Consider the following 111,035-nt stretch of genomic DNA (forward strand, 5'->3'; position numbering starts at 1 on the left):
CACACGCCGTTGACGGTGTAGGCTACCTGCGTGTCCAGCGTGACGATATTCTCAGGTATGTCTTCACGGAAGAACACGCTGGCGTAGTTCAACTTCTCGCGCAGTAGAATCGTAAAGGATTCCGTGTGGCCGGTTTCGTCCAGCATGGACATCAGGATGTTTAGGTCTCCTGCAGTCAGTTGGCAGAAAGCTTCTCTCGACATTGCGCATCACTCCAGCTTCCGTCGGGTCGTGGGACCTGCCCTCTCGAGCAAATATGGGGGCACGAACGGCGCAACCATGGCGGTCGGCCTTTGCTCGTGCTGACGAGACAGGAACTCCCTGTGCCGACCGCGAGCGGTTCGACACAGGGCTACGAGCCTGCGGTGAGGCAACCTCCTCTAGGTTTCCGCTTTCTGCTACCGGGCAAGTGCATGGAGTCCTCGATCGAGTCCTTTTGAGCGCCGGAAGCCTCAGAGGGCGAGTTCGCCCGTCACGTCGTCCTCGACCCGAGCGACCGTCAGACGGTTTCTCTGCCCATCTCGAGAGAACCACTCGACCGCCTGTCCGGACCGGAGACCGAGAAGCGCCACTCCGACCGGCGTCAGGACGGAAATCCTCCCCTCCTCGGCATCGACGTCATCAGGATGGACGAGAGAGAAAGTCCGGCGAATTCCGCCCTCGACCTCGCAAGTGACCACGGACCCTATCCTGATGACGTCGGGCGGCACCTGGTCGTCTGGCAGAACGCAAGGGCGCTCCAGCTTTTCGATCAGTTCAGCGGCGATGTCGAAGTCCCTCGACAAGGCTTGATAGGCCAGGCGGCTGAGAAGAGAATAGTCCGTCGCTCCAATGAAAGGCAGGGGCAGATTCGAGGAGACCATGATGCTGGACATCGTTCGCGATACCTCCGGAACAGGCACGGGATTTCCGCGTGCATGCAGTTGAAATATTCGGGAAGATTGTCGCGCATGTCAGCGAGAATTGTGCTGACCGCGTTCACCCAGGATCCGGCGGGCGACGAGGCCGGATCCGGGTTACGATCCTGCGATCAGGCGGATCCCCAGAGCGTTAGGCGGATATATGTCGCGGTTCGTCAGCATGGCCGGATGATCGCCCGCGGTATCAGGGAAGTCAAGCCGCCCGGCCGGGTGACGCAAGTGCGCAAGCACCCGCGGCACGCAGCCGGAGCGGCATTATCGCCCCCTGCGCCTCAGATCACGCCGAGGGCATCCATTGCCTCGGCCACCCTGGCAAAGCCAGCTATGTTTGCTCCGAGGACATAGTCTCCCGGAGCTCCATATTCCTCTGCGGTCTCGGCGCAACGATCGTGGATCGCCTGCATGATGGTTGCAAGACGCGCCTCGGTCTGCTCGAACGTCCAGCTGTCGCGTGAGGCGTTCTGCTGCATCTCGAGAGCGGAGGTGGCAACTCCCCCTGCATTCGCGGCCTTGCCCGGGGCGAACAGCACACCCGCCTCCTGGAAGATGCGGACGGCCTCCGGCGTGGAAGGCATGTTGGCGCCCTCCCCCACGGCAAGAACACCGTTCTTGACCAATACCCTTGCGTCCTTCCCGGTAAGCTCGTTCTGAGTCGCGGAAGGCATCGCGACATCACAGGGCGCATCCCAGATCGAGCCCGCTTCGATATAGTGAGCCCCGGCGCCTTTCAGTCGCGCATATTCCGAGATCCGCTCGCGACGCACTTCCTTGATCTCCTTGACCAGTTCAAGGTCGATGCCGTCCTCGTCGACAACGTATCCGTTCGAATCGGAGCACGCCACGATCTTCCCTCCGAACTCGACCACCTTTTCCATGGTATAGATCGCTACGTTGCCGGATCCGGAGACGGTCACCCGTTTGCCGTCGAAGTCCAAGGCCCTGGTTCCAAGCATGCGCTGGACGAAATAGGTGGCTCCGTAGCCCGTCGCTTCTTTCCGGGCGCGCGAACCGCCGTAGAACAATGCCTTGCCCGTGAGGACACCGGCCTCGTAGCGGTTGGTAAGCCGCTTATACTGACCGAACATGTAGCCGATCTCCCGGCCCCCGACACCGATGTCACCCGCAGGAACGTCCGTGTATTCGCCGAGATGCCTGTGAAGCTCCGTCATGAACGATTGGCAGAAGCGCATGATCTCGCCGTCCGAACGGCCCCTGGGATTGAAGTCGGAGCCGCCTTTGCCCCCGCCGATCGGCATCCCGGTCAGTGCGTTCTTGAAGGTCTGCTCGAAGCCGAGGAACTTGATGATTCCGACATTCACCGAAGGATGAAACCGGATCCCGCCCTTGTACGGCCCGAGTGCGGAGTTGAACTGAACCCGGAACCCCCGGTTGATCTGGACTTGGCCCTTGTCGTCCACCCAGGGCACGCGGAAGATGATCTGACGCTCCGGTTCGCAGATCCTCTCGATGAGCGCGTTTTCGGCGTAACGGGGATGTTTGGCTATCACGCGCCCGAGGCTCTCCAGGACCTCGCGCACGGCCTGGTGAAACTCGTGTTCACCTCCGTTACGCCTCAGGACTTCGGTTAGAATGGGTTCCAGTTTTTCGTCGACATTCACAATGGTTCTCCTAACGCCGTCTTACCTCAATCGGCACAGGCGCAATATCCGAACGATGTGATTTAGGGAATAAGCAATTTTCGGTTGTTCAACCACCAGTAGGCGAAAGGCGCTTCAGACCTCCCGACTCCCTTTGCGTGGGGGCGTCATCGCCTGAAGATGTGAATCGCGCCGCCGGCGTCGTCGGATACGAGGATGGACCCGTCCGGCGCTTCCTTGACGTCGACCGGACGACCGACGTTTCTGAGGAAGGTGGTTGCCGAGACCGGGCGGCCGCCGCGGAAACGGACCCGCACGACCTGATAGCCGACCGGCACCGACCTGTTCCAGCTGCCGTGCTGGGCCACCAGAGCATCGCCGCCCAGGCTGCGGAAGAAGTGAATCCCAAGCGCTGCGACATGCGCCTGAAAATTGAAGACAGGGGGAATCTGGCGCGCGGGCGGCGTAGCGTCCTCGAACCCTGTGAGCGGCACCTCGCCTCCGAAATAGGGGAAGCCGTAAAAGCCGCCGGGCCGCAAAGCGTTCAGCTCATCGGGCGGGACATCGTCTCCCATTCTGTCGGCACCATTGTCGGTAAAGAACAATGTGCCGCCGCGCCAGTCGAAGCCGACAGAGTTGCGCACACCCCATGCCACTTTGCGAAGGTCGGACCCGTCCTGGTTCATGCTGACGATCGTACCTTGCAGCCCGCGGGGAATGCAAATGTTGCAGGGTGATCCGAGCGAGACATAGAGGCGGGAATCCGGGCCGACGGCGACATAACGATAGCCGTGGGCTCCCGAATTCGGCAGGTCGCGCCGAATAACGCGTCTGCCGCTCAAAGTGCCGCCGCGGCCGATCTCGAAAGCCGTTATGCTGTTTCCCGAAGCGACGAACAGCCGGCCGCGTGAGCAGGCAACGCCGTTCGCATTGGAAAATCCGGAGGCGACCCTGCGGGCGCGGCCGCCGGTCAATGACAGGGCATAGACCGAGGAGCCCTTGGTTCCGACGAACAATACATCGCCGCACACCGCCATCTCGCGTGCGGACGGCACGCGCGCGAGCAGTTCCGCCCGCGCCGTACCGAGGGGCAGGCCGCAGGCGAGTGCCACGGCTGAGAAGAGCGCGACAAAACCGGCTTTCCGGAATGAGAGGCCCATCGCCACCCTCCGAATGCACGCGAATCTGCTGGAACGGAATTGGAGCGGCGCAGTCCCGTTTCAAGCCGAAGCCCGTGCCTCACGGCGAAGTGATCTCCTCTTTCCTTCGTCGAGGCGAACAGGACCGTCATGCGACGCGACGGGAACATCATTCCGGCAACCTGCTCGGCAGCCAGACCCATGCCAAGACCCCGACTGCGAGCGTCAGGAGACCGCCCGTGCCGATCGCGACATGCATGCCGGTGAGGAACGCTTCCTGAGCCTGAATCAGGCTTTGATATGCAAGTCCGGGCTGATCGAGCGTTTCATCGAGCGTCCCCGCTACACCGGGGCCGAATAGCCGGAAGTTCAGTGTCGCCAAAGATCCAAGCAGAGAAATACCCAGCGCGTTGCCCAGTTCGTTGCTGGTCTCCGCTATCGAACCCGCCGCACCCGCCCGGCTCGCAGGAACCGCCGAAACCGCGATGTCGGCCACAAGGCTGAAGGACAATCCATATCCGACGCCGGCGACCATGGTGGAGGCGACGAAGACCGCAATGCCTGCCTCGGTCGTCGTGAAAAGCAGCAGGAAAGCGCCGGCGCTGATCAGCAGATGCGTTGCCACAAGTGCGGTCTTCCGGCCGATCCGTTCGACGATGCGGGCGGTGCAAACGCAGGTCGCCGTCAGCACGATCGCGCCCGGCAGGGTCAACAGCGCGGCGGCGAACACATCGATGCCCAGCACCGATTGCAGGTAGACGCCCGACAGATACCCGGCAGCAGACCACACGACCAGCGACAGAAGGCCCGTCAGAATAGCGATAGAGAAGATGCGGTCGCGGAAGAGACCGAGGTCGAGCAGCGGGTATTCAAGTCTCGTCTGTCTGAGAACGAATAGCGCCAGCGCCATTATGCCGGCGGCTCCGGCAAGGATTTGTGTCGGAGTGAAGCCATAGGCGGCCGCATGCTTGAGCGAATAGGTGAACAGCAAGATGCCGGCAAAGGACAGGACGAGGCTCGCCAGGTCGATGCTGCCGCCGACGGTCGAGCGCACCTCCCGCAACAGGATGGGTGCGCCGATCATGAAGCCGATGACAACGGGGACATTGATGAGAAACACGGCGCCCCACGCGAACTGCCGCAGCAGCATGCCGCCAATGAGCGGGCCGATCGCAAAGCCGGCTGCGAAAGTGGCCGCAAAGATGCCGATAGCCTGAGCGCGCAGTCGCGGATCGGGGAACAAGGCGCTGACGATGGCCAAGCCGGACGGCAGGAGTGTTGCGCCACCCAGCCCCATCAGGGCACGCGAGGCGATCAGCAGCTCTGGCGTTTGCGAATAGGCCGCGCCGAGCGACCCTGCACCGAAGACCGCCGCGCCGGTCATGATGAGTTTCAGCCGGCCGTAGCGGTCGCCGATATTCCCGAAAACGATCAGCAGCGATCCGACCACGAAGCCGTAGATGTCCAGGATCCAGAGCGCCTGATCAGCGGTCGGCTGGAGGGCCGAAGTGACATGCGGCATGGCGAGATAAAGGATCGAGCCGTCCATGGCCACAAGCAGGACCAGGGGTAAAATGGCGATGAGGCCCAGCCATGCGGTTCGATCGGCGGAGCGTGGAAGTGAAGTATCGGTCATGGGCACAAATCCTCTGGGAACCGCATGCGAAGGCATGCGGAGTCGGCCGCCGGCGCGAGGCCGGTGGATGGTTGCGATTGAAGGGCAGTTACTATATACTTCAGGTAAGGTACTTTTGGTATATAGCGATGCCAAGCAGGCCGAAGAAAATGCAGCCTCCCGCCAAGCGTGTCCGTCTCAGTCGCGAGCAGCGACGGCGCCAGCTTCTCGACGTGGCGTGGCAGCTTGTGCGCGAAGAAGGTTCGGATGCCCTGACGCTCCCAAGGCTTTCGCAAGGAGCTGCTGTCGCCAAGCCGGTGGTCTATGATCATTTCGGCACGCGCAATGGCCTGCTGATAGCGCTCTATCGGGATTTTGACGCCCGGCAGACCGAGATGATCGACGCCGCACTCGACGGGAGCGGCCCGACCCTCGAAGATCGAGCCAAGGTCATCGCAACCTCATACGTCGACTGTGTGCTCGCGCAGGGCCGGGAAATGCCCGACGTGCTCGCAGCCCTTGCGGGCTCCCCCGAGTTGGAGGCAGTAAAGCGAGACTATCAACTGGCTTTCATCGAGAAGTGCCGAAGGGCACTGGCGGCTTTCGTGGGGCGGCGAGGCATCGGACCGGCGGGGTTCTGGGCTATGCTCGGCGCTGCTAACGCCCTGTCGGATGCCGCCTCTACGGGGGAGATCACGGCGGCGCAGGCGCAGGAGGAGCTTTTCGCGACCATTGTCGCGATGATCGACAGAAGTCATCGTTGATCACCTGGAGTATCAAGGCCCGACCGGGAACGGTGACCGCAGCGGCAACAGCACCGCGCGTCTTATCGGACGGGCAAAAGTCGCTGTAGCGCTTTGATCTGCTGCATGTTTTTGTCGGCTACGATCAAAGGAAGACGCCGGAAAACGGTCACTCGAACAGGTCTGGATTGTCCGCCTCGATCTGCGGCAGGTCGGCCAGAATGCCGTTGAGATGGCTGCGCATGGCGGCCGCGGCCGCGTCGGCATCCCGCGCGTCGATGGCGGTGATGATCGCCTCGTGTTCGGCAATCAGTTTCTTCATCGAGTCCGGATGGCGCAGCTGGAGGTTGCAGACCCGATCCATGTGTGCCTTGATGTCGGAGATGGCGTTCCAGGCGAGGCCGCAGCCTGCACCCTCGGCGATCGCAATATGGAACTGCTCGTCCTCCCGGCGGAAAGCATTGTGGTCATTCGCCTCATTCGCCGTCTTTTGCCGAGCGAGGATCGTGTCGATCTTGCGTCGCGTCCAGCTATCGAATGTCTCGCTGGCCCGACGCGCCACCGCGACTTCGATCGCCTCGCGCACGAAGCGGGATTCCATCATTTGTCTGGCTGAAATCCGCACGACGACCGTGCCCCTGTTGGGCCGGATTTCCACCAGTTTCGATTTGCCCAGCGCGATGAGCGCCTCGCGCACGGGCTGACGCGACACGCCCATGCGTGTGGCGATTTCCTGTTCGGAAAGCCGCATTCCGGGGGCGAGCTCCAGCCGGATGATGGATTCACGCAAGTCCCGCTCGACTTGGGCCGCGGCGGTTTCGCCGGTGTCGATCTTCAGGGATTCGAGGTTCATGTCTTTCGCCGCCGTCATCCGTTGACATCCAATTTGAACCACCATACAGTACCATACAATTCAGGCGCAACAGAAATCCGGCAAACCGGACGAACAGGGAGGGGCTGGCACCGCGCGGGCCGGCCTGAGAACGCTATTGCTGTCCAATTTCATCGCACCCGATTCCAATGATCCCCGCCTGCGTATTAAATCCCGCTACCAGATGCTTGTCGATGGCAAGTCGGTCGATGCCGCTTCAGGCAGGACGATCGATCGGGTGAGCCCCGGCCACGCCGGCGTCACGGTCGGCACATGGCCGGAGGCCTCGGCCGACGACGTGCGCAAGGCCGTCGCGGCCGCTCGGAAGGCTTTCGATACCGGCCCGTGGCCGCGCATGTCGGGCGCAGAGCGGTCGCGCCTGATGTTCAAGGTCGCCGACCTCATCCTCGAGAGACAGGAGGAGCTGGCTCTGATCGAGAGCCTCGAGGTCGGCAAGCCGATCGCGCAGGCGCGCGGCGAAATCACTTTCTGCGCAGATCTCTGGTCCTATGCCGCCGGCCAGGCCCGAGCGCTGGAAGGACAGACCCACAACAATATCGGCGACGATCGTTTGGGCCTTGTCCTGCGCGAGCCGGTCGGGGTCGTCGGCATCATCACGCCTTGGAACTTCCCCTTCATCATCGCGTCGGAACGCGTGCCATGGGCGATCGGCAGCGGCTGCACGGTCGTGCTGAAGCCCTCCGAGTTCACTTCGGGCACGTCGATCCGTATGGCGGAGCTGGCGCGCGAAGCCGGCATTCCCGATGGAGTGTTCAACGTCGTCACCGGTTATGGCGACCCCGCCGGCCAGGTGCTGGCCGAAGACCCGAGCGTCGACATGGTCGCCTTTACCGGCTCTGTCCGCGTCGGCACGAAGCTCGGCGAGATCGCGGCGCGCAGCGTCAAGCGCGTGGGGCTGGAGCTTGGCGGCAAGGGGCCGCAGATCGTCTTCGCCGATGCGGATCTCGACGCGGCGGCAGACGGCGTCGCCTATGGCGTCTACCACAATGCCGGCCAGTGCTGCATTTCCGGCAGCCGGCTTCTGGTGCAGGAGGGCATCCGCGATGCGCTGATGGAGCGCCTGCTCGACATCTCGCGCAAGGTGACTTTCGGCGATCCGCTGAACGAACGCACCAGGATCGGCGCAATGATCTCGGAGACGCATGCCGAAAAGGTGCATTCCTATGTGACGGCCGGCATCGCATCTGGCGCGGAACTGCTGCTCGGCGGCGAAAGGACCGGCAGGGAGGCCGGCCTTTACTATGCACCGACTGTCTTTGCCGGCGTCACGTCCGACATGTCGATCGCACGCGAGGAGATCTTTGGTCCCGTGCTTTCAACGCTGACCTTCAAGACCCCGGACGAAGCCGTAGCGCTGGCGAACGCCACCGAGTTCGGCCTTTCGGCCAGCGTCTGGTCGACCAATCTCGAAACCGCGCTGCAGAGCATCCGCCGCATCCGCGCCGGCCGATGCTGGATCAACAGCGTGATCGACGGCACGCCGGAGCTGCCGATCGGCGGTTACAAGAAGAGCGGCCTGGGCCGCGAGCTCGGCCGCTACGGCTTTGACGAATATTCCCAGTTCAAAGGCGTCCACGTGACGCTCGGGCGCCCCGCGCCCTGGTTCACATAATCGGCCGCAGTCGGGGTCGGGAGGAGGAATATCTCGGCTGGCGTGATCTTTGGTCGGAGCCCGCCAGCCGAGACTTGGGTCTTGCGACCCGCAATGCACATCCAAAGGGAGGACACGCAATGAAACTGACCAGGCTCAGAACCGCGGCGCTGGCTGCGGGCCTTGCCACCTTGTTGACGTCGAGCGCGCTCGCCGCAGACGTCAAGGCAACGATGATCATCTATCTCGATCCGAGTGTGCAGTTCTTTAATCCGGTGGTGAAGGGAGCGCAAGACGCCGCCGCCCAATTCGGCGTCGACCTGGACGTGCAGTATGCCAACAACGATCCGGTGCGCCAGAACGACCTGATCGAAAGCGCGACGGCCAGCGGCGTCGATGGCATCGCCGTCGCGATCTCCAGTTCGGATGCTTTCGACGAGAGCATCTGCGCGGCAGTCAAGGCCGGTATCATCGTCATCGGCTTCAACAACGATGATCTCGACGGCGCCAAGGGCAACTGTCGCCAGGCCTATGTCGGCATGAACGAGCTTGCCTCCGGCTATGAGCTCGGCAACCGGATGATCAAGGAATTCGGCCTTAAGTCCGGCGACGTCGTCTTCAACCCGCGCGAAATTCCGGAAGCGAGCTTTGCGGTCGCCCGTGGCGGCGGCATCGAGAAGGCGATGACCGAAAACGGCATCAAGGTGGAGACGGTTCGAGCCGGTCTCGACCCCGCCGAAGCGCAGAACATCATTGCGCAATTCCTCATTGCCAACCCGAACGTGAAGGCGCTGTTCGGCACCGGCTCGGTCACCTCGACCGTCGGCGCGGGCGCCATCAAGGACGCCGGCGTAGACATTCCCTTCGGCGGTTTCGATCTTGCGGTCGAGATCGTAAATGCGGTGGAATCCGGCGCGATGTACGCGACCATGGACCAGCAGCCCTATCTGCAGGGCTACTACCCGATGGCCCAGATCGCGCTTGCCAAAAAATACGGGCTGACACCAACCGACATCGACACGGGCCAGGGCGCCTTCCTAGACAAGTCGCGCATCGGTTCGGTCAAGCCGCTGATCGGCAGCTACCGCTAACCGCGTTCCGAGGGAGCCTGCCGGCGCGGCCGGCCGGTTCCCCCTTCCCCAACGATCGGGTGCCAGACCGTGACTCCTGTCCTAGCCGAAAGTGCCGCGCCACGCTCGCGGACCCAGAGACAATCCATCCTCAAGCAGATCATGGGCATGCCGGCGGGAGCGATCTTTCTCGTCTTCATGACCCTGCAGATCGTCTGCATCGCCGGCGCGCTCCTCTATCCGGACGAGTTCCGCTACCTCTCACCGCAGAACCTGACGATCCTGATGAAGGCAATCCCCGTGCTTGGATGCCTCGCGCTTGGAGCCGGCGTACTGATGATCGCCGGTGAATTCGACCTTTCCATCGGCTCAGTCTACACGTTCACGGCCGTGCTGATGGCCTCGCTCGTCAATGCGGGGCTGAGCGCCTTCGTCGCAGCACCTATCGGTATTCTGACTGGCCTGCTGATCGGTTCCCTCAACGGCCATATCACCCTGCGCTTTGGTCTGCCGTCCTTCATCGTCACACTCGGCGGGCTCCTCTTCTGGCGCGGCGCGGTGCTGCTCTACAACGGTGCCGTCCAGGTGCGTTTCGATCCGGAGCCGGTCTTCACCAGCCTCTTTTCCGGCACCCTGTTCGGCGTCAACGCCGCCTTCATCTGGATCGTCCTCTTCGTCATAGGCTTTCACCTGCTGCTACACCGCCACCGCTTCGGCAACCACGTTTTCGCGACCGGTGGCAATCGCGCTGCGGCCGAGGCGATCGGCATCAACACCAGCCGCGTCAAACTGATTGCCTTTGCGATTGCGGGCGGCATGGCTGCGGTGGCGGGCATTCTTGCCACGGCCCGCGTTGGCAGCGTGCAGCCTGGGCAGGGTGCGGGTCTGGAACTTCAGGCCATCGCCGCCTGCGTCATCGGCGGCCTGTCGCTGCGCGGAGGGCGCGGATCGATCATCGGCATCTTTCTCGGCGTGCTGCTCATCCACACGATTACCGACGTCCTGCTTCTCCTGCGGGCACCGGGCTTCTACCTCGACATGTTCATCGCCACGCTGATCGTGCTGGCTGCAATCTTCAACCATCTCATCGAGCGGCGAGGTCTTGCGTGATGTCGACCCCCAATCTTCTCGAACTGCACAACATTTCGAAGAGCTTCGGTGCGCTGACCGCGCTTCGCAATCTGAGCTTCCATATCGGCGAGGGGGAAGTCGTCGGCCTTTTGGGTGACAACGGCGCCGGCAAGTCGACGACCGTCAATCTCATCTCCGGCATCCACAAGCCGACGGACGGCTATCTCAGCGTCGACGGCAAGAAGACGACCTTTTCCTGCCGCTCGGATTCCGCCGATGCCGGCATCGAAACGATCTATCAGCACACCGCGCTGGTCGATTCGCTCTCGATTACCCGCAATATCTTCATGGGTCGTGAGCTGACGGATCGCTTCGGCTTCCTCCGGCAGCGCGAGATGCGCGACATCGCCATGGAAGTCTTGCAAAACGCCGTGCACATCTCCGGCATCGATTCCCCGGATACGCTCGTCGGCAACCTCTCCGGCGGGCAGAAACAGGCGGTCGCAATCGCCCGCGCCGTCTATTTCAAGAAGCGCGTGCTGCTCCTCGACGAGCCGACCTCGGCGCTCTCCGTACGCGAGACGGAAGCGTTGCTAAACCAGGTGCTGAAGCTCAAGGCGGAGAATGTCTCGAGCGTGCTGGTGACCCACAATCTCTACCACGCCTATCAGGTCTGCGACAGGTTCGTGATCATGAGCCATGGCACGAAGGTCTTCGACGTGCAGAAAGCCGATACGACGATCAGCCAGCTGACCGAATATGTCGTGCTCACCTGATGCCGATTGCTCGAAAGGAAGAGGCAGATGCCGTGAAAGTCCAACCAGGGTCAAATGCGATTCCCCTTCCGTCCTAACAGCCGGTTTGGGCGTAGGACCTTTGGCGCTTTGGTCTCGGACCAATGTCCCATCGTCGTAAACGGACGACATGCTAGATTCCGCACTCGGTTTGGTGCCCTGCTAGACTGAGGTCCTGTGATTTCCACGGCGGACCCTGCCTCGCGAGGCTGTGCAACCACCCGCTGCCTGGGAATTGGGACATGGACGACCGCGATATGAAAAACAAAGACGAGGAAAATTCTGCTTCCGACCTCTTGGAAATCGCGGCACAGCTCGCCGCGCTGGCCGAGGACATCAGGACCTTGGCGGCAATGCCGATCGAGCAGAATTCAACATTGATCCAACCCGGCGATAGGCCTGAAGCAACCTCGGAATGACCGTCATTGCCGCCGAGGTAATGCGGCTCTGGTTGCTCTGCCTGCAATGATCGAGAAACCACCGCTTCGATGCACTGATGGAACCATTTTTCAGCAGCAGCCATTGCGCATTAACCTCGTCGATGGATACAGGGCGCAACAATGGACGTACAGAAGGCTGGAATGGCTCGACTGCTGTTGGCGGTACCTGATGTGCGCGACAGTGCTTGGATGATTCACGACCTCACTTTTTTGAAGCTGTGCGAAGTTTACGAGCACGCCTGCCTGCGCCGCGACGTTCTGCGATGTGCGGCATCAAAAGACGACGCCGCCCTGCTCAAATCCGAAGAGGAATGCACGAGCCTCGAGGCGGCCGCCATCGCTTACATTCGCGAGCGCCAAAAGTTCTCCAGCCTCGGGCCCCACTGAGGCAGCATCACAATCATCTAGAAAGCCGCGCTGCGAAAGATCGCCGTCACGAGCCCGCTTTCGCTCCCTCCAGGGTCGGCGGGCTCTGAACTGTGATTTTCCTCCAGGGAGACAAAATCACGGTATGATGACGGATCCCGATCTCAACTGCTGCGATCGTCGAAGCTTCCGCATTGCCTGTCGAGTCTATTTTCCGTCCAACCACTCCTGCAGTTCCGCTTCCGCCCGCTCCAGCGCGCTGTAGTTCAGGAGTTTGCGCAGGAAGGCGACCGTGATGGCGCGGGCACGCAGATTGAAGCGGCCGTCGTCATTGTCGTCGCTCGCGGCCTGGTAGACGTCGAGCTTGTCGTAAAGCTGCTGGAGGCGATTCTGTACGCTGCGCAGCGACAGGCCGCGGCGCCTGGCAATGGCCCTGTCGGTAAGGCCGAGTGCGATATCGACGAGGATCTCGTATTCGGAATCGGTGAAGCCGTTCGTCTGGCCAAGGCTTTTCTGCTGAAGACCCCGCACCTCCCGGTCGATGACGCATTGGCTCTCGACGAAGATCGAGCGCAGTGCAAGCTTCAGCCGTTCGTCGGACGCGGATTTCAGGACGTAGCCATAGGCAGCTCCATCCGGAACGATGCGCGAGACACCGCGTACATACGCCTCGTCCGAATAGTTCGACCAGAAAAGGATGCGGGTCTCCGGCCGCTCCTTCCAGATCGTGCGCGCCGCCTCGATGCCGTTGCGGCTCGCCATCTGCAGATCCATGACGATATGCGCCGACTTGTGATCGCGAGCGAGCTTCTCGCCGACAGTTCCATTTTCCGCCTCGATCACAGTGTCGCATTCCGGCAGGGCTGCATTGACCGCCTCATGCAGGTAGGAGCGATGCAGCGGGTCGTCCTCGACGATCAGAACCTTCATTCCGCCCTCTCCTCGATTGAGCCCGCGTCGTGCGGCGCGAGCGGCAGCACCACGCGGACCACGGTGCCGCGATTATTGTGGCCCGGACCGATCGTGAAACGCGCGGAAATCAGTCGCGCCCGGGTCTTCATGTTGTCGATTCCCTCGCCGATCCGTCCCCGCGTTTTGGCAAGTCCGGTTCCATCGTCCGAAATCTCGATCGACAACCGGTCGTCGCCCGCGTCGAGCCGCACCTTGACGGCAAGCGGAGCAGCGTGGCGCACCGCATTGTTGATCGCCTCCTGAGCGATGCGGAACAACGCGACGACGACGGTCGGCTCCAGCCGTTCCAGCGCACCATTCGTCTCGTCGGCAAGGCCCCATTCGATGATGGAGCCCGCGTCCCGAGTCGAGCGGTCCAGGTGGTGCTCGATCGCCTGGCTAAGTCCGAAGAGCTGCAGAACGGAGGGCTTTGCCTGCTCGATGATCTGCCGCAGGTCCTGCATGCAATGCTGCAGGGAGCGGGAGACGGGCTCCAGTGCCTCCGGCGCCACCTCGCCGTTGCGCGACAGCCGATCGATCCTGCGGGCGAGACGCGTCAGGTCGGCGAGCGTCTGGTCGTGCAGGTCCATGCCGATGCGCTGGCGCTCCTGCTCCAATGCTTCGGTGAGTTTCAACGCACCCAGCCGCAGGCCCTCCTCGCGAGCACGGGCTTCCGCTTCGACGATCGCCGACCGTTGCGCTTGCTCTGCCGCCCGCAGCGCGAAGAAATAGGGCGTAAGCAGGTCTGCGATAATGCGGGCCCGCTCGACGTCCTCCATCGTGTAGACACCCGCTTCCTGCGAGGAACATGAAAGCGCCGCGATGATCGCGCCCTGAACCTTCATCGGTACATGCAGGCGGCTCCTCAGCGACTGTTCGACGATCGGCCGCTTGAATGCGCCTTCGAAATGGAAGCGCGGGTCGATCATTGCGTCGTCGGCCAGCAGGAAGTCCACGTCGCCCCATAGAAGGGAGCGGATCGGACTGTTGACGACAGGTGCGCCGGCAAGGTCGCCCCAGGCGGTCTCGATGCCCGTCTCATAGGCGGTGTGATAGTTGCCGTCCTCGAGGAGCACGCAGACATCGAGATGGTCGTGCGGGATGATGTGCGCGACCTCTGCCGCGACCGAGCGAATGGCCGAGCGAAAGTCGAGCTGGCCCGCAAGCAACCGGGAAATTCCGAGATAATGATCGAACATGGCTGCGGGTGCAGGATGCAGCATCATGGTTTCCTCCAGAAGCGGCAGGCTCCTCAACCCGCCGCAGTCGCTTCGCCAGTAAGCGCCCGCGGGAGCGCCGCCGTCTTGCGTAAACCCGCAGCTTGTTTCGCAAAACCCGCAAACATCTTGCCGCCTTGCGCCTGTACAGGCCCGTCGATCTCCCGCATCCTGCCCTTACTGAGAGGAGGAAGCTCAGTGCAAGAACAATCTCACTCGACCCCGATTGGCCGGGCGGGTGAAGCGATCGCCTGCCAGGCGATCATGAGGGAGAGAGACATGACCATCCGTAAGATGCTTCTGGCATCCGCCGCGATCGCTTGCGCCGCGATGCCGGCTTCCGCATTTGCCGAGACCTCGGCCAAGAAGATCGCCCTTTCGAACAATTATGCCGGCAATTCGTGGCGCCAGGCCATGCTGACGAGCTGGGAAAAGGTGACGGGGGAAGCTGTAAAGGCCGGCGTCGTCGCTTCTGCCGACGCCTTCACCACTGCCGAGAACCAGGCAACGGAACAGGCCGCGCAAATCCAGAACATGATCCTGCAAGGCTACGACGCGATTGTGCTGAACGCCGCCTCACCGACGGCGCTGAACGGCGCGGTCAAGGAGGCCTGCGATGCCGGCATTACCGTCGTCTCCTTCGACGGCATCGTGACGGAACCCTGCGCCTGGCGCATCGCCGTCGATTTCAAGGAAATGGGCCGCAGTCAGGTCGAGTATCTTTCGAACAAACTTCCGGACGGCGGCAATCTGCTCGAGATCCGCGGCCTTGCCGGCGTATTCGTCGACGACGAGATCTCGGCCGGCATCCATGAGGGCGTCAAGCAGTTCCCACAGTTCAAGATCGCCGGCTCCGTGCACGGAGACTGGGCGCAGGACGTTGCGCAGAAGGCCGTTGCCGGCATCCTGCCGAGCTTGCCTGAAATTGCCGGCGTGGTGACGCAGGGCGGAGATGGTTACGGTGCCGCGCAGGCGATCGCCGCGACCGACCGGAAGATGCCGATCATCGTGATGGGCAATCGCGAGGATGAACTGAAGTGGTGGAAGGAGCAGAAGGATGCGAACGGCTATGAAACCATGTCGGTCTCGATCGCGCCCGGCGTTTCCACCCTTGCCTTCTGGGTCGCCCAGCAGATCCTCGACGGCAAGGAGGTCAAGAAGGACCTCGTCGTTCCCTTCCTGCGCATAGATCAGGACAATCTCGAAGCGAACCTTGCCAATACCCAGGCCGGTGGCGTCGCCAATGTGGAGTACACGCAGGAAGACGCGATCAAGGTCATCGAGTCGGCAAAGTAAATCTCCCGGTGGCTGCCGCGTGGCCGTTGATGACCGCGCGGCAGTCTTGTTGAGCAGATGATGGCGAGCAGTATGGACGACGTAGCGAAGGCGATCATTGCGGTCGACGGCGCCAAAGTAAGCTTCGGCGCAGTCAAGGCGCTCGACGGCGTCACGCTTCGTGTCATGCCCGGCGAATGCGTTGGGCTCGTCGGACATAATGGAGCCGGCAAGTCCACGATCGTCAGCGTGATCAATGGCGGCCTCACGCCGCACCACGGAACCGTCACGAGTGACGGCGAGCGGCAGGAACGCTACGGCATCAATGCCGCCCGCGACCGGGGCGTGCGTTGCGTCTTTCAGGAGCTGTCCCTCTGCCCCAACCTCTCCATCGTCGAGAACACCCGTCTTGTACATCGCGCTCTCGGCGGTTTCGGCTGGCGTTCGCGGGCTGCGAAGATCATCGAGAAGAGCCTCGACGCCGTCTTCCCCGGCCATGGCATCGACAGCGGCCGGACCGTGGGAGATCTTTCGATCGCCGAACGGCAGATGGTCGAAATCGCTCTAGCCTTTTCCGATGCCGGCACTCCCCCGCGGCTGGTGATCCTGGACGAACCGACATCGTCGCTCGATGCAAGCCTCGCCCGTCAGATGCTCGACCATGTCCGCCGTTTCATCGCCGGTGGCGGATCCGTCATCTTCATCTCGCATATCCTGCACGAGATCCTCGAAACCGCCGACCGTATCGTCGTCATGAAGGACGGCCGCGTCGTCGCCGAACGTCCGGCGCACCGCTTCGACCATCACGGCCTCGTGGAGGCAATGGGGAGCGTCACGAAGGCGGAAACCCGACAGCGTCCGGTGCGCGACCAATCCGCGGCGCCGGTCGTTCTGTCCCATCCGGCAGCGGGTATTCCCTTCACGGCGCGCACTGGCGAGATCATCGGCCTCGCTGGCCTGGCTGGCCACGGACAGACCGAGCTCCTCCTCGCGCTGCATGCCGCCCGGTCCGGCAACTGGCTGCCGCAGCGCAATCCGCTCGTCACCTTCGTCGCCGGCGACCGCCGCCTCAACGGGGTTTTCGAATTGTGGAGCATCCTGCGAAACTTCTCCATCGCCTCGCTCAGTGACATGTCCCGCCGCGGCCTCGTCCTCGAGGCCGGCGAAAAGACGAGGGGAACGACCTGGAAAGAACGGATCGAAATCCGCACGCCCGATTTGGACAAACCCATCCTGTCGCTTTCCGGCGGCAACCAGCAGAAGGTGCTCTTCGCCCGCGCACTCGCCACGCGCGCATCGATCGTCCTGATGGACGATCCGATGCGCGGCGTGGACGTCGGTACCAAGCAGGAAGTCTACGCGATCATTCGCGAGGAGGCGGCGCGCGGCCGCACCTTCATCTGGTATTCGACGGAAATGGACGAGGTTTGCCTCTGCGACCGGGTGTATGTGTTCCGCGAGGGCCGCGTCACGGCCGAACTCGCCGGCGATGCCGTCAACGAGACAAACATTATCTCCGCCTCCTTCGAGGGAGCCGCATGACGTTTCGCCTGTCCTCCGAGGCCATTCGCCTTGTCATTCCCGCTCTATCGCTGTCGCTGCTGCTGGCTGCGGTATTCTGGCTTCAACCACGCGCCATGAGCTATATCGGCCTAAATCTGCTGTTCAACCTGGCCGTGCCGATCGCGCTCGCGACGATCGCGCAAATGCTCGTGATGGCGGTGAACGATCTCGATCTCTCGATGGGCGCCTTCGTCAGCTTCGTCGCCTGCGTGGCCGCGACTTTCCTGCGGGACGCGCCGGCAATAGGCATCCTGATCCTCGCCGGCGCGGTCGCAGCCTATGCGGCGATCGGCGTCGTCATCCATTTACGAAACCTGCCGTCCATCGTCGTCACCCTCGGGATGAGCTTCGTCTGGGGCGGGCTTGCGGTGCTGTTGCTGCCGGCGCCGGGGGGGCAGGCGCCCGACTGGGTGCGGTGGCTGATGACCGTCAAGCCGCCCCTGGCCCCGATGGCGATCGTCGCCAGCATCATCATCGCCGTCATTGCGCATTTCATCGTCAAGCGGTCCTCGCTCGGCGTTCTGATCCGTGGCGTCGGCGGCAACCAGCGCTCGGTGGAGCGCGCCGGCTGGTCGATCGTCGCGGCACGCGCGACCGCCTATGCCCTCGCGGGCCTCTTCGCGGTCCTGGCAGGCATCGCCCTCGTCGGCCTGACCACCTCGGCCGATGCCAACATCGCGCTGCGCTACACGCTGCTGTCGATCGCCGGCGTCATTCTCGGGGGCGGCGAATTCATCGGCGGCCGCGTCTCTCCCGTCGGCGCCGTCATCGGGGCGCTGACGCTGACGCTTGCCGGCTCGTTCCTCTCCTTCCTGCGCATCTCCCCGGACTGGCAGATTGGCGCCCAGGGCGCGATTCTGATCATCGTGCTCGCGCTCCGCCTGATGCTGAACCGCTTCGAGAAGCGGGAGAAACGCCGATGAACGCGCTCGTCCGCCAGTTCGGCAAACCCTGGGTCTGGTCGTGGCTTGCTGCCTTCGTCGTTTGGTTCCTGACGATCATGGTAACGGGCGGCGCCGGCACGATCGGACTGTCGCAGGCAGCGCTTACCTTTGCGGCCTTCTCGGTGATCGTCGGCATCGGGCAGATGTTCGTCATCACCCTCGGCCCCGGAAACATCGATCTCTCGGTTCCCGCAACCATGACGCTCGCCGGCACGGTGGCACTGAAGTTGATGAACGTCGAAAACGGCCTAATCCTGCCCGGTCTTCTCCTTGCCGTCTTCATTGGTCTTGGCGTCGGTCTTTGCAACTATACGCTTATCAAGGCGCTGCGCATCCCGCCGATTATCGCAACGCTCTCCATGAGCTTCATCGTCCAGTCCGGCGCAATCTGGACGAACCGCGGTCTTCGGATCAAGCCCCCGAGCGTGCTTGCGGAATTCACCACCACGAATACGCTCGGCGTGCCGAACGTGGCAATCGTCGCTTTCCTGATCTCCGTCCTCGCCTGGATCCTGCTTGAGAAGACGATCTACGGCCGTTGGATTTCGGCGATCGGACAGAGCATGCCGGCCGCCCGCATGGCAGGCATACCGGTCGACGGAACGCGCTTCGTCACCTACGTGTTCTGCGCCGTGCTCGCTTCGATCAGCGGCTATCTGCTCGCCTGCTTCTCCGGCGGCGCGGCGCTCAACATGGGCGCGGAATATCTTCTGATGTCGATTGCCGTCGTCGTGATCGGCGGCACAGCGGTCGCCGGCGGCGATTCCAACGTACCCGGCATCTGGGGCGCGTCGCTCTTCATGTTCCTCGTGGTCTCCATGCTCAACACCTATGGGCTCGGCGCAGGCATTCGCCTCATCATGACCGGCCTCATCATCATCAGCGTCATCATGCTCGCCGGCGGTCGCCGGGGCATGCGATAAACGGAAAGACTGTCATGGCCGAGGCCTCCATCTACGAAATCCACGACCCGCGCTTCCGGCAGATGATCGTGACCAGCGCCGGTCTCGACGAGCTCCATTCCGGCTGCCGCTGGGCGGAAGGTCCCGTCTGGTTCAACGATGCGAACCAACTCCTGTGGAGCGACATTCCCAATCAGCGCATTCTGCGATGGACGCCGGAGGGCGGCGTTTCCGTCTATCGTGAGCCGTCCAATTTTACCAACGGCCATACACGCGACAGGCAGGGACGGCTCATCTCCTGCGAGCACGGCACGCGCCGCGTCACGCGCACCGAGGTGGACGGCTCGATTACCGTGCTCGCCGATCGTTTCGAAGGCAGGCGGCTCAATTCACCGAACGATGTCGTGGTCAAGTCGGACGGCACGATCTGGTTCACCGATCCCACCTACGGCATCATGTCCGACTACGAAGGCTATCGCGCAGACCCGGAGCAGCCGACGCGCAACGTCTACCGGCTCGATCCGGAGACCGGCGAGCTTTCGGCGGTCGTGACGGACTTCATCCAGCCGAACGGCCTCGCCTTCTCGCCCGACGAAAAGACCCTCTACGTGGCGGATTCATCGGCAAGTCACGATGACCGCCTCCCTCGGCACATACGCGCCTTCGACTTGACCAACGGCGGACGGCTCGCGAACGGACGCGTCTTCTGCGTCATCGACAAAGGAATTCCGGACGGCATCCGGACGGACGCGAACGGAAACGTATGGTCGAGCGCCGGAGATGGAGTGCACTGTTTCGATCCTGCCGGCAAGCTGATCGGCAAGATCCTGGTTCCGCAGACGGTCGCCAATCTCACATTCGGCGGACCAAGGCGCAACCGCCTGTTCATTGCGGCAACCCACTCGCTTTATTCACTTTATGTCGCCGTGGCGGGTTCCCAGGTGCCTTAGAGCGATACCCGGTAACGGTTTTCCTCGAGAATTTCGGCCGACTATCGGTGCCGCCTGCGGCAGACCGTCGAACCGCCTTTCATGTCGAAGGAACTGTTTTCCGCGAAGATGCGAACCTGTGATACTCAACCAATCGGTTGACATTATTCCATTTCAGCAATACTAAACCATATGGTTGACGAAAAGCTGACTCTGACGTTCGCTGCCCTTGCGGATCCCACACGGAGGGGAATGCTTGCCGCTTTGGCATCTGGTGAGAAGCCTATCAGCGAACTCGCCCGGCCCTACCAGATGACGCTCGCCGGCGCCGCAAAACATGTCGCGATCTTGACGCGGGCCGGCCTCATCGAACGGCGCAAGGTTGGCCGCCAGAATATGTGCCGGCTAAACGCCGGAAATCTGAAAGAGGCGAACGACTGGCTCGCCCAGTGGGAGCGGTTCTGGAACGTTCGCCTGGACGCGCTTGAACAGGCCCTGAAGGAGGAGCAGAATCAATGACTGCAGACAAGATCTCGCCCGACATGCTTCGCTTTGAACGAATCCTGGCGGCACCTGCCGCTACCGTTTGGCAGTACCTCGTTGATCCAGACCTGCGCGCGCGCTGGTTCATGTCGGGTCCAACGGACCTGCAGGTTGGCGGCGCCTTCGGGCTGACGATGGATCACGACCGTCTCTCGGACGAGGTCGTTCCTACGCCGGACCGGTACAAGCCATATGTCGGCCATCGTTGGCAGGAACGCATTATTCGCTATGAACCACCTCGGCTCCTGGCCTTCACATGGGAGGATGGTAAGGCGGGGGAAGTCACGTTCGAGCTGACCGAGATAGACAGCGGAACAACGCGCCTAGTCCTGACCCACACCGGCCTTCGTGGCTCTAAGGACGCGCTCGACTTCGGTGGCGGCTGGCACGCGCATCTTGCAGTTCTTGAGAAACGGCTCGCTGGAATAAGCATCCCTGATTTTTGGGCCCTTCACGCCGAAGCCCAGCGTGAAATGGAGAGGGCGCTCGGTTCTGAGGCGTGACGATTTCCGGCTCTCGCCGAATAGCACCGAAAGGAACCGGCCGATGAAGGAACGTTTCACATATTCCACCTACATCCGCTGCAGCCCTGACCTTCTTTGGCAAGCCCTTACTGCCAGGGAGGTTACCAGTCAGTATTGGGCGGGCACTTGGCAAGAAAGCGACTGGTCGCGGGGCTCTCCTTGGCGGCTGGTTGCTCCGGATGGGCGGACAGCGGATTCGGGAGAGGTCCTTGAGGCGGATCGGCCGAACAAGCTTGTGATTTCCTGGCGCGACGAACTTCATGACGAGCTCCGCCAGGAGGGGCATTCCAAGGTTAGCTACGTCCTCGAAGAGATCGGCACGTCGGTAAAGCTGACGGTCATCCAAGAATCCGAAGTGGAAAACTCCGTTGCTATCGCTGCTATGTCAAAGGGATGGCCTCATCTCTTCGCCAGCGTCAAATCCCTTCTTGAGACGGGCTACCCGCTGGAAGAGACAAGGGCGTGGCCCGTAGACCTTTGATCGCGGATCACCATGTCGGGCCGGCCCGCAACTGCCTGAGCTATCTCGGTCGACGACCAGAAGGCGATTTGGCGGTCAGAGAAGGAAAATTGTGTTTACATGTCTGGCTCAAGCCTGTTTTTCCGCCGCGCTGACGTCGGTCGAATGAGACTGTATCTGTGCAGCGTCGAGCGCGATCCTCACGCCGGTCAGAAATGATTGCTCGTCGGCGAGCTCTGGCGTGTATTGGCGAACCGTATAAAGCCCCAAGAGTGCCAGGTAGATGGCCTTTGCAAGTTGTTCCGCCAGTGGGTGCGGCGCACCAAGAAGTTTGAACTCCTCCGTGAGGTGTTTCGTGCGCATCGCGTCCACCTCCCGCACTGCCGCCCTCGGCAAGGGGTCCCGTGCCGCCCACGCCCGAAGCGCGCACTCTGTTTTCGCGACGTCCAAAGCACCAGACGTCGATACGACGGCGAGTTCTGCCAACGCCTCCAAGCGTTCACGCGGTGTATCGAAGTGACTTGTCTGTTCGATTAGATTGGCGGTGAAGTCACGCTTCCAAAACTCTATGATCGCCTGGAGAAGCTCACCTCTATTCTTGAAGCGCCAGTAGAACGGGCCTTTGCTCACGCCAAGAATCACGGCCAAACGCTCCACCCTGACCGCCTCAATGCCTCCGGCTGTCAGAGCAGATAATCCGGCTGCGACCCAATCGGCCTTTGTTGGACCATCTCGTCTATCTGCCATTCGACCCGCCTCACGCTTCGTCCCGTCTGCCGAAGCTAGGGCACATCCAGGAAGGTGTGTAACGCTTTTCCGCCCGGAAGTGCGTCGTTTCAAAGGGTTGGAGCGCCGGCTCCGGTTTCCGCCGGCCGGGCGGCCGCCCAAAATAGGATGAGGCCTACGGGGCCGAAGATCGCCCATTGAATAAGGCCCCATGGGTTCCCGAACCAGACAAAGGTGAAGAACAGGCAAATACCCGAGACCACCAGGAAATGGCCTCCGATTATCCAGGCTACCGGCCAGCGCCAGTCGCTACGGAATGCCGCCACCAACGTGGCCACGGCACCGCCCGCTATCAGCGCCGCCATCTGGTACCACAAGATGTCGAGCACACCGGCGGAGGCGGGTGGCAGATTGGCCGAGTAGACGGGGTACATCACCTCGGGCGTCCCGCCAATGATGTGGTAAATGGCGGCAACTGCATTGACTGCGGATGCCATGAGAAGTGCACTACGGCCGGCGCGTCCATCTTGAAGGCGATTGACTCCTGCATCCGATTTCATTGTGCTGATCCATGTTCAGTATACGGTGGCGTATACTATGCCGCCGCGACCACGTCAATACGACAGCGTATAGAAGCGATTTGGCAGTGACCGCCGCAGCGCTGAAACTACAGGACGAGATCAGTAACCGCCGACGATCGGAAGAATCTCGCCGGTGATGTAGCTCGACGTTTGCGGAGAGGCGAGAAAGACGTAGGCCGGAGCAATTTCCTCTGGCTGCGCCGCACGCTTCATCGGCGTTTGGGAGCCGAATTTCTCCACATCTTCAGCCTCTTTGTCCGATGGATTGAGAGGCGTCCAGACCGGGCCGGGCGCGACGGCGTTCACGCGGATCCCTTTGGGAACGAGATGTCCCGAAAGAGCGCGGGTGAAGGCATGAATTCCACCCTTGGTCATGGAGTAGTCCAGCAGCTCCTTCGAGCCGGTAAGGCCCGTGACGGACCCGGTGTTGATGATCGCCGAGCCGTTCTTCAAATGCGGAATAGCGGCCTTTGCCATGTAGAAGTAGCCATAGAGGTTCGTCTTCAGCGTTTCGTCGAAGTGTTCGTCGGTCAGATCCTCGATGTCACGCGTGTGGACCTGGAAGGCGGCGTTGTTGACGAGGATGTCGAGGCGTCCAAGCTGCATGACCGTTTTTTCCACTGCCTTTCGGCAGAAGCTCGCATCCTTGACGTCGCCTTTGATCACAAGACACTTTCGTCCCTCCTGTTCCACAGCAGCCTTTGTTTCGTCTGCGTCCTGAGATTCGTCGAGATGCACGATGGCGACGTCCGCCCCTTCACGGGCAAAGAGGACCGCCACCGACCGACCGATGCCGGAGTCACCCCCCGTGATCAGCGCCACCTTGTCCTTCAGCTTGTCTGAACCCTTGTAAAACGGGGCATCGTACATTGGCGCGACGGGAAGATCAGCCTCTGAGCCCGGCTTGTCCTGATGCACCTTCGGAAATGGCGGCTCCGGATAACGGCGAGCGCCCGCCTGCATGGCTCCTGAGGCCTTCGGTTTTTCCTTCTTGTCGGCCTCTTCAACCTGCTTCTGGATGTCGCGCTGTTTCTGCCCGGTTTCGGATTTCATTGATGCCTCCTTCGATTGAGGAGGATAAACGCCGCCGAGGCCAAAAGGTTTGGGCGAGACCGCATCCTCGCCATTCCTAAATCATCGTGACCTAATGAGAGGCCAATGTGCTCTCATCGATGTGTGCGCTGGCATATACCCGCCGGGCGACGATCGCGAGAAGAAGGAGCGTCACCGTTGCGACGACGCAACATATGGAGAAACCAAGTGAAAAGCCGCTTTTCGCAGTCTCAAGCCAGACGGCTGACGTTGAACCCGGCATCGACCGAGCTGTCTCGACTGCGCCGGCAAGGGTAGCAGAAACGGCCTCGGCTTGCACGGGATCGAGGCCGCTCAGGTCGGCGCGGTTCATCGCCATACGATAGACCAGGGTCGCCAAGCTGCCGAGCACCGCGATTCCCAGTGCGCCTCCAAATTCTGCGCTCGTTTCCGATATGGCCGAAGCCGAGCCTGCCCGTTCGGGCGGTGCAGTTCCCACGATCAGGCCGGTCGTGGTGAGGACGACAGGAACGAAGCCGAAGCCGATGATCATGCTGGAGCCAAGGATCCCGATCAAGCTCTCGGCGTAGGCGGCTACAGCCATAGCAGCAGCTCCCGCCGCATTGATCAAAAGCCCGCCTAGCACGGTTCTGACGGGTCCGAAGCGGTTGGTGAAACGGTAGGCCTGAAAAGACATGACTGCGAAGACGAAGGCCGATGGCGCGGACCAGAGCGCAGCCTTCAATGGCGACAGACCGAGCACAAGCTGCAGGAAGAGGTTCTGAAACAGGAAGACGCCGAAGACGAAGAAGACACCGGCGAGGTTTACCATCAGCGAGGCCGTAAAGGCTGGCACCCGGAAGAGCGCGAGGTCGACCAATGGGTCGCTGAGGCGTCGCTGACGCCTCACAAACAGGAGGCCGACCAGAAGCCCCAGTCCGATATAGCCGACCTGGGCAAGCTGGAAACCGTCGGCAGCCATATGCTTGAAGCCGTAAATGATCGGCAGAACCGTCGCGAGCGAAAGCACGACACTCAACAGATCCAGTCGGCCGGCATCATTGTTCCTGTATTCCGGCAGCAGAAACGGGGCGACGGCCAGAAGCAAGAGCATGACTGGTATGTTGATCAGAAAAACCGATCCCCAGTGGAAATGCTGTAGCAGAATTCCGCCGATGAGGGGGCCAACGAGGCCGCCCAGCGCAAAGGCCGTGCCCCAGATGCTGATCGCCCTGTTTCGCTCCGCCTCGTTTTTGAAGAGATTGACGATCAGCGACAGAGTGGAGGGCGCGATCGTCGCACCCGCGATGCCAAGCAGAGCCCTTGCCAGAATGAGTTGCTCCGGCGTGTTTGCAAAAGCCGCGAAGGCCGATGCGACGCCGAAAGCAAAAGCGCCCATCAGCAATACCCGTCGCCGCCCGATTCGATCTCCCAGCGTTCCCATGGTCACGAGAAAGCCCGCGACCATGAAGCCATAGATGTCGTTTATCCAGAGCAGTTGCGATGCGGAAGGATCGAGGTCCGCGACGATCGCTGGCACCGCGAGGAACAGCACCGACAGGTCCATCGAATAGATCAGGCATGCGATCGACAGGACGCACAGGCCAACCCACTCACGGCGGCTTGCCTGCTCAGGCGTGTGACTAGTCTCGGCCATGGTCGTCCTCCGGGAAGCCGGCGGAGATTTCCCCGAATCGCAGCCGTTGACAAGTATCAATTTCCAGGACGGGCGGCTTTGATCCAAGGTCGCTGGAATCGAGCGAGATGGCTTGCATTGAGTAACAGGACCTGCCGGCGTTGCGGAGGCACGACTGTGGATCGGCTCCCCGCCGGCATGATTAAGCCAGGCAAGGCATTTGACCTCGAACTGAGTTGGCGGGGTGCCGCGCACCCGCCCTATGGCACCTCTAAAAGCACTTCCTCCTTCCTCGCGAAAGGCGGAGCGAAATCCGGCTTGAGCCTGAAACCCGGCTGCGAGATCTCGTTTAAATGATCCACGACTTTCTCGACCGCCGGCAAAACGGTTTCCAGGCGCGCCGCCGAGACGATGCGCACTCTTGGCAGCAGGAGCCTGCTGTCGGCGCGAAGGGCGTCGCTCAGTTCGTCCTTCTTGGGTCGAATCTGCTGCTCGTAGCTGTCTTCAACTCTATCCAATGCTTCGTTCAGCCCCTTCATATATGCCTGCTTGTGCTTTTCATATTCTTTGTCACTGATCTTGGTACTGGTCAGAACGCTCGCCCAGCTCTCCCAAATGGCGAAGCACTCCGTGTTCCAGAACCGGAGCACATGCCTGTTGTACCACTCACGCTCCAGCTCTGAGAGCCGTAAGTAGCGAACGTCGAACTGGTACTGCGGAGCGTTGCTCGCACCAACCAGACGCGTGAACAGTTGTGACGGTACAACCTTCTTTTGATACGAGTTCCAGATGGTGTGCGTCGTAACAGGCTCTCCAGCCTCAAGGATCGGAATCGAGCTGATCGGCATATCGAGATCGCTGCTGAAACCATTTGCCGTGAGATCCTCGTGGAACTTGAGCGTAGCATCGTTGGGATCCGAGGGGTCGCTCTCGTGAGGCTGCCGCTCCCACGCAGTCCTGATGCTGCTCAATTCATCGTTGTCGGTCACCGAGGCGTACTCGTTATGTTGTACGACCACCCCGAAATTGCCGGTTTGAATCAGCATTCCGACGTGAAGCGGCAGACGCACCCAACGCGCACGAATCGGACCGGCAAGCTCCGCATGTACCCCGTTGATCCGATTCAAGACTGACAACAAAATGTAAGCTGATCTCACAGCATGAACACCGCAGTCCTGAAGCAATCGGCCGATGAGGTTCCGCGGGAACGTATGTGTCAGATAGTTCGGCGGACCTTCAGTCAGATTTAGTCTGGAGTGAGTCGTTACTTGCCCGAAATACACGCTGGCCATGTCGACGGTCGCACGCCAAGCATTGACGCCTGCCTTGCTCTTGTCCACTGCCGTCGGGGCTTGGCGCGTGAACTCAGCGAGTGTCTCTGCGAAGAAGCTATACAAGAACGCGATCAACTCGTCGTTTTCCACGAGCCTGAGCCTCCCGCCATGTCGACCTTTGATCAGCGCGCGGCGAAACAAGTGCGCCTGCGTCAGACGCTGGTTCGGATCCCATGTGTGTCCGTAAGTAACCAGGAAGTAAGCAAGTTGACGATCCCTCGACACCTGGATGCTGCCGATCCTTTCGCCTCGGACGTACGGCTCCTCCCTATCTTCACGGTCCAGTGAATTGAAGATCACGCTGCGAGAGTCGTGCGGTGGAAACGCGTCCAGGAAGCGGTGGGGCCTTGCGCCGCTACGTCCATAGCGGAATTCGGCCACGCGTATCATCTTGTTGAGAATCATGGTGCGGCGGTTGTTCTGAACCTTCTGCTCATCAAGCACTGTCTTGATTTTCACGTCGTTCTGAATGTCCTTTGGACTGAGAAGAATCCACAGCGACAGTTGAAGATCTTGCAACTTGCGCAGCCCGGCCGCGTCATTATTATCTCTCTCGAGTTTCACCACTGCGAGTTCGAGCATCTGCTGGAAAAGTATCTGCAAGATGCGATAGAACTGCTCTATCGTCTCCAGCAGTTGCTCAGGGAGAATCCTCTCGTAGAGGGTGGGGCCTTCTGGCGGCGCACCCATCCTGGCGGCCGGGGGCAAGTCTACCTTGGCGAAGTGTCGCATCGCACCGTCGAGGCCGTTCAAACTTCGCTGCCACTCCTTCTCGCGATTCTGTTCAGTCAAGAGCCCCACTGATCGAGGCTGCTCCTTCACGATCGTGACGATGCCGTTCCAGTTATCCGCGACTCGCTCGTTCTTAGTGCCAAACCGGGTTTGGGGCCAATTGATGAGGAGATCGAACTCTTCGAACCATCCACTCAGGAGGATGCGGGCCATTACCGCGTGAAAAAGCTCGTAAGAGATCGCATGTAGAGGATCCTCGACACCGGACAGATTGACGAGCTCCCGCGTTAATCGCGCGACAGCCGACTTGTCGTCGGCCTCGACGGCTTCGCACAGCTTTTTAAGGACGACGAGATCGCCCACGTTCGGAGGATTTCTCGCAATCGCGTCGTCCACCTCCCTGTAGAAAGTGATGGCGCTCGAGCCCTTCACCATAATCGCGCCTTCCGCACACTGCAGTCGTTGCCTTGAACTCTAGACCTTGGGCTTCCAGTTCCACTCAGTCGGCGAAACGCGTTCCCATTCGGGCAGTGTGTGACCCTTGCGCACCAGGACGGCAGTCGTCGGCAGCCGCGTTTCCCATGGAGCGCCGACCGGCACTTCGCCGAGGTTGCCTCCCGTGCGCTCTTTGATTTCATCGACAATCGGCTTGTAGAGGGGATGATCGATCGTCGGCTCGCCCTCATCGTTCCACACGTCGCCCTTTTGCATGAAATAGGAAACAGCCGCTTCGAACCCGACTCGCACCGGCACGACGACGCGCGCATAGCCTGCCTTCAGGAACTCCTCGAGCTCGGGATCCATGTTCCGTGCGCGGAATCGGTCGGCCCATCCCCCCGGTCGTGCCCAGAAATAGGGGTAGAACACGTATTGGATCTGATCCCACTCGAAGGCGTGCTCAAAGAAGCGAACCATCGCTCCGTCGGCTTTGGCATCCTCGATGTGGAAGAGTGGAGGGTATACCGAGCCGCCAGTGGTGTGCGCGGTGCTCAACAAGCCGGCGTGTTCGTTGCGGATAAACGCGAGGCAATGCTTCTTCAACTCCGTCCGGATAATTCGTTCGTTGACGGACGGGGGATTCCCGAACTCGAATGCGAGTCCCTTTTCCGCTTCATTCTTCTGTTTCAGTGTCTCGACTTCTTGCTGATACCCAAGCAAGACATTGGAGTACGCCTCGGCGATCATGTCGTAGGTCGACGTGGCCCATTCGCGCAGCGCCTCAGACTTGCGCTGGAAGGTGACTTTGGTGTGCACGCTGTAGTTCGCGGTCTCGTGCGCGAAAATGTGGATGTATAGCTTGTCGTCGTCGGCGTAAATTCCGCCGTCGCTCGGGAACAGCGTTACCCGGTTGGCGTTGGGCCGATAGAAGCGAAGGTCGCCTTCTTCAACATCGATCCGCTCGCCTTGTGCAGCCGGACGCCAGTAATCGTGCTCGTTGCCGACACTGAGCGAGAAGTGAGGGTCCTCGTCCGTGACCCCCATTACCGTCGTCAACGCCCAGACGGGCCGGTAGCCCTTTGGAATCTGGACCTCGATTTGATTGCGGCTGCGAGGCTGATCCTCCTCTGAGTCGTTGCCCATGCCTTGGGCGACGCTCGCACTCCTCACGAGAAAAATCGGCGGTGGCGCCTTGAGTCCCCTTGTGCCGTAACGGGCGCCAAGGCGCAGATAGTTGCCCTCATCGATGTGGCTCGCGTCCGGTGCTTCGACCTCCAATCTGATCGGCGGAATCGGCAACTCCGGATCTGGCTGCGGCATCTGCTCGAGGTGCCACAGGTACGACGCAGGCTCTGGAATCATGAAGTCGAACATCTGGCGCAGGCCATAGTTGAACACCTGCGACTCATAGATCTTGTCGACGAACTGATAGATGCCGGCACTATGCTCGCCGCTCTCATTGGTGAGGCGATGCTCGTTGACTTCTTCGACCTCGCGCAGGATGGTGAGTCGCCGTTCTTCGCGAACGCGCTCGACAATGCGTTCCTTGGAGCGCTCGACGACGTCTTTGGCATAGGTGACGGAATTCTTAAGGCCATTTTCCTCGCTGGTCTGATTACTGACATCGAGCTTGCTTTCGAACTCGACCGTCGGGCCGTACTTGCCGGAGAGTGAGAGCCCGAAGCCGACCTTCTGATCGGCCTTCTGTGTCCGCGTGGTTTCACGATTGAGCTCGAAGCGCTCGGTGGTCTGCAGCTCCGTCTCTTTTTCGTGCTCCTGTTCCTTGAGGGCGCTGATCATCTCTTCGGTTCGGTTGAGCTGGCGGTGCGTACGGAGCTTGGATTCGCCGTTGAGAACGTTTTCGATGTGCGCGATTTCGCCGGCTTCGTAGCGTTTGATTTGCTGCTTCACCACCAGCAGATCGGCTACACCGACCGCGCGCAGTTCGGCAGGACCGGGACTCGGGGCAGGCGGATGCCCGGGCAGATCCGTCGGTTGAGGCGGCGTCAGAGCGCCATCGATCGCGGCGACAAGCTCGCCGATGTGGGTGCCCGCCGAAGACAGACCGAGCTTTTCCAGCGTCGACTTCGTCCTCGGAGACAGACGATCGATGGCACTGGCCTGCAACGTGAACAGACCGCGGTCAACCGACAGGTTGAGATCGCGGAGCGGATCGAGCTTTTCGAATTCGCGCTTGGCGCTCACCAGATCTCTGGACTCGCGTACCGGATCGAACGTCGGCAAGCCGATGGGTGGCTTTGGCCGTACGGAGGTCGGCGCAGGCGTGTGGATGGTCGGCGCCGATGTTGTCGGCGACTCGCCGGACTGAGGGCGTCGGAGTCGAGTTTTCGCGGCACGAAGATGCGTGAAGCGAAACAAACTGTTGTCAGCGCTGCTGGCCATCGCACGAACACTCCTTTTTCAAGCGAGTTCTGCACCTGAGCTGATTGCCTACTTCGAGTAGCCGACAAGACCCGGACTGCACCCGCAATCGCGTTGTGTCCCGCAAGCTATAGTTCGTGGCTACTATGACAGGATGTCAAAGGCCGATCGCCAACGCATACTGGCGTTTCTGCCCGGGCGCCTGGTCGGTGACATTCCCTTTTCTTAGCATCGCTTCTCGTATCGGCGCTGTTTCCGACGGAACAACGCGCAGCCAGCCGTGCGAGCCTTGCGCACCGCTCCGGCCCTTGAGCGGCAAAGTAACGGTAACGCGCAACTTCGCCGACGCTCGGAGGGCCATCACGTCTACCTCCGCGGGATTTTTCTCCATTTCGTGATGTAGTCACATGTGAAAACGATCAGAACGGCTGCTGACGTTGATCGGAAAGCATTCGCGCTGTAGGTTCGGCACGCGAGCCAAAAGTGCGCGAGCAAGGAGGGACTATCATGCCTACAGGTACTGTTAAATTTTTCAACGACGACAAGGGATTTGGCTTCATCACGCCTGAGGATGGCGGAACGGACGTCTTCGTTCACGTGTCTGCCTTGCAGCACGGCGGTTCGCTGAAAGAGGGTGACAAGGTCAGCTACGAGGTCGGTCAAGATCGCAAGACCGGAAAGTCGAAGGCGGAAAACGTCTCCGTGCTTTGACGGCAGACTTCCGGCAGGTTCAGAGCGCCTCCGTGTTTCATTGAAACGCGGAGGCGCTCTGTCGATGACGCTTCGCCGTGTCCGGGAAACCGCTGCACACTTTTCCTGGAAGTGCTCTAAAGCCGGATCACTCCTTTGACCACGACGATCCCGGCGCCGGAGAGTTCCGGCACGGGAGCAAGCCGGACACGCAGAATGCTCCGGCGGCCCATTTTGGTGCCCTGCTCGATGACCAGTTCGTCGTTCGTAAGGTTTCCCGTGGCGGCAAGATAGGCCGCCAGGGGGCCAGCCGCGGTTCCCGTCGCAGCATCCTCCCAGAGACCAACGGAGGGGTTGAAAAACCGAGCGTAAGCCGTATCCGGCGCATCGGCGTCGAGTGCATAGATATAGCAGCCCTCCGCAGGCGTCTTCTCGAGAACGGCGAGCAATTTGTCGGCCATCGGCCGCGCTCTGTCTACGGTATCCGCATTCAGGACGCGCACCATAAGGTGCGTGGCTCCGGTATCGGCCGGACGTGCAGGCGGGTCGGGCAAAATGTCTCTGGGATCTAGGCCGAGAGCGTCAGCCAGAGGTGCGACGTCATCGAGCGGGTCCGACAGGCTCAAAGGCATCTGGCGCATGCGGCCATGGATGCGACCGCCGACCGACTCGAGCTCGATCGGCAGAACATCTCTGCCGATCTCCTGCTGAAAGGTTCGGGCCGCGGTCAGCGAACCAAGATCGCCATTCTCCCCGAGCCAGAGCCAGGCCCCAAGGGCATTGTGACCCGCACCGAACACCTCTGCACCGCTCGCAGTGAACGATCGCAACTTCCAGTCCGCCCGTGTGCTCCGCATGAGGAATGTGGTCTCGGCTTGATTGAATTCGCGCGCGATCCGTCGCATCTGGTCGTCGGTCAGGTCGTCGGCGTCCTGTACCACGGCCAGCGGATTGCCCGACAGCGGCACATCCGCAAATACATCGATGAGACCTGCGATCAATTCAACCATTTTGTACCCCGACTTGAATGAGCTAAATTTAGTGTAGCGTAGCTTTCATCACTGTAGCTTTTTCTTATTGAAGGATAAAAATCGAAATCCTCAGCTCTAAGATGAACTGGATTCAGCATGCAACGTTTGCGCCTGCCTCCCTTGTCCGCACTTCGCGCCTTTGAAGCCGCCGCGCGCCGCGCCAGCTTCAAGGCCGCAGCCGAAGAGCTTTTGGTCACGCCTACGGCAATCAGCCATCAGGTCAAACAGCTCGAAGCTTATATGGGCCTGCGCGTACTGGACCGGACGCCCAGAGCCGTGACGCTGACGCCGCCGGGTAGGGCGCTTTACGAGGCGACGGCCTCCGGTTTTGGCGAAATCGAACGGGCCGTCGCACGACTGCTGGCAGAATCGGCGCCGACAACAGTCACCCTGACGTCGACGACAGCATTTCTGAGTCACTGGCTGGTGCCGCGAATGGATGCGCTGCGCCAAGCCCTTCCGACGATCGACCTGCGGTTGCACACGTCGAACACGATTGAGGACTTGCGCGCCGGGGGCATCGAGACCGCGATACGTTACGGGCGTGGTCCATTCGCCGGCGCAGCCAGCACGCAACTTTGCAGCGATGTGATGACGCCGGTTTGCAGCCCAGGACTCGGTCTGTCGCAACTTGAGGACCTGCGGCGCGTCACGCTGATCCACATCGACGGGCGAAGTCGCCCGACGTCGAAACCCGACTGGAATCGCTGGTGTGAACAGACCGGCATCGCCGACCTCGATACTAGTGCCGGCCCCCGATTTCCCGATAGCATGCTGGCCGTCCAGGCGGCCATTGCCGGCCAGGGCGTGGTCATCGCCAGTCGAGTCCTTGTCGCCGATGCACTTGCTGCTGGTTTGCTGGAAGCCCCATTCTCGCAAACACTTGCCGGCGACGCCTATCATTTTGCCTCCGCCCTGGGGCTGGAACAGCGCAATGACATCGCAGCACTTCGGACGTGGTTTCAGAACTGCTTTTCCGCGCTCATCCTGAGCCCAGACCGGTTACCGTGAGCCTCGCGGCTCGTCCTTGACCGCTGCCGCGGATCGAGATGAACAAGCTCGAATCAAGTTCCTAGCGACCGCTGACGCCAAGCTGTGCATCGATCGCGCTGCCGTTGCTTTTCGCTGAAAGTGTCACAAGGCCGCCCGAATAACTGTCCTCCGTGCCGACTCGCCATTGCCTCGTCAGGCCCGGCAGCACATATCCGACAAACCCGTCACGTCGGGCGATGACTTCCCCGCCCTGCATCAGCTTCACATCAGACAGCCTCAGCCTCCTGGCCCCATTATTTTCAACCACGAGCATGAGCCAGCCGCGGGAGCGTGCCAGACTCCAATCAACCTCCGACGCCGAAGCTTCCGGAGTGCGGAAAAGGACTGGCAGAACGTGTTGCACGGCCACGCTTTCGGCACCCGACCTACTCCCCTTTGGATCGGGCAACTCGTCGATCAACACCCGGTAGCTCTCCTCCAAGCGTAGCGGCTCCTTGCTGACGCGTACCACACTGACGATGCGGTTGCCGTGCGGCGGCAGCCGTGCTGATGGCGGGCTTGCAACGACATCGTTGGTCGGCTTCAGTTGCTCTACTCCGCCTTCCTTACTCCAACGAAGTACCCGCACCTCGATGTCGACCGGGCGGCTCACCTGGTTTCTAAGATGCAAAACCGCCGCTCGATCCGGTGCAACACGCTCGACCGAGGTCGGAGAAATGACGAGCGAAGCAGCGTTGGCAGTCAGTGTGTACAACAAAAGCAAAACAGCTAGGCCGATGCTTTTCAGCATGGAGCACATGGCGATCTCCTGTCAGGCACTTCCGTGCATCAACGCCGTGGAACTGGCGGCACTTCAACGAGAACTTGGACGGCGAACGGAGAAGTCACGAAGCGCCACTCACCTTCAATATGGGTGGGAAGAGTGCACCACGCCTAGGCTCCAGGGGGACGATACCCAATCGACTTTGCCTTTCCAAGGGCCTCCATCGTATCCTCGACGCTGAGGAGGAGAGTGGTTTCGATAGAGCTGAGCGCGCCTCCTGCGCCGATGGCAAGGGCGACGGCCGCCATCGATACGTTATCGGGCGCCTCCCACAGATTCCAACCGTCATGCTCGCCAAAGGCGTACCAGAACCCATGGAGCTTTCCGCCGACGGATTCGATATACGAACGTGCCGCCTCACGGCGATCTTCCGGGTTTTCGATCATTCGCGCCCACGTCTCGGGCGTGTAGCTGAAGCGAGTGAGATACATGGCCATGTCAGCCTCCTCTGTCACGATAACTCAGTTAACGCCCGGTCCCCGGAGAACGCGAGTCATTTCCAACGTTCGGGATCGGCCTGCGAATAGCTCCAACCTTGCCGCCTTGGATGGCAGCTTGCGTGTCATTGCGGACTGCAGCCATCGACTCGGCCAGTGTGCTGAACATGGATGGTGCCCACTTCGGCGTTTAACGATGATATAATGGGTTGCTCGCTGCCTTAGACTGTGTGGACGGGGATGGCGACACCGGGGTGAACCCATGGAACGACGCGACAAGGAACAGGAGAACCTTTCCCGGCTCGAACGGGTCGCGCAACAGACCGCTGATCCAAAAACCATGCAACAGAAGGCGAAAAGGCCCGAGGAAAAATTTCGCTTCAGCCTTCGCAAAGAAGACGTCTGGTGGACGGTTGGCTTCGCGGCCGCTGCCTTGCTGCTTTTTGGCGTCCAAGTCCTGATCAATTGGCGCCTGGATTGGTTTGACGCGCCCTTACGCCTCCGCGTGATGAATTACGTCAAGGGCGGCCTTCTCATTTTTATTATGCTGACCGTTTCGAACCTCATTGAAGTCTTTCTCATTGGCCGAATTCCCAACCGTGTCTCGCGTTTCAACCTGAAACGTATTTTTCGATTGGTCGTCGTGGTCGCCATCGTCTTCGTGGCGATTTCGGTCTTATTCGTAAACTGGTACGCCGCGGTCGTTTCGCTCGGCCTGATTTCACTCATTCTCGGCTTTGCGCTGCAAATGCCGATCTCCAGTTTCATCGCGTGGATTTATATCCTGGCCAGGGCGCCATATCGCGTCGGCGACCGAATTCGCATCGGCGATGCCCATGGCGATGTCATTGATGTCAGCTATCTCGATACGACGCTGTGGGAATTCGGCGGCGAGTACCTCTGGACCGATCATCCGAGCGGACGCATCATCAAGTTTCCGAACTCCACCGTGTTCGAGACGCCGGTCTTCAACTATTCCTGGCCGCTGTTTCCCTACGTCTGGAACGAAATCAAGTTCCAGCTCGCCTATGAAAGCGATCTGGAGTTCGTGGCGCTGACCATGAGAGAGGTCGTGGAAGAGCAGGTCGGCGACATCATGAGCCAGAAGGTGAAGATCTATAAGCACATCCTCTCGAATACGCCGGTGGACGAACTCGAGGTGAAGGAGCATCCCGTGGTTCATTTTCGCGTCAGCGAAAACACCTGGCTCGAGGCCATCGTGCGTTATCTCGTGCCGCCGAAGGAAGCGGGGCGCACCAAAACACGCCTGATCAAGGAAATGCTGGCGCGAATGAACGCAGAACCCGATCGCGTACTGTTTCCGAAGAGCAATTTGCGGTGAATTTCCCCACGCCGGGTTTGCGACCATCCCCGCCGTGACGACTCGCCGGATGTTTTCGCGCCTTTGTATCCGAGATGTCAGTATTTCGCGGGAACATAAAGCTCCGGAGGCAGGACCTTCCGCTCGTAGTTGGGATTGAAAATGCGCTCCGGCAAGGTGATATCCTCGTGCGGCACATCCTCATAAGGGATTTGCTTCAAGAGATGGTCGATGCAGTTGAGCCGCGCCCGCTTCTTGTCGTTGGCCTCGACGATGTGCCATGGCGCTTCGCGAATGTTGGTACGGGCGAAGGTCTCTTCCTTGGCCTTGGTATAGGCTTCCCAACGCACGCGCGATTGCAGGTCCATCGGCGAGAGCTTCCACTGTTTCAGCGGGTCGTGGATGCGCGTCAGAAAGCGCAGTTGTTGTTCCTCGTCGGTGATCGAGAACCAATATTTGACCAGCCGAACGCCGGAGCGCACCAGCATGCGTTCGAATTCCGGCACGTCGTCGAAGAACTGCTCGACCTCCTCCTCGGTCGCAAAGCCCATGACGCGTTCGACGCCGCAGCGGTTGTACCAGGAGCGGTCGAAGAGGACGATTTCGCCGCCGGCCGGAAGATGTGGCACATAACGCTGGAAATACCATTGAGTCTTCTCGCGATCGGACGGCGCCGGCAGTGCCACCGTTCTCACGATGCGCGGATTGAGTCGCTGGGTGATGCGCTTGATGACGCCGCCCTTTCCAGCCGCGTCGCGTCCCTCGAAGATTACGACGACCTTCTCCTTGTGGTAGACGACCCAGTCCTGCAGCCTGATTAGCTCCGCCTGCAACGCCAGGAGCGCGCGGAAATAGTCCATGCGGGGAAGCGTCGGAGGGTGCGCTTTACGGTAAATCTTGCGTATTTCCTCGGATAAGGCCGGCTCTGAAAGCTCGAGCTCGTAATCCTCGTCGATTGTGTCAGCAAGTTCCGCTTCGAGCCAATCGATGCGTTCTACCTCGTCTTTTGACTTACTCATGTCACGCCTCCGCAGTTCACGCCAACAGCTGATCGCAAGAATGGCTTATTCCATGTCGGAGTGAAGGAAATTTTACATTCCCCAGGACGCATGCCGCCGGCGTAAGCAGGGTCGAGACTCACCGGCGACACAAGAACGTTGTGATGGCAGGTCCCATTTGGGCATACTAACCCGACGATCTCAATGGAGCGGACGAGCAGCGGGCATGAACTGTGAATGCCACTAAACTCCTGCTGATCTTGCCGCTATTGGCGGCTTTCGCATACATCTCGCTTGTCGGCGTGACGTATCTGTCCCAGCGCGCGCTCCTTTACCCCGGTGCAAGCGCAACTTCGGCGCCGGAGCGAGCGAGCTGGGGGCAGAACGTGTACATCCAAACGAGCGATGGAGAAGCGCTTCATGGCCTCTATAGCCAGAGCGAGCCCGGCCAGCCGTCGGTGTTGTTCTTCCTCGGAAATGCCGACCGGGTCAGCAATTATGGCTTCTTCGCCCAGGCTCTTGCCGCACGCGGCATCGGCCTGCTCGCGCTTTCCTATCGCGGCTATCCGGGATCATCTGGGACGCCGAACGAGCATGGCTTATTGATTGATGGCATTGCCGCCTTCGACTGGCTTGCGGTACGTTCCGGAAACGAGATCGTCGTGCTGGGCCAGTCGCTGGGAAGCGGTGTGGCGGTCAATACGGCTGGACAACGGCCGGCAGTCGCGGTCATCCTCGTGTCTGCCTACCTGTCGGTCCTCTCGCTCGCCCAGACCTACTATCCATTCTTCCCGGTTGCGCTCCTCACCAAGGATCCCTTCCGCTCAGATCTGAAAATCGCAGAGGTGAGGCAACCGAAGCTGTTTATCCACGGCCGGCATGACACCATCATCCCATTGTCTTCAGGCGACGCTCTGTATCAAATCGCTCCCGAGCCCAAGCAGATGCTCATCTACGACGCCGGCCATAACGATCTGTGGGACGCCCGCATGGTCGACGACATCATTCGTTTTGTGGAGGCGCAAAAAGGAGACAACGCCGATCCACCGCCGCGAAGGGACCGGAACTGACGAGCCGCTAATCCGCTAGACCACCCGGGATCATTGGGTACTGGCGACAGACGCAGATTATCACAACTATCTCCAGCCGGGTCCCCTAGGATTTTACAGCTTGAAGTTTTGAAGCAGGAGGTACAACGTTTCGGCCCTAACACGTAGGGGCAGCTCATCAGAAAGTGCTTTTAATCAGGCAACCGTAACGCAATCGGAGGCCGCATGACCAGCACTGCTCAGAAACTTTCGCTCGCTTCGCTGTCCGCGCTCGTCGTCGGTTCCATGGTGGGAGCGGGCATATTTTCACTGCCGCGCACCTTCGGCAGTGCGACTGGTCCGTTCGGAGCGATTGTGGCCTGGTGCATCGCAGGGGCGGGCATCTTCACTCTGGCTCACGTGTTCCGGGTGCTCGCGGAACGCAAGTCGGACCTCGACGCAGGCGTCTACGCGTATGCGAGCGCCGGCTTCGGCGACTATGCCGGCTTCCTTTCGGCTCTCGGCTATTGGCTGGTCGGCTGCATCGCCGATGTGTCGTACTGGGTGTTGATCAAGGCCACCCTCGGCGCGTTCTTCCCGTTCTTCGGCGACGGCAACACGATCGCGGCTGTGCTTGTCTCCTCTGTCGCGCTGTGGGGCTTCCACTTCATGATCTTGCGAGGGATCAGAGAGGCCGCGGCCATCAACACCGTCGTCACCGTGGCAAAGATCGTGCCCATTCTGATCTTCATAGTCATCCTGCTCGGTGCGTTCGAGACCGACCTCTTTCGCACCAATTTTTGGGGCGGCGCGGACATGCCCGAGGCGAGCCTTTTCGAGCAGATTCGTGCGACCATGCTGGTCACCGTTTTTGTGTTCATCGGCGTAGAGGGCGCCAGCGTCTATTCGCGCTACGCGCGCGAGCGTTCCGATGTGGGCGTGGCCACGACACTGGGGTTCGTAGTCGTATTGGGGCTGATGGTGCTGGTAACCCTGCTGCCCTACGGAGTCCTGGAACGACCCGAAATCGCGGGCATGCGCCAACCATCGATGGCTTCCGTTCTGGAATCCGTCGTCGGGCCATGGGGCTCCGTCTTTGTCAGTGCCGGTTTGATCGTTTCCGTGCTCGGAGCGTATCTCGCATGGTCGCTGATCTGCGTCGAAGTGCTCTTCTGCGCCGCCAAAAACGGAGACATGCCGAGCGTACTCGCCAGGGAGAACAGCAACAAGGTTCCGGCGGCGGCTCTTTGGCTGAGCAATGGCGTGATCCAGCTCTTCCTCATTAGCACCCTGTTTTCGGAAGATGCGTTTCGATTGATGGTAAACCTGACGAGCGCAATGGTTCTGGTTCCATACCTGCTGGTGGCAGCCTATGGCTTCCTTGTCGCCAAGCGGGGCGAGACCTATGACATCAGACCTAAAGAGCGGCTCCGCGATCTGATCTTCGCGGGTGCCGCCACCGTCTACACGGCATTTATGATCTATGCCGGCGGCCTGAAGTTCCTGCTGCTTTCCGCCATTCTCTACGCGCTTGGAACGGTCCTGTTCGTCTACGCAAGGCGAGAACAGAAGAAGCCGGTGTTCGGCCCTCGGGAATGGCTCGTTTTCACAGCGGTAGTGGCCGGATGCCTAGTCGGCATCTACGGTCTCCTGACCGGCCGCATCACTATATAGATTGAGAAAAAAATAAAATGATGCAAAGCGTTAAGTGTCCCTTACCCGTATGAAGGTCACGCGCGGCAATGTAGATCGCACGTCCTTGCGTCAGGCCTTTCATCAGCAAATCGGTTCGCTCTTGCAATTTTGAGTATTACACGTTAACATTGTGATTAATTCAAGTACGCTATAATGCGGCGCCAGAAGTAGATAGCATCTTCAAAATTCCACGCCGCATGCGATATCCGTAATTTCACCTGTCAAGCAAACGATCTCCAGAGTTGTTCGCGCGTCCGCACCTCCGCAGACGCCTCTTTCATCGGCGAATCCGGGAGTAATGCGATGGCGCAGAAGCTTTCCCTGTTTGCTCTGACTGGCATGGTCGTCGGTTCCATGGTCGGCGCAGGCATCTTCTCGCTCCCGCGAACGTTTGGCGTCGCAACAGGGCCGTTCGGCGCAATCATCGCCTGGTGCATTGCAGGGGGCGGCATGTACATGCTGGCGCGCGTCTTCCAGTCGCTGGCGGAACGCAAGCCCGATCTTGACGCCGGCGTTTTCGCCTATGCCAAAGAAGGTTTTGGCGACTATCCCGGCTTTCTATCCGCCTTCGGCTACTGGATCGGCAGTTGCATCGGCAACGTGTCGTACTGGGTGCTGATCAAGTCCACGCTTGGCAATTTTTTCCCAGTCTTCGGTGACGGCAATACTGTCGTCGCAATTCTCGTCGCTTCGATCGGTATCTGGCTCTTTCACTTCATGATCTTGAGAGGCATCCAGCAGGCGGCGTTTGTCAACACCGTCGTGACCGTCGCGAAGGTCATTCCTATTATTGCCTTCATCATCATCCTGTTCTTTTTCTTCAAGCTCGACCTGTTCCGGCTCAACTTCTGGGGTGGCGAGGGGATGCCGGAGGCAACCCTCCTCCAACAAATCCAGGCAACAATGCTGGCGACGGTCTTCGTCTTCATCGGCATCGAAGGGGCGAGCAACTATTCGCGCTATGCTCAGACGCGCTCCGATATCGGAACGGCCACGATCATGGGCTTCATCGGAGTCAGCGCGCTGATGGTGCTGGTCACGCTGCTGCCCTATGCGGCCCTGACGCGCCCCGAGATCGCCGCCATGAGCCAGCCTTCGATGGCCGGAGTGCTTGCTGCCGTCGTCGGCCCCTGGGGTGCGGTTTTCATCAGCATCGGGGTGATCGTCTCGGTGCTTGGCGCCTATCTCGCCTGGTCGTTGGTGTGCGCGGAAGTGCTCTACGTGGCCGCGCGCACGGACGACATGCCCCGTCTTTTCGGCACCGAGAATCAAAACAAGGTGCCCGCAGCGGCGCTGTGGCTTACCAACATCATCGTCCAACTGTTCGTCATCAGCACCTACTGGTCGCGGGATGCGTTCGCGCTGATGCTGAACTTGACGAGCGCAATGTCGCTGATCCCCTACATGTTCGTGGCTGCCTTCGGGTTCATGCTGGCTCAACGCGCCGAGACTTACGAGGTCCGGCCGCGTGAACGCACCCGCGACCTGATCATCGCCAGCATCGCCGCCGTCTACACATTTTTCATGATTGTCGCGGGCGGCATCAAGTTCGTCCTGCTGTCGGCTCTTCTGTATGCCCCTGGCACGATCCTCTATTTCTGGGCAAGACGGGAGCGGGGCAAGCGCGTTTTCAACACATCCATCGACTGGCTGATTTTCGCGACTGCAGTCATCGGCTGCATCGCCGCGATCATCGGATTGTCCACCGGCTACCTGACGATCTGAAAAGGAGATTTGCCATGTCTTCTGAAAGCTCGACCCAGCACACTTTCGGCGTGCATTCCGAGGTCGGCCAGTTACGCAAGGTCATGGTCTGCGCGCCGGGGCGTGCTCATCAACGGCTAACGCCGAGCAATTGTGACGCCCTCCTGTTTGACGACGTCCTCTGGGTCGACAACGCCCGGCGCGATCATTTCGACTTCATGACCAAGATGCGAGACCGCGGCGTCGACGTTGTCGAGATGCACAACCTGCTGGCCCAGACCGTGGCACTTCCCGAAGCCAGGAAGTGGATACTCGATAACCAGGTCGTGCCCAACCAGGTCGGGCTTGAGCTCGTTGACGAGATCCGCAGCTACCTCGAAGGGCTGCCCGACCGGGAGCTTGCGGAAACCCTGATAGGCGGACTTTCGACCCATGAATTCCCCGAGGCTATTGGCGGCGAAATGTTGGATTTGATCCGGGACGCTGCTGGAGTCGCAGAGTATCTCCTTCCCCCGCTGCCCAACACGCTCTATACGCGTGATACCACCTGCTGGATTTACGGCGGAGTGACCCTCAACCCGCTCTACTGGCCGGCGCGTCACGAAGAGACTATTCTCGCCACTGCGATCTATAAGTTCCATCCGGATTTCGCCGGCAAGGTCAATGTCTGGTGGGGCGACCCGACCCTGGACTGGGGGCTCGCCACACTCGAGGGCGGCGACGTCATGCCGATCGGCAAAGGTAACGTGTTGATCGGCATGAGCGAGCGAACGTCGCGGCAGGCGATCAGCCAGCTCGCCGCAACCCTGTTCGGAAGAGGCGCCGCGCAGCGCGTGATCGTCGCCGCAATGCCAAAATTACGTGCGGCTATGCACCTGGACACGGTCTTCACCTTCGCCGACCGCGACTGCGTGCTTATCTACCCCGACATTGTCAACGAAATCGAGGCATTCTCCTACAGACCGGGTGAGAAGCCGGGCTCCGTCGAGCTCCACAGGGATCGTGGCTCGTTTGTCGAAACGGTGCGGGACGCCCTGGGTCTCAAGGAAATGCGCGTGGTCGAGACCGGCGGGAACGCCTATGTGCGCGAACGGACGCAATGGGACAGCGGCGCAAATCTCGTCTGCCTCTCGCCCGGCGTGGTGCTGGCCTACGACCGCAACACCTACACCAATACGCTTCTACGCAGAGCCGGCATTGAAGTGATCACCATTACGGGCGCCGAACTCGGTCGCGGACGCGGCGGTGGCCATTGCATGACCTGCCCAATTACCCGTGATGCGGTGGATTACTGACCAAGATCGGCGGTCGCTGGCCCGGAGCGCCTCTAGCCCTGCCCTGAGAATCGTCTGATCTCTCAGCCCGATAATTTTCCAGAGATTGGCGCTCTCGCACAAGGAGAAATGCCATGACCCGAAGGACGATACTCCCTCTCACGCTTGCGGTTGTGGCCGCGCTTGCCGGTGGGTGCGCCACCGAACAGAACCAACGCGGCCTGGGCGGAGCTCTGATAGGCGCCGGAACAGGCGCGGTGGCTGGCCAGTTGATTGGAGGGAACACAACGAGCACCGTCGCCGGTGCGGCTGGCGGAGCTCTGGTTGGGGCCGCGGTCGGAACTGCAACGACTCCGTCCTACAACCGTGGCAACTGCAGATACAGACAGCCCGACGGGACAATCATCATCGCAAGGTGCCGATGAAACCTGCCGCCTGGCGCGCCCTGCAACCTTATTCCCGGAAGGCCGTGAACGCCTGCGCGACCGGCACCATTGGGCATTCAGGGTGCGCGCCAGGTTGCCGCTAAGCTTCGCAACTAACGTAAATGGGAGTTAGTCATGTCCAGCCTGATTGCCATTATTTATCCCAGTGAAGACAAAGCCGAAGAAGTCCGACAGCGCCTGATTGGACTGCAGAAAGAATACTTGCTCACATTGGGCGACGCCGTGATCGCGACAAAGACTGACGCAGGCAAGGTCAAGTTGAATCAACTGATGAACCTCACTGCGGCTGGTGCCGCTTCAGGAAGCTTCTGGGGACTGCTCGTCGGTGTGCTGTTCCTCAACCCGCTGATCGGGGTGGCCGTAGGTGCGGCCTCCGGAGCAATCGGGGGCGCGCTGAGCGATGTGGGCATCAACGACGATTTCATGAAGGAACTTGCCAGAGGCCTTCAGCCCGGCAATGCGGCGCTGTTCGTGCTGGTGAAGGAGATGACTGAGGACAAGGTTCTGAAGGACATATCGCCATTTGGCGGCACCATCCTGAAAACCTCACTGGATGAAAGCAAGGAGCAACTGCTGCGGGACGCCTTGCAGAAAGCGAGCGCCGCTTAGACGCCGTTCGCGCTGGTGACGACTGAACCGGACGCGCAGAAATTGGATACTCACATGGCAGGATACGGCGAAAACTTCAACCTGATGAAAATGAAGCTAATCGGCTTCGCGAGTATCATTATTGGTTTCCTCCTCGCGGCGTCCGGCTACCGATATGGCTCGTTCGGAATCGGATTGGCAGGAGTAGTCCTTCTGCTCATCGGTATAGCTTTCATCGCGGGCCACGTCCTTCGCCGAAATGAACGGCGATAGTGCGATCTGCCGCCCGGCACTGCAGGCGCAAGGTCCGTACAGACGGTCAATCCGCCCGCGGATCGATGCGCCGACGCCTTTGAAGATTTGCCGACGATCGCACCGCTTCTCGGAGCATAGTGTTTGCAACGAGCAGCCGGAGTCACGAGGAAGCCATGGCATCTTACGACCCCATGCCGGTCAATGCAGGTGGCGACCCGAGCGGCCCCCCGCCTTCTGTTCGGGTGGTCCTTGGCGGCGTCATGCTTCTGGCGGGACTGGTCGTCCTGGGGGATGTGGCGTTTGCACCAGTCGTCACTCCGGCCTTCGTCGGAACCGCCGCCATCTTGGTTGGCGTGTTCGAAATCGTATATGCCTTCTGGGCGAGACGATGGGGTGGCCTGTCATGGCAAACGCTGCTCGGATTTTTATATATCGCCCTGGGCTTGATGCTAACCGACGTCGCCGGCTCGGGCGTGATGGAAGTCCTCACGAACATGGTGGCCCGCTCAGGGCGCACACAAGACTTGCTGCAAACCTACACGGTCGGCCTGCTGTTCTTCCTCTCGGGCGCCGTCAGGATCTTGCTCAGCATTAGCCACTGGCGTGAGGCAGGATGGCCGATGATGCTGTCGGGAGCGTTCGGGGCCGGCGCGGGACTTGTCGTCCTGGCCGAGTTCCCGAAGACGGGCCTTTGGCTCCTTGCACTCTTGCTGGGGATCGATTTTCTGGCGCATGGCGTGGCTTGGCTGAGATTTGCATTTTTCCCCCGGCCGGACAAAACTGGAAACAATCAGGCATCGCCACCCACCTGACTGCCGGGACGGTATCGGCGCGATCGTAATCGCTTGACCCACATAGCATGGCTCGACGATGACGACCGCATTATCCGCTGGGCGTCGAAGCGTCGGTTGCGATCTCCAGACCGAACAATTCTGAAAGCCACTTGCTGGACGGATGCTGGTTGCAGAAGGTCAGCAACGCGATCGTTATCGGCACGCCGATGAAGGCGCCGAAGATCCCCCATAAGTAACCCCACAAGAAAACGGAAAACAGGACCATGACAGGGGACATTGACAGCGCGCTGCCTGAGGCTCGTGGCTCGATATAACTGCCCACAACGAACTGAATGAGGTTCAAGCCCGTAAAGACAATCAAGACGGTCTCCACAGTCCCGAACTGGATAAGAGCAAAGAGCGTCGGGAACAGGGTGGACACAAGCGGCCCAAGAAAGGGGATGTAGTTGAGAGCGAACGCGATAAAGCCCCATTCCTCGGCGAGAGACAGCCCGACAGCGCGGGTGAAAATCCAAACCAGAAGCCCGGTGACGACACTCATCACGGTCCTGATCATCATGTAGCGGCGAATCTTCATAGCGGTTTGTTGGCTGCCACGAAGAAACCATGTACTGCCCGTCCGGTTTCGCATGGCCTCGAGCCTGCGCCCGAAAGCCTCCACCTCCATCAGCCCGAGCAGGACATAGACGAGCGCGATCAGCCAGAAACTCAAGGTGCTGTTAAGCCGGCCGCTTACGGCCTGTACAGTACGCACGATCCAGCCAACGCTGAAGTTCTCTGACCAGAGCATGCCAACCGCTACGCCGTGTTCCTCGAGCCACAGGCGAACCTGATCGTAGAGCTGCTGAAAACGCGCTGCATCCGCGATGAACCACCGGCCGACATGCCCGAATGCCCAGGCTATGAGCCAGCCGAACGCGACGATGGCGAGCACGACCAAGAGGAAGCTGATGATGAGCGCCAAGTGGCGAGGGAGCATAGCCTGCAAGCGGCACTGCGTCGGCCACACAAGCGCGATGATAAATAGCGCAAAAGCTACTGGGGCAAATATCGAACTTGCCATCGAGAGCATTGCGAGGAGGAGCAGAGTCGCTATCAGAATTTGGGTAGTGTAAATTATCTTCATTCTTGCGGCGGGCATGCACCTACCTCTCAGACGATCTCCTCAGTCCATCAGTAGCATGCGACGACAGCAGTCTTCGGTGGGGCCATCAGGCCGTCGTTGCTCACTGGGCGAGTGTGTTTTTGTAGATCATGCCGTCCTTCATGATGATCTTGAAGCTGTTGGCGGGATCGGCCACCAGGTCGATATTCTCCAGCGGATTGCCTTCGACGAGCAGGAGGTCCGCGAGCGCGCCTTCCTCGATCACGCCGAGCTTTCCCGGATAGGGGTTGCGCTGGCCCGACAGCGCCAGCAGTTCGGCATTGGTCCCCGTCGCCATAACGAGCGCTTCGGAAGGCGTGTACCAACGCACGAGTGAGGCAAGAATTGCTCCTTGTTGCCTCGCCAGTGCACGGGAGAACAGGACATCCGTGCCCCACGCGGTCTTGATCTTGTATTTCTTTGCCAGTTCGTACGTCCTGCCGATACCCGGCCACACCTCATCGGCCTTGGCACGCTCGACCGAACCCTCGCGAAGGCCTGTCCTCATCAATTCCGGAAGTGGCTGCAAGCTCAGCCAAATGTCCTTTTCGGCGATCAGCTTGGCGGTGGCCTCATCCATGAGGAAGCCGTGTTCGATGCACTTCACACCAGCAGCGATAGCCTTCCGGATCGCATCAGGGGTGAAGGCGTGCGCGGCGACGTAGGTGCCCCAATTCTCGGCGATTTCCACGGCGGCCCGCAATTCCGGCTCGGTAAAGGTGGTGACGTCGAGCGGGCTGAAGGGTGAAGACACCCCGCCGCCGGCCGTCAGCTTGATCAGAACGGCGCCTTGCATGAACTGCTCGCGGACGCGCAGACGCACCTCGTCGGGGCTGTCCACGACCATGGCACCCCCGCTCGTCTCCATCGGGGTGAACAGGCCGCCTGTCCTCCTTGGCAGGTCGGTGAGCTGGCGGAAATCGCCATGCCCGCTGGTCACCGTGATCATGGCACCGGACGGATAGATGCGCGGTCCGGGGATGATGCCCCGGTCTATGGCCCGCTTGAGGCCGAACGCCGGCCCGCCTACGTCGCGAACGGTGGTGAAGCCGCGCATCAGCGTATCCGTCGCCTCATCGCCGGCCAGGATACTGGCGAAGCTGACGTCGCCCATTGCCTCTGCCGGGGTGGAAGCAGCCAACATCGCATGCCAGTGCGCATCGATCAGGCCCGGCATCAGCGTTCGCCCGTTGCCGGCAATGCGCTCAGCGCCTTCGGCTTCGATCGGGCTTATCGAAATCTTGGCGATTACATTGCCCTGGACCAGAACATTCGACGGCGCCGAAAGAGCAGCACTTTTTCCGTCGAAGATGTGGACGTTTTCGAAAAGCACGTCATCGGCGCTGGCGGTCGCGCAAAGTCCGAGCACGAGAGCCGCTGCAAGCATTTCTCTGCCAGAGCGCAGCAAGGTGAAAACGGGATGCGCAAGAAGGAACAACGCTGCAGGACAGGACACCGCATGCACGGCAGCCTTACATTGCGTCGACTGCTGCGATCCAGAGGATTTTTGACACATGACGATCATCCCGCTTCAGGAGGAGAGGTGGTCACGCCGCAAGGACAAGTTGTAGCTTATACAATGCAGACGTCAAGAAGCGGTGGTCTCTTTCATAGTACAGGGGTCGAAATCTTGGCACGCCAGATCGCCGAAGGAACGGGCAACCGCGCTTCGCCGTCTCACTCATTCCCAACATCGGATACCGACACAGTGTCCACTTGGCAGACCACTTGCTGATCGCAGACATTCTTGGCGTAGTCAGCCTCCACCTGGCCGGCGGGCAGTCATGATCCACGCGCGAGAGTCGAAAAATACGCCCTTCGGGGTCATATGCGCCTCAAGCAAGCCGCGCAGCCGCTGCAGTGGTTTGTCCGGCGGTTCATTTGCGGCCGCGAGAGCGTCCTGCACAAGATAAAGGCTGGTGAGTGCATCGAACGCGGCATCGACATCCGATCCATAGAAGACCGGCTCTCGCACGTCCGCAAAGTCGATCGAAGTAAAGCCGGCCGATCTCAGAAGGTCCGCGGCAACCGGAGGATCGCCAAGTGAAAACGGGTCGGCAGCACCTGCGGAAACCGCAATTGCCGGCGCCAGGGCTTGCCGGATGGCGCGCGACCACTCGTTACGCTCCCGGCTCTGCCATACCATCCACACAAGGCGCGCGCCGGGGCGCATGGCCCGGCCGATATTGGCAAATGCCGCCGCCGGATCGGCAAAGAACATCACGCCAAACCGGCTGATGCAAAGGTCGAAACTGCCGGTCGGGAATCCGTGAAATTGCGCGTCGCCCTGCTCGAACATCACATTCCGCAGACCCTCAGCGGCACTCCGTCGCCTTGCCTCCTCAAGCATCTCCGCGGAAATATCCACACCGATCGCTTCGCCTTGCGACGCGGCGCGGGCGGCCTCGCGCGTCGTCTGTCCTGCACCGCAGCCGATATCGAGCACCCGATCATCTGCGCCAAAGTCGGCAGCAACCCGCAGGTGGCGATTGTGTCGCGCCAATTCTGCGTCGTAAAAGTCGGCACGATCCAACGCCATAGCACTCCCTCTCTTTGTGAGGGCTGGTCCGGGAGTTTGATCCTCCCTCCCCTGCACCCCGTTACTCTCGTCTTCCCGTGTAAACCGACGTGGTCATGTTTCTGGTGACAACGCCTGCGAACTCGGTTTCGGCCACTTTCTCCAGTCCGCCGAGCAATCTTTCCCGCTCGTCCTCCGGCAGTGCCGTGACATTCGAGTAGGTCGCGTAGAGGCGTCGAACAGCGGACGGGTCCAGCGACAGGGTCCAGTCTATGAGCTCTGGCTCGTCGGACGTAAATCCAGCCTCCTCCAAGTCGGCCAGTCGCGCTCCGACATCGAGGCCGTATGGCGTCTGGGTCGTTCCGCCACCGGACGGGCTCGTACGATGGCCCGAGAACAGGTGTGCCGTTGCTCGATGAAATGGGTCGGGCCTGACACCGTCCCCGAACACGTTCCAAATGAGAGCGACGGTACCGCCGTCTCGCAGCAGTCGCTGTATGCGCCGCAGGCCGGGAACGGCATCAATCCAGTGAAACGCCGTCGCACTGACGACGAGATCGAAACTCTTTTCCGGAACTTTCAATTTTTCGAAGGGAGTTTCCACCACTTCGAGTTCTTCCTCGTCCAATCGATCGCGAAGAAACTTTGCTAGCCGCCTGTCTGGCTCTACAGCCAGAAGCCGTTGGGGCCGATCGTCAAGAAGGCGTTCGGTGGCCAGCCCGGTTCCGGCTCCAATCTCGAGGATGGAAATACCGCTTCGGAGTCCTGCGCGCTTTCGTAGCGCATCCCAGACGAGCTCCGGATAGGGCGGCCGGGCCGTGTGGTAATTCTGCGGGTCGAGCCCGAATGCCTCTTTGCCGAAGGAACGGGCAAGGACGTCACTGGCCATGGCGGTCACCCAGTTGCTGACCGTCGAAGCTAGCTGCGAAGGCGAAGCCGATCAACATCGCCCGACGGCGGGAGCCTGACGCTATGCCCTCAACTGCGGTCCAACAAGGCAAGATTGGCCTCGATCGTCTCGTCCCCCGGTAATGCCGCACGAGCTTCGAGCAGCAATTTGCGGGCTTTTGCCTTCTCGCCTCGGAGATAGTGCGAGTAGCCCATGTTGTTGACGATGCGTGGCTGGCGCCCGGCCACCTTGAGCAATTGGCTATAGGCGCGGTCCGCCAGATCGAACCGGCCGAGGCGGTCATAGCAGGCCGCCAATCCCATCAGCGCCTCGGCGTTGTCCTGCCGCAGCTCTACCGCCTTTCGAAAGTGCTTCTCGGCGAGCCCATAATTGCCGTTCATGAATTGAAGCTTGCCCTGATCGAGATCGGACTTGCTCACGTCTCCGGATGACATCAGAGCGGATGTCGGGTCAAATTCGGCACCCGACAACACCTCCGACGTCTGACAGCTCGAAAGAAGCACAGCGGCGACGATCGCCATGGCCAGTTCCGTGGTCCGGCGTTCTCCTCCCGGACGGCCCAGCACACTGCGGCCGGACTCGCCTATTCTCATCTCCATTCGCTGATCGCCGCCCTCTTGCTACTGCGTCGTGGTGTCGTTCGGATAAGGCTCACCATTTCCCCCGTTCGTCCCGTTTTGCTCCGCGTCCTGCGGCTTATATTGTTCCAGGTCGGCCGGCGTGACCAAGCTGGTCTGCTTGACCCTTGGCGGCCACGGATCGACCATCTGCATCGCGCTATTGGCCGCGATTGCATCGCCTGCGGACAGGGCTATCGTTTCGCTGCGGACGAATTCGTAGCTCTGGCACCCGGAAAGCAGGATCGACGCAAGAAAAAGAAAGCCGTGAAAGCCTTTAGGCCTGCTGCTTCTGCGGATCATTGGAGCTCCAGAAAATGGCCGGAACTCGGTGCGCGGACGACACGCGCCTGCCTCGACGCAGACCGGCCCCTGCCGTTGACCTCCACTTCATCGATATTGCCGAGAAAGAATTCAGATTCGGTCGGTCGTTTCGTTCGATCCGACGGGCTGGCGACCTTCTTGAGGGGATCGATCGGTTTGACGAGATGAGGCGTGACGATGATCACGAGATCGGTCTCGCGGCGCTGGTAAGCTTTGGACGAAAACAACGCGCCGAGAATGGGAAGTTGCCCGAGGCCCGGCACGCGCTGGGTGATGAGATTGTTCTCGCTCTGCAGGAGGCCGGCGATCATGAAGCTCTGGCCGCTCTTGAGATCGACGGACGTCCGGGCACGGCGGACGGAGAAGCCCGGGATCGCGATATTTCCCACCCGGTAGGAGGCGGTGTTATCGATCGCCGATACCTCCGGCTCGATGTCGAGGGAGATAAGGCCATCGCTGAGCACGGTCGGCGTGAAATCCAGACCGACACCGAACTTCTTATAGCTGACGGTAATGGTTCCGTCCTGCTCCGAGATGGGGATAGGGAATTCGCCGCCGGCCAGAAAGCTTGAGGTCTCACCGGAACGCGCTATCAGGTTCGGCTCGGCGAGGCGCCGGGCCATACCCCTGTCTTCGAGCGCATCGATCGCCACATCGACCGAGTAGCCCTCTCCGATGAGGCTGCCGATAAGCGAGCCGGCCGGCGTATTGGATGTCGCGCGCGGGGAGGAGTTGAACTCGACACTCCCGTTCGACCAGGCATAGGCGGCACTGATCTGGGTTCCAAGCTCCTTGCCGACGTCGCGGTTGATCTCCACGAATCTGACATTCAGCTGTACCTGTTGGGACGACGTGATCTTAATGGAATTGATGACCTCCTCGTCGCCGGCAAAGCGCGATGCGATCTGCTCAGCCTGGGTAGCCGCAACCGCGTCCGTGGCAGAGCCGGAAAGAACGATCCTTCCGTTCGCCGAGGTTACCTTTACGCTCGAGCCCGGCACCGACTGTCGGATCGTCGAGGACAGCAATTTCGTATCGAGCGTCACCTCTATGTCGATAATGCCGACCGGATTCTTTTCCGCATCGAAAATGGTGAGGCTTGTCGAGCCCAGTTCATTGCCGAGAATATAGAAGGAACGATCGGTCAGAGGGGTTACGGTCGCAATCTCCGGATCCCCGATGACGATCTCATCGAATCGCTGCACGGCCCTGATCGTGACCGTCTTGCCCTTCGCAACCTTGATCGACCGGGAAAAATTCGACGAGATTTCGACCGAATCGCCGTTTGCCGAGGCCGGGGGACTGGCGCCAATGCCCGTACACAGAGCCACAACGAAGCAGAAGAACGCAAAAAGGGAGCCTCTTGACCTTGTCATGGTTCCTGTGTTCCTCCACGACACTCGGCACAATGTCGCACTTTCGTGACGCTACGTGTTGGCCGTAACCGCCGGGAGTGTTTCGAGAACCTGCCCCAAGGTCAACCAAGAATCCCCCCAACCCACAATAAACACCCAGGAATTTTAAATAAAACCGGCAATTTTTAGTGGCCCGCGTAGCCTGTATTCTCAGGTACTGTATTGGGACCGGAATGCCTCATCGTCCGGTTCCTATCCGAGCCGACCGCTCCGCCGGTCACGGTTCGAGAGGTTTGCGACAAGGTCGCCGAAGCGGTCGCCTTGGACCGCCACATGGCTGCGCAATCCCTCCCGCGCGCCATCCGCATTGCCGGAAAGAATGGCATCGACGATCTCTCCATGTTCCCTGAACGAGACCTTCATGCGGTTGCGAACTCTGAGCTGCAGGCGGCGATAGGGGCGAAGGCGGCGATGGAGGGTCGTGCATTGCTCCTCCAGAAAGCCGCTATGGCTCGCCGTGTATATCGCGCGATGAAAAATCTCGTTCTCGTAATAGTAGCAATCGGTCTCCTCGCTGAGGACCGCTTCCCGGCATTTCTCGTGGGCGGCCAACAGAGCCGCGCTGTCTTTCTCCGTATGCCGGCGCGCGGCAAGAGCACCGGCCATGCCTTCCAGTTCAGCCATGACCTCAAACATTTCGTAGACGCGCTGCGGGGCCGGATCCACGACGACGGCGCCGCGCCGCGGTCTGATCTCGACGAGCCCGATCGCGCTCAGTTGCATCAAGGCTTCGCGGATCGGGGTGCGGGATACGCCGAAGCGCATGGCGAGTTGCGTCTCGTCCAGACGTTCACCCGGCTCGAACTCGCCCGTTACGATGCCGTTCTCGATATCGTCCCGCAGCTTGTAGAAAATGTTCTCGCTCATCCCTTACCGATCCGTATGCAACAACCATTCCTCTTGTATACAAAAATCTTGACACGGTACGCAAGATGGATCCACTCTTACTACCAAGCCGGCGGGAGGCCGGCATGTCAGGGAGGAAGAAATGAGCAGTTTTCGACGGAAGTTGACGACTTCCGCTATCGCGGCCATCTGCAGCTTGATCGCTTCCACAGCGGGTGCCCAGACCGTGTTGAAGGCGTCACACCAGTTCCCGGGGGGAAAGGGCGACATTCGCGACGAGATGGTGCAACTGATCGCCCGCGAGGTCGCCGCCGCCAATGTCGGCCTCGAAATCCAGGTGTTCCCGGGGTCGTCGCTCTACAAGCCGAACGATCAGTGGAATGCGGTCACACGGGGCCTGCTCGATATGACTTCGTTCCCCTTGGATTATGCTTCGGGCCGCCACCCGGAATTCTCCGCGACGCTGATGCCCGGCCTCGTGGGAAATTTCGATCGCGCCATGCGGCTTAACGATTCCGAGTTCATGGGGGACATCAAGAAGGTCATCGAGGATGCCGGCGCCTTGGTGATCGCCGATGCGTGGCTCTCCGGCGCCTTCGCCTCCAAGAAGAATTGCATCACCTCCCCCGACACGATCAAGGGACAGGTGATCCGCGCCGCCGGGCCGGCCTTCGAGGAGATGCTCGTGGAAGCCGGTGCTTCGATCTCATCCATGCCTTCTTCGGAAATCTACACCGGCATGCAGACCGGCGTCCTGGATGCGGCGAACACCTCGTCGGCGAGTTTCGTGTCCTATCGCCTGTTCGAACAGGCCAAGTGCCTCACTGCGCCGGGGGAAAACGCCCTCTGGTTCATGTACGAACCGGTGCTGGTGTCGAAGCGCGTCTTCGATGGCCTGACGGAAGAGCAGCAGAAGGCGATCCTCGCTGCCGGCGAGAAAGCGGAAGTCTATTTCAACGAAGAGGTCCGCAAGGGCGATCAGGTCATGATCGACACCTACAAGAAGGCAGGCGTCGAAGTCGTCGAGATGTCGAAGGAGGATTACGATGCCTGGCTCGAACTCGCCAAGGCATCGTCCTACAAGAACTTCGCCGCCAACGTTCCCGGCGGCGACAAGCTGATCGAAAAGGCGCTCGCCGTGAAGTAAGGCGGACCGACAGAACGGCGTGCTCCGGCGCGCCGTTCCTTCCAGCGCAACTCGGGGATGATCTGATGCTCAAAGCCTATACACAGGCTGTCGGCAATGCTTCGCGTGGCCTTGCGGCCATTGCGACGGCCCTGCTCATTGCGGCGATGCTCGTCGTCTGCCAGATGATCATGCAGCGCTATGTATTTCGTCAGGCGACGATCTGGCAGACGGACTTCGTCGTGTTTTCTGCGACCGCAGCCATGTTTCTCGGCGCGCCATACGTCTTGCTCAAGGGCGGCCATGTGGGCATCGACGTCGTCGAGATGCTAGTCGGCGACCGCACGCGCTACGTCCTGCGAATCCTCGCCGACCTGCTCGGACTGTTGTTCTGCGTCGTCATGCTGATTGCGACGTGGATTCAGTTCCATGACGCGTGGGCGGGAAACTGGAAACACTCCAGCGTCTGGGCGCCGCCGCTTTGGGTGCCGCTCGCTGCCCTACCCGTCAGCTTTGCCATGCTGTGCCTGCAATATGTCGCGCAGATTCTGACGCTCCTCACCGCCCCGGCAGTCCCGGAAGCCATAGGCCCCGGCGCGGCCGAACCGGGTTCGGCCCCGGGCGCCGACCGCCATCCACAGGAGATCATTCAGTGAGCCCGACTGTCTCTGGACTGATGATCGTTGCATGTCTTTTCGTGCTGCTGGCAACGGGAATGCCCATCGCCTTCGCCCTGGGTCTTGCCGCCTTCGCAGCGCTCTACATGCAAAGCGGCGCCGGCATTTTCTACGTGCTCGGCGATACGATGTTTTCAGGCATCGCCAATCTGGCCTATGTGTCGATCCCGATGTTCGTCCTCATGGGCGCGGCGGTTGCCTCGTCTCCGGCGGGATCTGACCTCTACACCTCGCTCGACCGGTGGCTGAACCGCATCCCGGGGGGCCTCATTCTGTCGAACATCGGAGCTTGCGCCATCTTTTCCGGGATGACGGGCTCGTCGCCCGCGACTTGCGCGGCGATCGGCAAGATGGGCATTCCGGAGATGATGCGGCGCGGCTATCCCGCTTCGGTCGCGAGCGGCTCCATCGCCGCCGGCGGCACGCTGGGTATTCTCATTCCCCCTTCGGTCACGCTGATCGTCTACGGAATAGCGACCGAGACCTCCATCGGGCGGCTGTTCATGGCGGGCATCGTCCCCGGCATTCTGCTGACGATCATGTTCATGATCTGGGCCGTCATCGATTGCAAACGCAAGGGCTATGAATTCGATGCACGCCTTGTTCGCTACTCGATGAAGGAACGGCTGGCCGCCCTTCCGCGCATCCTGCCGTTCCTGCTGATCATTGCCGGCACGCTCTACGTACTCTATGGCGGTATCGCCACGCCTTCTGAAGCAGCCGGTGCGGGCGCATTCCTGACATTGGCAGTCGTGATCGTCGCCTATCGCCTCTTCCGGTTTCGGCCGGTCGCCGGCATCTTCGGGTCGGCGATGAAGGAAAGCGTCATGATCATGATGATCATGGCTGCTGCCGAGCTCTTCGCCTTCGCGCTGTCGTCGCTGTTCATCACGCAGACTGTCGCGGCTGCGATTGCGGACATGGAGGTCAACCGCTGGGTGCTGATGCTGATCATCAACGTCTTTCTGTTGATTTGCGGCATGTTCCTGCCCCCCGTCGCCGTCATCGTGATGACCTCACCGATGCTCTTCCCGATCGTCACCCAGGCGGGTTTCGACCCCTACTGGTTCGCGATCGTGCTGACGATCAACATGGAGGTCGGCCTGATCACGCCTCCGATCGGGCTCAACCTTTTCGTCATCAATGCCATTGCGCCGCAGATTCCGACGAAGGACATTCTCTGGGGGTCCCTGCCTTACGTGCTCGTCATGTTCCTGGCGATCATTCTCCTCTGCGTCTTTCCGGACATCGCGACGTGGCTGCCGAACCAGATGCTGGGAACCGTCCAATGAGCACGACGTCATTTTTCAGCGACATGCTGCAGAGCATTGCCGAGCGCGGCCGGCGATTCTTGTCGCTCGGTCCGGCCCGGAACGGCGATGTCAATCCGGTCGGCACCATGGAAGCGCTCTGCGACACGCTGCTGTCGAGCCGAGGCGAGGCGTCGGGCATGGCGCTGGCCAAGAACATTCTGGATCGGTGGCAAGGCTTCGATCAGGACAAGCGGCGCGATTTCATGTTGGCGCTGCTCTCTCGTTTCGGCCCTGATATCGAACGGCTGGAGCGGGCGATCGACGCCTATCGCGCCGATCCGACGCCGAAGGCGCTGCTTGAGATGAGCATGGCGGCAGAACCGCGCCGCCAGGAATTGATCCGCAGGCTCAATCTTGCGCCGAACGGCATCGCGACCCTCGTCCGCATGCGGGCGGACCTCCTCGAACTCAAAGCCCAGAACCCCGACCTGGAGGCGGTCGATACGGACTTCGCGCATCTCTTCGGTTCCTGGTTCAATCGGGGCTTCCTGGTGTTGCGGCCGATCAGCTGGTCGACGCCGGCCGACATTCTGGAGAAGATCATTCGTTACGAGGCCGTCCATCATATCGGCGGCTGGGACGAGTTGCGCCGGCGGCTTGCGCCGGAGGACCGGCGCTGCTTCGCCTTCTTCCATCCGCAGCTGGTCGACGATCCGCTGATCTTCGTCGAAGTGGCGCTGACACGCGAAATGCCTTCCAACATCGCGGAGCTGCTGAAGGAGGACCGTGCGCCGATCCGCGCTGCCGACGCGACGACAGCCGTCTTCTATTCCATTTCGAACTGCCAGGAAGGCCTCAGGGGCATCTCTTTCGGCAACTTCCTGATCAAACAGGTGGTGGAGGATCTGCGGCGCGACCTCCCTCGCCTCGACACCTTCGTGACGCTGTCGCCGGTGCCGGGCTTTGCCGATTGGTTGTCGCGCGAACGCCGGGCCGAAACGTCTAACGCCCTATCCGCCGCCGACCGCAGCAGGCTCGCGGTGCTCGACGAGCCTGATTGGGCCGATCAGCCGGAGACCGCAGCGGCCATCCAGCCAAGCCTGACGGCTGCGGCCGCCTGGTATTTCCTCAGGGCTCGCAATCGCAACGGCAAGACCGTCGATCCCGTCGCCCGGTTCCATCTCGGCAACGGCGCACGGCTCGAACGCATCAATTTCCTGGGCGACCGGTCCGAACGGGCGATGCGCCAGGCCCACGGGATGATGGTCAACTATCTCTACAAGCTCGACGACATCGAGACCAACCACGAGGTCTTTGCGACCCGCGGCGAGGTCGTCGCCGCACCCGCCATCCGCCGGCTGGTGCCGGCCGACAGGGGTTCACGCAGCCTCGTTCCAGGTCCGGACGCCTTTCCCCCGGACGTCCGATCAGCCGACGCACCAGGAAGGAAAGGCAACAAGGAGTTCACCTCATGAGCAACCATCTGTTCGACGCCATACGCCGGGCAGCGCGCCCCGACTCCGCCTTCATCCTGACGGCCGACGGCGGCCGCTGGACCTATGGCGACATGCTGGAGCATTCGGGCCGCATCGCTTCCGCGCTCGACAGCCTCGGTGTGCGGCCTGGCGATCGGGTGGCGGTGCAGGTGGAGAAGAGCCCCGAGGCGCTGATGCTTTATCTCGCCTGCCTGCGCGCGGGCGCGGTCTATCTTCCCCTCAACACGGCCTATACGCTTGCCGAACTCGACTATTTCTTCGCAGATTCCGAGCCTCGGCTCATCGTCTGCGGGCCGGCTGCAAAGGAGGGGATCTCGAAGCTTGCCGCCGATCACGGCGCCAAGGTCGAGACGCTGGACGAGAAAGGTGGCGGCTCGCTGATCGACCTTGCCCGGGGCAATGCACCGGATTTCCGCAACGCCGATCGCGGTCCGGATGACCTCGCCGCCATCCTCTACACGTCGGGCACGACCGGGCGGTCCAAGGGCGCGATGCTGACGCATGACAACCTCCTCTCGAACGCCGCCACGCTTCGCGACCATTGGCGCTTCACGGCCGACGACAGGCTGATTCACGCCCTGCCGATCTTCCACACGCATGGCCTCTTCGTTGCATCGAATGTCGTTCTTCTGGCCGGCGCCTCAATGTTTTTCCTGCCGAAATTCGACGCCAGCGAAGTCCTGCGTCTGATGCCGCAATCAACCGCGATGATGGGCGTTCCGACCTTCTATGTGCGTCTCGTTCAGAATCCGGGGCTGACGCGCGAGGCAACCGCCGGGATGCGGCTTTTCGTGTCTGGCTCGGCTCCGCTGCTTGCCGAGACCCACAGGACTTTCGCCCAGATGACCGGACATGCCATTCTAGAGCGCTACGGCATGACCGAAACCAATATGAACACCTCCAACCCCTATGACGGCGAGCGCATCGCCGGAACCGTCGGCTTCCCATTGCCGGGGGTTTCGCTTCGTATCGCCGATCCGGAGAGCGGCAGGCCGCTCCCGAAAGGCGAGACGGGAATGATCGAGGTGAAGGGCCCGAACGTGTTCAAGGGCTATTGGCGTATGCCCGAAAAGACGCAGGCGGAGTTCCGCGCCGACGGCTTCTTCATCACCGGCGACCTCGGCAAGATCGACGAGCGGGGCTACGTCCATATCGTCGGGCGAGGCAAGGATCTCGTAATTTCCGGCGGATACAACATCTATCCCAAGGAAGTCGAAACCGAGATCGACCAGATGCCGGGGGTCGTGGAAACGGCAGTCATCGGCGTGCCGCATCCGGACTTCGGCGAAGGCGTCACGGCCGTGGTCGTCCGGAAGCCGGGTGCGACGATCGACGAGCGCGCCATTCTCGACGGTCTGGAAGGCCGGCTGGCGCGCTACAAGCAACCGAAACGGGTGATCTTCGTGGACGACCTGCCGCGCAATACGATGGGCAAGGTTCAGAAAAACGTGCTTCGCGAAACATATGCGCGTCTTTATGCAGGAGCCGAGGCGCGCGCGTAGGCATCGCGCGCACGCCGAGAGATTGCTTCTAATCGGTCAGAGCATTCAACGTTTCACAGAAACACTGAAATGCTCTAACCATTTGATCCAAAGCACCTCCGGACCGAAAACCGTTACACTTTCCTCATCCCGCTCTACGAGATGGCGAGCACTTCGAGCTCCTGATCGCCGCCACTCGCGATGTCCCCGACAGATTTGCCCATAAGAACCCTTGCCACGGGGGACACGTAGGAGATCGAACCGGCCTTGGGGTCGGCTTCATCCTCTCCGACGATCCGATATTTCTGCACCCGTCCGTCATCACGGCTGAAGGTAACCGTGCTTCCAAATGCGACCACATCGAATGAAGCCGGATCGGAGACGAGTTGAGCCGTTCGAACTCTTTCCGCGAAGTAGCGCAGATCCCGCAAGGGGCCCGCCGCCTGCCGCCGCCGTTCGTTCACGTCCTCGATCGTGCTTGCGGCATCGTAGGCTTCGCGAGCCTGTTGGAGGTGCAATTCCAGATCCTTCAATCCCTTTGCGGTGACAAGGTTCGGATGGGGTGAGACCGGCCGGTCAGGCAGCAGTGTTTCCGAGGCCGTCTCGGCACTTTCTTCCTTGATGAAGGCAACGCTCACCGGCGAACTCCGCTTGGACGAGGCACTCTCTCCTTAGGAGCGATCGCACTCTGTTTTCTCGGAACTATATAGGGCGATGACAGGAACCGACAGTGTCGACACATCGAGTTTCTGCTCATTCTCTCCCCGACGGAATAGAAGCCTCGCCGTTCCGTTACTCCCGGGCCATTCAACGGGAGAAGCGGGATGTTAAGTTTCCTAAAGAAAGATCCGCGGGTCATTCAGTTTGTCTGCCATCCGGAAGACGACGGCGTCATCGCGCGGCCGGTACCGGCCAAATCGGTTCTGCCTGATTGGTTCCGCCGGCTGCCGGCGGTCGACAAAGGGCACCTGTCGGCAATCAACAACGGTCTGACCGTCAAACGCTGCATGCCCTTTCTCGATGCCATGACCACCGGCTGGATCCTGCCGATCGCCGCGACGGTGCGCCTTGACATCAAGGATGACGGCCGCAGCGTCGAGGCCGGCTGGGAGTTCGACCGGGTAATGGTCAGCAACCACGGCGCCCATCAGGTGGCGGGAAATCCGAAAGAGCCCTCCCCGCCCTGCAAGTTTCACAATTACTGGTCGATCCGCACGCCGCCCGGATGGAGTTGCCTGTTTCTGCCGCCGCTAAACCGCCCGGGACAGCCTTTTGAATGCGTGGCCGGGATTGTCGATACGGACAGCTATAGCGCTCATATCCATTTTCCGTTCTTCGCGACGGCACCGGATGGCCTTCACGTCGTCGAAAAGGGAACGCCGCTTGTGCAGGTGATACCCTTCCGCCGTGCCGATGCGGCAGTCACAGCAGAAATCCGCGCCGAAACCCGCGTGGAAGCTGTTGAGCGCGAGACGATCCACCGAAACACCATCGCCGCAGAAGGCTGGTACCGCGAGTCCGCGCGCGCCGCTCGCTAGGGCACTTCCAGAACAAGTGTGTAAGGGTTTGCCGTCCGGAAGTGCGCAGCTTCAAAGGTTAGAGCGTTTCACTGTTTTCAACGAGACCATAAAACGCTTTGAAAGGTCCGGTTTAAAAAATCGGGGGTCGGAATGTCCGGCCCCCGCTCTCTTGTCGCACCGTCAGCTTTCCCGCAACCTCAGCGCCCTGTGTGCCACAGCTTGCCCGGACGGTATGACCGGTCGGACCGGTTCGAGCTCGAATTGGACGAACGGTTGGAGGATGAGTTCGACGAGCTGTTCGAGGATGAATTGGAGCTCGAATTCGAGGAACTGTTGGACGACGAGTTGGAACTCGAATTGCTCGAGGAGTTGGAACTCGAATTGGATGAGCTGTTGCCGGCGACTATGATCTCGCCGTCGGTCCGGCCGGTCGTCTGGGCGGTTTGCGTCGAAGCGCGCTCCACGCCGGGAAATGAGGAGGAATATTCCCTTGCTTCGGCGGCAGAGCCCACGAGTGCCGCCAAGCCGGCGGCGATCGCCTTGTTCGTCCAGTTCATTGTCATCTCATCTACTCCTTATGAAAACCGGACCGCTTCTTCGGTCCGCAGGAGTAACGGGCGGTGCGCGCCTCTATTCCATGATCGCGATTTTTGATGCACTCACCGTTGCGCACCTCGGAGTTCGCCGAGAGCTCTAGCCTCTTCCGCCGCCTCGAGCGGCGCCCCTGCATCGATCGCTGTCAGATAGGCGTCGAGCGTTTCCGTGGAAGATGCAGGAGCATAGCCGCCGCTCGCTACGGGTGCGATGACGGCGAAGGTCACACGCCACTCGGCCCCGGTGCGGCAGGCAACCGAAACCACCGTTGAGCCATCGGCCGAGTCCAGCTCGAACTCGCGGCACAGCGCCTGCGCATTGTCACGGAATGTCGCAATCGCCCGGAAGCGTTGCTTGGAACCCAGCAGCGGCCGTTCCTCGCCTGCGGCGACCGTGGCGAGCGCCTCATCAAGCGCAGGACTGCCTATGGCGGCAACGCGCAAGCCACCTTCGATCGGTGCCTCGACACTTCCCCGCAGCCAATATCCGCCGAATCCCGCAACGACAGCCGCCAGCGAGGCAGCGACGGGAGCGAGCCATCGCCTCCTGTTAGATTCGTTCGCAACGCCGCGTGGGAAAGGCAGGATGCCCGCGCCCGGTACAGGAGGTGGCGACGTCTTCTCCGTCACCATTCTTTCGACCGCACGCTTGAGTCCGGAAGGTACCGGCTCATCGAGCAGCGGCTCCATAGCGGTCTTGGCAGCGTGGCGCGTTTCGATGAAGAGCGCCACCCGCGCGACCAGCTCGTCATCCGATTCCATCGCTCGTTCTACTTCGGCGATCGTCCCGGCGTCGAGCTCGCCGTCGGCGAACCGCATCAGTGTCTCGTCGGAGAAGTCCGTTCCTGTCATTCGTTTGTGCCCTTTATTGACTGAGAACGTCCGGTCGACTGTGTTATTCCGGCAGCCTCGGCCAAACTCTTACGTGCCCTCGCCAGTCGGCTCATAACCGTGCCTATGGGAATGCCCATCACATCGGCCGCTTCGCGATAGGATAGCTCCTCGACGCAGACAAGAAGAACCACCTCCCGCTGCTCGTCCGGCAATTCGGTGATCGCCTCCGCGACGGTTTTGAGGGTCAGCCGCGCTTCGGCTTCACGCTCGCCGGATGAACCGGCGATGTCATGACGCTCGGTGATATCCTCCTGCACGCCTGCGGTCTTCTGCCGGCGCACCTGGTCGATCCAGAGATTGCGCAGGATGCGGAATATCCAAGCGTCGAAGCGCGTGCCCGGCTCGAAGCGCTCGGCACTGGCCAGTGCCCGCTCGCAGGCCGCCTGCACAAGATCATCGGCGACATCACGCGAGCCGCAAAGCGAGATGGCGAAGCGGCGCAGATTGGGCAGGAACGCCATGAGGCGTTCGCCGACATCCTTCACCGCACTGCTCATGTCCCGAAACTCCGTAATTGGCTAGAAGAGGGAATAGACCGACGACTCAGCCGTTCTGACACAATCTACAGGTAGCGGTCTCACCGTCCAAAGGAATGCGCTATCCTCCTATCCGCCTGACCTAGCCGATTGAGGTTTTCAGATGCTGACCACGTCGAAACTGGCCCTGCTCGCGCCCATTGCTGCAATCGCACTCTTATCCGGCGACGTCCTGGCTCCCGGGAACATGATCGTGCGTGACGTGCTCGGAACCGGGCTTGCCCTGGCCGACGACGACGATGACGGTGGGAATGACGCCAACCGCGGCTCGCGCGGTTCCGGCCGCTCCGGCTCCTACGGCGCCGGCGCCGGATGGAGTGGCGGCAAGAGCCTGTTTCCATTCCGAGAGTTCCTGCCACGTCGGACCGCCCCGCGGCGCTCGCGCGCAGCCGCACCCGCCGCACCAATACGAGCGCCCGATGAGATCGTCGGGCTGGGTTTCAGTTCGACGGAACTCGGCGGGTTGGCGGCCGCAGGCTTCGAGCTCCTCGAACGGAACACGATGGCTTCCTTCAACGCCGAGGTGATCAAGCTTCGCATTCCCCAAGGCCTGACACTGGAAGCCGCTCGGCAGCAGGCCCGCGCCTTGGCGCCTCAAGCGGTGATCGACTTCAACCATTATTTCCGGCCGGAACAGCATCCCGATGCCCCGTGCGTCGAAAGCGACTGCCTGGCACGCGACGTGATCGGCTGGCCCTCGGCTCAAACCTGGCCTGGTACTTGCGCGGCCGGCGTGCGTATCGGCCTTGTCGATACGGCGATCAACCCCGATCACATCGCATTCGAGGCTCGCAACGTAGAGATCGTCCGCCTCGTCGACGAAGAACTGCCGGAGTCCGGCAGGCAGCACGGCACCGCTGTCGCGGCCTTGCTCGTGGGCTCAGCCACGAGCCGCACGCCGGGCCTGATACCGGGTGGCAAGCTCATCGCCGTGGACGCGTTTCACCGGGCGGGGCGGCAAGACGACCGCTCCGCCGCCTTCGATCTGGCACGCGCACTCGACCTCCTCGCTGAACGTCAGGTTCAGGTGATCAATCTCAGCCTTGCCGGCCCGCCCAATCTCCTGCTCGAACAGGCGGTCAAAAAGGCGGGGGAGCGCGGGATCATCATGGTCGCCGCCGCGGGCAATGACGGTCCGAGAGCCGAGCCCGTCTATCCGGCTGCCTATGAAGAGGTCATTGCCGTCACCGCGACCGACAGGCGCAAACGGCCCTACCGACGCGCCGGACGCGGGGAGCATATCGACTTCGCCGCCCCTGGCGTGGCGGTCTGGACAGCAGCTTCGGTCAGCGGCGCACGTCCGAAGACTGGAACCTCTTTCGCCGCCCCTTTCGTGACCGCGGCGGTGGCGATGATGAAAGCATCTGAAGCGGACCTCGCTCCGGAATTGCTCCGCGACAGGCTGACCGGACACGCCGAAGATCTCGGAGAACCGGGAAAGGATCCTGTCTTCGGCTGGGGTCTGTTGAACGCGCGAGCGATTTGCAAGACGAAGTCCTGAGCTAAGCAGCGTCGTCCAGTGCAAGACGTGCATGGGAAGGGCCAAACCCACCGACCGGCCACTCACAACGCCGCGCCAACGGCGCTGTGTGAAGACGCTGCAGCGTTGCGAGGCCGATGTGCCCGGCTTTTCTTGCGGGCGCATTGAATACTTGGTGATCCCGTGCGACTTTCGAAGCGCATAATGGGAGCCTCTTCCGTGAGGTAGCTCTACGTTCACTGGCGGCCGGGCAGGTGATTTCCCAATGGCGGCCGCTTGCGGCCCAAATCCGAATGTTTCCAAGCGAAAGGACCACGCAATGGCGAAGAATACGATTTGCCTATGGTACGATAAGGACGCCGAGGCTGCCGCTCGTTTCTACTGTGAGATCTTTCCTGACAGCGCGGTGCGTGCCGTGCACCGCGCACCCGGTGACTACCCCGCGGGCAAAGAGGGCGACGTGCTGACGGTCGACTTCACCGTTGCGGGCATTCCCTGTATCGGCCTCAACGGGGGGCCCGCATTCAAGCACAACGAGGCTTTCTCCTTCCAGATCGCCACCGACGATCAGGAAGAGACCGATCGCTATTGGAATGCCATCGTCGGCAATGGCGGCAAGGAAAGCGCCTGCGGCTGGTGCAAGGACAAATGGGGAATTTCCTGGCAGATCACTCCGCGCGTGCTGACCGACGCGATGGCGGCCGGCGGCGACGAAGCAAAGCGAGCGTTCGAGGCGATGATGGACATGAAAAAAATAGACGTCGCTGCAATCGAGGCGGCGCGGCGCGGTTGATGCTCCACCGGACTGCGGCCCGGTTTGCGGCAAGAGCGTCCGCGTGTCCCTGTGCAGACGCTCGGACCGCCAGTTAGCTGAGCATTTCGATGTTTCATAGAAACGTTGAAATGCTCTAACCCTTTGGTCCAACGCACTTCCGGACGGAAAACCGTCACACCCTTTTCCTGGAAGTGCTCTAGAAGGAGGTTCCTTGAGCCTTTTCTGTCGCAAGAAGCTGACGAAGTGAACTCTTCGGCATCGGTCTGGACAAATGGAAGCCCTGCAATTCGTCACAGCCAAGCTTGCGCAGGATCTCGCTCTGCTCCTCGGTCTCGACTCCCTCGGCGGTGATGCGCAGGCCTTTCGCATGTGCGACACCGACGATGGACTGCACGACCGCCACGCCGCCACCGGGCTGATCGAAGGCGTGGACGAAAGAGCGATCGATCTTGATCCGGTCGACCTCCAGGCGCTGCAACCGCCCAAATGAGGAGAAGCCCGTACCGAAATCGTCAAGTGCGAACTTGACGCCGAACTCGCGTAGCGCCGTGATGTTTTTTTCGCAGACGCCGGCTTCGTCGAGGAGAGCCGTTTCGGTGATCTCGAGCTCCAGTCTCGACGGCTCGACCCCGAACTGCCGCAGCAGTGAGAGAACCTGGGCGGCATAATGCCGTTGTCCAAGCTCGACCGCGGAGACGTTCACTGCGATGTCGAGGCCCGGAAATTCATTCGCCGTAGAACAGGCTTCCTTCAGCACGAAAGCGCCGAGCCGATCAATGAGGCCGGCAGTCTCCGCAAGCGAAACGAAGGCATCCGGTGCTATGTTGCCCTTGCTCGGATGCCGCCAGCGAATAAGAGCTTCCAGCGAGCTTATCTCGTGGGACTGCGCCGAATATACGGGCTGGTAGAAGACCTCGAGCTGATTGCCGGCATCCAGGGCCGCTCGCAAATCCTGTTCCAGATCCCGCTTCGTCCTGATCAGTTCGTCCATGTGAGGGCCAAACACTGCGTATCGGTTCCGCCCGGCCGACTTGGCGTGGTAAAGCGCGATATCGGCCTTCCGCGTGATCTCGACGGGGTCGGCGCCATTCCCGGTCGCGACGGCCACACCTATCGAAAGTCCGATGAGAATCGGCTGTCCGTCTATCTCGAAAGGCCGGCGGATCGAAGCGATCAGCGAGTCACAGAGCTTCTCCACCTGATCCTGGCGGGTGCGTTCGACGATGATGGTAAACTCATCGCCACCAATTCTGGAAATGGCGGCACCAGCAGCGGTTTCCTTAAGCCGTTTCGCGACCTCGACCATCAGCCGATCGCCAACAGGATGGCCGAGTGTGTCGTTCACTTGCTTGAAGCGGTCGAGATCGAGGTACAGGAGAGCATTGGCTTGATCGATTGTCGACGTAGCGACGACCCGCGCCAGCAGACCGTTGAAAGACGCACGGTTGGCGAGGCCCGTCAACGGATCGTGACGCGCCAGATGGTTGAGCTCCGCCTGGCTTTCCTGCAGACGTCTCGACCGCCTCCGCAATACGATACTGAGCGCGCTGGTGAGGGCAAAGAGGAGGGCGCCGGCGACCAGAAGCACCGGCGCCGTGGCCTTCATCACATCGGCACCGGGCCTGAACGGGAGCCAGGAGAAATACCCTATCGTTTCTCCGGACGATGAAACGATCGGAGCATAGGACCGCTGCCGACCGAGTTCTGGCAAAACAGAAAAGCGCAGGTCCTCGAAACCATAATCCTCACCGAGATGGGTCAGGAGATCGCCGTCGAGAAAGCGGACGGCCAAGTGCAGAAATTCCCTGCCGGGCTCCTGAACGATATCACCGGTGTCCGACACGATCGGCTTCACGCTGATAATCGCCGGGCGGCCCCCGATGCGTACGAGATCGCTCTCGCCGATGGACAGCACCTGCTCGCTCGTTCCTTCCTCGTCGCCTGCTGCGAGCCTCTCTTGCAGCTTGGCGATTAGCGGCATTGCTTCGGGTTCTATGTTGCTGAAAGCTTCGTCAGTCCGGCCGGCAAGAAAGGCGTATAACGGTTTACGGTCCGGACTGATCACGAATGCGCCGTCGTGTCGGAAATAGCTGTTCATCCAGCTGCCCAGGTTGGAATCAACCCACCGCGAATCCCATTCCTGCGAAACTTTTCTGACGGCGTCATCCCAGACGGTGACGCTCTCCTGATCATGGGCGATGCTGCCTTGCATCTTGGAGATGACAAGCTCGACGAGGTGTTGCTGCCGCTTCACCGCCACAGCGTCCGATTGCTGCGCCGACCAGCGGACGGCCAGGTATATGCCTCCCATCAACGCCATTGCGATGGCCAAGGGCAGCATCCACCTGAAAACCGCGACTTTGCCAGCCACAAACCTCATCCGCACTCCTCCTGACAGGGCTGCTCATCATTGAGCTGAACGTCTTAAAACGGCGTAAGCTTCGCACGTGCCCTTCGGCATCTCACGATCTAGTCCGCTTTGACCGTGCTTTCCCTGTCCGCACGCTTGCTTCTCCGCATGGCGTATCCGGGTGCGATCTTCGGATGGGCGAGTTTCAAAGACCGAGGCAATTCGTCTGAAAGCGCCTCGCGGACGGCGTCGCCCATCCCGAATACCACGAAATCCGCCTGCAGCGATTCAACGAGCTGGTCTCTTTCTGTTGTGTCCGGCCGGCCATCCTCTTGCCACAGAACGATCCCGATGCGCGCCGCAGGGGCCATGCGTTTCAGCCGACGCACGGTAAACTTGGCATGTCTCATGAAATCCTGGTCGAGAACGCTCAGGACGACGGCGTTTCGCCCCTCGAGTTTCAGAGCCTTTATATTGCCCGCCTTGAGGACGTCGTGACCGGCGTGAGCCGCCTCCGCGCCCTGGATCCATAGGGTCTGGGCGAGCATCGATGCGGCAACGTCATCGAGATCACTGCGCCCTCCGACGCACAGGACGGACTTGCCGTCGCCGAGGGGAAGATCATATTCGTCCGCATCATCATCACCATTTTCCTGCGCTTCCGCGCCCGTTTCCTCCTCCTCCTCCTCCTCTTCGCCGGCAATCTCCTCGAGATTGGCGATGAGGGTGTTCGCACTCTGGGCAATCTGAGCCGCCTGGGCGTTCGTCAGGGCGCCCCGTGCGCGGTCCCGCTCCGCCAGGAGCAGTGCGGGAATAGCAACCGTGTCGTAGAACTCGACGAGATACTTCTCCTCCAGCATGTCTTCCGCATTGTCCGTGGCCTCATCCGGATCTCCGGCGAGCAGACGCTGATAGAGGCGCTCCTTCGGATCGAGCACGGGCTCGTTGCCCAGCAGTATCTCCAGAAACTCGAATTGCGGGACGTGGCGACCGAGAACGACAAGGCACACGGTGAGCGGCGTCGACAGCACCAGTCCGACCGGCCCCCAGAGCCATGCCCAAAAGATCGCCGCGACGATGATCGCAAGCGGCGACAAACCGGTGCGGGAACCGTAAAGCCAAGGCTCGACGACATTGTTGCTCACGAGCTCGAGGACAATGAACAAGGCCGCCGTCCAGACGAGCAGGCTCCATCCAGGTGCCGCGGCAAACGCCAGGAACAACGGCAGAGCCGCAGCGATGACCGGCCCGATGTAGGGGACGAAGCGCAACACGATGGCGAGCATCCCCCAGAGGACCGCATTGGGGATACCGAGCAGCGAGAGGCCGATGGCCAGCGGAATGCCGTAGGTGATGTTCACGACCAACTGCATGAGCAGGTACCGGCCGACGCGAGCGCCCGCGTCCTGAAGTGCTTCGGTCGTTCGATGCAGGTCGCCGTAGCCGACCAGCCGAATGAAACGGTCGCGCAGCTCCTCCCTCTCGAACAGCATGAAGATGACCACGACGATGACGAGGCCGGTCGTCGCCAAGGGCCCAAGCAGAGGATTGATGATATTCTTCAGTGTTTCGACCGGCCGCTGCGGAGAGAAAATCTCCACGAGCAACGGCTGGGTCTCCGGCGCCGGTTCGGGTGAGGCGCGCACCTCTGGTTCGGGCCGGCTGATCTCCGTGCTGATCCTCTCTATGACGCGGCCAATCCGTTCAAAAATCTGGCTTTCCGATCCGGTCTCCTTCAGGGTCCTGACCTTCTCGACGATGTTGTACTGATAGGTCGGCAGGTTCTGAGCCACCTCGCTCACTTGCATCGCTATGACCGCGCCGAATGCGGACAGGAACAGAAAAGCCGTCGTCACCGTCCCGACGACGGCCACCGAACGGGGACAACCGACTCGACGCAGCCTCGAAACCAGCGGCGCGAGCGCAAAGGTGAGCAGAATGGCGATGGCCAGCGGCAGGAAGACGTCCCGGGCGAAATAGAGGACGGCAACCGTGGCAGCGGTTGCGACGAGGGTCGGTAGACGTGACGGCTGCGCCGCGGCTGCTGCGCTGCGCGCAAACGCGATTTGCTGCAGGCCGCCTGCGGCGGCTGCACGATCCTGGTCAACGCCACGCGAGAACTTCAGCACCACACCCTCCACCACATCACCCGGCGGTCGACCTGGTTGCGACCAGCAGGCAAGAACCTTGTTCGCAAGTAGGTAGGGCAGTGTTTGGCGCCGCCCAGCAGATGCTCCGTTGCATGGAACCGCAGCAGTTGCCATTTCCGGTGCCAAAGCCAAGCCGCCCACCAGCATGGCGGCCGGAGCATCGCGCCGGGAACCATTCTGCGCCCGGCGTGTTTCTGCGACGGGGGATCAATCGCGGTCTTCTGAAGAGGTAACCACATGAAAAATATGATCATTGCCGCGGCAGCACTGATGAGCGCCGTGGCCACGACTTCACTCGCGCAGACGACGCCTTCAGCGGAAGGAGAAACGCCTGCTGTCGCAACGCCCGATTCTGAGAACCCGACGGCACCGGTCGAAGGCGCGAACAGCTTTACTGAAGCGCAAGCGAAGGAACGGATCGAAGAGGCCGGATACACCGAGGTCAGCGGATTGAAGCTCGATGACAAGGGTGTGTGGCAGGCAACTGCGATGAAGGAGGGCAAATCCGTTTCGGTCGCTCTCGACTATCAGGGCAACGTAACGGCGCAGTAGTCCACAGACACCAAAGGAAAGGGAGAACGAATATGAGAACCGTAACAGGGCTCTTTGACGACTATGCAGATGCTCGCGAGGCCGTAAGCGATCTGGAAACGGCAGGCGTTCCTTCAGACAACATCAGCATCGTCGCGAACAACACGGGAGATCGCTACTCGACGGACGGCTCGAACGCGGCCGAAGGGGCCGGTGCCGGAGCTGGCCTCGGCGCTGCCGGAGGCGGCGTCGTTGGCCTTCTGACGGGGCTTGGCCTTATGGCCATTCCTGGAGTTGGCCCAGTGGTGGCTGCCGGCTGGCTTGCCTCCACCGCGGCCGGTGCGGCCGCCGGCGCAATCGCCGGGGGCGCAGCTGGTGGCCTGATAGGTGCGCTGACGGAATCCGGCGTCGATGAAGAAGACGCCCATGTCTACGCCGAAGGCGTTCGCAGGGGGGGCACTCTGGTCACGGCAAGGGTCGAAGACAGTGTCGCACCCCGAGCAGAAGCGATCCTGAAACAGCGCAAAATCGTGGATCCTGCGGCCCGCAGAAGCATCTATGCCCAGGAAGGATGGTCACGTTTCGACGAAAATGCCGATCCGTACACGCTCGATCAGGTCGAACGGGAGCGTGAGCGGTACCGCGGCATGATGCCATAACGGCAGGGCTGACGTCCGCCGCTGCGGGGGCTGCAAGCGCGGCCGGCCCTCGCAGCTATCTCCACGGCCGTCGAGCAAAATCGGTAGCGCACGCACGCGCCCCATGCTTCTTCTGGGGCGTGCTCACTTGATCTTCAGAAGCAGCATCTTGCCGGCCATGGTAATGCCGTGAGCCGACTCCTCGGGCGGAACATCCGTATCGAGCGCCTTCACGAGGTTGTGCTCGCGCAGCTCGTTCAGGGTCGCGGTCGTCAGGAACTTGATCTTCTGCGGCCGTTCCTTGAACCGGTCCTTCCTTGCATAGGTGACCTGGGCATTCAGGTGCGTCCACCTCTTCCCACCCTGGGGATGCACGTCACCGTCCTTGGCAAGCTTAAGGCCCCGGATCTGCGTTGGCGTCAATTCAATCATGTCGTCGTCTTTCGTACATCTTCGGTAAGGGAGCGGCGCAGCGACCCTGCGGCGTCGCGGAATGAAACCAGCCTCCGGCGCCGGTCGTCCCAGAGCACGAGCCGGACGCATTTGAGGCTGTCCCACAAGGTGATCCGTCCGATGCCGGCAAGTTGCGGATGGTCACGCAGTACTTCCGGCAGACGGTAATAGGGGATCCGGCTGGACAGGTGGTGCACGTGATGAATGCCTATATTGCCGGTGAGCCACCGCAGCACCGGCGGAAGATCGTAATGGGAGGCGCCATGCAGCGCCGCCTGAGGAAACCGCCAATCCTCGCCCGCCGACCAGTGAGTCTCCTCGAACTGGTGCTGCACATAGAAGAGCCAAACGCCGGCTGCACCTGCGAGCAGCACGACCGGAAGATGGATCAGGAGAAAAGGTCCCAACCCGACGGCCCACACCATCAAGCCGGCCAGCGTAACGATCGCAAGATTCGTCCCCATGGTCGAAATCCAAGGCAGAGCACCCGAGTTCATCATCCCGAACGGCAGGCGTTGCTTGAACAGGAAGAGCCAGGCCGGCCCGATGCCGAACATGACGAGCGGGTGCCGGTACAGCCGGTAGCCGAGGCGCTTCGTCGGCGAAAGGGCTCGGTACTCGGCAATGGTCAGCGTGGTGATGTCACCAACCCCGCGTTGGTCGAGATTGCCCGCAGTCGCATGATGGGCGGCGTGTGCACGCCGCCAATAGTCGTAAGGGGTCAGGGTCAGGACCCCGAGCACGCGGCCGGTCCAGTCATCGAGCCCCCGACGGGCGAAAAACGAGCCGTGGCCGCAATCGTGCTGGATCATGAACAATCGGAGCAGGAAGGCGCTGGCAGGAAGGATCGCGATCAGCCCGGGCCAGAAGCCGTGGGCCAGGGAAAAGGAGGCCGCTGCCCAGAAGATGGCGAAAGGAACGAGAGTGACGAACAGTTCGAAGGCGCTACGCCCCAGACGGGGCTGCCGGTATTTCGCCAGCGTCTTCAACCACGCTCCAGCATTGTCCTCAACAAGTGAAGCGGGTGGATAGACATGTGCGCTCATTATAACCGGTCCGTTTTTCGCTCGCCCCGTGATCATCCGCCAGGGCAATGGGCTGCGCCCGTGGAACGGGAGCAGGTGTTGAAGTGTTACGCCCGGCGGGCTTTGCGGGCCGCATAGCGGCGGTCGCGTTCAGCCTTGCGGGCCGCTTCGTCGGCGACGACGCGCGAGACCCGATCGGCAATTTCTGCCTGGCGGGCTTCGGCTTCAGCCCTTTGCTCGGCCTCGGCAGCCGCGGCCAACGCAGCGGCTTCTGCCAGGATTCGCTCGTTCTCGGCTGTCTTCAGCGCTTCGCGCTCGGCGCGGCGGGCCTCCCTGGCACGGTTGGCCGCTTCGCGCGCAGCCAGTTTTTCCTGCATTTCAGGGTCGGTCGGCTTGGGAGCGGATGCAAATTTTGTCAGAAGCTGGCGCTTTGCATCTGCCGCGGCATTGCGTCGTTCGGCAAAGCCGTTGTCGTTCGGGTGTCTCAATCGTTGTTCCTTTGATATCGTTTGGTCGCGAAGACCGCCTCAACGGAAAAAGGCCAGACATTCGCCTGGCCTCTTCGAACCTCTTGCCGCGATGCCAGTACATCCGTGGTCATCAGCGGCGAAAAAGCATTAGGCAGCGCGGAGCTGGCCTGCGGACATCTTGCCCGACTTGTTGTCGCGCTCGAGCTCGAAGCCGAGCTTCTGACCTTCAACAATCGAATTCATGCCTGCGCGTTCAACAGCAGAGATGTGAACGAACACATCGGCGCTGCCGTCGTCGGGCTGAATGAAGCCGAAGCCCTTGGTGGAATTGAACCATTTAACTGTGCCAGTGGTCATAACGAACCCTTTCTTAGCAACATAGATCACCGCTGGGCGACGCACAGCGGGGTTTCGACTTTTGAGAGAGGGAAGTTCGTCAAGAGACGCGCACAGCGCAGCAAAACAAATATCGGCAAACAAAGTATCGATGTCTTCTCATAGACGAGAGCGGCGGCCGCGTCAACCTTTTGTTTTCAGAAAAATCGAAGACAACCTTTGGTAGATAAATCCAGGTGGTCGCGTTCCTTTCCATACCGGTGCACCCGCCGCTAGGCCAAATGAGCTGAGTACACCGGTACGCCTCGAAGTGTTTTTAACTAACGAAGGCACAGTCTCCTACTCAACCTGACTAATATCTTGCCGCGGAAAAAGGTAATTTAAGTACGTCAAAATATTAATTCCATTTCTCCCAGACAACAATTCGCGTAAATTGCAGACACCGATTTCAGGTCATATTCAGCTTCGAATAATATTTCTTGGCACTCCTATTAATCGATTGCCGTCGATGCTATTTAGGAGTTGCAGCCGCCCTATACGCCGGTCGCAGAAAGAATCCCATGACATTTCGCCCGCTCCTCGACCGCGTCGTCATCCGACGCGCCGAAGGTAACATCAAATCCAAGGGCGGGATCATCATCCCCGACGCCGCCAAGGAAAAGCCCCAAGAGGGCCAAGTGATCGCCGTCGGTCCCGGCTCCCGCGACGAAAGTGGAAAGCTGATCCCGCTCGACGTCAAGATCGGCGACACGATCCTGCTCGGTAAATGGTCCGGAACAGAGGTCAAGATCGATGGCGAAGACCTACTGATCATGAAGGAATCCGACATCATGGGCATCGTCGCAGCAAATACCGTCGCAACCGCCAATGCTGCCTGATCCCTCGAATTTCGATCCCTTATCTCAAGCCCGAACAGGCCAAAGACAATGTCCGCCAAACAAATCATCTTCTCCACTGACGCCCGCGATCGCCTGCTTCGCGGCGTGGAATTGCTCAACAATGCCGTCAAGGTGACGCTCGGCCCGAAGGGCCGCAATGTCGTCATCGACAAGTCCTATGGCGCTCCACGCATCACCAAGGACGGCGTGTCCGTCGCCAAGGAAATCGAGCTTGAAGACAAGTTCGAGAATATGGGTGCGCAGATGGTGCGCGAGGTAGCCTCAAAGACCAATGACCTTGCCGGCGACGGCACCACGACGGCCACCGTGCTCGCCGCGTCCATCTTTCGCGAAGGTGCTAAGCTGGTTTCGGTGGGCATGAACCCAATGGACCTAAAGCGCGGCATCGATCTTGGCGTTGCCGCCGTCCTCGCGGAAATCAAGGTGCGCGCCACGAAGGTCATCTCGTCGAGCGAGATCGCGCAGGTCGGCACGATTGCCGCCAATGGCGACGCCAGCGTCGGCGAAATGATCGCAAGGGCGATGGAGAAGGTGGGCAACGAGGGGGTCATTACCGTCGAAGAGGCCAGGACGGCCGATACCGAACTCGACGTCGTCGAGGGCATGCAGTTCGATCGCGGTTATCTCTCGCCGTATTTCGTGACCAACGCCGAGAAGATGCGCGTGGAACTGGAGGATCCCTATATCCTCATCCACGAGAAGAAGCTCGGCAGTCTGCAGGCTATCCTGCCGATCCTTGAGGCCGCGGTGCAGACCGGGAAACCGTTGCTGATCATCTCCGAAGACGTCGAAGGCGAAGTGCTGGCGACGCTCGTCGTCAACAGGCTGCGAGGTGGCCTGAAGATTGCGGCCGTCAAGGCTCCCGGCTTCGGCGACCGCCGCAAGGCCATGCTGGAAGACATTGCCATCCTGACGGACGGCCAGACGATCTCCGAGGATCTGGGTATCAAGCTTGAGAACGTTACGCTGGATATGCTTGGCCGCGCCAGGCGGGTGCTGATCGAGAAGGACACCACCACAATCATTGACGGCTCCGGCGACAAAGCCTCCATCCAGGCGCGCGTCAGCCAGATCAAGGCGCAGATCGAGGAGACGGCGTCCGACTACGACAAGGAAAAGCTGCAGGAGCGGCTGGCGAAACTCGCCGGCGGCGTCGCGGTCATTCGCGTCGGCGGCGCGACCGAGCTTGAAGTGAAGGAAAAGAAGGATCGCATCGACGATGCCCTGAACGCTACGCGCGCGGCGGTCGAGGAGGGCATCGTTCCCGGCGGCGGAGTGGCGCTACTACGGGCAAAATCGGCCCTTGTCGGTCTCACCGACGAGAACGCCGACGTAGCGGCAGGCATCTCGATCGTGCGCCGGGCACTGGAAGCACCAATCCGCCAGATCGCCGACAATGCCGGCGTCGAGGGTTCGATCGTTGTTGGAAAACTTATCGACGGCAGCGATCACAATCAGGGGTTCGACGCGCAGACGGAAACCTATGTCGACATGATCAAGGCCGGCATTGTCGATCCCGCCAAGGTCGTGCGGACAGCCTTGCGGGACGCGGGCTCGATCGCGGCTCTTCTGATCACCGCCGAAGCCATGATCGCCGATATTCCCGAGAGGGAGTCTCCCCAAGGCACCGGAAACGGCGCCATGGGCAGTATGGGATACTGAGAGCAGTGCCTGAACCGTTCGGCCCGGTGGTCAGGCGGCGAAACGCGAACAACGACGGAGGGGGAGGCTTCCAATGGCCATGCAGAACAGCAGCAAGACGTCAATCACCCAGCAATTCGACAATTACAAGCCATCCAAAGCGATCCTCGTATGGGCGTGCGCCGCGACGGCGGCCGCAACGATGATCGTCGGCTTCAACTGGGGCGGCTGGGTGACAGGCGGCACGTCTCGCACCGCGGCAGCGGCCGCAGCCGACATCGCGCGCGGTGAACTGGCATCCGCCATATGCGTCGAGCGGTTCAACGCCGCGCCGGACGCGGCCGCAAAACTGATCGAGTTCAAGGCAATCACCGACGGTTACAAGAAGCGTCAATTCGTAGAGGCCGGCGGTTGGGCGACGATGCCGGGCCAGACCTCACCCGACAGCCGCGGCGTTCAAGGTTGCGCCACCGCTCTGGCCATCTGAGCGCAAAATCTGAAAAGCGCTCCCGTGTTTGTTTGGAGCGCTTCAATCTGCCAGATCAGGAGAACGTCAAATGATTCGTTTCGAGAGAAAGCCCGACCCGCAGCCCTCACTGAAGGAAGCCGAAACCAATCGTACCAAGCAAATAAGCGAAGCCGCGAAGGAAGAGAACAAGAAATCGGACACAACGGGAGCGCGGCGTCGCGCGCCTCAAGCGGCTGATGACGACCGGCTCATTTGAGAGCATATAGGACGCCACGGCCTGTTTCTCATTGGGGCCGCCCATATGGCGGGTCGGCTTCATCAAATTCAACGTCAAGAGGATCGCATCGATGGCTAAAGGACAAGTGAGAGGCAACCGCGAGGCGCGGAAGCCGAAAAAGGAAAAGGCGCCGGTGAAGGTAGAGACGAGCTTCACCAATCAGCTCAAGAATGCCGAGAAGAGCAGCCCACAGGGTGGTAAACACAAAGGCTGAGCCCAAGGGAACGGCGGGGGCGCTGGAAGACTTCGGAGCCGCGTGCAACGGCTATTTTGGCGCTGCGGCCGCGGTTTCGCCCGGCGGCAAGATCCTGAACATAAAGGTTGATACCTTTTCCCCTGGCTTGAACGGGCCCGGCACCTGGTGACTTACCGGCTTCAGGCTTTGAAGGAATGCTGCAATTGCCCCTGCGTCTTCTTTTGTGAGTTGCGCAAATGCGTGCCACGGCATGATCGGCGCCAGCATACGGCCGTCGGGGCGCTGCCCGGTCTGAATGGCAGTCACAATCTGCTCCCTGGTCCAGCTGCCGATGCCGGTCTCTTTGTCGGGCGTGATGTTACGACCGATGAAAACACCCTCTCCGGGAATTTCGAAGCCTACATCCGACCCGCCGAGAAAGCGTGAGCTGTCCGGTTTTCCAAAAAAATATCCCGGTGTGTGGCAGTCGTTGCAGCCGCCCATCGTGACGAGATATTCCCCCCGCGCAATTTCGGGATCGTCGGCAGCAGCGGCCCCGAGCGGCTGTAGCCCAAAAGCATAGGTGGCGAAACATGCGAACCCAATGCCCAACCGAAACATGCTTGCCTCCTTGAGGTTCGCTGCTGAAGCAAACTGAATATCATAACGGAGTTGCCCTATATATTAGCCATTTCGAATTATCGGGAAATCGCCGAACCTCTATGTGGTTCAGCCTGACGGAGGTCGCACCATTCGGCGGCGACCTTCTCGGAAAGTGCGGCCGGTAGAGCGCTCCTGGGCCAGCGGTCTGCAGCGCCTTTGCGACAACAAATCGCGATGCCGCAGGCTAATGCTGCTGGCCAATATGCGAAAAGAGCGACTGCTTCAATTGCTGGCGTACCTCATCAGGCTGCTTCGACAGCGCCGTCGCAATTGTTCTAAGCTCCCGCCTTAGACCATAGAGCTGATCCAGCAGCGCAAGGATGATCGGCACAGCGTCACCGTTGACGTTCATGTCGCGCCGGAGCTCACAAACCAAGCGGATTCGAGCGACGTCGACGTCGTCAAATGAGAGCCCGCTCTCGCCTTGAGCCGGCACGATCCAGCCGCTGTGCACCCACTGGCGCAGCTGTTTGAGGGTTACAGCGTCGCACCGTTCAAGGACTTGCCTCTCCGTCAATTTCATGTGGCCCTCCGTAGAGCTTCGCGCGGGTCATAAGCGTGGCTCTGCCGCCACGTTTCCATGAAACGCTCGAGATCGGGATCGGTCGTCGTCGGCAGAACGACCTTCAGCGTAACACGCTGATCCCCGGCGGGGCCGTGTTGAGACTTCACCCCTTTGCCCTTGAGACGCAGGATGTCGCCCGTATTTGAACCCTTAGGGATGGTCATCGATACGCGGCCGGAGATCGTCGGCACTTCGATCTTTGCACCAAGCACGGCTTCATAAAGCGTAATTGGCAGATCCATTTCGATGTCGTTGCCTTCACGACGGAAGACGGAGTGGGAACGGACGCTGATTTCGATCAAGGCATCTCCGGGTTCCCCGCCAGCAATCCCCGGTGTCCCCTTGCCCCTCAGCCTGAGCGTGCTGCCGTCACGTGTGCCGGCAGGAATGGCCAAGTCGAGCGTGTTCCCGTCGGGAAAGGTGATGCGGCGGCGGGCGCCGTTTGCCGCGTCCTGGAACTCGATTTCGAGGTGATAATGACGGTCCTGCCCACGCGCCTTGAAACGAGCCCCTGCCCCGCCCCGCCCGAAAACATCCGCGAAGATGTCCGACACATCCTCGAATTCACCGGTTCCGCCCGCTGACCCATACCGCCGCGCGTGGTCTGCATCGGCGTAGTTCCTGTAAAAGTGCTGCTGCGGCCGTTCTGCCCCCGATGCATCGATCTCGCCCCGGTCGAACCGGGCCCGCTGCTCGGGATCGCTCAGCAAATGGTGGGCTGCGGAAAGCGCCTTGAATTTGGCTTCCACCTCCTTGTCGCCTGGATGCAGATCCGGGTGCAGCTCCTTTGCGCGCTTGCGGTAGGCTTTGCGGATCTCATCCGGTTTGGCGGTACGCGGAACGCCGAGTATCTGATAGGGATCATCAGTCACCGATCACCTCCACCAATTTGGCGTGCACGTCGACTGCGCGGCTGCGGCAAGCTGCGCGTCAACATCTTCAGGCCTCTGCTCGCTAGACTTCCTTTGAAATCTGCACCAGCGCGGTTTCCAGTTCGCTGTCCAGAAACGGCTTCGTGAGCAAGGGGATGTTCGAGTACCTTGTATCCAGGCCTTTGCTGCCATAGCCCGTGGCAAAAATGAAGGGTATGTTGCGTTCCGCCAGAACGTCCGCGACCGGATAACTGGGCTCCCCGTCCAGATTGACGTCGATGATGGCGATGTCGAACTGACCTTTCCGCGCGATATCGAGCGCCTCCTGCATCCGAGAGGCTATAGCGACGACCTCATGCCCGAGTTCGCATAGACTATCTTCAATCAGCATGGCGATCATGGATTCGTCTTCGACCACGAGTACCCGAAGTCTGCGCGCTGTCATGCGTCAGGCCTGTAGAAGCTTGAACGTCATGCCAGTGGCGCCTCGATGTGAAAGCGCACGCCGCTCGGCGCAAACACAAGATCGACCTTGCCGCCGAGTTCGCGAGCCAAAGCACGTTCGAGCAGGCGGGTGCCAAAACCCGTCCGCGCTGGGACTATGACAGATGGACCACCAATCTCCTCCCATTGTAAATGCAGGTGAGACGCACTCTCAATATCGCTGACATGCCAGCTGACCTTGATGAGACCGCCGTCGTTCGTGAGCGCCCCGTATTTTGCAGCATTTGTGCAAAGCTCATGAAAAGCCATCGACAATGCCAGTGCCATTTTCGGCCGCAACCGGATTGGCGGACCGGAGGCCTCAACGCGCTGCTGGGGTTCCACGCAGATTGGATTGATCGTCGCGAGCAGGACCTCTTGAAGATCTGCACCCTGCCAGCTCTCCCGAGTAAGCACGTCGTGCGCCCTCGCCAATGCGACGAGCCGGCTTTGGAACCGGCCAAAATCCTGGCTTGCGTTTAGACCACGGAAGGTTTGCGCAGCCAGCGATTGCACCGTGGCGAGCGTGTTCTTTACGCGGTGGTTCAGTTCGTTGACCAGGAGCTTGCGGTGTTCTTCGCTGCGTCGCCTTTCTGTAATATCGCGCGCGATCTTTGACGCGCCGACGACGCGACCGCGGGCGTCTTTCAAAGGGGAAACCGTCAAGGAGACATCGATCAGGGTTCCGTCCTTTCGAATCCGTACCGTCTCATAATGGTCGATGTGCTCGTCTCGCCGAATCCTTTCAAGAATGCCGGGCTCCTCGTCCTGGCGGTCGGGCGGAATGAGGATGTTTATAGGCTTTCCGATCACTTCCTCGGCGCAATAGCCGAACAGGCGTTCGGCACCTCTATTCCAAGTCTGGATGATGCCTTGCGTGTCCTTGCTTACGATCGCATCGTCCGAGAACCTGACAATGGCCGCGAGCCGTTCTGCATATTCCGCAGCCTTCTCGCGATCGGAGATGTCCACCAGCATGTTGACCGCCCCAACGAGCTTGCCGGCGACATCATGCAGCGGAGTGGGATACGGTATGAACGGCACACGGGTCCCATCCGGCCTTTCCGCCACGGCTTGTTCGCCACGGACCGGTCGGTCTTCTTTGAGCGCCACGGCCATTGGACATTGGTCGTGCGGCAGGTAGGTGCCGTCCGGTCTGTAGAGACGCCAGGTGACACACCATTTATCTCCGATCTGTGGGGTGCGGCCGGCCATCTCGACAGCCGCCTTATTGAAGAAAGTGATGCGACCTTCGGCATCTGTGGTGTAGACGGCGGCGGGCAGCGCCTCGAGCAAATCACGCATATGCTGTTCGCTTTCGCGAAGACGGTCGTCCATGCGTTTCGCTTCGGTGACATCAAGCAGAACCCGCACGCCATAACGGAAACGACCGGCGTGATCGCGGACAGTCGAACTGTAAACATCGAGATAAACGACCGTACCGTCGGGCTTCACGGCACGTTTGCGAATTGCATAAGTATCAATCTCTCCGTTGACCTGCCGCGCATAGGAGCGGGCTTCCTCACCGCGGTCATCCTCATGCGTATAGTCGAGGAACGTCATAGTCAGGAGTTGTTCGCGCGAGCGGCCCAGCATGGTGCAGAATGCGTCATTGACCCGCAGCAGGCGGCCATTCGCATCGGATTCAGCGATCCCGATCGTCGCCGCCTGGTAGGTGGCTGAAAGTCGTTCCTCGCTCTCACGTCGTGCGTCTTCCGATTCGTACAGGCTGGTAACATCGGTCGTGAAGCATCGGGTGTTGACGAATTTTCCGTCATCGAAGCGGCTGTTGGATGTGATCAGCACATGCTTGATCGAGCCATCGCGTGCGCGCAAGCGGGCGGGATAGCGATCGAGTTTTTCGCCACAGGACAGGCGGTCAAGAATGTCGCCGATGACAGGCGGATCTGCGTGAAATTCAGCGATGTGCCGGCCTACATACTCGTCCGCCGGATATCCGAGGAGCTCCAGCTCTGCCTTGTTCGCCCGCAGGATGATCCCCGCGGCGCTGACGATGTGCAGCCCGATCGCGCTGTTCTCGAAGAAGTCCTCCAGGTCCTTGCTCTTGCGGATGACCTCCGCTTCGATCCGCTTCTGTTGCGAAATATCCTGGAAGCAATTGATCGCCCCTTGAATTGCTCCCCGATGGTCTCTGAGCGGGCGAATATTCACGAGCGCAAAGATGCGGGATCCGTCAGGTCTTTCGATGATCACCTCGGCGTTGCGCGTGGAGACACCGTTCTTGACCGCCTTAGCCATAGGGCAGTCCTGATGCTCCAAGAGCGCGCCGTCCGGAAGGAAAAGACGTTGGGACCCACAAAACCGCTCTCGCGGTGCGCTAAGCGATGGCTGTCTACCCCAAAGCTCGGCTGCCTCGGCGTTGTAGCGCACGAGCCATCCTTCGTGATCACAGACATAAACGGCTCCCGGGATAGCATCGAGCGCAGTTGGAGCTGACGTGATCAGCGCTTCGTATTCGGTCAATACGCGACCGGTAAGCGGAAATTCTTCGACATTCGACATGAAAACAAGTCCCTCGCGGCTCTTCAAGGGATCGATTGAATCTCAGCCGGAGTCATGGAGGGACAACTCTGCTCGACGCGCGACCCCAGGTGCGCAAAATTGCTTAACCGACATCAACGCACCGGACGCGGTTTTGTTCCCGACATTTTTGACTCGCACATTCTCGGACTGGCCACGTCATCCAGGCGGTACCGTTGACCGCCCCCATTTCCTGCACCCTATCGAAAGCTCACATCTAGACCGCGGCGCTTTAGAGATCTACAGTCGAGCTTCTGTGATCCTGAAATTGCATCAGGTCCAGCCCTTCGCATCGCCCACCGCAATGAATTGCGGTTCGGGCCCGCGCTTCAGCCCTCAATAAACGCAATCTCACCGTGCAAGCGGGAGGAGTTTCCATGGCCACTGCCCAATGCGCCTGCGGCGCTCTAAGATTGATGCTTAACGAACCGCCACGACTGACCGCGCTGTGTCACTGTTTCGCCTGTCAGCGAAGAACTGGTGCACCTTTCAGCGCGAATGCGTTCTACTCGATTGACTGTGTCGAAATATCTGGCGTGTCTACGGAATACATTCGTACTGCCGAGAGCGGTCGCAAGGTCCGGATGCATTTTTGCCCAAGCTGCGGCTCGACCCTCTATTGGAAAGCCGATGCTTCGCCGTCCTGGATCGGGGTGGCGGTAGGGTCATTTGCCGACCCGAACTTCGCCCCGCCTGCCATGTCAGTATTCGTGCAATCGAAACATAAGTGGGTGCAGCTCGATGAAACGGTAGAGCAATTCCAGGGCCTTCCGATCGGACAGTAAACGCAGGTATCGACACGGGGAGGCTAGAGCCGGTGGGCGCACACGAACTTTCCACGCGTTGCAGACGCTCTGCTCACCGCTGAAAGCGACGGCCCCCGGCTCACCAATCTGCTGCTCTCTAGCCGCCGCCTGAAACGATCCGAAGCACCAGTGGATGAGGTTTCTGATTCATCGGTGGTGCCAAGGATTTACCACGGTAAGTCCAGCCGCTTCGAACGGGCTGATATCGCGCGTCGCGACGAGGAATCCCCTGGAGGCGGCAATGGCGGCAATATATCCGTCGGGCGTCGGAAATCCCTTGCCGGCGGCTCGAGCGGTCACGGCAAGCCCGGCATAGTAGCGAGCAGCTCCGATATCGAACGGCAATACGCGATCGCCAAACAGTTCGAGCACGCCGTCAAACATTTCGGCCAGAGCCTTCTTGCGCCGACCATCCGGCAGCGCACCGATGCCGAACAGCAGTTCGGCCAAGGTCACACTGGCCAGATAAAGGGTTTCAGCGACCTGCTCGTTCAACCAGGAGCGCACGGCCGGATCGGCGGCCGGTTTCATCACCTCGGAGACGACATTCGTATCGAGGACAATCATTCAAATCTCATCGGCTGCGCCGGCGCCTTGTCACGTATCTCGTCGAACACTGCGAAATCGTCATTGGTCAGGCCCAATCGCCGGCCGAGCTCGGCCAGGGCATCGCCCATGCGAACGCGCTGCTCGGGCTTCACCGCACTTTCCAGAATCTCCCGCACTTCCGCCTCGGTGCTGCGGCCGTGCATCGCCGCTCTCACGCGCAATGCGCGATGCACTTCATCGGGCACATTTCGAACCGTCAGGATCGCCATAGTCAAACCCTCACATTTGCCTTCAATGATAGCAATCTAGTCCTTTTGCAGTCATGTCGCAAGTTTTGGGCGACAGGGCTTTACGCTGGACTAGAATTTCCGCTTTCCCCGAGACGGGGAACTTTCTAACCCTTTGTTTTCCGCAATTCCGGACGGAAAACCGCTGCGCACTTTTTCCTGGAATTGCGCTAGACGGCTGGCACCAATCTCACCCGATGGCCGGGCGCGATCTCGACCAGTTCGGAGGGTGGGGGCGCGGAAAAGACGTCCGGTGCCGTGCTGCCGTCAAGTGCGAAGCGGCGACCGGCAGGAAGCGGCACATCGGCAAAGTGGTCTTTCGTCCGCGGGTTCAGCGCCGCGTCGGGATCGGGAATGGCAGCGATGAGCCGGCGCGTATAGGGATGGGCAGGCCTGTCGAAGATCTCCCGCCAGCCGCCCTCCTCCACGACCTGTCCGAAGAACATCACCAGCACCCGGTCGCTCATATGCTCCACCACGCTCAGGTCGTGGCTGATCATCAGGTAGGCGAGGCCGAGCTTTTCCTGCAGGTCCAGCAGCAGGTTGATGATCTGTGCGCGGATCGACACGTCGAGGGCGGATACCGGTTCGTCGAGCACGACGATTTCCGGTTCGAGGATCAGGGCGCGGGCAATGCCGATGCGCTGGCGTTGACCGCCGGAGAATTCGTGCGGATAGCGGTTCGCCTGCTCGGGCGTCAGCCCCACATTGGCGAGCATGATCTCGATCCGGTCGGCGATCTCCGATGCGGCCGTGATCCCGTGCAGCCTGAGCGGCGCAGCGAGCGAGGTGCGTACCGACTGGCGCGGGTTCAGCGAGGCATAAGGGTCCTGGAAAACCATCTGCACCGCCTTGGCGCGCTGCATGCGTCCGGGCGCGCCCGGCCCGGTAAGCGGCTGACCGCGGAAGCGGATCACGCCTTCGGTCGGCTCCTGAAGACCGAGAATCGAGAGCGCCGTGGTGGATTTGCCGCAACCGGATTCGCCGACGATCGACAGGCATTCGCCCTTGGCGAGCGAGAAGCCGATGCCGTTGACGGCATGCAGCATGCGCCGCCCGGTTCCGAGCAGCCCTCCGCCGGCAACGGAAAAGCGGACATGCAGGTCGTCCACCTCGAGCAGAAGGTCGGTCATGGCTGACCCCCCTCTTCCGCGCTGCGCGGCGCGATGAAGCGGGTCTCGGTGAGCTTCGAGCGGTCGGCAATGATGCTGTCGATGTCGACCAGCCGTTGGCGGCCGTGCAGACCGCGGCTGCCGAAGCGCGGCAGGGCGCCGAGGAGCCCCCGGGTGTATTCGTGCCGGGGTGCGGCGAAAAGCGCGCGTGTCTCGTTCTCCTCGACGAGGCAGCCGGCATACATGACGCCGACCCGCTGGCAGATGCTGGCGATGACGCCGAGATCATGGCTGATGAAGAGAACCGCCGTACCGCGCTCGGCGCAGAGTTCCTTGATCAGGCGCAGCACCTCGGCCTGCACGGTGACGTCGAGCGCCGTGGTCGGCTCGTCGGCGATCAGGAGGTCCGGATTGCAGGCGAGCGCCATGGCGATCATCACGCGCTGGCGCAAGCCCCCCGACATCTGGTGCGGATAGTTGCGCGCTCGCCGGTCGGGATTGGGCACGCGCACGCTGGCGAGCGCGTCGACCGCTAGTTTCTGCGCCTCGTCCCAGCTCTTTGCCTGATGCAGCACGAACATCTCGGCGATCTGCCGGCCGATGGTCGAGAGCGGGTTCAATGCCGTCATCGGCTCCTGAAAAATCATGGCAATGCGGTTGCCGCGCAGGCGCCGCATCTCGCGCTTAGGCAGCGCCAGCAGATTCTGCCCCTTGAACAGGATCTCGCCGCCGCAAACGGCGAGCGGCTTCTTGAGAAGCCCCATGACGGCGAGCGAAGTCACCGACTTGCCCGAGCCGGACTCGCCGACGAGACCATAGGCCTCGCCCGGCATGATCTGGAAGGAGACTCCTTTGAGGAGCGGACGATTGACGGAGCGGCCGACCGCGACGCCCAGGTGGAGTTCCTTGATGTCCAGAAGCGCGGTCATGGGGTGCGCGTCCTCATATGCGGGTCGAGACTGTCGCGCAGGCCGTCGCCGAGAAGGTTGAAGCCGAGCACCGAAAGGAAGATGGCAAGGCCGGGGAAGATGGCCACCCAGGGCGCGAGCTGGATGAGCTGCCGCGCATCCGTCAGCATCGAGCCCCAGCTCGGGAACGGCGGCTGGATGCCGAGGCCGAGAAAGGAGAGCGCGGCTTCCGAAAGCACCGCCGAGCCCATGCCGAGCGTCGCCATGACGAGGATCGGTCCCATCATGTTGGGCAGGATCTGCGTGAACATGATGCGCAGGTCCCCGTAGCCGAGCGTCTGCGCCGCCTGCACATAGCCCAGCGACTTCAGGGAAAGTGTGGAAGAGCGGGCGATGCGGCAGGTCCAGCTCCAGTTGGTGAGACCGAGCGCGATGAGCAGCGACGGCAGGCCGGGACCCAGCACCGCCATCACCGCCAGCGCGAAGATCAGCGAGGGAATGGCGAGCATGACGTTCGTGAAGCCATTCACCAGATCGTCCCACCAGCCGCCCCAGTAACCGGCGGTCATGCCGAGCGTGACGCCGATGATCGAGTTGATCACCTGCGAGACGATGCCCACCGTCAGCGAGATCTGCGCGCCGTAGAGGATGCGGGTGTAGACGTCCCGCCCCTGCCCGTCCGTGCCGAACCAGAAGGTGGCGTCCGGCGGCAGTTCGGAGTTCATCAGGTCCGCGTCGAGCACGGGGTCGAAGGGCGCAATCCACGGGGCGAGGATGCCGGCGAGGATCACCAGCGTCGTCAGTCCGGCACCGAGCCAGAAATTGAAGCCGAGGCGCATTCCCGTCACTCCTGCTTGATGCGCGGATCGATCGCGGCATAGATCAGATCGACGGCCGTGTTGATGACCAGGAACCAGAGCACGATGACGAGGATCGTGCCCTGCACCACGGGAATGTCGCGGCTCGCCACGCTATCGACCAGAAGCGAACCGATGCCGGGCCAGGCGAAGAGCTTCTCGATCACGACAGCCTGGCCGATCAGCGAGCCGAATTGCAGGCCGACGGTCGTGACGATCAGCACCAGCGCGTTGCGCGCCACATGCCAGCGCACCACCTTGGCCTCGCTCATGCCCTTGGAATGGGCGGTGCGGATGAAGTCGGCGTTGAGGACATCGAGGACGCCGGCCCGCGTGGTGCGCGCGAGAAGTGCAAGGGGCGTGACCCCGAGCGTGACAGCGGGCAGGATCAGGTTCCGGAAGGAACCGTCGCCGTAACCGAAGCTCGGCAACCAGTTCAGCTGCAGTGCGAAGAGATACATCATCAGGAGACCCAGCCAGAACTGCGGCATGGAGAGGCCGGACACCGCCCCGATCATGGTCACCGTATCGAGCACGGAGCCGGGCCTTAGCGCAGCAACGAAGCCGAGCGGCACACTGATGACGAGGGCGAAGACCATGGCGGCGAGCGCCAGTTGCAGCGAGGCCCACATACGGTCGTTGATGAGATCGATCACCGGCTGACGGGTGCGGAAACTGGTGCCGAGATCGAATTGCGCAAGGTCCGTGACATAGGTCACGAAGCGCTCCATCAACGGCTTGTTCAGCCCGAATTCCTCGTTGAGGCGGGCGATCATCTGCGGGTCGGCGGCGCGCCTGCCGTCGGCGAAGAGGCTTGCGGCGAAGGTCCCTGGTACGACGCTGAAGATGACGAAGATGAGCAACGCCACCACCACGACCGTGGGTATGATCTGCAGGACGCGGCGCAGGGTAAAACGAAGCATGAGCGGTCCCGTTCTGGCCGCCCGTACGGGCGGCGACAATCGATAAGGGGGCAGCCGCAGCTACCCCCTCCCCCTCAAGGTCTTACTGGCGCGATGACGGCGCCGTCTCGTCGATCCAGATTTCGTCATAGGGCTGGATCGCCAGTTCCGTGGCGTTCGGAACGAGGCCGTGGATCCACGGCTGGTAGGCCATCACCGCCTTGTTGTAGTTGAAGAACCAGACCGGAGCGTCGTCCTGCACGATGTTGTTGGCCCGGCGCAGGAGGTCGTTCTGCTTGGCCGGGTCGCGTTCCTGCTGTGCCGCCTCGTAGAGCTTGTCGAATTCCGGGCTTGCATAGCTGGTGTAGTTGCAGGCCGATTGCGCCGTCTTCGAATAGTAGCAACGCAGTGCGTTCAGCGGGTCGGGGCCGGAGAGGTTCGACCAGATGAAGGCCTGAAAGTTGTTGGTCGTCACCGCCTCGCCAAGGGTGGAGCTTTCGACCGGCTTCGGCTTCACGGTGATGCCGACCTTCTTCAGCATCGGCAGGATGGCTTCGACGATCGGCACGCCCCAGCTTTCGTTCGGGCTCGCCGTCACCTCGAATTCGAAGCCGTCGGCATAGCCGGCCTCGGCGAGCAACGCCTTTGCCTTCTCCGGATCGTAGGCGTAGGGCGCCTTGTCCTTGTCGAAGGCGGGCGAGGAAATCGGCAGCCAGCCGGAGGCCGGGTAGGCCTTGTTCTTGACGAGGCGCTCGATGATCAGCGGCGCATTGATGGCATGGTTGATCGCCTGGCGCACCCGCTTGTCCTTGAAGGGCTCGAAGGCGGGGTTGAAGCCGATGTTGCGGGTATACACCTCGGCGACTTCCAGGAGGTGATCCTTCAGCCCCTCCTCGCCCTGATAGGCCTGGTACTGGGTGGGGCCGAGGATCGACACGTCGATTTCCTTGTTGCGGAAAGCGACGTCGCGCGCGGCGTCCTCGGCCATCAGCACGATGTTGATGCGGTCCAGATAGGGCCTGCCCTCCTCGTAGTACTTGTCGAATTTTTCCACGACGACCTGCGAACCGGGCACGTGCTCCTTGAAGACGAAGGCGCCGAGGCCGACCGGATTCTTGCCGAAGGTCGATTCGTCCTCGACATTCGAAGGGTAGATGACCGTCGTGTTCTGCATCAGCGGGAAACCGGGATTGATCGTCCCGGTATAGGTGATCTCCAGCGTATGGTCATCGATCTTCTTCAGCCCCGAAATCTCGTCGGCCTTGCCGGCGATATAGTCCTCGGCGCCCTTGATGACGGCGATGAAGCTTGCGCCGGGGAAGGCGTTTTCCGGGTTGGCGATGCGCTTGTAGCTGTAGATGATGTCGTCGGCCGTCAGCGGCTTGCCGTTGTGGAACACGGCGTTTTTACGCAGATGGTAGGTGTGGACCCTGCCGTCCTCGGACACCTCCTCCGAGGACGCCAGTTCCAGGACGGGCTTGTTCTGGTTCGAATCCCAGCTGTAGAGCGCACGGTGGATGGCCTGCGTGATGAATTCTTCCTGCGTGTTGGGGCTCGACTGCACGTCGAGCGTGGCGAAGCTCGAGCCGTAGGGCGCGGTGAAGACGAGCGTACCGCCATGGCGCTCGCCCGCGGCAAGCGCCCCGGCAGCCACGCCGAGGCTGAGCATTGCGGCCAGTGTCAATCTCTTCAGCATTTCGTTCTCCCTCTCGTGCCGTTCTCGGCATCGTTTCGGTTCAGTCCGGCAGGCCGTCAGCGCGCATCATGCACGACGCGGCCCGCAAGCAGGGTCAGCACGCACTTTGTGTCCGAAAGGATGGTTTCAGGCGCGGCAGCCAGAAGGTCGTTGTCGAAGACGGCGATGTCCGCCCACTGACCGCGCACGAGCCGCCCTTTCACCCCCTCGGCTTTCTGCGAATAGGCGCCGTATTCCGTGTAGGCCTGCAATGCCTCCTCGCGGCTCAGCCGTTCGGATGCCTCCAACACCGTGCCCCTGCCCGTCTGGCGCGTGAGCATCGCGTGCAGGTTCGGGAACGGATCCGGCGAGCAGACCGGCGAATCCGAGCCGGTCGACGGTTTCAGGCCCATGCGCATCCAGGTGCCGATCGGGTAGGATGACCGGCCGCGCTCCTCCCCGAGCACGGATATGTAGCTGTCGCCGAAATCGTGGATGAAGGCCATCTGCGGCGCAGGCAGAATACCGGCTGCCTTCATGCGCGCATTCTGATCCGGTGTGGAAAAGCCGCAATGCTCGACGCGATGGCGGCGATCGGGATCGGGATTTGCGGCAAGCGCCTTCTCGTAGGCCGTGATGAGCTGCTCGATCGCGCCGTCGCCGATGGCGTGGCAGACCATCTGATAGCCGCGGTCGTGGCACGCTTTGACGACCGCCTCGACCTCCGCATCCGGCAGCATCTGCACGCCGATATTGTCCGGCTCGCCCCTGTAGGGCCTCGTCATCCAGGCGGTGCGCCCGCCCGCCGAGCCGTCGAGGAAGACCTTGACGCCGCCGACGCGCAGCATGTCGTCACCGGCGCCGGAAAGAAGGCCCGCGCGCCAGCAATCGTCGACGATGGAAACGCCGGGATCGCCGAGCAGGGTCAACCAGACGCGCACCGGCAGCCGGCCGGAAAGCTTGGCCATCTCATAGGCCTGGATTTCGGCAAAACCGGAGACCTGCCCCACGGCCGCATCCATGCAGCTGGTGATGCCGAAGGAGAGCAGATATCGCCCTGCCCGCTCGATTCCGTCGATCAGGTCCTCGGTCGTTGCCGCCGGCATGGCCGCCCTGACGAGGCTCTGGGCGTTTTCCGCCAGGAAGCCGTTCAGGCGGCCCTCCGTGAGGCCGATTACGCCGCCTTCCGGCACGGCCGTCGCCTCGGTGATGCCGGCAAGCTCCAGAGCGCGGGAGTTGGCGACCGAGACATGGCCGCAGGCCCGTGTCAGCAGGACCGGGTGATCGGGGGCCACGCGATCGAGATCGTCGCGCGTCGGGTGCCGCCCGGTGTCGAGCTGGACCTGGTCATAGCCGCGGGCGCGCACCCAACCGCCCTTCGGCGTCGTGGCTGCGCGGTCGGAAATCCGGCCCAGCAGGGCGGCAAGCGTCGGCGCGCTGGCGGGCGTCGCGTCGACCCAGCCCATGGCCATGCCGGTTGCGATGAGATGCAGGTGGTTGTCGATGAGGCCGGGGGTGGCGAGGCGGCCTTCGAGATCGATGACTTCGGTGTGCGGCCCCTTCAGGCCCGAAATGTCCGCATCGCTGCCGGTTGCGAGAACCTTGCCTTGCCACACGGCGAGAGCCTCGCTGATGCCCTCCTCCCGGCCGCGCCAGATCCGGCCATTGATGAGGATAAGATCGGCTTCTATTCCGAGCGCCATTCGCAACTCCCCCTGTCGGTCCCGGACGAGCCGGCACCTATTTCCTCCAGACGCAACGTGGAAGGTTGCAGTTGGCTTGGCCAATTCGCTTTTGGCAACAACCCATGCAGAATCGACATACCTATTTCGATTGAATGACTTATGATCGGCCGCAGCACGCGTGCAGCAAAGGAAGCGGATATGGAGATCAAGTGGCTGGAGGATTTCGTGACGCTTGCCGACACGTCCAGCTTCTCGCGCGCGGCCGAGCTGCGCAACGTGACCCAACCCGCCTTCAGCCGCCGGATCAAGCAGTTGGAGAGCTGGCTGGGCGCGACGCTCATCAGCCGCGCGACCATGCCGGCCGAACTCACGCCCGCGGGGCGCAATTTCCTGCCCGTGGCACAGGAAGCGATCCGCACCTTCTACGCGGCGCGCGAAGTGCTGCGTCTCCCGCACGAGCCGGGCCTCATCCGCTTTGCCGCGCTGCATACGCTGACGGTCACCTTCTTTCCGCGCTGGCTGAAGACGCTGGAAGCGGCGGGTGGATCATTCAGCACCTCGCTCATTCCGGACCGCGGCGGAATCGAAGCGAACCTCGACGCACTCGTCGGAGATGAGGCGGATTTCTTCCTGACCTATGCGCATCCGGAAGTGCCGTTTCATCTCGATAGCGGGCAGTTTTCCGCGCTGACGGTCGCCCATGACCGGCTGATCCCGCTGGTCGCGGCGGAGATCGTGCTGTCCGGCGACGCGCAGCCGGGACTGAACCTCCTCGACCGCGCCATCGCGCAGCCGCGGCTCGCCATCCCCTATCTCAGCTACGGCTTCAATTCCTTCTTCGGGGTCGCCCTGTCGCGCCTGCTGCTGCGCCGCCCGCCCTTCCGGCGCCGTACGACGCACGAAAACACGATCAGCGCCGGCCTAATGAACATGGCGGTGACGGGCGCGGGCGTATGCTGGCTGCCGGAGAGCCTGGCCCGCGAGGAAATCGACGCGCGCCGCCTCGTGCCTGCCTCTGCCGACGAGGGTTGGAACCTCGACCTCGAGATCCGCCTTTACCGCCACGCTGCGAGCCGCAACCGCAAGGTCGAGGAACTATGGGCGACTGCGCAGCGGCTCCTGGAACCCGCACCGGCCTGATCAGACCTTCACGAAGATCATGGGGACGGGTTCTCCTTCAGCCAGTCGGCAAGGCAGGGATAGATGCGGCCGTTGCGCGCCGGCATGGCGGAGGCCATGCAGAGCGCGTTCAGGACCGCCTCCTGCGTCGTCTCGGCGGCGGCGCGGAAGGCGATGTCGATGTGGCCGTCGGCGAGCCGCACCTGCGTGGCGAACGGCGCGGCGGGTTCATGGTCCACCGGGTCGGCGGTGGTGAAACAGAGGGCGACATCGCCGCTGCCATGGCCCCAGAAGGCACCGAGCCGGGCAAGGCCCGCGCCGGCACGCCGCGCGACCCGCTGCAATTGGCGATCTGCCAAGGGAAGATCGGTCGCCATGACGACGATGACGGAGCCGCGCTCGGGATCGGCCGGCGCTCGCGGATCGGGCCGGCGCCCGTCCGGCAGGACGAGGTCTCCCGCCGCGCCGAAATTGGCAAGGACCAGCGTGCCGAGCGTGAAGTCGCGCTTGCCGATCCGCATGCGCCGCGAGGCCGTGCCGATGCCGGCTTTGAATCCGAAGGCGGTCATCCCGGAGCCGGCGCCGACCGCACCCTGCTCCACCGGCCCCGTGCGCGCGGCGTCCAGCGCCGCCTCGGCATCGGCGGGCCTTACGGCCAGCGCCTGAATGTCACTGATGCTGCCGTCATTGCACTCGCAGACCAGCGCATTGACCGTCGAGGTCCTTCGCCCGATCTCCGGATTGGCGGCGATGGCGCGGCGGACCAGCGCTTCGGTGCAGGCGGCAACGCCGAAGGTGTTGGTGAGCAGGATCGGCGTCTCGATCGTGCCGAGTTCGGCCACCTGCATCAGCCCCGCCGATTTGCCGAAGCCGTTGATGACCTCCACCGCCGCCCGCGGCTTCACGCGGAAGACGTCGCCTGCATGCGGGAGGATCGCCGTGACCCCGGTGAAGAGGCCCTCGCCGCGCAGCGACCGGTGGCCGACCGAAACGCCCGCGACGTCGGTAATGGCATTGCCCGGCCCCGGTTCCAGCCTGCCCTTCGGGATCAGCCCCAGTTCGCGTGCGGTCTTCATATCGCCCCTCTCTGCATCACGTTTCTGTGTTTCAGCGAACCAGCCAACGGATCTAGAGCATTTGATCCAACGGACTTCCGGACGGAAAACCGTTACACACTTTTCCTGGAAGTGCTTTAGACCGGAACGCCGGCCGCTTCCAGATAGAGGGCCTGGAGTTTTCGGGTCATCGGACCGGGCTTGCCGTTGCCGACGACCCGGTCACCGATGCGCACGACGGGCATGACGAGGCTGGAGGCGGAGGTCTGGAACGCCTCGGCGGCGCCCTGCGCCTCGTGGGGCGCGAAGGGGCGCTCCTCGATCGCGAGACCCTCGGCGGCACAGAGCAGTGCGAGGGCACGCTGCGTGCAGCCCGGCAGCGTCGCGCGCGACGCCGCGCGGGTGAGAATGCGTCCGTCACCGGTGATGACATGGGCCGTGGAGGATGCGCCCTCCGTCACCAGCCCGTTCTCCACCAGCCAGACGTCGTCGAAACCGCGGGCGCGCGCCGCCTGCTTCGCCATGACCTGACCGAGCAGCATGGCGGTCTTGATGTCGCGTCGGCTCCAGCGGGGGTCGTCGGCCAGATCGACCGATATGCCGTCCTGCTGAGCCTTCGTGCCGGTCAGCGTCTTCGCCTGCGTGAAGCCGACGAACCGCGGCACCAGCGCGTCGGAATAGAGAAAGTCGCGATCCGCCTCGCCGCGCGAGACCTGCAGATAGACCGTGCCGTCCCGCAAGCCGTTGCGGGCGATCAATTCCGCCTGGACGCCGGCAATCTCCCTGCGCGAGAGGGCAAGCGGAATGGCGAGTTCCCTCAGCGAACGTTCCAGACGGCCAAGATGCAGGTCGTTGTCGATCATCCGTCCGCCGATAACCGCCATCACTTCGTAGACGGCGTCGCCGAACAGGAAGCCGCGATCGAAAAGCCCGATGCGGGCCTGCTCCTCCGGCAGAAATTGACCGTGGACATAGACGATCCTGCCCATGTGTTCCCCTTGCTGTGCCTGCTGCCCTGCAGCGCCGCGCCTCTTCGGGACGCGCAAAGGTCGCTGCAGAATCGTCAACTTGCCGCATGTCTCGTTTCACCGGTCCGATGAAAGGAGACATGCTGTCGTCACGGAACATAGGAGCGACTTGCCGGGGCTGACCAATTCAATTCGCGCAGCATCCTATGCAAAATTTGCCTGAGATGATTTTCAGTCGGATGGAGCGGTCTCCTGGTGCAGATCGCCCAGGCGCCTCGTTACCGGCACTGCTTGCGCGGGCCGCCGCTGTAAGGCTGGTAACTGTTGTCTTCCGGGCGGTAGGAGCGGTAGCGGCTGAAGCAATAGGCAACGTGTTCCTGCGTCAGTCTGATTGCCTCGCCACTGTCGGCACCATTGTCGGCCGAGTATTCCATCTGCGTCGAGGGGGCATCGGCCTCTTCCGCATCGATACCGCGCGTTACAGGCGAAATATCCTCCGACGGCCCCCACGACGCATCCATGTAGGGTGAGTTGCAGGTCCGCCGTCCGCCACTGAAAGATCTGTAGCTGTTGTCGAACGGACGATAACTGCGATAGCGTTTCGCACACCATTCCGCATGAGCGGTGGGCACTGTCGACGCCGTCGGCTGCTCCTGCGCCGGCTGCGGTTGAATTGAAGCGGTGGCCGTCTTGTCCAAAGGCTCCGGGGCGCGTTCCTTTTCGGCCTCGTTGCCCATTGCGGGCGTCTCAGACTCTCTCGAAGCGTTAAGGTCGGTCGGGGCGGAGCGGGCGGGCAGTCGCTCGAATTGCTGGGACGCCCTGTCGACTGCTTGCGGCTGCTTGGTCCATATTTCCGCCTGGTTCACGTCGAGCTGCGGCTGGCGCGCAGGCTTGCCGGTAAGGAACAAGACTGCGACGACCGCCCCGCTCAGGAACAACGCGAGAGACAGGACGAACCCGCCAAATACCGCCAACGCCGTTTTCACTTAAGCCTCCTTCGTCGTTCACGAAGAAATGCAAGGGCTCGGTCTCAAGTTCCGACGATGCCTCAGAATGCTTGAGCTTTCGGATAGTGAGCGGCGGTGCCGGTGCTCCGGTCCACGAAATCCTATGCCGCCTCGGGAATGCGCGCGATGACTTTGATCTCGAAATCGAACCCGGCAAGCCAGTTCACGCCCAGCGCGGTCCAGTTGGGATAGGGTGGAGCGCTGAAGATCTGATTCTTGACGGCCATGATGGTTTCGAACTGGTTCTCGGGGTCGGTGTGGAACGTGGTCACATCGACTATATCGTCGAAGGTGCAGCCGGCCGCATTCAGCGTCGCCCGCAGATTTTCGAAAGCCAGTTGGACCTGGCGCCCGAAATCCGGTTCCGGACTACCATCGGAACGGCTGCCGACCTGCCCGGAGACGAACAGGAGGTCGCCGGAGCGGATCGCGGCTGAATATCCGTGAGCTTCGTACAGGGCATGCCGATCGGCGGGAAAGATTGCGTCGCGTCGCGTCATCTGTTCATTCCTTTTCAACGTTCGGGCACTGGGTGATTGTGACATCGTTGCCGGCTCTACATACGCGGCGTATGTGAACCAGCGTCCGCCGCGTCTGTCAATTCAAATATACGCGACGTATGTGGCATGCCGGGTGCCGCCGAAATTGTTAGGACGAACTTCTAAGAGTCGATCGGCCGCTTGCCACCTGCCCGGACACTCGCCGCAATGACACAAGCGTTTGCCTTATTCGTACCTTGAAAGGGCACGTGCTACGGATTGGCGGCAATCGGTGAGCAGCGCACAACTCAATCCGTTGGTCGAGCTTCGAGCTCGAACACATGGTGGTGGATGTGGCCTTCGAACATCTCCAGCAGACCCTTGGTCAGTTCGCGGCTCTCGTAGCGCACCGGCGACTCCAATGCTCGCGCCAAAGCAGCGCGATCATCATAGATGGTGGAGAGGATCATCGCGAAAACCGGTGCCCCTTCGTCCCGGTCGACGGCATGGAGCACCCGGACTTCCCTGACGCCCGGAAAGGCCTGCCACAGAGGCACCAGCTTCTCCTCGACATAGTCGCGGAATGCCTGCTCCCGGCCAGGATGGATGATCCCCTCGAACAGGGCCTGGCGAACGATCATGATATCTTCTCCCGCTTCAATTGACGGTGTTCGGCGCTTTTTCGCCGGCAAAGTGGGCGGCGAGATTTGCAAGCACGAGCTTTCCCATGGCCATGCGCGTCTCGACCGTCGCGCTGCCCTGATGCGGCATGAGCACCGTATTCGGCGTGGCGTGGAATTCGCTTCGGATTGCGGGTTCGTTGACGAAGACATCGAGCCCGGCACCCGCGATCGTTCCGGACCTCAACGCCTCGATCAGGGCCTCCTCGTCGACGACGTTGCCACGCGCGACATTTACCACGATACCCTCGGGACCGAGCGCCTGAAGAAGGGATGCGTCGACGATGTTCTGCGTCGCCGCACTCGCCGCCACGCAGACTGCCAGAACGTCGCTATCGCGGGCGAGATCGACCGGACTCTGATGGGCGATCCAGTCGACGCCGGAAAGCGCGGACCGATTCCAGTATCGCACCGACATGCCGAAGGCCTCCGCGCGCGACGCGAATGCCCGCCCGATCTGACCAAGACCGAGTACGCCGATCCGCTTTCCCTTCGGGCAATGGCCGAGCGGTAATTGTTCGCCCGCGGCCCAGCGGCCTTCGCGCACCAGCCTGTCGCCATCGCCGACCCTTCGCAGGACGGCGAGCATGAGCGCGATACCGAGGTCAGCGACGTCGTCCGCAAGGACACCCGGCGTCGTCGTCACATCGATGTTGCGACTGCGCGCGCGGACGAGATCCACCTTGTCCGTCCCGACCCCGTTGATTGCGATGATCCCCAGTGATGGAAGCTTCTCCATCCATTCATTGGAAAGGCCCGCGCCGCCGCCCGTGGCAACCGCGCGGATCGACGGGAGCGCCGCTTCGAGCGCCGGCCGATCGGCGGCCTGGTAAAGCCTGTGAACCGTATAATTCCGCTGCAGTTCGTCCATGACGAACGGCATCATCGGCTCCACGAGCAATAGATCTGGTTTCACGTTTCGAAACTCCAATTACCGGGATGTGGCCATCAGGATATCTGGCCGAGGAAGAAGCGCGTGCGCTCGTGTTGCGGGGCGCCGAAGAAGGCATCGGGCGGCGCAACCTCCAGGATCTCGCCGCGGTCCATGAAGACGACACGATCGGCGACGCTTCGCGCGAAGCCCATCTCGTGCGTGACGCAAAGCATGGTCATGCCTTCGTTGGCGAGATCCACCATCGTGTCCAGGACCTCCTTGACCATCTCCGGATCGAGAGCCGAGGTCGGCTCGTCGAAGAGCATGATCTTCGGGTTCATGCACAGGGCCCGCGCGATCGCGACGCGCTGCTGCTGTCCGCCCGAAAGCTGCGCCGGATATTTCGCGGCCTGCTCGGGGATACGCACCCGTTTCAGATATTTCATCGCCGTCTCTTCGGCCTCTGCCTTGGCGAGACCCCGAACCTTCATGGGAGCCAGCGTGCAGTTCTCCAGCACCGTCATGTGCGGGAAAAGGTTGAACTGCTGGAAAACCATGCCGGTCTCCTGCCGGACCAGATCGACGTTCCGCCCGCCGGCGGTCAGGTCGTGACCGTCCACGACGATCCTGCCCGAATGAATGGTCTCGAGCTGGTTGATGCACCTGATCAACGTCGACTTGCCGGAACCCGATGGTCCACAGATGACGATCCGTTCACCGCGGCCGACCGCCAAGTCGATGTTCTTAAGCGCGTGAAAGGCGTCATACCACTTGTTGACGCCCTCCATGCGGACGGCCGGGTCCGAAGCCTCGCGCGAATCCGGGGGCGAGGCGTTTTCGCGTTCCGTGTTCATCGCGAGGACTCCATTCTATTTCGCTTCAGTGACGAATTCCGGCAGCGGAGAACCGAGCCACTTCTCGTGGATGGCATTGAGCTGTCCGTCCGCCTTGACCTTGTCGAGGAAGCCGTTGACGAAGTTCAACATCTCGCTCGATCCCTTGCGAACGGCGATACCCTGAACCTGCTGGCTCAGCTGAAGCTTCTGATTGAACCGCCCGGGGGCGGCGGCTTCGATCTGGGCGGCGACGACATTGGATACGCCGATCAGCTCGACCTGTCCGGAAAGGAGCGCTTGCACCGCACTGGCGTCGTCGTCGAAGCGTTGAATGTTGGCGTCCTCAGGGGCAATCTTTGTGGTCGCCGTGTCCTGCGTGCTGGCACGGGCGACGCCGATCGTCTTGCCGGCCAGATCTTCAGGCTTCGTGACGTCCAGGTCGGCGGCGCCGAACACGCCGATCGAAATGCCTGCGTAAGGTTGCGAGAAGTCGACGTTCTTGGCGCGCTCCTCGGTGATGCCCAGCGAGGCGACCAGCAGATCCACCTGGTTGCTCTGCAGGTAGGGGATGCGGTTGGGTCCGGTCACCGGCACGATCGTCACTTCGACTCCGAGCTCCTTGGCAAGCAGCTTCGCAACGTCGGCATCGTAACCATCCGGCTGGTTGTTCGCGTCCATGATCCCGAACGGCGGGAAATCGACCAGCATGCCGATCTTCACCGTTCCGGCCGATTTGATCGCCTCCACCGTCTGCGCTGCGGCGGGCGCCACCAAACCCGCGACAATCGCAGCTCCGAGGACAGATATTGCCATGCGTCTCGAGATATTCATTAGCCCTTCCCTTCTCATATGCCGGCCCTCCCGCCGGCGGGGCCCGTCAACGTGCCGTTGCCCGGGAAAAACGGGTTTCCATCCGGCGTGCGATCAGCGACAGCGGCCAGCAAAGCAGAAAATAGACGGCGGCAACGGTGCCGAAGACCAGAAACGGACTGAACGTCGCATTGTTGATGATCTGCCCCTGTCGGGTCAGCTCGGTAAAGCCGATGATCGATGCGAGCGAGGTGCCCTTTATGAGTTGCACGAGGAAACCGACGGTGGGGGCGACGGCGATACGGGCCGCCTGAGGCAGGATCACATGACGCATCGACCGAAAATAGCGCAGGCCGAGCGCTGTCGCCGCCTCGCGCTGTCCCTTCGGCACGGCCTCGATGCAGCCCCGCCAGATCTCGCCCAGGAAGGCGCTGGCGTGGAGCGCGAGCGCAATCGTCGCGGCAATCCAAGGATTGATCGAAAAGCCGAAGATGTTCATGCCGAAGAAGACCAGAAAGAGCTGCATCAGCAGCGGGGTTCCCTGAAAGACCCGGATGAAGCCCGTCGCGGAGAGACGCAGCACTCGCGTATCGGCGACGCGCATCAGTGCCACTAGTAATCCGCCGACGCTGCCGCCGGCAAAGGCGATCGCGGAAAGGGCGATCGTCCACTGTGCCGCGGCGACGATGACGAGAAACTCGTTCCAGCCGAAAGCTCTGATCATGACCGTGCTCCTAACGGCCGAGGGGATATTTGAAGGCCATTTTCTCGACCGCGTAAAACAGCGCGGAGAAACCGACCGACAGGGCAAGATAGATCAGAGTGACCGCGATATAGACCTCGAAGCTCGCAAAGGTCGCGGACTGGAGGTCGTTGCCGGCCGCAGCCAGGTCATCCGCCGAAATCACCGACACGACGCTGGTATTCAGCATCAGATAGATGAACTGGCTGGTGAGCGCGGGATAGACGGTGCGCAAAGCCGGCTTCATGACGATGTAGCGGAAAATCTGGGCCCTCGAAAGGCCAAGTGCCCAGCCGGCCTCCACCTGTCCCCTGTGAATGGATTCGATCCCGGCGCGGATGATCTCCGTGCCGTAGGCGCCGAAGTTGACCACCAGCGCCAGCAGCGCCGCACTGTTCGGCGAAAGCCTCAGGCCAAGCGAAGGCATGCCGAAGAAAATGAAGAAGATCTGCACGAGGAAAGGCGTGTTGCGGATAATCTCGATATAGCCATCGATCACGGTACGCAGGATCGCCGGTCCTGCTGTCTTTCCCCAGGCGCAGAAGACTGACACGACGAGGCCGATCAACATGGCTGCACATGACAGGCGAACCGTGAGCCAGGCGCCGATCAGCAACTGGTCGAAGGACGCGAGCACAGGCGCGAAGTTGAACTCGTACATGCCGGGACCTCCTCCCACACTACCGCCGCCGCACGTCGCGCTTCCCGCGATATGCGTCAGTTAGATCGATCTAAAATGTTTCCTGACGTGCGTCAACCGCAAATGACGTCCGGGATCGGGCGCGGTCAGGCGGGCCGGCCGCAGGACTGCCGAATGTTCAGCGTCGTATCGTTCACCATGCGCCGCGGCGACAAATCCGGATTGGCGATGCGCTCGACAAGGAGCAGCGCCGCCTTTTCGCCGATCGCAGTCGGGCCGGTCGAGACCGAGGTCAGTCTCGGCCGGATGGCCTCTGCGTCAGCCACGTCGTCGAAGCCGATCAGCGAGAGATCGCGTCCGATCGTCAGTCCGCAATCGTGAAGTCCTGCGGCAAGGCCAAGAGCGACAAGATGATTGAAGCAGATCACGGCAGTCGGCTGTGTGGCCTTTGCAAACAGAAGGTGGGTCGAGCCGGCGATTTCTCCGAGCTGTGCCGGCAAATGGATCAGGATCTCGGGATCGAACCCCTTTGCCAGCATGGCGGCACGAAAGCCGTCCACGCGCTCCCGATAGGCAGAATGAACCGGGCCGTGGGCGGCGAACGCAATCTTCTCATGACCGAGCGTTGCGAGATAATCCACCGCCTGGCGCATGCCGCCGGCATAGTCCACGCCGACATAGTCCATATCGGCGGAAATGTGGCGCAATACCTGGACCACGGGCATACCCCACGCGGCCAACTGCTCGGACAGGTCGGGTTCGGTGCCCGCGGCGGGGCAAAGAACGACCCCGTCCACCCCATGTTCGCGCATGCGCTGGAGCAGCATGGACTGCCGCTCCACCCTCTCCCCGCTATTGGCGAGAATGACCACCTTGCCGGTGGCCCCGATAGCCTCCTCGATACCTGAAAGGAGTTCCGCGAAGAATGGATTGGTGAGATTTGGGACGATTGCGCCGATGATCTGGCTGCGTTCGACGCGCAGGCGGGCTGCGCCGATGTTGTAGACATAGCCCAGATCCCGCATCGCCTGCTCGACTCGCGCGCGCGTCTCACTGCCGACCAGCGGGCTCTTGCGAAGAACGAGAGAGGCGGTCGCGCGGGAAACATTGGCATGCCGCGCGACATCCAGAAGCGTGACGCGAGGCTTCTTTCGTTCTTGGAAAGACATTGGGTGCCGATCGGGAAAAAGAGCGTGGAGAGGACTATAGTCGACGGGCGAACACTAGGGCAAATCGAGCGAAGCTGCGCAACGGTTTTCCGCCCGGGGCGGCGCCCGGGAGCCCGCGACCGACATGCTCAGCCAGATTTCGCCGCGACACGCGTGGAGACGCTCAGCGATTCACCCGGCTCGAGAACTTTGAGGCCGCGGGCTTCGGCCTTGCCGGGAAGGTTGAACGCATCGACGGGGTGCGTCACCGGTTCGAAGCAGAAGAAGCCGGCGTCGGCTTCCGGTGAAAAGACGACGTATTGGCGCAGCGCCTCGCTCGCATCCACGTCCGCCACGAGCCCACGCCTCGGCGAGTGGATGCGGGCCTTGCCGTTCCAGCCGTCGAACCAGTTGTTGATCCATCGCTCCGGCAATGGCTGCGGCCTGCTGAAATCCATTTCCGGATGTGCGGCTATGGCATCGTAGGCCTTTGGCAGGTGATCGGATTGCTCCAGCCAGACGCCGCGGGCCGGCGCGTGCAGCGTCGTATCCGGCTCGCGCACGAACCAGGGATGAAAACCGGCGCCATAGGGCAGACGGATCCTGGCGCGGTTGACGAGGCTCAGCTCCATCACGAGGCCGGCGCTCTCCAGGCGGTAGGACATCCTCGCATCGTAGCGGAAAGGCCCCGGTCCTTCTGCCGAAAGGGTGAGCGTGATCGAATCCGCGCTCACGGAGGCAACGTCCCACGCGGCCGAAAAGCCGTTCCCGTGGATCGGGTATGGCTCCGTCTCCACGTTCCGGGGCAGGGCATGAAAGGTTTCGTCAAACGTGAACCCGCCGCCGGAAACCCGGCCGGAAAAAGGAACCAGCAGAATGTTCGAAAGCGCGAAGGGATGCGCGGTGGAGGGATCGACCCTGCGGAAGATCGGTTGCCAGGAGCCATCGTGCAGCACGTCGAATGCCGTCAGCCCGGCGCCGAGATCGGGCCGCAGGACGATGCGTGCATCGCCGTTGGAGAGCTCGATCGCCGGCATCACCAGCCGCCGTCGATCGCGATGTTCTGGCCGGAAATCATGTCGGAGGCCGGCGAGACGAGAAAGTGGACCAGGTCGGCGACGTCGGAGGGCTGGATGCGCGCCTTCAGCGACTGGTTTTCGACGATCCAGTCATTGTATTGTTGCAGGTGGTCGGCAAAGACCCGCTCTTCCGCCTCCGAAACCACCGCGCCCGGCGACACCGCGTTAACGCGCACGCCGTGCGGGCCGAGTTCGCGCGCAAGCGCCTTCGTCAGCCCCAGCATCGCGCCCTTGGACGCCACATAGGGCACATAGCCGTCCCAGCGGCCGTTCAGCGTCAGGGAGCAAAAGTTCACGATCTTGCCGTAGCGCTTTTGCTTCATCCCGGGCGCGACGGCTCGGGCAAGCGCGAAAGCCGCCGACGAGTTGACGCGGACCTGGTCCTCGTATTCCTCCAGCGAAAATTCCTCGAAAGGCTTATTGATGATGAGCGCCGCATTGTTGATGAGAATATCGATGCCGCCATGCTCGCGGGAAAGCGTAGCTGCGCGCTTTTCCGCCGAAGCCAGGTCGTTGAGGTCCTCGCCGACATAGATCGCGCTCACACCGTGAGCCGCGGCGACACGCGCCGCGAAGCCTTCCCCGGCTTCGGCCCCGGGCCTGTCGAGCAATATCAAGGCGGCGCCGGCGCGCGCCAGCCGCTCGGCCTGGGCCCGGCCGAGGGTGCCGAGCGCACCGGTAATGAGGGTGGTCTTTCCGGAAAGCTCTGTCATCGTTACCTCACAGAAGCGCGTGAACCTCGTCTATCGACGTCTCGGCGGTCGGCTTGTCGAACACGATCTCGCCGCGTGCCATGGCGACGATGCGGTCGCAGGATTGGAAAACGTGCTGCATGTTGTGCGAGATGAAGATCCCGGTCAGGCCCTGCGCCTTCAATCCGCGCACGAAGCCGATCACCTTGTCGGTCTCCTTGACCGAAAGATGGTTCGTCGGCTCGTCCAGGATCAGCACTTTCGACTTGAAGTGCATGGCGCGTGCGATGGCGACGCCCTGCCGCTGGCCGCCCGAAAGCTCTCCGACCAGCGCATCCGGCGAGCGCAGATGCAGATCGACATCGGCGATGGCACGGATGCTTTCGGCGCGCATGCGCTTCTGGTCCATGATGCCGATGCCGAAGACCGACCATTTCATAGGCTCGCGGCCGATGAAGAGATTGCGGGCGATCGACATGGATGGGACCATGGAATTGTACTGATAGATCGTTTCCAGCCCGTGGCGCATCGCATCCTTGGGGCTGCGAAGAGCCACCTTGCGGCCTTCGATCAGCACGTCGCCGGAATCCTGATGATGGACGCCAGAGAGAATCTTGATGAGCGTCGACTTGCCGGCGCCATTGTCGCCGACGAGGCCGACGGTCTCGCCGGGGTGGATCGTCAGGTCGACATTCTTCAGCGCATGCACGCCGCTGTACCATTTCTGAAGGTTGCGGCATTCGATGATTGGCGTGGTCATTTGTGCGCCTCCACCTTGATCTTGCGGGACATTTTGCCCATCCAGGCATTGGCGATGACGGCAAACATGGTGAGAACCCCGATCGCGAACTTGAACCAGTTGGCATCGACACGGGAAAGGACCAGGCCGTTGTCGATCGTGCGGATCAGAAGGGTGCCGATGATGGCGCCGAAGACCGTGCCGATACCTCCTGCGAGCGCCGTACCGCCGATGACGGCCGCGGCGACCGCCTGCAATTCCAGCCCCTCGCCGATCGACGGCAGCGGCGAACCGAGACGCAGCACCTGAAGCAGTCCCGCAAAGCCCGCCAGTACCGAGCAGAGCATAAAGCAGACGATCTTCACGCGCTTGACCGGAATGCCCATGGAGGCGGCGGCCTCGTTGAAGCCGCCGGTCGCCCGGATCCAGTTGCCGAAATTGGTGAGCGACAGCAGCGCTGCCACGAGTGCGGCAATGACCACGAACCAGAGGAAGGACATGCGGAAGGGCGAGCCCTGCCAGATATAGTCCGTGAAAAGCCAGGTCGGCAGGTCGGACGGCAGAAGCGGGGGAAAACCGCCTGATATGACGATGGTCAGCGAGCGCGCGATGAAGAGCATCCCCAGCGTGGTGATGAAGCTCGGTATCGAGAATTGCAGCGTGACATAACCATTGATGAAACCGATCGCCCCGCAGATCATGAGACCGAGCAGCACCGCGACGGTGAAGGGCACGCCGGAATTCAGTATCACCGCCATCGACATGGGCATCAGCGCAAAGACGGACCCGACCGACAGGTCGAATTCGCCGCAGATCATCAGGAGCGTCACGCCGATGGCGACGAGCGCCATTTCCGGCAGAAGGCCCATTACGCCGCGCATGTTCTCGAAGGAAAGAAGAATGCCGTTCGACTTCGCCTGGAAGACGAGAACGAGGACGATCAGCAGTGCAAGGCCGGCAAGCTCGGGCTTATCGAGATAGATTTTCAGAAATCGCTTCATGGGCTGCCACTCATGGTTCGGCGTCGTGCCTGACCGATCACGACGATCTCAGGTCGGGTGCCTGAGATCGTCAACGCGATCGATTCCGAGAGCTGGGACGGCATGCGGGCGGAAAGCCGCATGAATTCCCCCCCGCTCCGGTTTCGAGCTCGGGCAAGACGCCTGTTGCTTATCGGGAGCGCCGGATCAGCGCAGACCCTGCTTCGCCAGTTCGAGGATCGTCGGCACATCCTTCGGCGTGACGATGCCCTGCCCCGTATCGACATCGGAGGGTGTCAGGCCGGCGGTTTTCCAGAGATAGGCCTGCATGACCGGGATGAAGCCCTGCATGTAGGGTTGCTGGTCGACCTGCACCTGAACATAGCCGGCCTCCATCTGCTGTAGCACCTCGGGCACGAGGTCGAAGCCGCCGAGCAGGACCTTGCCGGGCTCGATGCCGCGATCCTTCAGGACCTTGGCGACGCCGGCATGCCAGTAGCCGGTATCGAAATAGGCGGTCGTGTCCGGGTTGGCATTGAGATAGGCGCCGATGCGGTCGGCGGTCAGCGCGAGGTCGGTGGCCGAATCGATGCGGGTGATGTTCACCTCGCGGTCGGAATGCTCGGCCTTGTACTCCTCCAGAAATTTCGTGACGCCGCCGGCGCGCTGCTCAGACCAGGTCTGGCCCGGCGCGTTGACGCCGACCAGCAGGTTGAGCGGGCCCTCCTTCGGGAAGTTTTCCGACTGGGCCTTGGCGAGCGAGTAGCCGGCCGCGGTGAAGCCCTGGCCGATGAAGGCCTTACGGGCGTTGCCCTTGGCGCCTTCGCTGTCATCGACATTGACGGCGAGCACCAGGATGCCGGCGTCGACGGCTTCCTTGATCACGTTGTCATAGGCATTGTTGTCGACGATCGCGACGAAGATCGCGTCCGGCCTGGAGGCGATTGCCGCCTGCAGATTGGCGACGGCCTGCTCGACCGCGCCTTCCGTCTGCGTGAGGATCAACTGGCACGAGGCGCCGACTTTTTCGCAAGCGTCGTCATAGCCCTTCTTGACCGCCTGCCAGAACGTGTTCGAGGCCGACGAATGGCTGACGAAGGCGATGCTGAGACCTTCCGCGCTGGCGGCTGGAGCCATCAGCGTCAGCCCCAGGGCCGTTCCTGCTATCAATTTCCTGATCATGATGCGTTACCTCCCGTTGAACATCGATCATATTGCGGCGGCCGGTCACCCCGTGCCGTCGAAGAACTCCGCCCGCGATCGCGCGATCTCGGGCAAAGATTTCAGAATTTCGCGCAGATGCATGCGCAGCGCCCGCTCTGCCCCGCCGACATCGCCTGCCGCGATCGCATCGACGATCTGCTCGTGTTGTTCGATCAGCCGGCCGATCTGCGGATCGTCAACGCTGAGGAACCGGACGCGGTCCATCTGCGCCTTGACGCTTTCGATGACGCTCCAGGCATAGGCGCGGCCGGCGGCCGTCGCGAGCGTGTGGTGGAAGAGTTCGTCAAGCTGCAGGAACGCGGCGCGATCGTCATGCGGCACCTGCTTCTGGCGAGCGATCTGTTCGCGCAGTTCGTCGACGATCGCCACCTCATGCTCGCCGGCGACCTGGCGCACGATGTCGGCCTCGATCGCCTCGCGCACGAAGCGCACGTCCATGACCGATGCCGTCGAAATCCGCGTCACATACGTGCCGCGTTGGGGCAGCACCTGGACCAGCCCCTCCTCTGCCAGCTTGATGAAGGCTTCGCGAACCGGTTGGCGGCTGATCGAGAGGCTTCTTGCTATCTCGGCTTCGGAAATGCGCGCGCCGGGCACCAGCTCCGCCTGGATGATCTGCTCGCGTAGGATGCGATAGACCTGCGGACCGACAGCCTCGATCGCGGACAGAACGCGCTGCGGTTTGATGTTCTGCATCCGGCCCCCCTCCACGCTCCCGGCAGCATTGGCCTACTACCATACAAGCCGGTCGAACTTCAATCCTTCGAACTGCGCCGCGACACTTCGTATTTCCGGTCGAGATCGAGAGCGAGGTCGACCCCGTGCCCTGCCCCCGGCGGAATGGTGATCATGCCGTTCGTCACAGTGGGCAGCTGCGTCGTAAGGTCGGCATACCAGGTCTTGTAATAGGCACGCACGCTTTCCTGGACGAGCGCGTTCGGAGCATTCAGCGACAGATGCGTCGAGGCTGCGAGCACCACAGGGCCGGTGCAATCATGCGGCGCGACCGGAAGGTGCCAGGCTTCCGCCATGGTGGCGATCTTCTTTGCCTCGGAAATCCCGCCGCACCAGGAGAGGTCGAGCATGACGACCCCGGCCGCATCCGTTTCCATGAGATCGCGGAAGGCCCATCGGGTCGCGAGCGTTTCCGACGCGCAGAGCGGCGCGCGGCTTGCCGCCGCGTAGCGCTTCAGACTGGAGAGCGAGTCCATCTTGATCGGGTCTTCATGCCAGAAGGTGGCATAGGGCTCGAGTGCCCGGGCGATCTGGATGGCGGGCGTCAATTGCCACATGGAGTGGAACTCGACCATGATGTCGATGCGGTCGCCGACCCGCTTGCGGATCTTCTCGAAGGGCTCCAGCGCCTTGCGCAGGTCCGGCCCGGAAATATACTGGCCGCCGCTTTTCTCCGCCGCGATATCGAACGGCCAGATCTTCATGGCAGTAATGCCCTCCGACAGGAGATCCTCGGCGAGTTCGTCCGCCCGTTCCAGAAATCCGTTCAGGTCGTCATAGTCGCGCCGCGGGCCGCCGATGCCGTAGTTTGCCGTCTGCTGGCCCTTCGCGTCGCGCATATAGGTGTTGCCGGCGCAGGTGTTGTAGGTGCGGATCTCGCGCCGCGAGAAGCCGCCGAGAAGCTGGGCGATCGGCAGGTTCGTCGCCTTGCCGAAAAGGTCCCAGAGCCCGATATCCACCGCCGAATTGCCGCGCATCTCCGCCCCGGTCGAGCGGAAGCCGAGATAGCCTGTCAGATCCTTCGAGATGCGGTCGATCTCCAGCGGGTCGCGCCCGACGAGTTTCGGAGCCACCACCTCGTGAATGTAGGTTTCCACGGTCTGCGCCATGAAGAAGGTCTCGCCAAGTCCGACAAGCCCCTCGTCCGTGTGGATGCGGACCCAGAGAATATTGGGAAAGTCGCGGACGCGGACCGTTTCTAGTTCCGTGATCTTCATGCTCAATAAACTCCTGCCGCCAAAAGCGCCTTTACCGTCAGATCGAAATGCTCGACCATCGCCTCCTCGCCTTTCGCCGGGTCGCCGTTGGCGATGGCCTGCGCGATGGTCATGTGGCCGTCGATACTTTCCTGCCGCGTCTCATTGCTGGCGCGGCTCGCCCAGCCGATGGGCCAGGTATGGCGCGTCACGACATGGAAGGAGCCGACGATCAGCGCGAACATCGGGTTGCGGGACGCCGTGCCGATCGCTTCGTGAAAGGCGATATCGTGTTCCATGACCCTGACCGGCTGGTCGAAATCCCGCTGCATCGCTTCGGCAAGCGCGACGATTTCGGCGGCCTCCTTGTCGGTGCGGCGCATGGCTGCCAGCACGACGGTGCGGCGCTCGACAGTTCGGCGGACATCGAAAATCTGCTGGATCGTCACCTGATCGGTATGCACGGCATGGTCGGTCACTAGGGCCAGCACGTCCGCCTTGGGCGCGGCCACCCGCGGACGCCGGCCATTACCGATGTCGATCAGCGTCAGCGCCGCGAGCGAACGATAGGCCTCGCGCACGACGCTGCGGGATACGCCCAGCTTTTCGGCAAAGGCCCCCTCGCTCGGCAACGAATCGCCGACCTGAAGACCGTTCTCGCGAATATGGACCTTCACGGCAGTCACGACGGCGCCGAGCAGTCCATCCGCGCCGGAACGTCCGGATGAGGACTCTTCCTCCGCCTTGAGCTCTATCAAGTTAACCTCCTACCTATCAGATAGGTTTGTGATGACCTGTGAATAGATTCGCCTTCGGCTGTTGTCAACGCCGAATTGCAAAAACTGTTTGGGAGGCGCTAGGGAAGCAACCGCTCGACAGAAGCGGCCTAACGGGCATCGCCCGCCGTATCTGACGCGAAATACGCCGAAAACCGCTGAGCAAGCTCGCCCAGATCGACCATCGCGCGCCGAAGATGCAGCCGCATGATCTCCTGGGCCTTGGTCGCGTCCCCTTCGCTCACAGCCTCGAGAACGCGCCGGTGATCCTCGACCAACTGGTCGAGTTGCCCCGCCTGTATCGACAGACGGCGGACCCGGTCCATATGCTTCTTGGCATCCGAGATGAAGGCCCAGACTCCGTCGCGGCCCGCGAGGCTGCAGTAAAGCGCGTGCATGCGTTCGTCGCACTCGAAAAACAGGTCGGGGTTGTCCTCGAGGACAGCAAGCTCCTGCTCCTCGATGGCTTGCCGTATGCCGAGCAGGACGCGGCGGTTCGATTGCTGCGCCGCTTCGGCAACGATCGCCAACTCCAGCTGTTCGCGAACGAACTGGGCGGTCCTGACCGCGTCCATGCGGATCGGCGCCACCACGACGCCTGCCCGTGACCGGAGGTCGACAAGTCCTTCCGCACTCAGCCGCGAAAGGGCCTCGCGCACGGGCGTACGGCTGACTCCCAGCAGCCCGGCCAGCGCATGCTCGCCGATCGGTTCGTTCGGCTTCAGTTCGAGCCCGATGATCTTGCGCGAAAGCGTGCGGTAGCAATGCTCCGCGGCCGAGATTTTTATGTCACGCGCCATAAATTGAGAGCCCTATGTATTTTTGCATGCAATCGTTCATCGCAAGCAGATTACCCGGACAACGTTTCGTTTGCTACTCGCCATTGAAGCTCCCTTGACGCTTTCTGAAATCTTGCATACAAGAATGCAAACGGGTTTGGAAGGACACCAATGACCAACCGCAAGCGGCGACGTCCCGCAGCGTTGCATACCGGATTCATGGCGCGGCCATGAGTGCCACGGTTTCCCTGCTCCTCGATGCGAAGGACATCGTCGGCGAGAGCATTCTCTGGTCCGGGGACGAGAAGGCGCTTTACTGGGTCGATATCGTCGGCAAACGCATCCATCGGCTCGAACCCGAAAACGGCCGTCATGACACATGGCCGACCCCGGACTTCGTGACGTCGATCGGCATGCGGGCGGATGGCGGGTTCATCGTCGGCCTCAGCCGCAACGTCTGCCTGTGGACGCCCGGCGGGCCTTTCGAGGCGTTTGCCGTGCCGGAGCCGGATCTGCCGGAAAATCGCCTCAACGAGGGTCGGGTCGCACCGGACGGCTCCTTCTGGGTCGCGACGATGCAGAGCAATCTTGACGCAAGCGGCTCACCGAAGGCCCTGGACCGGCAATCGGGCGCGGTCTACCGCATCGATCCCGCCGGTCACGTGTCGCAGCTCACGCCCAACGAATACGGCATCACCAACACCATGGGCTGGACGCGGGACAACCGTTTCTTCTTCGCCGACACGCTCGCAAACGAGATCTACGTGTTCGATTGCGATCTTGCCGCCGGGCGGATCGACAACCGGCGCACCGTCGTGGCCGGCTTCGCCCGCGGCCTGCCGGACGGCTCCTGCCTCGATGCGGACGACCGGCTCTGGAACTGCCGGGTGGCGGGAGGCGCAGCCGTCGCGGGCTTCGACGGAACCGGCCGTCTCATCCAACTGATCGAGCTGCCGGCAAGTTGGCCGACGAGCTGCACATTCGGCGGCAAGGATCTTTCCACCCTCTACGTGACCTCGGCGCGTTTCACCATGACGAACGATCATCTCGATAGGCATCCGCTGGAGGGCGGGCTCTTCGCGGTCGAGGGCGTGGGGCACGGCGTCGAAGAGCCAAAATTCGGGCAGGCGTCCGACAAGTTCCCCTCTGTTACGGAGACAGCGTGATGAGCGATTTCAACGGCAAGAGCATCGTCGTCACCGGCGGCAGCCTCGGCATGGGTCTCGCGTGTGCCCATCGCTTTGCTGCCGGCGGCGGCAAGGTGACGATCGTGGCAAACGACAAGGCTTCGGTCGATGAGGCCGTTGCTTCCATCGGGGACAATGCCGCCGGGTTCGTCGGCGACGTCCGCTCCAAGGACGACATGGAAGCGGCGGTTCAGGCCGCGGTATCGCGCCATGGGGGCGTCGATATTCTTGCCTGCTGCGCCGGCATCCAGCGCTACGGCACCGTGGTCGACACACCGGATGAGGTCTGGGACGACGTTCTCGACATCAATCTGAAGGGCATCTTCCTCGCCTCCAAATTCGCCATTCCCGAAATGCGCAAGCGCGGCGGCGGCGCGATCGTCGCCATCTCTTCCGTGCAGGCCTATGCTTCGCAGGCGGGCGTCGCCGCCTATACGGCGAGCAAAGGCGCGATCAACGCACTCGTGCGCGCCATGGCGCTGGATCACGCCGGGGACAATATTACTGTCAATGCCGTCTGCCCCGCCTCTGTCGATACCCCGATGTTGCGCTGGGCCGCCGATCTGTGGAAAGGCGAAGGCACCGCCGAGGCGACCCTGGAAGCTTGGGGAAGAGGACATCCGCTGGGCCGCGTCGGCAAGCCTTCCGAAATTGCCGAACTGGTTGCCTTTCTTGCCGGCGATAAGGCCCGCTTCATCACGGGCGCCGACATCAAGATCGACGGCGGCGTTCTTTCCAAGCTCGGCATCGTCATTCCAGATTGACCGGAGGTCCGTCATGAAACCGCTTCCCGATTTCCGCTCGAAAGACTTCCTGCGCGCCCATATGCGCGAGATCATGGATTTCTACCATCCGATCTGCCTCAACGAGGAAGACGGAGGCTATTACAACGATTACCGCGACGACGGTTTCATCACCGACCGGAAGACCCAGCATCTCGTCTCCACCACGCGCTTCATCTTCAACTATGCCACCGCCGCGGTGCTCTTCGAGCGCCCGGACTTCGCGGAAGCGGCCGCCCATGGCGTAAGGTATCTCGACGAGGTTCATCGCGATCCGAAGCATGGCGGCTATTTCTGGCTGATGCGCGGCCGCGATGCGGTGGATGCGACGAAGCATTGCTACGGCCACGCCTTCGTCTTGCTCGCTTATGCGACAGCCATGAAGGCCGGAATTCCCGGTATGGATGCCCGGGTTTCGCAGACCTGGGAACTTCTCGAAAGCCGCTTCTGGGAGCCGGACCGCGAACTCTACAAGGACGAAATCAGCCGCGACTGGGGGGCGACTTCGCCCTATCGGGGACAGAACGCCAACATGCACATGACCGAGGCGATGCTGGCCGCCTATGAGGCGACCGGCGAGGTGCGTTACCTGGACCGCGCCGAAACCCTCGCCCGGCGCATCTGCGTCGAGCTTGCCGCCAACGCTCAGGACGTGGTCTGGGAGCACTATCGCGAGGACTGGTCGATCCACTGGGATTACAACAAGGACGATCCGAAGCACCTCTTCCGGCCCTACGGCTACCAGCCTGGCCACATGACGGAATGGACCAAGCTGCTCCTGATCCTCGAGCGCTATCGCCCGCAGGACTGGATCCTGCCGAAAGCCCTCCTTCTCTACGAGACGGCCTTGGCAAAGAGCGCCGATCTCGAATTCGGCGGCATGCATTACAGCTACGGCCCCGACGGCAAGCTCCATGACCTCGACAAATATCATTGGGTCCATTGCGAAACGATTGCGGCCGCGGCCGCGCTCGCCGCACGCACCGGACGGGAGCGCTACTGGCAGGATTACGACAGGCTCTGGCGCTACAGCTGGCGGCACCTGATCGATCACGAATATGGCTGCTGGTTCCGCATTCTCTCGCCCGACGGCGTGAAG

Annotated in this window: 113 protein-coding genes (1 of these 113 only partly in view); 45 read left to right on the forward strand and 68 right to left on the reverse strand. The window is 61.4% G+C overall.

The genetic code is table 11. The annotated features are described in order from the left end of the window. Positions 1-452 precede the first annotated feature (452 nt). From rnk to ACTJKL_RS12660, 4 genes are all read right to left on the reverse strand, one after another. Positions 453-875 carry a nucleoside diphosphate kinase regulator gene (gene rnk, locus ACTJKL_RS12645; RefSeq protein ID WP_100673516.1) on the reverse strand — a complete coding sequence of 141 codons (423 nt, stop codon included), beginning with the start codon at positions 873-875 and terminating at the stop codon, positions 453-455. 317 nt (positions 876-1,192) lie between these two features. Next, positions 1,193-2,539, reverse strand: coding sequence for an NADP-specific glutamate dehydrogenase (gene gdhA, locus ACTJKL_RS12650; protein WP_440853010.1), 1,347 nt, complete (start codon positions 2,537-2,539; stop codon positions 1,193-1,195). Positions 2,540-2,685: 146 nt separating this feature from the next. Continuing rightward, positions 2,686-3,678, reverse strand: a complete 993-nt coding sequence (locus tag ACTJKL_RS12655) for a PQQ-dependent sugar dehydrogenase (RefSeq protein WP_440853011.1) — start codon at positions 3,676-3,678, stop codon at positions 2,686-2,688. 148 nt (positions 3,679-3,826) lie between these two features. After that, positions 3,827-5,293, reverse strand: coding sequence for an MFS transporter (locus ACTJKL_RS12660; RefSeq protein ID WP_440853012.1), 1,467 nt, complete (start codon positions 5,291-5,293; stop codon positions 3,827-3,829). A 128-nt stretch (positions 5,294-5,421) separates the two neighbouring features. Here ACTJKL_RS12660 and ACTJKL_RS12665 point away from each other — a divergent pair, with 128 nt between their 5' ends. Next, positions 5,422-6,036, forward strand: a complete 615-nt coding sequence (locus ACTJKL_RS12665; RefSeq protein WP_440853013.1) for a TetR/AcrR family transcriptional regulator — start codon at positions 5,422-5,424, stop codon at positions 6,034-6,036. Between the two features lie 148 nt (positions 6,037-6,184). Here ACTJKL_RS12665 and ACTJKL_RS12670 read toward each other — a convergent pair whose 3' ends face one another. After that, positions 6,185-6,886, reverse strand: coding sequence for a GntR family transcriptional regulator (locus ACTJKL_RS12670; RefSeq protein ID WP_440853014.1), 702 nt, complete (start codon positions 6,884-6,886; stop codon positions 6,185-6,187). Positions 6,887-7,004: 118 nt separating this feature from the next. On the opposite strand from ACTJKL_RS12670, the gene ACTJKL_RS12675 reads away from it, so the two are divergent. The 6 genes from ACTJKL_RS12675 to ACTJKL_RS12700 all read left to right on the forward strand — a co-directional run bounded on the left by ACTJKL_RS12675 (position 7,005) and on the right by ACTJKL_RS12700 (position 12,260). After that, positions 7,005-8,519, forward strand: a complete 1,515-nt coding sequence (locus tag ACTJKL_RS12675) for an aldehyde dehydrogenase family protein (protein ID WP_440853015.1) — start codon at positions 7,005-7,007, stop codon at positions 8,517-8,519. A 119-nt stretch (positions 8,520-8,638) separates the two neighbouring features. Next, positions 8,639-9,589: a sugar ABC transporter substrate-binding protein gene (locus ACTJKL_RS12680; protein WP_440853016.1), complete on the forward strand. Its 951-nt coding sequence runs from the start codon at positions 8,639-8,641 to the stop codon at positions 9,587-9,589. 69 nt (positions 9,590-9,658) lie between these two features. Next, complete coding sequence (locus ACTJKL_RS12685; RefSeq protein ID WP_018096437.1) at positions 9,659-10,678, forward strand: ABC transporter permease; 1,020 nt, start codon at positions 9,659-9,661, stop codon at positions 10,676-10,678. Then, positions 10,678-11,415 carry an ATP-binding cassette domain-containing protein gene (locus tag ACTJKL_RS12690; RefSeq protein ID WP_003525223.1) on the forward strand — a complete coding sequence of 246 codons (738 nt, stop codon included), beginning with the start codon at positions 10,678-10,680 and terminating at the stop codon, positions 11,413-11,415. The genes ACTJKL_RS12685 and ACTJKL_RS12690 overlap by 1 nt, the downstream gene beginning before the upstream one ends. A 260-nt stretch (positions 11,416-11,675) precedes the next feature. After that, positions 11,676-11,852 carry a hypothetical protein gene (locus ACTJKL_RS12695; protein ID WP_440853017.1) on the forward strand — a complete coding sequence of 59 codons (177 nt, stop codon included), beginning with the start codon at positions 11,676-11,678 and terminating at the stop codon, positions 11,850-11,852. Between the two features lie 141 nt (positions 11,853-11,993). Continuing rightward, the gene (locus ACTJKL_RS12700) at positions 11,994-12,260 is read left to right on the forward strand and encodes a hypothetical protein (protein WP_440853018.1); all 267 of its coding nucleotides are present in this window, start codon (positions 11,994-11,996) and stop codon (positions 12,258-12,260) included. Positions 12,261-12,446: 186 nt separating this feature from the next. Here the strand turns inward: ACTJKL_RS12700 and ACTJKL_RS12705 are convergent, their stop codons facing one another. Both ACTJKL_RS12705 and ACTJKL_RS12710 read right to left on the reverse strand, forming a co-directional pair. Then, complete coding sequence (locus ACTJKL_RS12705) at positions 12,447-13,169, reverse strand: response regulator (RefSeq protein WP_440853019.1); 723 nt, start codon at positions 13,167-13,169, stop codon at positions 12,447-12,449. Then, the gene (locus ACTJKL_RS12710) at positions 13,166-14,413 is read right to left on the reverse strand and encodes a sensor histidine kinase (RefSeq protein WP_440853086.1); all 1,248 of its coding nucleotides are present in this window, start codon (positions 14,411-14,413) and stop codon (positions 13,166-13,168) included. Before ACTJKL_RS12710 ends, ACTJKL_RS12705 begins: the two co-directional genes overlap by 4 nt. Positions 14,414-14,686: 273 nt before the next feature. Between ACTJKL_RS12710 and ACTJKL_RS12715 the strand changes: the two genes are divergently transcribed. The 8 genes from ACTJKL_RS12715 (at position 14,687) to ACTJKL_RS12750 (ending at position 21,568) form a co-directional block, all read left to right on the forward strand. Next, complete coding sequence (locus ACTJKL_RS12715) at positions 14,687-15,703, forward strand: ABC transporter substrate-binding protein (protein ID WP_026168754.1); 1,017 nt, start codon at positions 14,687-14,689, stop codon at positions 15,701-15,703. Positions 15,704-15,775: 72 nt separating this feature from the next. Next, complete coding sequence (locus ACTJKL_RS12720; RefSeq protein WP_440853020.1) at positions 15,776-17,224, forward strand: sugar ABC transporter ATP-binding protein; 1,449 nt, start codon at positions 15,776-15,778, stop codon at positions 17,222-17,224. Then, positions 17,221-18,168 (forward strand): ABC transporter permease, encoded by a 948-nt coding sequence (locus tag ACTJKL_RS12725; protein ID WP_440853021.1) that lies wholly within the window; start codon positions 17,221-17,223, stop codon positions 18,166-18,168. The genes ACTJKL_RS12720 and ACTJKL_RS12725 overlap by 4 nt, the downstream gene beginning before the upstream one ends. Beyond that, positions 18,165-19,112, forward strand: a complete 948-nt coding sequence (locus tag ACTJKL_RS12730) for an ABC transporter permease (RefSeq protein ID WP_440853022.1) — start codon at positions 18,165-18,167, stop codon at positions 19,110-19,112. The genes ACTJKL_RS12725 and ACTJKL_RS12730 overlap by 4 nt, the downstream gene beginning before the upstream one ends. A 14-nt stretch (positions 19,113-19,126) precedes the next feature. Then, the gene (locus tag ACTJKL_RS12735) at positions 19,127-20,041 is read left to right on the forward strand and encodes an SMP-30/gluconolactonase/LRE family protein (protein WP_440853023.1); all 915 of its coding nucleotides are present in this window, start codon (positions 19,127-19,129) and stop codon (positions 20,039-20,041) included. A gap of 171 nt (positions 20,042-20,212) precedes the next feature. Then, entirely contained in the window at positions 20,213-20,539 is a 327-nt protein-coding gene (locus ACTJKL_RS12740) for an ArsR/SmtB family transcription factor (protein ID WP_100673531.1), read from the forward strand. After that, the gene (locus tag ACTJKL_RS12745) at positions 20,536-21,066 is read left to right on the forward strand and encodes an SRPBCC family protein (RefSeq protein WP_324764727.1); all 531 of its coding nucleotides are present in this window, start codon (positions 20,536-20,538) and stop codon (positions 21,064-21,066) included. Before ACTJKL_RS12740 ends, ACTJKL_RS12745 begins: the two co-directional genes overlap by 4 nt. A 43-nt stretch (positions 21,067-21,109) precedes the next feature. Continuing rightward, entirely contained in the window at positions 21,110-21,568 is a 459-nt protein-coding gene (locus tag ACTJKL_RS12750; RefSeq protein ID WP_324764728.1) for an SRPBCC family protein, read from the forward strand. Positions 21,569-21,676: 108 nt separating this feature from the next. On the opposite strand, the gene ACTJKL_RS12755 is transcribed toward ACTJKL_RS12750, so the two are convergent. From ACTJKL_RS12755 to ACTJKL_RS12780, 6 genes are all read right to left on the reverse strand, one after another. Further along, positions 21,677-22,294: a TetR/AcrR family transcriptional regulator gene (locus ACTJKL_RS12755; protein WP_338279858.1), complete on the reverse strand. Its 618-nt coding sequence runs from the start codon at positions 22,292-22,294 to the stop codon at positions 21,677-21,679. Positions 22,295-22,383: 89 nt separating this feature from the next. Further along, a complete protein-coding gene (locus ACTJKL_RS12760) occupies positions 22,384-22,833 on the reverse strand; it encodes a hypothetical protein (RefSeq protein ID WP_440853024.1) in 450 nt (149 codons plus the stop codon). A 120-nt stretch (positions 22,834-22,953) separates the two neighbouring features. Next, a complete protein-coding gene (locus tag ACTJKL_RS12765) occupies positions 22,954-23,907 on the reverse strand; it encodes an SDR family oxidoreductase (RefSeq protein ID WP_440853025.1) in 954 nt (317 codons plus the stop codon). A 91-nt stretch (positions 23,908-23,998) separates the two neighbouring features. Continuing rightward, positions 23,999-25,543 carry an MFS transporter gene (locus tag ACTJKL_RS12770; protein ID WP_440853026.1) on the reverse strand — a complete coding sequence of 515 codons (1,545 nt, stop codon included), beginning with the start codon at positions 25,541-25,543 and terminating at the stop codon, positions 23,999-24,001. 239 nt (positions 25,544-25,782) lie between these two features. Continuing rightward, positions 25,783-28,023 carry a hypothetical protein gene (locus ACTJKL_RS12775; protein ID WP_440853027.1) on the reverse strand — a complete coding sequence of 747 codons (2,241 nt, stop codon included), beginning with the start codon at positions 28,021-28,023 and terminating at the stop codon, positions 25,783-25,785. A gap of 39 nt (positions 28,024-28,062) precedes the next feature. After that, a complete protein-coding gene (locus tag ACTJKL_RS12780) occupies positions 28,063-30,429 on the reverse strand; it encodes a hypothetical protein (RefSeq protein ID WP_440853028.1) in 2,367 nt (788 codons plus the stop codon). 486 nt (positions 30,430-30,915) lie between these two features. Here ACTJKL_RS12780 and ACTJKL_RS12785 point away from each other — a divergent pair, with 486 nt between their 5' ends. Beyond that, positions 30,916-31,119 (forward strand): cold-shock protein, encoded by a 204-nt coding sequence (locus ACTJKL_RS12785; protein ID WP_018096455.1) that lies wholly within the window; start codon positions 30,916-30,918, stop codon positions 31,117-31,119. A 116-nt stretch (positions 31,120-31,235) separates the two neighbouring features. On the opposite strand, the gene ACTJKL_RS12790 is transcribed toward ACTJKL_RS12785, so the two are convergent. Further along, a complete protein-coding gene (locus tag ACTJKL_RS12790; protein ID WP_275598180.1) occupies positions 31,236-32,108 on the reverse strand; it encodes a PhzF family protein in 873 nt (290 codons plus the stop codon). Positions 32,109-32,225: 117 nt separating this feature from the next. Between ACTJKL_RS12790 and ACTJKL_RS12795 the strand changes: the two genes are divergently transcribed. Beyond that, positions 32,226-33,140, forward strand: coding sequence for a LysR substrate-binding domain-containing protein (locus tag ACTJKL_RS12795; protein ID WP_275598179.1), 915 nt, complete (start codon positions 32,226-32,228; stop codon positions 33,138-33,140). A gap of 61 nt (positions 33,141-33,201) precedes the next feature. Here the strand turns inward: ACTJKL_RS12795 and ACTJKL_RS12800 are convergent, their stop codons facing one another. Further along, positions 33,202-33,921, reverse strand: coding sequence for a fimbrial biogenesis chaperone (locus ACTJKL_RS12800; protein WP_102762079.1), 720 nt, complete (start codon positions 33,919-33,921; stop codon positions 33,202-33,204). 134 nt (positions 33,922-34,055) lie between these two features. Further along, on the reverse strand, positions 34,056-34,382 hold the full coding sequence (locus ACTJKL_RS12805; protein ID WP_275598178.1) for a GYD domain-containing protein: 327 nt from the start codon (positions 34,380-34,382) through the stop codon (positions 34,056-34,058). A gap of 262 nt (positions 34,383-34,644) precedes the next feature. Here ACTJKL_RS12805 and ACTJKL_RS12810 point away from each other — a divergent pair, with 262 nt between their 5' ends. After that, positions 34,645-35,724, forward strand: coding sequence for a mechanosensitive ion channel family protein (locus tag ACTJKL_RS12810; RefSeq protein WP_275600238.1), 1,080 nt, complete (start codon positions 34,645-34,647; stop codon positions 35,722-35,724). A gap of 77 nt (positions 35,725-35,801) precedes the next feature. Here ACTJKL_RS12810 and ppk2 read toward each other — a convergent pair whose 3' ends face one another. Beyond that, positions 35,802-36,722, reverse strand: coding sequence for a polyphosphate kinase 2 (gene ppk2, locus ACTJKL_RS12815; protein WP_018096460.1), 921 nt, complete (start codon positions 36,720-36,722; stop codon positions 35,802-35,804). Positions 36,723-36,934: 212 nt separating this feature from the next. Here ppk2 and ACTJKL_RS12820 point away from each other — a divergent pair, with 212 nt between their 5' ends. From ACTJKL_RS12820 to ACTJKL_RS12855, 8 genes are all read left to right on the forward strand, one after another. After that, positions 36,935-37,771 (forward strand): alpha/beta hydrolase, encoded by an 837-nt coding sequence (locus ACTJKL_RS12820; RefSeq protein WP_275598176.1) that lies wholly within the window; start codon positions 36,935-36,937, stop codon positions 37,769-37,771. Between the two features lie 204 nt (positions 37,772-37,975). Further along, on the forward strand, positions 37,976-39,403 hold the full coding sequence (locus ACTJKL_RS12825) for a basic amino acid/polyamine antiporter (RefSeq protein ID WP_275598175.1): 1,428 nt from the start codon (positions 37,976-37,978) through the stop codon (positions 39,401-39,403). Between the two features lie 324 nt (positions 39,404-39,727). After that, the gene (locus tag ACTJKL_RS12830; protein ID WP_411933999.1) at positions 39,728-41,149 is read left to right on the forward strand and encodes a basic amino acid/polyamine antiporter; all 1,422 of its coding nucleotides are present in this window, start codon (positions 39,728-39,730) and stop codon (positions 41,147-41,149) included. 14 nt (positions 41,150-41,163) lie between these two features. Further along, the gene (locus ACTJKL_RS12835) at positions 41,164-42,423 is read left to right on the forward strand and encodes an arginine deiminase (protein ID WP_275598173.1); all 1,260 of its coding nucleotides are present in this window, start codon (positions 41,164-41,166) and stop codon (positions 42,421-42,423) included. 113 nt (positions 42,424-42,536) lie between these two features. Then, a complete protein-coding gene (locus ACTJKL_RS12840) occupies positions 42,537-42,827 on the forward strand; it encodes a YMGG-like glycine zipper-containing protein (RefSeq protein ID WP_102762072.1) in 291 nt (96 codons plus the stop codon). A gap of 135 nt (positions 42,828-42,962) precedes the next feature. After that, positions 42,963-43,457 (forward strand): DUF1269 domain-containing protein, encoded by a 495-nt coding sequence (locus ACTJKL_RS12845; protein WP_275598172.1) that lies wholly within the window; start codon positions 42,963-42,965, stop codon positions 43,455-43,457. Positions 43,458-43,511: 54 nt separating this feature from the next. Then, on the forward strand, positions 43,512-43,709 hold the full coding sequence (locus ACTJKL_RS12850; RefSeq protein ID WP_100673576.1) for a hypothetical protein: 198 nt from the start codon (positions 43,512-43,514) through the stop codon (positions 43,707-43,709). A 155-nt stretch (positions 43,710-43,864) separates the two neighbouring features. Next, positions 43,865-44,503: an HdeD family acid-resistance protein gene (locus ACTJKL_RS12855; protein ID WP_440853029.1), complete on the forward strand. Its 639-nt coding sequence runs from the start codon at positions 43,865-43,867 to the stop codon at positions 44,501-44,503. A 70-nt stretch (positions 44,504-44,573) separates the two neighbouring features. On the opposite strand, the gene ACTJKL_RS12860 is transcribed toward ACTJKL_RS12855, so the two are convergent. The 8 genes from ACTJKL_RS12860 to ACTJKL_RS12895 all read right to left on the reverse strand — a co-directional run bounded on the left by ACTJKL_RS12860 (position 44,574) and on the right by ACTJKL_RS12895 (position 52,280). Beyond that, on the reverse strand, positions 44,574-45,626 hold the full coding sequence (locus tag ACTJKL_RS12860) for an AI-2E family transporter (RefSeq protein ID WP_102762067.1): 1,053 nt from the start codon (positions 45,624-45,626) through the stop codon (positions 44,574-44,576). A gap of 85 nt (positions 45,627-45,711) precedes the next feature. Next, complete coding sequence (locus ACTJKL_RS12865; protein WP_440853030.1) at positions 45,712-47,016, reverse strand: metal-dependent hydrolase family protein; 1,305 nt, start codon at positions 47,014-47,016, stop codon at positions 45,712-45,714. Between the two features lie 369 nt (positions 47,017-47,385). Continuing rightward, entirely contained in the window at positions 47,386-48,168 is a 783-nt protein-coding gene (locus tag ACTJKL_RS12870; protein WP_275598169.1) for a class I SAM-dependent methyltransferase, read from the reverse strand. A gap of 61 nt (positions 48,169-48,229) precedes the next feature. After that, complete coding sequence (locus tag ACTJKL_RS12875) at positions 48,230-49,036, reverse strand: class I SAM-dependent methyltransferase (protein WP_275598168.1); 807 nt, start codon at positions 49,034-49,036, stop codon at positions 48,230-48,232. Between the two features lie 89 nt (positions 49,037-49,125). Beyond that, the gene (locus tag ACTJKL_RS12880) at positions 49,126-49,656 is read right to left on the reverse strand and encodes a tetratricopeptide repeat protein (RefSeq protein WP_275598167.1); all 531 of its coding nucleotides are present in this window, start codon (positions 49,654-49,656) and stop codon (positions 49,126-49,128) included. 21 nt (positions 49,657-49,677) lie between these two features. Further along, positions 49,678-49,977, reverse strand: coding sequence for a hypothetical protein (locus ACTJKL_RS12885; RefSeq protein ID WP_102762064.1), 300 nt, complete (start codon positions 49,975-49,977; stop codon positions 49,678-49,680). Further along, the gene (locus ACTJKL_RS12890; protein WP_275598166.1) at positions 49,974-51,374 is read right to left on the reverse strand and encodes a type II and III secretion system protein family protein; all 1,401 of its coding nucleotides are present in this window, start codon (positions 51,372-51,374) and stop codon (positions 49,974-49,976) included. Before ACTJKL_RS12890 ends, ACTJKL_RS12885 begins: the two co-directional genes overlap by 4 nt. Positions 51,375-51,605: 231 nt before the next feature. Further along, positions 51,606-52,280, reverse strand: coding sequence for a GntR family transcriptional regulator (locus tag ACTJKL_RS12895; protein ID WP_440853031.1), 675 nt, complete (start codon positions 52,278-52,280; stop codon positions 51,606-51,608). A gap of 121 nt (positions 52,281-52,401) precedes the next feature. Here ACTJKL_RS12895 and ACTJKL_RS12900 point away from each other — a divergent pair, with 121 nt between their 5' ends. The 5 genes from ACTJKL_RS12900 (at position 52,402) to ACTJKL_RS12920 (ending at position 58,313) form a co-directional block, all read left to right on the forward strand. Further along, complete coding sequence (locus ACTJKL_RS12900) at positions 52,402-53,406, forward strand: TRAP transporter substrate-binding protein (protein ID WP_440853032.1); 1,005 nt, start codon at positions 52,402-52,404, stop codon at positions 53,404-53,406. A gap of 65 nt (positions 53,407-53,471) precedes the next feature. Further along, positions 53,472-54,041 (forward strand): TRAP transporter small permease subunit, encoded by a 570-nt coding sequence (locus ACTJKL_RS12905; RefSeq protein WP_440853033.1) that lies wholly within the window; start codon positions 53,472-53,474, stop codon positions 54,039-54,041. Further along, a complete protein-coding gene (locus tag ACTJKL_RS12910) occupies positions 54,038-55,354 on the forward strand; it encodes a TRAP transporter large permease (protein WP_100673558.1) in 1,317 nt (438 codons plus the stop codon). Before ACTJKL_RS12905 ends, ACTJKL_RS12910 begins: the two co-directional genes overlap by 4 nt. Then, entirely contained in the window at positions 55,351-56,790 is a 1,440-nt protein-coding gene (locus ACTJKL_RS12915; protein ID WP_100673559.1) for a malonyl-CoA decarboxylase, read from the forward strand. The genes ACTJKL_RS12910 and ACTJKL_RS12915 overlap by 4 nt, the downstream gene beginning before the upstream one ends. After that, entirely contained in the window at positions 56,787-58,313 is a 1,527-nt protein-coding gene (locus tag ACTJKL_RS12920; protein ID WP_379937671.1) for a malonate--CoA ligase, read from the forward strand. The genes ACTJKL_RS12915 and ACTJKL_RS12920 overlap by 4 nt, the downstream gene beginning before the upstream one ends. Before the next feature lie 134 nt (positions 58,314-58,447). On the opposite strand, the gene greA is transcribed toward ACTJKL_RS12920, so the two are convergent. Next, positions 58,448-58,930, reverse strand: coding sequence for a transcription elongation factor GreA (gene greA, locus ACTJKL_RS12925; RefSeq protein ID WP_440853034.1), 483 nt, complete (start codon positions 58,928-58,930; stop codon positions 58,448-58,450). A gap of 186 nt (positions 58,931-59,116) precedes the next feature. On the opposite strand from greA, the gene ACTJKL_RS12930 reads away from it, so the two are divergent. Together ACTJKL_RS12930 and ACTJKL_RS12935 are read left to right on the forward strand one after the other, a co-directional pair. Continuing rightward, positions 59,117-59,830, forward strand: a complete 714-nt coding sequence (locus ACTJKL_RS12930) for a DUF6065 family protein (protein ID WP_275598161.1) — start codon at positions 59,117-59,119, stop codon at positions 59,828-59,830. Between the two features lie 255 nt (positions 59,831-60,085). Continuing rightward, entirely contained in the window at positions 60,086-60,466 is a 381-nt protein-coding gene (locus ACTJKL_RS12935) for a hypothetical protein (RefSeq protein ID WP_440853035.1), read from the forward strand. A gap of 5 nt (positions 60,467-60,471) precedes the next feature. On the opposite strand, the gene ACTJKL_RS12940 is transcribed toward ACTJKL_RS12935, so the two are convergent. Together ACTJKL_RS12940 and ACTJKL_RS12945 are read right to left on the reverse strand one after the other, a co-directional pair. Beyond that, positions 60,472-61,257, reverse strand: a complete 786-nt coding sequence (locus ACTJKL_RS12940) for an anti-sigma factor family protein (RefSeq protein WP_275598159.1) — start codon at positions 61,255-61,257, stop codon at positions 60,472-60,474. After that, positions 61,254-61,796: an RNA polymerase sigma factor gene (locus ACTJKL_RS12945; RefSeq protein ID WP_275598158.1), complete on the reverse strand. Its 543-nt coding sequence runs from the start codon at positions 61,794-61,796 to the stop codon at positions 61,254-61,256. The genes ACTJKL_RS12940 and ACTJKL_RS12945 overlap by 4 nt, the downstream gene beginning before the upstream one ends. 142 nt (positions 61,797-61,938) lie before the next feature. Between ACTJKL_RS12945 and ACTJKL_RS12950 the strand changes: the two genes are divergently transcribed. Together ACTJKL_RS12950 and ACTJKL_RS12955 are read left to right on the forward strand one after the other, a co-directional pair. Continuing rightward, the gene (locus ACTJKL_RS12950) at positions 61,939-63,336 is read left to right on the forward strand and encodes a S8 family serine peptidase (RefSeq protein ID WP_440853036.1); all 1,398 of its coding nucleotides are present in this window, start codon (positions 61,939-61,941) and stop codon (positions 63,334-63,336) included. Positions 63,337-63,634: 298 nt separating this feature from the next. Further along, positions 63,635-64,108, forward strand: a complete 474-nt coding sequence (locus ACTJKL_RS12955; RefSeq protein WP_102762054.1) for a VOC family protein — start codon at positions 63,635-63,637, stop codon at positions 64,106-64,108. A gap of 178 nt (positions 64,109-64,286) precedes the next feature. On the opposite strand, the gene ACTJKL_RS12960 is transcribed toward ACTJKL_RS12955, so the two are convergent. Together ACTJKL_RS12960 and ACTJKL_RS12965 are read right to left on the reverse strand one after the other, a co-directional pair. Continuing rightward, entirely contained in the window at positions 64,287-66,470 is a 2,184-nt protein-coding gene (locus tag ACTJKL_RS12960; protein WP_440853037.1) for a putative bifunctional diguanylate cyclase/phosphodiesterase, read from the reverse strand. Positions 66,471-66,559: 89 nt separating this feature from the next. Next, positions 66,560-68,569 carry an AI-2E family transporter gene (locus tag ACTJKL_RS12965; protein ID WP_275598675.1) on the reverse strand — a complete coding sequence of 670 codons (2,010 nt, stop codon included), beginning with the start codon at positions 68,567-68,569 and terminating at the stop codon, positions 66,560-66,562. Positions 68,570-68,827: 258 nt separating this feature from the next. Between ACTJKL_RS12965 and ACTJKL_RS12970 the strand changes: the two genes are divergently transcribed. Continuing rightward, a complete protein-coding gene (locus ACTJKL_RS12970; protein WP_018096480.1) occupies positions 68,828-69,142 on the forward strand; it encodes a PepSY domain-containing protein in 315 nt (104 codons plus the stop codon). Between the two features lie 32 nt (positions 69,143-69,174). Then, positions 69,175-69,780: a general stress protein gene (locus tag ACTJKL_RS12975; RefSeq protein WP_102762051.1), complete on the forward strand. Its 606-nt coding sequence runs from the start codon at positions 69,175-69,177 to the stop codon at positions 69,778-69,780. Positions 69,781-69,903: 123 nt separating this feature from the next. Here ACTJKL_RS12975 and ACTJKL_RS12980 read toward each other — a convergent pair whose 3' ends face one another. The 4 genes from ACTJKL_RS12980 to ACTJKL_RS12995 all read right to left on the reverse strand — a co-directional run bounded on the left by ACTJKL_RS12980 (position 69,904) and on the right by ACTJKL_RS12995 (position 72,064). Further along, positions 69,904-70,191: a hypothetical protein gene (locus ACTJKL_RS12980; RefSeq protein WP_018096482.1), complete on the reverse strand. Its 288-nt coding sequence runs from the start codon at positions 70,189-70,191 to the stop codon at positions 69,904-69,906. Continuing rightward, the gene (locus tag ACTJKL_RS12985) at positions 70,188-71,258 is read right to left on the reverse strand and encodes a fatty acid desaturase (RefSeq protein ID WP_440853038.1); all 1,071 of its coding nucleotides are present in this window, start codon (positions 71,256-71,258) and stop codon (positions 70,188-70,190) included. Before ACTJKL_RS12985 ends, ACTJKL_RS12980 begins: the two co-directional genes overlap by 4 nt. Positions 71,259-71,344: 86 nt before the next feature. After that, entirely contained in the window at positions 71,345-71,725 is a 381-nt protein-coding gene (locus ACTJKL_RS12990) for a DUF6481 family protein (RefSeq protein WP_127710398.1), read from the reverse strand. A 129-nt stretch (positions 71,726-71,854) separates the two neighbouring features. Beyond that, a complete protein-coding gene (locus tag ACTJKL_RS12995; RefSeq protein WP_011970048.1) occupies positions 71,855-72,064 on the reverse strand; it encodes a cold-shock protein in 210 nt (69 codons plus the stop codon). Between the two features lie 539 nt (positions 72,065-72,603). On the opposite strand from ACTJKL_RS12995, the gene ACTJKL_RS13000 reads away from it, so the two are divergent. The 3 genes from ACTJKL_RS13000 (at position 72,604) to ACTJKL_RS13010 (ending at position 75,070) form a co-directional block, all read left to right on the forward strand. Next, the gene (locus ACTJKL_RS13000) at positions 72,604-72,921 is read left to right on the forward strand and encodes a co-chaperone GroES (protein ID WP_275598673.1); all 318 of its coding nucleotides are present in this window, start codon (positions 72,604-72,606) and stop codon (positions 72,919-72,921) included. Between the two features lie 48 nt (positions 72,922-72,969). Beyond that, on the forward strand, positions 72,970-74,604 hold the full coding sequence (groL, locus tag ACTJKL_RS13005; RefSeq protein ID WP_440853039.1) for a chaperonin GroEL: 1,635 nt from the start codon (positions 72,970-72,972) through the stop codon (positions 74,602-74,604). Between the two features lie 73 nt (positions 74,605-74,677). After that, positions 74,678-75,070 carry a hypothetical protein gene (locus ACTJKL_RS13010; RefSeq protein ID WP_275598672.1) on the forward strand — a complete coding sequence of 131 codons (393 nt, stop codon included), beginning with the start codon at positions 74,678-74,680 and terminating at the stop codon, positions 75,068-75,070. A gap of 106 nt (positions 75,071-75,176) precedes the next feature. Here the strand turns inward: ACTJKL_RS13010 and ACTJKL_RS13015 are convergent, their stop codons facing one another. From ACTJKL_RS13015 to ACTJKL_RS13040, 6 genes are all read right to left on the reverse strand, one after another. Beyond that, positions 75,177-75,485: a hypothetical protein gene (locus ACTJKL_RS13015; RefSeq protein WP_275598703.1), complete on the reverse strand. Its 309-nt coding sequence runs from the start codon at positions 75,483-75,485 to the stop codon at positions 75,177-75,179. Between the two features lie 109 nt (positions 75,486-75,594). Then, entirely contained in the window at positions 75,595-76,125 is a 531-nt protein-coding gene (locus ACTJKL_RS13020) for a cytochrome c family protein (RefSeq protein WP_440853040.1), read from the reverse strand. 226 nt (positions 76,126-76,351) lie between these two features. Beyond that, a complete protein-coding gene (locus tag ACTJKL_RS13025; protein ID WP_440853041.1) occupies positions 76,352-76,690 on the reverse strand; it encodes a chaperone modulator CbpM in 339 nt (112 codons plus the stop codon). After that, entirely contained in the window at positions 76,687-77,604 is a 918-nt protein-coding gene (locus tag ACTJKL_RS13030) for a DnaJ C-terminal domain-containing protein (protein ID WP_275598671.1), read from the reverse strand. Before ACTJKL_RS13030 ends, ACTJKL_RS13025 begins: the two co-directional genes overlap by 4 nt. 82 nt (positions 77,605-77,686) lie before the next feature. Continuing rightward, positions 77,687-78,049, reverse strand: a complete 363-nt coding sequence (locus ACTJKL_RS13035; protein ID WP_275598670.1) for a response regulator — start codon at positions 78,047-78,049, stop codon at positions 77,687-77,689. Between the two features lie 26 nt (positions 78,050-78,075). Next, positions 78,076-80,610 (reverse strand): PAS domain S-box protein, encoded by a 2,535-nt coding sequence (locus ACTJKL_RS13040; RefSeq protein WP_275598689.1) that lies wholly within the window; start codon positions 80,608-80,610, stop codon positions 78,076-78,078. A 395-nt stretch (positions 80,611-81,005) separates the two neighbouring features. On the opposite strand from ACTJKL_RS13040, the gene ACTJKL_RS13045 reads away from it, so the two are divergent. Beyond that, on the forward strand, positions 81,006-81,413 hold the full coding sequence (locus ACTJKL_RS13045) for a GFA family protein (protein ID WP_275598669.1): 408 nt from the start codon (positions 81,006-81,008) through the stop codon (positions 81,411-81,413). Between the two features lie 168 nt (positions 81,414-81,581). Here the strand turns inward: ACTJKL_RS13045 and ACTJKL_RS13050 are convergent, their stop codons facing one another. The 8 genes from ACTJKL_RS13050 to ACTJKL_RS13085 form a co-directional block, all read right to left on the reverse strand. Beyond that, positions 81,582-82,001 carry a type II toxin-antitoxin system VapC family toxin gene (locus ACTJKL_RS13050; protein WP_275598668.1) on the reverse strand — a complete coding sequence of 140 codons (420 nt, stop codon included), beginning with the start codon at positions 81,999-82,001 and terminating at the stop codon, positions 81,582-81,584. Further along, complete coding sequence (locus ACTJKL_RS13055; RefSeq protein ID WP_275598667.1) at positions 81,998-82,252, reverse strand: FitA-like ribbon-helix-helix domain-containing protein; 255 nt, start codon at positions 82,250-82,252, stop codon at positions 81,998-82,000. The genes ACTJKL_RS13050 and ACTJKL_RS13055 overlap by 4 nt, the downstream gene beginning before the upstream one ends. A 188-nt stretch (positions 82,253-82,440) precedes the next feature. Beyond that, complete coding sequence (locus ACTJKL_RS13060; protein ID WP_440853042.1) at positions 82,441-83,403, reverse strand: ATP-binding cassette domain-containing protein; 963 nt, start codon at positions 83,401-83,403, stop codon at positions 82,441-82,443. Then, positions 83,400-84,311, reverse strand: a complete 912-nt coding sequence (locus ACTJKL_RS13065) for an ABC transporter ATP-binding protein (protein ID WP_127710423.1) — start codon at positions 84,309-84,311, stop codon at positions 83,400-83,402. Before ACTJKL_RS13065 ends, ACTJKL_RS13060 begins: the two co-directional genes overlap by 4 nt. Further along, positions 84,308-85,129, reverse strand: coding sequence for an ABC transporter permease (locus ACTJKL_RS13070; protein WP_100674058.1), 822 nt, complete (start codon positions 85,127-85,129; stop codon positions 84,308-84,310). The genes ACTJKL_RS13065 and ACTJKL_RS13070 overlap by 4 nt, the downstream gene beginning before the upstream one ends. Before the next feature lie 5 nt (positions 85,130-85,134). Further along, positions 85,135-86,070, reverse strand: coding sequence for an ABC transporter permease (locus tag ACTJKL_RS13075; protein ID WP_411926921.1), 936 nt, complete (start codon positions 86,068-86,070; stop codon positions 85,135-85,137). A gap of 82 nt (positions 86,071-86,152) precedes the next feature. Further along, positions 86,153-87,745: an ABC transporter substrate-binding protein gene (locus tag ACTJKL_RS13080; protein WP_440853043.1), complete on the reverse strand. Its 1,593-nt coding sequence runs from the start codon at positions 87,743-87,745 to the stop codon at positions 86,153-86,155. Positions 87,746-87,801: 56 nt separating this feature from the next. Beyond that, on the reverse strand, positions 87,802-89,427 hold the full coding sequence (locus ACTJKL_RS13085) for an amidohydrolase (protein WP_440853044.1): 1,626 nt from the start codon (positions 89,425-89,427) through the stop codon (positions 87,802-87,804). 180 nt (positions 89,428-89,607) lie between these two features. Here ACTJKL_RS13085 and ACTJKL_RS13090 point away from each other — a divergent pair, with 180 nt between their 5' ends. Beyond that, a complete protein-coding gene (locus ACTJKL_RS13090) occupies positions 89,608-90,549 on the forward strand; it encodes a LysR family transcriptional regulator (RefSeq protein WP_026168760.1) in 942 nt (313 codons plus the stop codon). Positions 90,550-90,566: 17 nt separating this feature from the next. On the opposite strand, the gene ACTJKL_RS13095 is transcribed toward ACTJKL_RS13090, so the two are convergent. The 20 genes from ACTJKL_RS13095 to ACTJKL_RS13190 all read right to left on the reverse strand — a co-directional run bounded on the left by ACTJKL_RS13095 (position 90,567) and on the right by ACTJKL_RS13190 (position 107,988). Further along, entirely contained in the window at positions 90,567-91,604 is a 1,038-nt protein-coding gene (locus ACTJKL_RS13095) for a DmpA family aminopeptidase (RefSeq protein WP_440853045.1), read from the reverse strand. Between the two features lie 116 nt (positions 91,605-91,720). Next, complete coding sequence (locus ACTJKL_RS13100) at positions 91,721-92,572, reverse strand: D-amino-acid transaminase (protein WP_440853046.1); 852 nt, start codon at positions 92,570-92,572, stop codon at positions 91,721-91,723. Between the two features lie 257 nt (positions 92,573-92,829). After that, the gene (locus tag ACTJKL_RS13105) at positions 92,830-93,537 is read right to left on the reverse strand and encodes a BA14K family protein (protein ID WP_018096506.1); all 708 of its coding nucleotides are present in this window, start codon (positions 93,535-93,537) and stop codon (positions 92,830-92,832) included. A 122-nt stretch (positions 93,538-93,659) separates the two neighbouring features. Then, positions 93,660-94,058 (reverse strand): RidA family protein, encoded by a 399-nt coding sequence (locus ACTJKL_RS13110; protein ID WP_275598656.1) that lies wholly within the window; start codon positions 94,056-94,058, stop codon positions 93,660-93,662. Between the two features lie 287 nt (positions 94,059-94,345). Continuing rightward, complete coding sequence (locus ACTJKL_RS13115) at positions 94,346-94,678, reverse strand: antibiotic biosynthesis monooxygenase (RefSeq protein ID WP_440853047.1); 333 nt, start codon at positions 94,676-94,678, stop codon at positions 94,346-94,348. A gap of 16 nt (positions 94,679-94,694) precedes the next feature. Next, positions 94,695-95,633, reverse strand: coding sequence for a 2-hydroxyacid dehydrogenase (locus ACTJKL_RS13120; RefSeq protein WP_440853048.1), 939 nt, complete (start codon positions 95,631-95,633; stop codon positions 94,695-94,697). 32 nt (positions 95,634-95,665) lie between these two features. After that, positions 95,666-96,445 (reverse strand): amino acid ABC transporter ATP-binding protein, encoded by a 780-nt coding sequence (locus tag ACTJKL_RS13125; RefSeq protein ID WP_102762030.1) that lies wholly within the window; start codon positions 96,443-96,445, stop codon positions 95,666-95,668. A 15-nt stretch (positions 96,446-96,460) separates the two neighbouring features. Beyond that, the gene (locus ACTJKL_RS13130) at positions 96,461-97,258 is read right to left on the reverse strand and encodes a transporter substrate-binding domain-containing protein (RefSeq protein ID WP_198516857.1); all 798 of its coding nucleotides are present in this window, start codon (positions 97,256-97,258) and stop codon (positions 96,461-96,463) included. Between the two features lie 46 nt (positions 97,259-97,304). Next, positions 97,305-97,961 carry an amino acid ABC transporter permease gene (locus ACTJKL_RS13135; RefSeq protein WP_018096512.1) on the reverse strand — a complete coding sequence of 219 codons (657 nt, stop codon included), beginning with the start codon at positions 97,959-97,961 and terminating at the stop codon, positions 97,305-97,307. 10 nt (positions 97,962-97,971) lie between these two features. Continuing rightward, positions 97,972-98,640, reverse strand: a complete 669-nt coding sequence (locus ACTJKL_RS13140) for an amino acid ABC transporter permease (RefSeq protein ID WP_100674071.1) — start codon at positions 98,638-98,640, stop codon at positions 97,972-97,974. A 125-nt stretch (positions 98,641-98,765) separates the two neighbouring features. Then, positions 98,766-99,788 (reverse strand): LacI family DNA-binding transcriptional regulator, encoded by a 1,023-nt coding sequence (locus tag ACTJKL_RS13145; protein ID WP_440853049.1) that lies wholly within the window; start codon positions 99,786-99,788, stop codon positions 98,766-98,768. A gap of 128 nt (positions 99,789-99,916) precedes the next feature. Further along, positions 99,917-100,804 carry an aldose 1-epimerase gene (locus ACTJKL_RS13150; protein ID WP_440853050.1) on the reverse strand — a complete coding sequence of 296 codons (888 nt, stop codon included), beginning with the start codon at positions 100,802-100,804 and terminating at the stop codon, positions 99,917-99,919. Continuing rightward, entirely contained in the window at positions 100,804-101,559 is a 756-nt protein-coding gene (locus ACTJKL_RS13155) for an SDR family oxidoreductase (protein ID WP_440853051.1), read from the reverse strand. The genes ACTJKL_RS13150 and ACTJKL_RS13155 overlap by 1 nt, the downstream gene beginning before the upstream one ends. A 7-nt stretch (positions 101,560-101,566) precedes the next feature. Beyond that, on the reverse strand, positions 101,567-102,298 hold the full coding sequence (locus ACTJKL_RS13160) for an ATP-binding cassette domain-containing protein (RefSeq protein WP_275598649.1): 732 nt from the start codon (positions 102,296-102,298) through the stop codon (positions 101,567-101,569). Further along, complete coding sequence (locus ACTJKL_RS13165; RefSeq protein ID WP_102764352.1) at positions 102,295-103,278, reverse strand: ABC transporter permease; 984 nt, start codon at positions 103,276-103,278, stop codon at positions 102,295-102,297. The genes ACTJKL_RS13160 and ACTJKL_RS13165 overlap by 4 nt, the downstream gene beginning before the upstream one ends. 186 nt (positions 103,279-103,464) lie before the next feature. Then, on the reverse strand, positions 103,465-104,439 hold the full coding sequence (locus tag ACTJKL_RS13170; RefSeq protein WP_102762023.1) for a sugar ABC transporter substrate-binding protein: 975 nt from the start codon (positions 104,437-104,439) through the stop codon (positions 103,465-103,467). 45 nt (positions 104,440-104,484) lie between these two features. After that, on the reverse strand, positions 104,485-105,177 hold the full coding sequence (locus tag ACTJKL_RS13175; protein WP_440853052.1) for a GntR family transcriptional regulator: 693 nt from the start codon (positions 105,175-105,177) through the stop codon (positions 104,485-104,487). Positions 105,178-105,236: 59 nt separating this feature from the next. After that, positions 105,237-106,433 carry a mandelate racemase/muconate lactonizing enzyme family protein gene (locus ACTJKL_RS13180; RefSeq protein ID WP_275598648.1) on the reverse strand — a complete coding sequence of 399 codons (1,197 nt, stop codon included), beginning with the start codon at positions 106,431-106,433 and terminating at the stop codon, positions 105,237-105,239. Between the two features lie 2 nt (positions 106,434-106,435). Then, positions 106,436-107,170 carry a FadR/GntR family transcriptional regulator gene (locus ACTJKL_RS13185; protein WP_440853053.1) on the reverse strand — a complete coding sequence of 245 codons (735 nt, stop codon included), beginning with the start codon at positions 107,168-107,170 and terminating at the stop codon, positions 106,436-106,438. A gap of 128 nt (positions 107,171-107,298) precedes the next feature. Further along, positions 107,299-107,988 (reverse strand): GntR family transcriptional regulator, encoded by a 690-nt coding sequence (locus ACTJKL_RS13190; RefSeq protein WP_440853054.1) that lies wholly within the window; start codon positions 107,986-107,988, stop codon positions 107,299-107,301. Positions 107,989-108,197: 209 nt separating this feature from the next. Here ACTJKL_RS13190 and ACTJKL_RS13195 point away from each other — a divergent pair, with 209 nt between their 5' ends. The 3 genes in view from ACTJKL_RS13195 to ACTJKL_RS13205 are tightly spaced (at most 13 nt apart) and all read left to right on the forward strand, a layout consistent with a single transcriptional unit that may run on beyond the window. Then, a complete protein-coding gene (locus ACTJKL_RS13195) occupies positions 108,198-109,133 on the forward strand; it encodes an SMP-30/gluconolactonase/LRE family protein (protein WP_440853055.1) in 936 nt (311 codons plus the stop codon). Further along, a complete protein-coding gene (locus tag ACTJKL_RS13200; RefSeq protein WP_275598644.1) occupies positions 109,133-109,918 on the forward strand; it encodes an SDR family NAD(P)-dependent oxidoreductase in 786 nt (261 codons plus the stop codon). Before ACTJKL_RS13195 ends, ACTJKL_RS13200 begins: the two co-directional genes overlap by 1 nt. Before the next feature lie 13 nt (positions 109,919-109,931). Beyond that, positions 109,932-111,035, forward strand: the 5' portion of a protein-coding gene (locus ACTJKL_RS13205; RefSeq protein ID WP_440853056.1) for an AGE family epimerase/isomerase. 93 nt of this gene lie beyond the right edge of the window; only the first 1,104 of its 1,197 coding nucleotides appear in the window; its start codon is at positions 109,932-109,934; its stop codon lies off the right edge, out of view.

The sequence above is a fragment of the Sinorhizobium sp. 22678 genome (assembly GCF_052044265.1).
Classification (GTDB): Bacteria; Pseudomonadota; Alphaproteobacteria; order Rhizobiales; family Rhizobiaceae; genus Sinorhizobium; species Sinorhizobium meliloti_A.

What these genes read in the sequence shown, in the direction of transcription:
- ACTJKL_RS12915 (WP_100673559.1), top strand. Translation starts at nt 55,351, where the DNA reads ATGAGCACGACGTCATTTTTCAGCGACATGCTGCAGAGCATTGCCGAG.
- ACTJKL_RS12770 (WP_440853026.1), bottom strand. Translation starts at nt 25,543, where the DNA reads ATGGCCGAGACTAGTCACACGCCTGAGCAGGCAAGCCGCCGTGAGTGG.
- ACTJKL_RS13135 (WP_018096512.1), bottom strand. Translation starts at nt 97,961, where the DNA reads ATGATCAGAGCTTTCGGCTGGAACGAGTTTCTCGTCATCGTCGCCGCG.
- ACTJKL_RS12850 (WP_100673576.1), top strand. Translation starts at nt 43,512, where the DNA reads ATGGCAGGATACGGCGAAAACTTCAACCTGATGAAAATGAAGCTAATC.
- ACTJKL_RS12695 (WP_440853017.1), top strand. Translation starts at nt 11,676, where the DNA reads ATGGACGACCGCGATATGAAAAACAAAGACGAGGAAAATTCTGCTTCC.
- ACTJKL_RS12750 (WP_324764728.1), top strand. Translation starts at nt 21,110, where the DNA reads ATGAAGGAACGTTTCACATATTCCACCTACATCCGCTGCAGCCCTGAC.
- ACTJKL_RS12665 (WP_440853013.1), top strand. Translation starts at nt 5,422, where the DNA reads ATGCCAAGCAGGCCGAAGAAAATGCAGCCTCCCGCCAAGCGTGTCCGT.
- ACTJKL_RS12745 (WP_324764727.1), top strand. Translation starts at nt 20,536, where the DNA reads ATGACTGCAGACAAGATCTCGCCCGACATGCTTCGCTTTGAACGAATC.
- ACTJKL_RS12930 (WP_275598161.1), top strand. Translation starts at nt 59,117, where the DNA reads ATGTTAAGTTTCCTAAAGAAAGATCCGCGGGTCATTCAGTTTGTCTGC.
- ACTJKL_RS13180 (WP_275598648.1), bottom strand. Translation starts at nt 106,433, where the DNA reads ATGAAGATCACGGAACTAGAAACGGTCCGCGTCCGCGACTTTCCCAAT.
- ACTJKL_RS12895 (WP_440853031.1), bottom strand. Translation starts at nt 52,280, where the DNA reads ATGAGCGAGAACATTTTCTACAAGCTGCGGGACGATATCGAGAACGGC.
- ACTJKL_RS12795 (WP_275598179.1), top strand. Translation starts at nt 32,226, where the DNA reads ATGCAACGTTTGCGCCTGCCTCCCTTGTCCGCACTTCGCGCCTTTGAA.
- ACTJKL_RS12700 (WP_440853018.1), top strand. Translation starts at nt 11,994, where the DNA reads ATGGACGTACAGAAGGCTGGAATGGCTCGACTGCTGTTGGCGGTACCT.
- ACTJKL_RS13130 (WP_198516857.1), bottom strand. Translation starts at nt 97,258, where the DNA reads ATGAATATCTCGAGACGCATGGCAATATCTGTCCTCGGAGCTGCGATT.
- ACTJKL_RS13200 (WP_275598644.1), top strand. Translation starts at nt 109,133, where the DNA reads ATGAGCGATTTCAACGGCAAGAGCATCGTCGTCACCGGCGGCAGCCTC.
- ACTJKL_RS12755 (WP_338279858.1), bottom strand. Translation starts at nt 22,294, where the DNA reads ATGGCAGATAGACGAGATGGTCCAACAAAGGCCGATTGGGTCGCAGCC.
- ACTJKL_RS12805 (WP_275598178.1), bottom strand. Translation starts at nt 34,382, where the DNA reads ATGGCCATGTATCTCACTCGCTTCAGCTACACGCCCGAGACGTGGGCG.
- ACTJKL_RS12995 (WP_011970048.1), bottom strand. Translation starts at nt 72,064, where the DNA reads ATGACCACTGGCACAGTTAAATGGTTCAATTCCACCAAGGGCTTCGGC.
- ACTJKL_RS12775 (WP_440853027.1), bottom strand. Translation starts at nt 28,023, where the DNA reads ATGGTGAAGGGCTCGAGCGCCATCACTTTCTACAGGGAGGTGGACGAC.
- ACTJKL_RS13025 (WP_440853041.1), bottom strand. Translation starts at nt 76,690, where the DNA reads ATGAAATTGACGGAGAGGCAAGTCCTTGAACGGTGCGACGCTGTAACC.
- ACTJKL_RS12865 (WP_440853030.1), bottom strand. Translation starts at nt 47,016, where the DNA reads ATGCTTGCAGCGGCTCTCGTGCTCGGACTTTGCGCGACCGCCAGCGCC.
- ACTJKL_RS12715 (WP_026168754.1), top strand. Translation starts at nt 14,687, where the DNA reads ATGACCATCCGTAAGATGCTTCTGGCATCCGCCGCGATCGCTTGCGCC.
- ACTJKL_RS13085 (WP_440853044.1), bottom strand. Translation starts at nt 89,427, where the DNA reads ATGGCGCTCGGAATAGAAGCCGATCTTATCCTCATCAATGGCCGGATC.
- ACTJKL_RS12780 (WP_440853028.1), bottom strand. Translation starts at nt 30,429, where the DNA reads ATGGCCAGCAGCGCTGACAACAGTTTGTTTCGCTTCACGCATCTTCGT.
- ACTJKL_RS12660 (WP_440853012.1), bottom strand. Translation starts at nt 5,293, where the DNA reads ATGACCGATACTTCACTTCCACGCTCCGCCGATCGAACCGCATGGCTG.
- ACTJKL_RS13155 (WP_440853051.1), bottom strand. Translation starts at nt 101,559, where the DNA reads ATGACAGAGCTTTCCGGAAAGACCACCCTCATTACCGGTGCGCTCGGC.
- ACTJKL_RS13010 (WP_275598672.1), top strand. Translation starts at nt 74,678, where the DNA reads ATGGCCATGCAGAACAGCAGCAAGACGTCAATCACCCAGCAATTCGAC.
- ACTJKL_RS12740 (WP_100673531.1), top strand. Translation starts at nt 20,213, where the DNA reads ATGGTTGACGAAAAGCTGACTCTGACGTTCGCTGCCCTTGCGGATCCC.
- ACTJKL_RS13080 (WP_440853043.1), bottom strand. Translation starts at nt 87,745, where the DNA reads ATGCTGAAGAGATTGACACTGGCCGCAATGCTCAGCCTCGGCGTGGCT.
- ACTJKL_RS12960 (WP_440853037.1), bottom strand. Translation starts at nt 66,470, where the DNA reads ATGAGGTTTGTGGCTGGCAAAGTCGCGGTTTTCAGGTGGATGCTGCCC.
- ACTJKL_RS13050 (WP_275598668.1), bottom strand. Translation starts at nt 82,001, where the DNA reads ATGATTGTCCTCGATACGAATGTCGTCTCCGAGGTGATGAAACCGGCC.
- ACTJKL_RS12840 (WP_102762072.1), top strand. Translation starts at nt 42,537, where the DNA reads ATGACCCGAAGGACGATACTCCCTCTCACGCTTGCGGTTGTGGCCGCG.
- ACTJKL_RS12880 (WP_275598167.1), bottom strand. Translation starts at nt 49,656, where the DNA reads ATGGAGATGAGAATAGGCGAGTCCGGCCGCAGTGTGCTGGGCCGTCCG.
- ACTJKL_RS13115 (WP_440853047.1), bottom strand. Translation starts at nt 94,678, where the DNA reads ATGATCGTTCGCCAGGCCCTGTTCGAGGGGATCATCCATCCTGGCCGG.
- ACTJKL_RS13040 (WP_275598689.1), bottom strand. Translation starts at nt 80,610, where the DNA reads ATGTCGAATGTCGAAGAATTTCCGCTTACCGGTCGCGTATTGACCGAA.
- ACTJKL_RS12905 (WP_440853033.1), top strand. Translation starts at nt 53,472, where the DNA reads ATGCTCAAAGCCTATACACAGGCTGTCGGCAATGCTTCGCGTGGCCTT.
- ACTJKL_RS13160 (WP_275598649.1), bottom strand. Translation starts at nt 102,298, where the DNA reads ATGACCACGCCAATCATCGAATGCCGCAACCTTCAGAAATGGTACAGC.
- ACTJKL_RS12785 (WP_018096455.1), top strand. Translation starts at nt 30,916, where the DNA reads ATGCCTACAGGTACTGTTAAATTTTTCAACGACGACAAGGGATTTGGC.
- ACTJKL_RS12680 (WP_440853016.1), top strand. Translation starts at nt 8,639, where the DNA reads ATGAAACTGACCAGGCTCAGAACCGCGGCGCTGGCTGCGGGCCTTGCC.
- ACTJKL_RS12945 (WP_275598158.1), bottom strand. Translation starts at nt 61,796, where the DNA reads ATGAGCAGTGCGGTGAAGGATGTCGGCGAACGCCTCATGGCGTTCCTG.
- ACTJKL_RS12730 (WP_440853022.1), top strand. Translation starts at nt 18,165, where the DNA reads ATGAACGCGCTCGTCCGCCAGTTCGGCAAACCCTGGGTCTGGTCGTGG.
- ACTJKL_RS12760 (WP_440853024.1), bottom strand. Translation starts at nt 22,833, where the DNA reads ATGAAATCGGATGCAGGAGTCAATCGCCTTCAAGATGGACGCGCCGGC.
- ACTJKL_RS12985 (WP_440853038.1), bottom strand. Translation starts at nt 71,258, where the DNA reads ATGAGCGCACATGTCTATCCACCCGCTTCACTTGTTGAGGACAATGCT.
- ACTJKL_RS13045 (WP_275598669.1), top strand. Translation starts at nt 81,006, where the DNA reads ATGGCCACTGCCCAATGCGCCTGCGGCGCTCTAAGATTGATGCTTAAC.
- ACTJKL_RS13020 (WP_440853040.1), bottom strand. Translation starts at nt 76,125, where the DNA reads ATGTTTCGGTTGGGCATTGGGTTCGCATGTTTCGCCACCTATGCTTTT.
- ACTJKL_RS12845 (WP_275598172.1), top strand. Translation starts at nt 42,963, where the DNA reads ATGTCCAGCCTGATTGCCATTATTTATCCCAGTGAAGACAAAGCCGAA.
- ACTJKL_RS13145 (WP_440853049.1), bottom strand. Translation starts at nt 99,788, where the DNA reads ATGTCTTTCCAAGAACGAAAGAAGCCTCGCGTCACGCTTCTGGATGTC.
- ACTJKL_RS12705 (WP_440853019.1), bottom strand. Translation starts at nt 13,169, where the DNA reads ATGAAGGTTCTGATCGTCGAGGACGACCCGCTGCATCGCTCCTACCTG.
- ACTJKL_RS12825 (WP_275598175.1), top strand. Translation starts at nt 37,976, where the DNA reads ATGACCAGCACTGCTCAGAAACTTTCGCTCGCTTCGCTGTCCGCGCTC.
- ACTJKL_RS12830 (WP_411933999.1), top strand. Translation starts at nt 39,728, where the DNA reads ATGGCGCAGAAGCTTTCCCTGTTTGCTCTGACTGGCATGGTCGTCGGT.
- ACTJKL_RS13055 (WP_275598667.1), bottom strand. Translation starts at nt 82,252, where the DNA reads ATGGCGATCCTGACGGTTCGAAATGTGCCCGATGAAGTGCATCGCGCA.
- ACTJKL_RS12950 (WP_440853036.1), top strand. Translation starts at nt 61,939, where the DNA reads ATGCTGACCACGTCGAAACTGGCCCTGCTCGCGCCCATTGCTGCAATC.
- ACTJKL_RS12835 (WP_275598173.1), top strand. Translation starts at nt 41,164, where the DNA reads ATGTCTTCTGAAAGCTCGACCCAGCACACTTTCGGCGTGCATTCCGAG.
- ACTJKL_RS12800 (WP_102762079.1), bottom strand. Translation starts at nt 33,921, where the DNA reads ATGTGCTCCATGCTGAAAAGCATCGGCCTAGCTGTTTTGCTTTTGTTG.
- ACTJKL_RS12860 (WP_102762067.1), bottom strand. Translation starts at nt 45,626, where the DNA reads ATGCCCGCCGCAAGAATGAAGATAATTTACACTACCCAAATTCTGATA.
- ACTJKL_RS12890 (WP_275598166.1), bottom strand. Translation starts at nt 51,374, where the DNA reads ATGACAAGGTCAAGAGGCTCCCTTTTTGCGTTCTTCTGCTTCGTTGTG.
- ACTJKL_RS12900 (WP_440853032.1), top strand. Translation starts at nt 52,402, where the DNA reads ATGAGCAGTTTTCGACGGAAGTTGACGACTTCCGCTATCGCGGCCATC.
- ACTJKL_RS12940 (WP_275598159.1), bottom strand. Translation starts at nt 61,257, where the DNA reads ATGACAGGAACGGACTTCTCCGACGAGACACTGATGCGGTTCGCCGAC.
- ACTJKL_RS12735 (WP_440853023.1), top strand. Translation starts at nt 19,127, where the DNA reads ATGGCCGAGGCCTCCATCTACGAAATCCACGACCCGCGCTTCCGGCAG.
- rnk (WP_100673516.1), bottom strand. Translation starts at nt 875, where the DNA reads ATGTCCAGCATCATGGTCTCCTCGAATCTGCCCCTGCCTTTCATTGGA.
- ACTJKL_RS12790 (WP_275598180.1), bottom strand. Translation starts at nt 32,108, where the DNA reads ATGGTTGAATTGATCGCAGGTCTCATCGATGTATTTGCGGATGTGCCG.
- ACTJKL_RS13175 (WP_440853052.1), bottom strand. Translation starts at nt 105,177, where the DNA reads ATGCAGAACATCAAACCGCAGCGCGTTCTGTCCGCGATCGAGGCTGTC.
- ACTJKL_RS13035 (WP_275598670.1), bottom strand. Translation starts at nt 78,049, where the DNA reads ATGACAGCGCGCAGACTTCGGGTACTCGTGGTCGAAGACGAATCCATG.
- ACTJKL_RS12955 (WP_102762054.1), top strand. Translation starts at nt 63,635, where the DNA reads ATGGCGAAGAATACGATTTGCCTATGGTACGATAAGGACGCCGAGGCT.
- ACTJKL_RS12655 (WP_440853011.1), bottom strand. Translation starts at nt 3,678, where the DNA reads ATGGGCCTCTCATTCCGGAAAGCCGGTTTTGTCGCGCTCTTCTCAGCC.
- ACTJKL_RS13095 (WP_440853045.1), bottom strand. Translation starts at nt 91,604, where the DNA reads ATGAAGACCGCACGCGAACTGGGGCTGATCCCGAAGGGCAGGCTGGAA.
- ACTJKL_RS12725 (WP_440853021.1), top strand. Translation starts at nt 17,221, where the DNA reads ATGACGTTTCGCCTGTCCTCCGAGGCCATTCGCCTTGTCATTCCCGCT.
- ACTJKL_RS13110 (WP_275598656.1), bottom strand. Translation starts at nt 94,058, where the DNA reads ATGACGCGACGCGACGCAATCTTTCCCGCCGATCGGCATGCCCTGTAC.
- ACTJKL_RS13150 (WP_440853050.1), bottom strand. Translation starts at nt 100,804, where the DNA reads ATGCCGGCGATCGAGCTCTCCAACGGCGATGCACGCATCGTCCTGCGG.
- ACTJKL_RS12975 (WP_102762051.1), top strand. Translation starts at nt 69,175, where the DNA reads ATGAGAACCGTAACAGGGCTCTTTGACGACTATGCAGATGCTCGCGAG.
- ACTJKL_RS12870 (WP_275598169.1), bottom strand. Translation starts at nt 48,168, where the DNA reads ATGGCGTTGGATCGTGCCGACTTTTACGACGCAGAATTGGCGCGACAC.
- ACTJKL_RS12710 (WP_440853086.1), bottom strand. Translation starts at nt 14,413, where the DNA reads ATGCTGCATCCTGCACCCGCAGCCATGTTCGATCATTATCTCGGAATT.
- ACTJKL_RS12855 (WP_440853029.1), top strand. Translation starts at nt 43,865, where the DNA reads ATGGCATCTTACGACCCCATGCCGGTCAATGCAGGTGGCGACCCGAGC.
- ACTJKL_RS12720 (WP_440853020.1), top strand. Translation starts at nt 15,776, where the DNA reads ATGGACGACGTAGCGAAGGCGATCATTGCGGTCGACGGCGCCAAAGTA.
- ACTJKL_RS13090 (WP_026168760.1), top strand. Translation starts at nt 89,608, where the DNA reads ATGGAGATCAAGTGGCTGGAGGATTTCGTGACGCTTGCCGACACGTCC.
- ACTJKL_RS13165 (WP_102764352.1), bottom strand. Translation starts at nt 103,278, where the DNA reads ATGAAGCGATTTCTGAAAATCTATCTCGATAAGCCCGAGCTTGCCGGC.
- ACTJKL_RS13170 (WP_102762023.1), bottom strand. Translation starts at nt 104,439, where the DNA reads ATGATCAGGAAATTGATAGCAGGAACGGCCCTGGGGCTGACGCTGATG.
- ACTJKL_RS12690 (WP_003525223.1), top strand. Translation starts at nt 10,678, where the DNA reads ATGTCGACCCCCAATCTTCTCGAACTGCACAACATTTCGAAGAGCTTC.
- ppk2 (WP_018096460.1), bottom strand. Translation starts at nt 36,722, where the DNA reads ATGAGTAAGTCAAAAGACGAGGTAGAACGCATCGATTGGCTCGAAGCG.
- ACTJKL_RS12885 (WP_102762064.1), bottom strand. Translation starts at nt 49,977, where the DNA reads ATGATCCGCAGAAGCAGCAGGCCTAAAGGCTTTCACGGCTTTCTTTTT.
- ACTJKL_RS12970 (WP_018096480.1), top strand. Translation starts at nt 68,828, where the DNA reads ATGAAAAATATGATCATTGCCGCGGCAGCACTGATGAGCGCCGTGGCC.
- ACTJKL_RS12765 (WP_440853025.1), bottom strand. Translation starts at nt 23,907, where the DNA reads ATGAAATCCGAAACCGGGCAGAAACAGCGCGACATCCAGAAGCAGGTT.
- ACTJKL_RS13125 (WP_102762030.1), bottom strand. Translation starts at nt 96,445, where the DNA reads ATGAACACGGAACGCGAAAACGCCTCGCCCCCGGATTCGCGCGAGGCT.
- ACTJKL_RS13065 (WP_127710423.1), bottom strand. Translation starts at nt 84,311, where the DNA reads ATGACCGCGCTTCTGGACATCAAGGAACTCCACCTGGGCGTCGCGGTC.
- ACTJKL_RS12920 (WP_379937671.1), top strand. Translation starts at nt 56,787, where the DNA reads ATGAGCAACCATCTGTTCGACGCCATACGCCGGGCAGCGCGCCCCGAC.
- ACTJKL_RS12810 (WP_275600238.1), top strand. Translation starts at nt 34,645, where the DNA reads ATGGAACGACGCGACAAGGAACAGGAGAACCTTTCCCGGCTCGAACGG.
- ACTJKL_RS13100 (WP_440853046.1), bottom strand. Translation starts at nt 92,572, where the DNA reads ATGGGCAGGATCGTCTATGTCCACGGTCAATTTCTGCCGGAGGAGCAG.
- ACTJKL_RS13190 (WP_440853054.1), bottom strand. Translation starts at nt 107,988, where the DNA reads ATGGCGCGTGACATAAAAATCTCGGCCGCGGAGCATTGCTACCGCACG.
- groL (WP_440853039.1), top strand. Translation starts at nt 72,970, where the DNA reads ATGTCCGCCAAACAAATCATCTTCTCCACTGACGCCCGCGATCGCCTG.
- ACTJKL_RS12875 (WP_275598168.1), bottom strand. Translation starts at nt 49,036, where the DNA reads ATGGCCAGTGACGTCCTTGCCCGTTCCTTCGGCAAAGAGGCATTCGGG.
- ACTJKL_RS13195 (WP_440853055.1), top strand. Translation starts at nt 108,198, where the DNA reads ATGAGTGCCACGGTTTCCCTGCTCCTCGATGCGAAGGACATCGTCGGC.
- ACTJKL_RS12670 (WP_440853014.1), bottom strand. Translation starts at nt 6,886, where the DNA reads ATGACGGCGGCGAAAGACATGAACCTCGAATCCCTGAAGATCGACACC.
- ACTJKL_RS13140 (WP_100674071.1), bottom strand. Translation starts at nt 98,640, where the DNA reads ATGTACGAGTTCAACTTCGCGCCTGTGCTCGCGTCCTTCGACCAGTTG.
- ACTJKL_RS13070 (WP_100674058.1), bottom strand. Translation starts at nt 85,129, where the DNA reads ATGCGCCTCGGCTTCAATTTCTGGCTCGGTGCCGGACTGACGACGCTG.
- ACTJKL_RS13060 (WP_440853042.1), bottom strand. Translation starts at nt 83,403, where the DNA reads ATGACCGACCTTCTGCTCGAGGTGGACGACCTGCATGTCCGCTTTTCC.
- ACTJKL_RS13075 (WP_411926921.1), bottom strand. Translation starts at nt 86,070, where the DNA reads ATGCTTCGTTTTACCCTGCGCCGCGTCCTGCAGATCATACCCACGGTC.
- ACTJKL_RS13000 (WP_275598673.1), top strand. Translation starts at nt 72,604, where the DNA reads ATGACATTTCGCCCGCTCCTCGACCGCGTCGTCATCCGACGCGCCGAA.
- ACTJKL_RS12980 (WP_018096482.1), bottom strand. Translation starts at nt 70,191, where the DNA reads ATGATTGAATTGACGCCAACGCAGATCCGGGGCCTTAAGCTTGCCAAG.